Source organism: Nocardiopsis sp. LOL_012, assembly GCF_048060475.1.
Classification (GTDB): Bacteria; Actinomycetota; Actinomycetes; order Streptosporangiales; family Streptosporangiaceae; genus Nocardiopsis.
Window position 1 is genome coordinate 1 of record NZ_JBHMIV010000011.1, and the last position, 112,485, is coordinate 112,485.

Annotated in this window: 102 protein-coding genes and 1 CRISPR repeat array (1 of these 103 only partly in view); of the genes, 49 read left to right on the top strand and 53 right to left on the bottom strand. The window is 73.1% G+C overall.

Annotated features, from left to right (window positions below):
* Positions 1 to 33: 33 nt before the first annotated feature.
* Positions 34 to 795: a CRISPR direct-repeat array (repeat unit 29 nt; unit sequence CTGCTCCCCGCGCACGCGGGGATGGACCC).
* 152 nt (positions 796 to 947) lie between these two features.
* On the bottom strand, positions 948 to 1,313 hold the full coding sequence (locus ACFHWE_RS09195; RefSeq protein WP_416600262.1) for a VOC family protein: 366 nt from the start codon (positions 1,311 to 1,313) through the stop codon (positions 948 to 950).
* Positions 1,314 to 1,452: 139 nt separating this feature from the next.
* On the opposite strand from ACFHWE_RS09195, the gene ACFHWE_RS09200 reads away from it, so the two are divergent.
* Entirely contained in the window at positions 1,453 to 2,118 is a 666-nt protein-coding gene (locus ACFHWE_RS09200) for a TetR/AcrR family transcriptional regulator (protein WP_416600264.1), read from the top strand.
* Positions 2,119 to 2,258: 140 nt separating this feature from the next.
* Here the strand turns inward: ACFHWE_RS09200 and ACFHWE_RS09205 are convergent, their stop codons facing one another.
* Positions 2,259 to 2,543, bottom strand: a complete 285-nt coding sequence (locus ACFHWE_RS09205; RefSeq protein ID WP_416600265.1) for a DUF1540 domain-containing protein — start codon at positions 2,541 to 2,543, stop codon at positions 2,259 to 2,261.
* 325 nt (positions 2,544 to 2,868) lie between these two features.
* Between ACFHWE_RS09205 and ACFHWE_RS09210 the strand changes: the two genes are divergently transcribed.
* The 3 genes from ACFHWE_RS09210 to ACFHWE_RS09220 all read left to right on the top strand — a co-directional run bounded on the left by ACFHWE_RS09210 (position 2,869) and on the right by ACFHWE_RS09220 (position 6,478).
* A complete protein-coding gene (locus ACFHWE_RS09210) occupies positions 2,869 to 3,729 on the top strand; it encodes a putative RNA methyltransferase (RefSeq protein ID WP_416600438.1) in 861 nt (286 codons plus the stop codon).
* Between the two features lie 45 nt (positions 3,730 to 3,774).
* Complete coding sequence (gene treZ, locus ACFHWE_RS09215) at positions 3,775 to 5,541, top strand: malto-oligosyltrehalose trehalohydrolase (RefSeq protein ID WP_416600266.1); 1,767 nt, start codon at positions 3,775 to 3,777, stop codon at positions 5,539 to 5,541.
* A 112-nt stretch (positions 5,542 to 5,653) separates the two neighbouring features.
* The gene (locus ACFHWE_RS09220) at positions 5,654 to 6,478 is read left to right on the top strand and encodes an alpha/beta fold hydrolase (protein WP_416600267.1); all 825 of its coding nucleotides are present in this window, start codon (positions 5,654 to 5,656) and stop codon (positions 6,476 to 6,478) included.
* A 51-nt stretch (positions 6,479 to 6,529) separates the two neighbouring features.
* On the opposite strand, the gene ACFHWE_RS09225 is transcribed toward ACFHWE_RS09220, so the two are convergent.
* Positions 6,530 to 7,162, bottom strand: coding sequence for a hypothetical protein (locus ACFHWE_RS09225; protein WP_416600269.1), 633 nt, complete (start codon positions 7,160 to 7,162; stop codon positions 6,530 to 6,532).
* A 145-nt stretch (positions 7,163 to 7,307) separates the two neighbouring features.
* Between ACFHWE_RS09225 and ACFHWE_RS09230 the strand changes: the two genes are divergently transcribed.
* Positions 7,308 to 8,009 (top strand): class I SAM-dependent DNA methyltransferase, encoded by a 702-nt coding sequence (locus tag ACFHWE_RS09230; RefSeq protein ID WP_416600270.1) that lies wholly within the window; start codon positions 7,308 to 7,310, stop codon positions 8,007 to 8,009.
* 12 nt (positions 8,010 to 8,021) lie between these two features.
* Here ACFHWE_RS09230 and ACFHWE_RS09235 read toward each other — a convergent pair whose 3' ends face one another.
* Together ACFHWE_RS09235 and ACFHWE_RS09240 are read right to left on the bottom strand one after the other, a co-directional pair.
* The gene (locus ACFHWE_RS09235; RefSeq protein ID WP_416600271.1) at positions 8,022 to 8,801 is read right to left on the bottom strand and encodes a phosphotransferase; all 780 of its coding nucleotides are present in this window, start codon (positions 8,799 to 8,801) and stop codon (positions 8,022 to 8,024) included.
* A gap of 273 nt (positions 8,802 to 9,074) precedes the next feature.
* The gene (locus tag ACFHWE_RS09240) at positions 9,075 to 9,644 is read right to left on the bottom strand and encodes a pyridoxamine 5'-phosphate oxidase family protein (protein WP_416600273.1); all 570 of its coding nucleotides are present in this window, start codon (positions 9,642 to 9,644) and stop codon (positions 9,075 to 9,077) included.
* Positions 9,645 to 9,938: 294 nt separating this feature from the next.
* Here ACFHWE_RS09240 and ACFHWE_RS09245 point away from each other — a divergent pair, with 294 nt between their 5' ends.
* Positions 9,939 to 11,159: an NAD(P)/FAD-dependent oxidoreductase gene (locus ACFHWE_RS09245; protein ID WP_416600274.1), complete on the top strand. Its 1,221-nt coding sequence runs from the start codon at positions 9,939 to 9,941 to the stop codon at positions 11,157 to 11,159.
* Positions 11,160 to 11,182: 23 nt separating this feature from the next.
* Here ACFHWE_RS09245 and ACFHWE_RS09250 read toward each other — a convergent pair whose 3' ends face one another.
* From ACFHWE_RS09250 to ACFHWE_RS09265, 4 genes are read right to left on the bottom strand one after another with little or no spacing between them, the layout of a single operon-like run.
* Complete coding sequence (locus ACFHWE_RS09250; RefSeq protein WP_416600275.1) at positions 11,183 to 12,397, bottom strand: FAD-dependent oxidoreductase; 1,215 nt, start codon at positions 12,395 to 12,397, stop codon at positions 11,183 to 11,185.
* Positions 12,394 to 13,014, bottom strand: a complete 621-nt coding sequence (locus tag ACFHWE_RS09255; protein WP_416600277.1) for a TetR/AcrR family transcriptional regulator — start codon at positions 13,012 to 13,014, stop codon at positions 12,394 to 12,396. The genes ACFHWE_RS09250 and ACFHWE_RS09255 overlap by 4 nt, the downstream gene beginning before the upstream one ends.
* A gap of 58 nt (positions 13,015 to 13,072) precedes the next feature.
* Positions 13,073 to 13,729 carry a nucleoside/nucleotide kinase family protein gene (locus ACFHWE_RS09260; RefSeq protein ID WP_416600279.1) on the bottom strand — a complete coding sequence of 219 codons (657 nt, stop codon included), beginning with the start codon at positions 13,727 to 13,729 and terminating at the stop codon, positions 13,073 to 13,075.
* Between the two features lie 54 nt (positions 13,730 to 13,783).
* Positions 13,784 to 14,320 carry an NUDIX hydrolase family protein gene (locus tag ACFHWE_RS09265; RefSeq protein WP_028647619.1) on the bottom strand — a complete coding sequence of 179 codons (537 nt, stop codon included), beginning with the start codon at positions 14,318 to 14,320 and terminating at the stop codon, positions 13,784 to 13,786.
* Positions 14,321 to 14,676: 356 nt separating this feature from the next.
* Here ACFHWE_RS09265 and ACFHWE_RS09270 point away from each other — a divergent pair, with 356 nt between their 5' ends.
* Positions 14,677 to 15,024, top strand: a complete 348-nt coding sequence (locus ACFHWE_RS09270; protein ID WP_416600281.1) for an STAS domain-containing protein — start codon at positions 14,677 to 14,679, stop codon at positions 15,022 to 15,024.
* Between the two features lie 11 nt (positions 15,025 to 15,035).
* Here the strand turns inward: ACFHWE_RS09270 and ACFHWE_RS09275 are convergent, their stop codons facing one another.
* On the bottom strand, positions 15,036 to 16,790 hold the full coding sequence (locus ACFHWE_RS09275; RefSeq protein ID WP_416600283.1) for a PH domain-containing protein: 1,755 nt from the start codon (positions 16,788 to 16,790) through the stop codon (positions 15,036 to 15,038).
* A complete protein-coding gene (locus ACFHWE_RS09280) occupies positions 16,787 to 17,284 on the bottom strand; it encodes a PH domain-containing protein (RefSeq protein ID WP_416600285.1) in 498 nt (165 codons plus the stop codon). Before ACFHWE_RS09280 ends, ACFHWE_RS09275 begins: the two co-directional genes overlap by 4 nt.
* Before the next feature lie 108 nt (positions 17,285 to 17,392).
* Between ACFHWE_RS09280 and ACFHWE_RS09285 the strand changes: the two genes are divergently transcribed.
* Both ACFHWE_RS09285 and ACFHWE_RS09290 read left to right on the top strand, forming a co-directional pair.
* Positions 17,393 to 18,307, top strand: coding sequence for an SPFH domain-containing protein (locus ACFHWE_RS09285; protein WP_416600287.1), 915 nt, complete (start codon positions 17,393 to 17,395; stop codon positions 18,305 to 18,307).
* 16 nt (positions 18,308 to 18,323) lie between these two features.
* Positions 18,324 to 18,545 carry a hypothetical protein gene (locus tag ACFHWE_RS09290; protein ID WP_416600288.1) on the top strand — a complete coding sequence of 74 codons (222 nt, stop codon included), beginning with the start codon at positions 18,324 to 18,326 and terminating at the stop codon, positions 18,543 to 18,545.
* Positions 18,546 to 18,580: 35 nt separating this feature from the next.
* Here the strand turns inward: ACFHWE_RS09290 and ACFHWE_RS09295 are convergent, their stop codons facing one another.
* Entirely contained in the window at positions 18,581 to 19,183 is a 603-nt protein-coding gene (locus tag ACFHWE_RS09295) for a Uma2 family endonuclease (RefSeq protein ID WP_416600290.1), read from the bottom strand.
* Between the two features lie 192 nt (positions 19,184 to 19,375).
* On the opposite strand from ACFHWE_RS09295, the gene ACFHWE_RS09300 reads away from it, so the two are divergent.
* Genes ACFHWE_RS09300 through ACFHWE_RS09310 form a run of 3 tightly spaced genes read left to right on the top strand, consistent with a single transcriptional unit; the run spans position 19,376 to position 22,328 of the window.
* Positions 19,376 to 19,948 (top strand): TetR family transcriptional regulator, encoded by a 573-nt coding sequence (locus ACFHWE_RS09300; protein ID WP_416600292.1) that lies wholly within the window; start codon positions 19,376 to 19,378, stop codon positions 19,946 to 19,948.
* Positions 19,949 to 19,968: 20 nt separating this feature from the next.
* Complete coding sequence (locus ACFHWE_RS09305; protein WP_416600294.1) at positions 19,969 to 20,829, top strand: ATP-binding cassette domain-containing protein; 861 nt, start codon at positions 19,969 to 19,971, stop codon at positions 20,827 to 20,829.
* Positions 20,826 to 22,328, top strand: coding sequence for a hypothetical protein (locus tag ACFHWE_RS09310; RefSeq protein ID WP_416600295.1), 1,503 nt, complete (start codon positions 20,826 to 20,828; stop codon positions 22,326 to 22,328). Before ACFHWE_RS09305 ends, ACFHWE_RS09310 begins: the two co-directional genes overlap by 4 nt.
* Positions 22,329 to 22,343: 15 nt before the next feature.
* Here the strand turns inward: ACFHWE_RS09310 and ACFHWE_RS09315 are convergent, their stop codons facing one another.
* Entirely contained in the window at positions 22,344 to 24,008 is a 1,665-nt protein-coding gene (locus tag ACFHWE_RS09315; protein WP_416600296.1) for an FAD-binding dehydrogenase, read from the bottom strand.
* Positions 24,009 to 24,191: 183 nt separating this feature from the next.
* Between ACFHWE_RS09315 and ACFHWE_RS09320 the strand changes: the two genes are divergently transcribed.
* Entirely contained in the window at positions 24,192 to 25,052 is an 861-nt protein-coding gene (locus ACFHWE_RS09320) for a hypothetical protein (protein WP_416600298.1), read from the top strand.
* Between the two features lie 5 nt (positions 25,053 to 25,057).
* Here the strand turns inward: ACFHWE_RS09320 and ACFHWE_RS09325 are convergent, their stop codons facing one another.
* Positions 25,058 to 26,152: an alcohol dehydrogenase catalytic domain-containing protein gene (locus tag ACFHWE_RS09325; protein WP_416600300.1), complete on the bottom strand. Its 1,095-nt coding sequence runs from the start codon at positions 26,150 to 26,152 to the stop codon at positions 25,058 to 25,060.
* A gap of 197 nt (positions 26,153 to 26,349) precedes the next feature.
* Between ACFHWE_RS09325 and ddaH the strand changes: the two genes are divergently transcribed.
* From ddaH to ACFHWE_RS09355, 6 genes are all read left to right on the top strand, one after another.
* Positions 26,350 to 27,165 carry a dimethylargininase gene (gene ddaH, locus ACFHWE_RS09330; protein ID WP_416600302.1) on the top strand — a complete coding sequence of 272 codons (816 nt, stop codon included), beginning with the start codon at positions 26,350 to 26,352 and terminating at the stop codon, positions 27,163 to 27,165.
* Positions 27,166 to 27,353: 188 nt separating this feature from the next.
* Positions 27,354 to 27,989 (top strand): TetR/AcrR family transcriptional regulator, encoded by a 636-nt coding sequence (locus ACFHWE_RS09335; RefSeq protein WP_416600304.1) that lies wholly within the window; start codon positions 27,354 to 27,356, stop codon positions 27,987 to 27,989.
* Between the two features lie 230 nt (positions 27,990 to 28,219).
* Positions 28,220 to 29,545 carry a GAF domain-containing protein gene (locus ACFHWE_RS09340; RefSeq protein ID WP_416600306.1) on the top strand — a complete coding sequence of 442 codons (1,326 nt, stop codon included), beginning with the start codon at positions 28,220 to 28,222 and terminating at the stop codon, positions 29,543 to 29,545.
* 644 nt (positions 29,546 to 30,189) lie between these two features.
* A complete protein-coding gene (locus tag ACFHWE_RS09345) occupies positions 30,190 to 31,512 on the top strand; it encodes a PLP-dependent aminotransferase family protein (protein WP_416600308.1) in 1,323 nt (440 codons plus the stop codon).
* Positions 31,513 to 31,540: 28 nt separating this feature from the next.
* The gene (locus tag ACFHWE_RS09350) at positions 31,541 to 32,524 is read left to right on the top strand and encodes a D-alanine--D-alanine ligase family protein (protein ID WP_416600310.1); all 984 of its coding nucleotides are present in this window, start codon (positions 31,541 to 31,543) and stop codon (positions 32,522 to 32,524) included.
* 269 nt (positions 32,525 to 32,793) lie between these two features.
* Positions 32,794 to 35,013: a molybdopterin-dependent oxidoreductase gene (locus ACFHWE_RS09355; RefSeq protein WP_416600312.1), complete on the top strand. Its 2,220-nt coding sequence runs from the start codon at positions 32,794 to 32,796 to the stop codon at positions 35,011 to 35,013.
* Positions 35,014 to 35,058: 45 nt separating this feature from the next.
* Here ACFHWE_RS09355 and ACFHWE_RS09360 read toward each other — a convergent pair whose 3' ends face one another.
* The 5 genes from ACFHWE_RS09360 to ACFHWE_RS09380 all read right to left on the bottom strand — a co-directional run bounded on the left by ACFHWE_RS09360 (position 35,059) and on the right by ACFHWE_RS09380 (position 42,621).
* Positions 35,059 to 36,042: an FAD binding domain-containing protein gene (locus ACFHWE_RS09360; protein ID WP_416600314.1), complete on the bottom strand. Its 984-nt coding sequence runs from the start codon at positions 36,040 to 36,042 to the stop codon at positions 35,059 to 35,061.
* Positions 36,039 to 38,669 (bottom strand): molybdopterin-dependent oxidoreductase, encoded by a 2,631-nt coding sequence (locus ACFHWE_RS09365; protein WP_416600315.1) that lies wholly within the window; start codon positions 38,667 to 38,669, stop codon positions 36,039 to 36,041. The genes ACFHWE_RS09360 and ACFHWE_RS09365 overlap by 4 nt, the downstream gene beginning before the upstream one ends.
* Before the next feature lie 94 nt (positions 38,670 to 38,763).
* Complete coding sequence (locus tag ACFHWE_RS09370) at positions 38,764 to 40,197, bottom strand: hypothetical protein (protein ID WP_416600316.1); 1,434 nt, start codon at positions 40,195 to 40,197, stop codon at positions 38,764 to 38,766.
* Positions 40,198 to 40,994: 797 nt separating this feature from the next.
* Entirely contained in the window at positions 40,995 to 41,879 is an 885-nt protein-coding gene (locus ACFHWE_RS09375) for a class I SAM-dependent methyltransferase (protein ID WP_416600317.1), read from the bottom strand.
* Between the two features lie 130 nt (positions 41,880 to 42,009).
* Entirely contained in the window at positions 42,010 to 42,621 is a 612-nt protein-coding gene (locus ACFHWE_RS09380; protein WP_416600318.1) for a helix-turn-helix domain-containing protein, read from the bottom strand.
* An 88-nt stretch (positions 42,622 to 42,709) separates the two neighbouring features.
* Between ACFHWE_RS09380 and ACFHWE_RS09385 the strand changes: the two genes are divergently transcribed.
* The 4 genes from ACFHWE_RS09385 to ACFHWE_RS09400 all read left to right on the top strand — a co-directional run bounded on the left by ACFHWE_RS09385 (position 42,710) and on the right by ACFHWE_RS09400 (position 45,525).
* Positions 42,710 to 42,904 (top strand): hypothetical protein, encoded by a 195-nt coding sequence (locus tag ACFHWE_RS09385; protein WP_416600320.1) that lies wholly within the window; start codon positions 42,710 to 42,712, stop codon positions 42,902 to 42,904.
* Positions 42,905 to 43,054: 150 nt separating this feature from the next.
* Entirely contained in the window at positions 43,055 to 44,668 is a 1,614-nt protein-coding gene (locus ACFHWE_RS09390) for a DHA2 family efflux MFS transporter permease subunit (RefSeq protein ID WP_416600321.1), read from the top strand.
* Positions 44,669 to 44,811: 143 nt separating this feature from the next.
* Positions 44,812 to 45,096 (top strand): hypothetical protein, encoded by a 285-nt coding sequence (locus ACFHWE_RS09395; RefSeq protein ID WP_416600322.1) that lies wholly within the window; start codon positions 44,812 to 44,814, stop codon positions 45,094 to 45,096.
* A gap of 87 nt (positions 45,097 to 45,183) precedes the next feature.
* Complete coding sequence (locus ACFHWE_RS09400; protein WP_416600323.1) at positions 45,184 to 45,525, top strand: DUF5713 family protein; 342 nt, start codon at positions 45,184 to 45,186, stop codon at positions 45,523 to 45,525.
* A 188-nt stretch (positions 45,526 to 45,713) separates the two neighbouring features.
* Here ACFHWE_RS09400 and ACFHWE_RS09405 read toward each other — a convergent pair whose 3' ends face one another.
* The 7 genes from ACFHWE_RS09405 to ACFHWE_RS09435 all read right to left on the bottom strand — a co-directional run bounded on the left by ACFHWE_RS09405 (position 45,714) and on the right by ACFHWE_RS09435 (position 53,647).
* Positions 45,714 to 46,247: an NUDIX hydrolase gene (locus tag ACFHWE_RS09405; protein ID WP_416600325.1), complete on the bottom strand. Its 534-nt coding sequence runs from the start codon at positions 46,245 to 46,247 to the stop codon at positions 45,714 to 45,716.
* A gap of 54 nt (positions 46,248 to 46,301) precedes the next feature.
* A complete protein-coding gene (locus tag ACFHWE_RS09410; RefSeq protein ID WP_416600326.1) occupies positions 46,302 to 46,619 on the bottom strand; it encodes a hypothetical protein in 318 nt (105 codons plus the stop codon).
* Positions 46,620 to 46,633: 14 nt separating this feature from the next.
* Entirely contained in the window at positions 46,634 to 48,346 is a 1,713-nt protein-coding gene (locus ACFHWE_RS09415; RefSeq protein WP_416600328.1) for a serine/threonine-protein kinase, read from the bottom strand.
* A 165-nt stretch (positions 48,347 to 48,511) separates the two neighbouring features.
* Positions 48,512 to 50,926, bottom strand: a complete 2,415-nt coding sequence (locus ACFHWE_RS09420) for a xanthine dehydrogenase family protein molybdopterin-binding subunit (protein ID WP_416600329.1) — start codon at positions 50,924 to 50,926, stop codon at positions 48,512 to 48,514.
* Positions 50,923 to 52,275 carry an 8-oxoguanine deaminase gene (locus ACFHWE_RS09425; RefSeq protein ID WP_416600331.1) on the bottom strand — a complete coding sequence of 451 codons (1,353 nt, stop codon included), beginning with the start codon at positions 52,273 to 52,275 and terminating at the stop codon, positions 50,923 to 50,925. The genes ACFHWE_RS09420 and ACFHWE_RS09425 overlap by 4 nt, the downstream gene beginning before the upstream one ends.
* Positions 52,272 to 52,787 (bottom strand): (2Fe-2S)-binding protein, encoded by a 516-nt coding sequence (locus ACFHWE_RS09430; RefSeq protein ID WP_416600332.1) that lies wholly within the window; start codon positions 52,785 to 52,787, stop codon positions 52,272 to 52,274. Before ACFHWE_RS09430 ends, ACFHWE_RS09425 begins: the two co-directional genes overlap by 4 nt.
* Entirely contained in the window at positions 52,778 to 53,647 is an 870-nt protein-coding gene (locus ACFHWE_RS09435) for an FAD binding domain-containing protein (RefSeq protein WP_416600440.1), read from the bottom strand. The genes ACFHWE_RS09430 and ACFHWE_RS09435 overlap by 10 nt, the downstream gene beginning before the upstream one ends.
* A gap of 239 nt (positions 53,648 to 53,886) precedes the next feature.
* Here ACFHWE_RS09435 and ACFHWE_RS09440 point away from each other — a divergent pair, with 239 nt between their 5' ends.
* Both ACFHWE_RS09440 and ACFHWE_RS09445 read left to right on the top strand, forming a co-directional pair.
* Positions 53,887 to 55,434 (top strand): PucR family transcriptional regulator, encoded by a 1,548-nt coding sequence (locus ACFHWE_RS09440; RefSeq protein ID WP_416600333.1) that lies wholly within the window; start codon positions 53,887 to 53,889, stop codon positions 55,432 to 55,434.
* Positions 55,435 to 55,470: 36 nt separating this feature from the next.
* Positions 55,471 to 56,151, top strand: a complete 681-nt coding sequence (locus tag ACFHWE_RS09445; RefSeq protein WP_416600335.1) for a pentapeptide repeat-containing protein — start codon at positions 55,471 to 55,473, stop codon at positions 56,149 to 56,151.
* Here the strand turns inward: ACFHWE_RS09445 and ACFHWE_RS09450 are convergent.
* Together ACFHWE_RS09450 and ACFHWE_RS09455 are read right to left on the bottom strand one after the other, a co-directional pair.
* Positions 56,135 to 57,070, bottom strand: coding sequence for an aminoglycoside phosphotransferase family protein (locus tag ACFHWE_RS09450; protein WP_416600336.1), 936 nt, complete (start codon positions 57,068 to 57,070; stop codon positions 56,135 to 56,137). The genes ACFHWE_RS09445 and ACFHWE_RS09450 overlap by 17 nt on opposite strands.
* Before the next feature lie 74 nt (positions 57,071 to 57,144).
* A complete protein-coding gene (locus ACFHWE_RS09455) occupies positions 57,145 to 57,762 on the bottom strand; it encodes a TetR family transcriptional regulator (protein WP_416600337.1) in 618 nt (205 codons plus the stop codon).
* Positions 57,763 to 57,855: 93 nt separating this feature from the next.
* Between ACFHWE_RS09455 and ACFHWE_RS09460 the strand changes: the two genes are divergently transcribed.
* Positions 57,856 to 58,659, top strand: a complete 804-nt coding sequence (locus tag ACFHWE_RS09460; protein WP_416600339.1) for an SDR family NAD(P)-dependent oxidoreductase — start codon at positions 57,856 to 57,858, stop codon at positions 58,657 to 58,659.
* 64 nt (positions 58,660 to 58,723) lie between these two features.
* Here the strand turns inward: ACFHWE_RS09460 and ACFHWE_RS09465 are convergent, their stop codons facing one another.
* A complete protein-coding gene (locus ACFHWE_RS09465; RefSeq protein ID WP_416600340.1) occupies positions 58,724 to 59,851 on the bottom strand; it encodes an endo-1,4-beta-xylanase in 1,128 nt (375 codons plus the stop codon).
* A 218-nt stretch (positions 59,852 to 60,069) separates the two neighbouring features.
* Between ACFHWE_RS09465 and ACFHWE_RS09470 the strand changes: the two genes are divergently transcribed.
* From ACFHWE_RS09470 to ACFHWE_RS09480, 3 genes are all read left to right on the top strand, one after another.
* Complete coding sequence (locus ACFHWE_RS09470; protein ID WP_416600341.1) at positions 60,070 to 61,896, top strand: serine/threonine protein kinase; 1,827 nt, start codon at positions 60,070 to 60,072, stop codon at positions 61,894 to 61,896.
* 98 nt (positions 61,897 to 61,994) lie between these two features.
* Positions 61,995 to 62,486, top strand: coding sequence for a GyrI-like domain-containing protein (locus ACFHWE_RS09475; protein WP_416600342.1), 492 nt, complete (start codon positions 61,995 to 61,997; stop codon positions 62,484 to 62,486).
* Positions 62,483 to 63,292, top strand: coding sequence for a MerR family transcriptional regulator (locus tag ACFHWE_RS09480; protein WP_416600343.1), 810 nt, complete (start codon positions 62,483 to 62,485; stop codon positions 63,290 to 63,292). The genes ACFHWE_RS09475 and ACFHWE_RS09480 overlap by 4 nt, the downstream gene beginning before the upstream one ends.
* A gap of 18 nt (positions 63,293 to 63,310) precedes the next feature.
* Here ACFHWE_RS09480 and ACFHWE_RS09485 read toward each other — a convergent pair whose 3' ends face one another.
* Positions 63,311 to 64,240 (bottom strand): sucrase ferredoxin, encoded by a 930-nt coding sequence (locus ACFHWE_RS09485; protein WP_416600344.1) that lies wholly within the window; start codon positions 64,238 to 64,240, stop codon positions 63,311 to 63,313.
* A gap of 654 nt (positions 64,241 to 64,894) precedes the next feature.
* On the opposite strand from ACFHWE_RS09485, the gene ACFHWE_RS09490 reads away from it, so the two are divergent.
* From ACFHWE_RS09490 to ACFHWE_RS09530, 9 genes are all read left to right on the top strand, one after another.
* Entirely contained in the window at positions 64,895 to 65,857 is a 963-nt protein-coding gene (locus ACFHWE_RS09490; RefSeq protein WP_416600345.1) for an ABC transporter substrate-binding protein, read from the top strand.
* Between the two features lie 68 nt (positions 65,858 to 65,925).
* Positions 65,926 to 66,900 carry an ABC transporter substrate-binding protein gene (locus tag ACFHWE_RS09495; protein WP_416600346.1) on the top strand — a complete coding sequence of 325 codons (975 nt, stop codon included), beginning with the start codon at positions 65,926 to 65,928 and terminating at the stop codon, positions 66,898 to 66,900.
* Positions 66,901 to 66,965: 65 nt separating this feature from the next.
* A complete protein-coding gene (locus tag ACFHWE_RS09500) occupies positions 66,966 to 67,820 on the top strand; it encodes an ABC transporter permease (protein WP_416600347.1) in 855 nt (284 codons plus the stop codon).
* Positions 67,817 to 68,677, top strand: coding sequence for an ABC transporter permease (locus ACFHWE_RS09505; protein ID WP_416600349.1), 861 nt, complete (start codon positions 67,817 to 67,819; stop codon positions 68,675 to 68,677). The genes ACFHWE_RS09500 and ACFHWE_RS09505 overlap by 4 nt, the downstream gene beginning before the upstream one ends.
* Positions 68,678 to 68,705: 28 nt before the next feature.
* Positions 68,706 to 69,497, top strand: coding sequence for an ABC transporter ATP-binding protein (locus ACFHWE_RS09510; protein WP_416600350.1), 792 nt, complete (start codon positions 68,706 to 68,708; stop codon positions 69,495 to 69,497).
* A gap of 20 nt (positions 69,498 to 69,517) precedes the next feature.
* On the top strand, positions 69,518 to 70,975 hold the full coding sequence (locus ACFHWE_RS09515; RefSeq protein ID WP_416600352.1) for an aldehyde dehydrogenase family protein: 1,458 nt from the start codon (positions 69,518 to 69,520) through the stop codon (positions 70,973 to 70,975).
* Between the two features lie 99 nt (positions 70,976 to 71,074).
* Complete coding sequence (locus tag ACFHWE_RS09520; protein WP_416600353.1) at positions 71,075 to 72,280, top strand: MFS transporter; 1,206 nt, start codon at positions 71,075 to 71,077, stop codon at positions 72,278 to 72,280.
* 59 nt (positions 72,281 to 72,339) lie between these two features.
* A complete protein-coding gene (locus tag ACFHWE_RS09525) occupies positions 72,340 to 73,299 on the top strand; it encodes a VOC family protein (RefSeq protein WP_416600354.1) in 960 nt (319 codons plus the stop codon).
* A gap of 97 nt (positions 73,300 to 73,396) precedes the next feature.
* On the top strand, positions 73,397 to 74,170 hold the full coding sequence (locus tag ACFHWE_RS09530) for a sulfite exporter TauE/SafE family protein (RefSeq protein ID WP_416600355.1): 774 nt from the start codon (positions 73,397 to 73,399) through the stop codon (positions 74,168 to 74,170).
* Between the two features lie 61 nt (positions 74,171 to 74,231).
* Here the strand turns inward: ACFHWE_RS09530 and ACFHWE_RS09535 are convergent, their stop codons facing one another.
* The 4 genes from ACFHWE_RS09535 to ACFHWE_RS09550 are packed head-to-tail and all read right to left on the bottom strand — an operon-like array spanning position 74,232 to position 77,983.
* A complete protein-coding gene (locus ACFHWE_RS09535) occupies positions 74,232 to 74,816 on the bottom strand; it encodes a GTP-binding protein (protein ID WP_416600357.1) in 585 nt (194 codons plus the stop codon).
* Positions 74,817 to 74,826: 10 nt separating this feature from the next.
* Entirely contained in the window at positions 74,827 to 75,201 is a 375-nt protein-coding gene (locus ACFHWE_RS09540; RefSeq protein WP_416600358.1) for a DUF742 domain-containing protein, read from the bottom strand.
* A complete protein-coding gene (locus ACFHWE_RS09545; RefSeq protein ID WP_416600359.1) occupies positions 75,198 to 75,659 on the bottom strand; it encodes a roadblock/LC7 domain-containing protein in 462 nt (153 codons plus the stop codon). The genes ACFHWE_RS09540 and ACFHWE_RS09545 overlap by 4 nt, the downstream gene beginning before the upstream one ends.
* Positions 75,659 to 77,983 carry a nitrate- and nitrite sensing domain-containing protein gene (locus ACFHWE_RS09550; protein WP_416600360.1) on the bottom strand — a complete coding sequence of 775 codons (2,325 nt, stop codon included), beginning with the start codon at positions 77,981 to 77,983 and terminating at the stop codon, positions 75,659 to 75,661. The genes ACFHWE_RS09545 and ACFHWE_RS09550 overlap by 1 nt, the downstream gene beginning before the upstream one ends.
* A 390-nt stretch (positions 77,984 to 78,373) precedes the next feature.
* On the opposite strand from ACFHWE_RS09550, the gene ACFHWE_RS09555 reads away from it, so the two are divergent.
* The gene (locus ACFHWE_RS09555; protein WP_416600361.1) at positions 78,374 to 78,664 is read left to right on the top strand and encodes a 4a-hydroxytetrahydrobiopterin dehydratase; all 291 of its coding nucleotides are present in this window, start codon (positions 78,374 to 78,376) and stop codon (positions 78,662 to 78,664) included.
* 1 nt (position 78,665) lies between these two features.
* Here ACFHWE_RS09555 and ACFHWE_RS09560 read toward each other — a convergent pair whose 3' ends face one another.
* Positions 78,666 to 80,279 carry an AMP-binding protein gene (locus ACFHWE_RS09560; RefSeq protein ID WP_416600362.1) on the bottom strand — a complete coding sequence of 538 codons (1,614 nt, stop codon included), beginning with the start codon at positions 80,277 to 80,279 and terminating at the stop codon, positions 78,666 to 78,668.
* 112 nt (positions 80,280 to 80,391) lie between these two features.
* On the opposite strand from ACFHWE_RS09560, the gene ACFHWE_RS09565 reads away from it, so the two are divergent.
* Positions 80,392 to 81,402, top strand: coding sequence for an acyltransferase domain-containing protein (locus tag ACFHWE_RS09565; RefSeq protein ID WP_416600363.1), 1,011 nt, complete (start codon positions 80,392 to 80,394; stop codon positions 81,400 to 81,402).
* Positions 81,403 to 81,407: 5 nt separating this feature from the next.
* Here the strand turns inward: ACFHWE_RS09565 and ACFHWE_RS09570 are convergent, their stop codons facing one another.
* From ACFHWE_RS09570 to urtA, 5 genes are all read right to left on the bottom strand, one after another.
* Positions 81,408 to 82,112, bottom strand: a complete 705-nt coding sequence (locus tag ACFHWE_RS09570; protein ID WP_416600364.1) for an ATP-binding cassette domain-containing protein — start codon at positions 82,110 to 82,112, stop codon at positions 81,408 to 81,410.
* Positions 82,109 to 82,855, bottom strand: a complete 747-nt coding sequence (gene urtD / locus ACFHWE_RS09575) for an urea ABC transporter ATP-binding protein UrtD (RefSeq protein ID WP_416600365.1) — start codon at positions 82,853 to 82,855, stop codon at positions 82,109 to 82,111. Before urtD ends, ACFHWE_RS09570 begins: the two co-directional genes overlap by 4 nt.
* Positions 82,852 to 83,976 carry an urea ABC transporter permease subunit UrtC gene (gene urtC, locus ACFHWE_RS09580; protein WP_416600367.1) on the bottom strand — a complete coding sequence of 375 codons (1,125 nt, stop codon included), beginning with the start codon at positions 83,974 to 83,976 and terminating at the stop codon, positions 82,852 to 82,854. The genes urtD and urtC overlap by 4 nt, the downstream gene beginning before the upstream one ends.
* Entirely contained in the window at positions 83,973 to 84,860 is an 888-nt protein-coding gene (gene urtB / locus ACFHWE_RS09585) for an urea ABC transporter permease subunit UrtB (protein WP_416600368.1), read from the bottom strand. Before urtB ends, urtC begins: the two co-directional genes overlap by 4 nt.
* A gap of 64 nt (positions 84,861 to 84,924) precedes the next feature.
* Positions 84,925 to 86,139, bottom strand: coding sequence for an urea ABC transporter substrate-binding protein (gene urtA / locus ACFHWE_RS09590; RefSeq protein WP_416600370.1), 1,215 nt, complete (start codon positions 86,137 to 86,139; stop codon positions 84,925 to 84,927).
* An 806-nt stretch (positions 86,140 to 86,945) separates the two neighbouring features.
* On the opposite strand from urtA, the gene ACFHWE_RS09595 reads away from it, so the two are divergent.
* Together ACFHWE_RS09595 and ACFHWE_RS09600 are read left to right on the top strand one after the other, a co-directional pair.
* On the top strand, positions 86,946 to 89,294 hold the full coding sequence (locus ACFHWE_RS09595) for a phosphoketolase (protein ID WP_416600372.1): 2,349 nt from the start codon (positions 86,946 to 86,948) through the stop codon (positions 89,292 to 89,294).
* Complete coding sequence (locus tag ACFHWE_RS09600) at positions 89,294 to 90,364, top strand: acetate/propionate family kinase (RefSeq protein WP_416600441.1); 1,071 nt, start codon at positions 89,294 to 89,296, stop codon at positions 90,362 to 90,364. Before ACFHWE_RS09595 ends, ACFHWE_RS09600 begins: the two co-directional genes overlap by 1 nt.
* Before the next feature lie 104 nt (positions 90,365 to 90,468).
* Here ACFHWE_RS09600 and ACFHWE_RS09605 read toward each other — a convergent pair whose 3' ends face one another.
* Positions 90,469 to 91,119: a peroxiredoxin-like family protein gene (locus ACFHWE_RS09605; RefSeq protein WP_416600374.1), complete on the bottom strand. Its 651-nt coding sequence runs from the start codon at positions 91,117 to 91,119 to the stop codon at positions 90,469 to 90,471.
* Between the two features lie 238 nt (positions 91,120 to 91,357).
* Here ACFHWE_RS09605 and ACFHWE_RS09610 point away from each other — a divergent pair, with 238 nt between their 5' ends.
* The 4 genes from ACFHWE_RS09610 (at position 91,358) to ACFHWE_RS09625 (ending at position 94,666) form a co-directional block, all read left to right on the top strand.
* Positions 91,358 to 91,975, top strand: coding sequence for a TetR/AcrR family transcriptional regulator (locus ACFHWE_RS09610; protein WP_416600376.1), 618 nt, complete (start codon positions 91,358 to 91,360; stop codon positions 91,973 to 91,975).
* An 82-nt stretch (positions 91,976 to 92,057) separates the two neighbouring features.
* Positions 92,058 to 93,065, top strand: a complete 1,008-nt coding sequence (locus ACFHWE_RS09615) for a tyrosine-type recombinase/integrase (RefSeq protein ID WP_416600378.1) — start codon at positions 92,058 to 92,060, stop codon at positions 93,063 to 93,065.
* Positions 93,066 to 93,075: 10 nt separating this feature from the next.
* A complete protein-coding gene (locus ACFHWE_RS09620) occupies positions 93,076 to 93,888 on the top strand; it encodes an exodeoxyribonuclease III (protein WP_416600379.1) in 813 nt (270 codons plus the stop codon).
* 10 nt (positions 93,889 to 93,898) lie between these two features.
* Positions 93,899 to 94,666 carry an alpha/beta fold hydrolase gene (locus ACFHWE_RS09625; RefSeq protein WP_416600381.1) on the top strand — a complete coding sequence of 256 codons (768 nt, stop codon included), beginning with the start codon at positions 93,899 to 93,901 and terminating at the stop codon, positions 94,664 to 94,666.
* A gap of 57 nt (positions 94,667 to 94,723) precedes the next feature.
* On the opposite strand, the gene ACFHWE_RS09630 is transcribed toward ACFHWE_RS09625, so the two are convergent.
* Positions 94,724 to 95,470, bottom strand: coding sequence for a class I SAM-dependent methyltransferase (locus ACFHWE_RS09630; protein WP_416600382.1), 747 nt, complete (start codon positions 95,468 to 95,470; stop codon positions 94,724 to 94,726).
* A gap of 307 nt (positions 95,471 to 95,777) precedes the next feature.
* Here ACFHWE_RS09630 and ACFHWE_RS09635 point away from each other — a divergent pair, with 307 nt between their 5' ends.
* On the top strand, positions 95,778 to 96,296 hold the full coding sequence (locus ACFHWE_RS09635; protein WP_416600383.1) for a hypothetical protein: 519 nt from the start codon (positions 95,778 to 95,780) through the stop codon (positions 96,294 to 96,296).
* Between the two features lie 70 nt (positions 96,297 to 96,366).
* On the opposite strand, the gene ACFHWE_RS09640 is transcribed toward ACFHWE_RS09635, so the two are convergent.
* From ACFHWE_RS09640 to nirB, 10 genes are all read right to left on the bottom strand, one after another.
* The gene (locus tag ACFHWE_RS09640; RefSeq protein ID WP_416600384.1) at positions 96,367 to 97,668 is read right to left on the bottom strand and encodes a hypothetical protein; all 1,302 of its coding nucleotides are present in this window, start codon (positions 97,666 to 97,668) and stop codon (positions 96,367 to 96,369) included.
* 154 nt (positions 97,669 to 97,822) lie between these two features.
* The gene (locus ACFHWE_RS09645; RefSeq protein WP_416600386.1) at positions 97,823 to 98,992 is read right to left on the bottom strand and encodes a site-specific integrase; all 1,170 of its coding nucleotides are present in this window, start codon (positions 98,990 to 98,992) and stop codon (positions 97,823 to 97,825) included.
* A 4-nt stretch (positions 98,993 to 98,996) separates the two neighbouring features.
* The gene (locus ACFHWE_RS09650) at positions 98,997 to 99,422 is read right to left on the bottom strand and encodes a hypothetical protein (protein WP_416600387.1); all 426 of its coding nucleotides are present in this window, start codon (positions 99,420 to 99,422) and stop codon (positions 98,997 to 98,999) included.
* Between the two features lie 36 nt (positions 99,423 to 99,458).
* Positions 99,459 to 99,782 carry a hypothetical protein gene (locus ACFHWE_RS09655; RefSeq protein ID WP_028647676.1) on the bottom strand — a complete coding sequence of 108 codons (324 nt, stop codon included), beginning with the start codon at positions 99,780 to 99,782 and terminating at the stop codon, positions 99,459 to 99,461.
* Between the two features lie 120 nt (positions 99,783 to 99,902).
* The gene (locus tag ACFHWE_RS09660; protein WP_416600389.1) at positions 99,903 to 103,487 is read right to left on the bottom strand and encodes a TM0106 family RecB-like putative nuclease; all 3,585 of its coding nucleotides are present in this window, start codon (positions 103,485 to 103,487) and stop codon (positions 99,903 to 99,905) included.
* Between the two features lie 148 nt (positions 103,488 to 103,635).
* On the bottom strand, positions 103,636 to 104,325 hold the full coding sequence (locus tag ACFHWE_RS09665) for a septal ring lytic transglycosylase RlpA family protein (protein ID WP_416600390.1): 690 nt from the start codon (positions 104,323 to 104,325) through the stop codon (positions 103,636 to 103,638).
* 269 nt (positions 104,326 to 104,594) lie between these two features.
* On the bottom strand, positions 104,595 to 105,287 hold the full coding sequence (locus ACFHWE_RS09670; RefSeq protein WP_416600392.1) for a sirohydrochlorin chelatase: 693 nt from the start codon (positions 105,285 to 105,287) through the stop codon (positions 104,595 to 104,597).
* The gene (locus tag ACFHWE_RS09675; protein WP_416600393.1) at positions 105,284 to 106,432 is read right to left on the bottom strand and encodes a uroporphyrinogen-III synthase; all 1,149 of its coding nucleotides are present in this window, start codon (positions 106,430 to 106,432) and stop codon (positions 105,284 to 105,286) included. The genes ACFHWE_RS09670 and ACFHWE_RS09675 overlap by 4 nt, the downstream gene beginning before the upstream one ends.
* On the bottom strand, positions 106,429 to 106,797 hold the full coding sequence (nirD, locus tag ACFHWE_RS09680) for a nitrite reductase small subunit NirD (RefSeq protein ID WP_416600394.1): 369 nt from the start codon (positions 106,795 to 106,797) through the stop codon (positions 106,429 to 106,431). Before nirD ends, ACFHWE_RS09675 begins: the two co-directional genes overlap by 4 nt.
* Positions 106,794 to 109,301, bottom strand: coding sequence for a nitrite reductase large subunit NirB (gene nirB, locus ACFHWE_RS09685; protein WP_416600395.1), 2,508 nt, complete (start codon positions 109,299 to 109,301; stop codon positions 106,794 to 106,796). Before nirB ends, nirD begins: the two co-directional genes overlap by 4 nt.
* Positions 109,302 to 109,599: 298 nt before the next feature.
* Between nirB and ACFHWE_RS09690 the strand changes: the two genes are divergently transcribed.
* Together ACFHWE_RS09690 and ACFHWE_RS09695 are read left to right on the top strand one after the other, a co-directional pair.
* Positions 109,600 to 109,923 (top strand): helix-turn-helix domain-containing protein, encoded by a 324-nt coding sequence (locus tag ACFHWE_RS09690; protein WP_416600397.1) that lies wholly within the window; start codon positions 109,600 to 109,602, stop codon positions 109,921 to 109,923.
* A 151-nt stretch (positions 109,924 to 110,074) separates the two neighbouring features.
* Positions 110,075 to 111,226, top strand: coding sequence for a calcium/sodium antiporter (locus ACFHWE_RS09695; protein WP_416600399.1), 1,152 nt, complete (start codon positions 110,075 to 110,077; stop codon positions 111,224 to 111,226).
* Between the two features lie 158 nt (positions 111,227 to 111,384).
* On the opposite strand, the gene ACFHWE_RS09700 is transcribed toward ACFHWE_RS09695, so the two are convergent.
* Positions 111,385 to 112,485: the 3' portion of an FAD-dependent oxidoreductase gene (locus tag ACFHWE_RS09700; RefSeq protein ID WP_416600401.1), read on the bottom strand. 348 nt of this gene lie beyond the right edge of the window; only the last 1,101 of its 1,449 coding nucleotides appear in the window; its start codon lies off the right edge, out of view; the stop codon is at positions 111,385 to 111,387.

Below are 112,485 nucleotides of genomic sequence, written 5' to 3' on the forward strand. Positions count from 1 at the left end.
CGCGCCCTACGACATCAGCCTCCTGCACCGCGACTGCTCCCCGCGCACGCGGGGATGGACCCAGCCGGGACGAGCTGGACGAAGATGGCCTGGACTGCTCCCCGCGCACGCGGGGATGGACCCATCAACCGGGCGCTCGCTGACGCCTGACCGTTTCTGCTCCCCGCGCACGCGGGGATGGACCCGCGCCCTACGACATCAGCCTCCTGCACCGCGACTGCTCCCCGCGCACGCGGGGATGGACCTGCGGCGAGGAGCGCGCACGGGATGGCGACGGCCTGCTCCCCGCGCACGCGGGGATGGGCCCCATCCGACCTCGCCGGTGGGGCGCTGGTTGGCCTGCTCCCCGCGCACGCGGGGATGGACCCTCCGCGCCCGGCCCCCACTCCTCGATCAGGGACTGCTCCCCGCGCACGCGGGGATGGACCCGAGCGTGCGGAGGCCCTGGAAGCGGAGCGGAACTGCTCCCCGCGCACGCGGGGATGGACCCGGCTCCTTCAAGGGCGCCGGAGCGAGGGAGGCCTGCTCCCCGCGCACGCGGGGATGGACCCAGGCTTTTCGGACCGACAGCCGCGTAAATCTCCTGCTCCCCGCGCACGCGGGGATGGACCCGACAAGGTCAGCTTCAACGCAACCTTGACGAGCTGCTCCCCGCGCACGCGGGGATGGACCCGAGCGTCGGAAGCGCCGTCATCAACTTGAAGACTGCTCCCCGCGCACGCGGGGATGGACCCTGGTGGTCGATGGTCTTGCGGGCGATGAGGGACTGCTCCCCGCGCACGCGGGGATGGACCACATCTTCCTGCGCGGCCGGCGTGTCCGCTATCCCGAGGCGGCGGGCCTCCGGATCGAGCCCGGACCGGGAGCCCGTGTCCTCTCCGGGCCTCGGTCCCCCCGTCGCCCGCCCGCTGCCCTCGAACCCGCCTCCTGCTCCTGGCGCTCTGTGCTCACCCGCTGCTGAGGACCATGTGGTTGCCCTCGCTGTCACGGAACTCGGCGACCGTGGTCCCCGGCTGCCAGGGGGCCTCCTGCGGCTCGGTGGTGATCTCGACGCCCTTGTCCCGGAGGCTCTCGACGGTGGCCCCGACGTTCTCGACCACCAGCACCATGACGGGCTCCTCGGAGGGCTTCTCGTCGGGGCGTCGGTTGAAGTGCAGGGTGGTCGTCGCTCCGGGAAGGCCGAGCTCGATCCACCGCCACCCGTCGTCGCCCATGGGGGCGTCGGCCGTCACCCGGCACCCGAGTCTGTCGATGTAGAAGGCCTTGGCCCGCTCCTGGTCGAACACGGGAAGCTCGGCGAACTTGACGTACATGGCTGTTCCGTTCCTCCTGGGGCCGCTCGGCCCGATTCATACTGGACCGTCCAGTACTCTTTTGCATCAAAACTAGACCGTACAGTACTGATAGGACAACCGGGGGAAGTAGCCCTGAACCGATGGCCACATAGGGGTGATGAGCAGCATGGGTCCGCCTGAGGAGGGGTTGAGCCCTGAGGAGGGGTTGAGCCGTTCGGCCCGCAAGCGCCGGGCCATCCTGGACGCCGCGGAGGAGGTCTTCCTCAGAGGCGGGTACCTCGGCACGAACATGGACGAGATCGCCGCGCTCTCGCAGGTCTCGAAGCAGACGGTCTACAAGCACTTCGGGAGCAAGGAGGGGCTGTTCGTCGAGATCGTCACCAGCATGACCTCCGGGGCGGGGGACGCCGTCCACGGCGAGGCGCCCGAGCCGGACCGGGCCGAGGACGTGGCGGCGTACCTGCGGGACTACGCCCGCCGCCAGCTCACGGTGGTGCTCACGCCCCGGTTGATGCGGCTGAGGCGGATGGTCATCGGTGAGGTCGCGCGGTTCCCGGAACTGGCGCGGGTGCTGTACGAGTGTGGGCCCCAGCGGGCGATCGCGGCTCTGGCCGAGAGCTTCTCCCGGCTCGCTGGCCGCGGCCTGCTCTCGGTGGAGGATCCCCAGCGCGCGGCGTCCCACTTCAACTGGCTGGTGATGTCGGAGCCGGTGAACCGGGTGATGCTGTTGGGGGACGAGGCCATTCCGGGGGAGGCCGAACTGCGCCGACACGTCGACGAGGGCGTGCGGGTGTTCCTCGCGGCGTACGGAGCTGGGCGCTAGAGGACATGCGGCGCTTCCGTGCGGACGCCGCCGATCGGTTCGCGGTTCTCCGTCAGTGTGTTCCGTGCGCACGGTGGCGGGGCACTGCGGCGGGTTCCGGGGGCTCGGTGCCGGGCCGAGCCCCCCTCCCGCGAACGCCGCTAGGCGGGCGAGTAGGTCAGGCAGTCCGCCTGGTCCTGCACGTAGCCCACGGCGATACCAGGGGCCTGGCATTCGAGCTGGACGTTGTGCTGGCAGTCGGACATCTTGCAGGCCCCCACGTGCCCGGTGCTGACCGGGTCGCCGCCCTGGGCCGGGATGCTGATGTAGGTGTCGCACTGGGCGTGGTTCTCCTCGCCCACGGTGATCGCCAGAGCGTGGCAGGCGTGGTCGTCGTTGTAGGCGCAGGCGTCCACCTTGCACGAGTTCACCACGGGCATGTCCATAACGGTCTCCTTCTCGCGTTGGCTGCGTCGACGGCGCTCCCGAGCCTTCCACCTGCGACTCTTCGAATCCATGTCATCACGCCGTGTCATGCGAGCTTCGCGGGTCCGTTGCGGCCCTTCTCCTCCAGCGACCCTCCGTACACTGGCTCCGTCACCGCGCGCACCCCCCCCTCCCACTCGGCCGCCGAGTGGGAGCCCACCTGGAACCGGGACGGCGTGCCATGGCACGTCCCGGCCCGCGCCGGGGAACGCGGCGGTCCCCGGCGAAGGGATAGGCTGAGCGGCGATCATGAGCACCCCGCACCGCACCGGCCCAGCCCTGCGCATGCCCGGACCCGCCGCTGCCGCCCTGGCCTGCCCCGTCTGCGGCGAGGGCCTGTCCACCGCCGAACGCGGGCTCGCCTGCCCCGCCGGGCACACCTTCGACATCGCCCGCGAGGGCTACGCGAGCCTGCTCACCGGCGCCACCCCGCCCGGCACCGGCGACAGCAAGGAGATGGTCGCCGACCGGCTCCGCTTCCAGCGCGCCGGACACTACGACCCCATCGGCCGCGCCCTGGCCGACACCCTCGCCCGCGAACTCCGCGGCCGCACCGCCCCCCTCGTCGCCGACATCGGCGGCGGGACCGGCCACTACCTGGCCCAGGTCCTGGACGCCCTGCCCGACGCCGTCGGCCTCACCCTGGACGCCTCCAAGTTCGCCGCCCGCAAGGCCGCCAAGGCCCACCCGCGCGGCGGCGCCGCCACCGCCGACACCTGGCGCGGCCTGCCCCTGCGCACCGGCTCCGCCGACGCCCTCCTCAACGTCTTCGCTCCGCGCCGGGCCGCCGAGTTCCACCGCGTCCTGGCCCCCGGCGGGCTCCTGGCCGTCGTCACCCCCGACCCCGAGCACCTCGCTGAACTCCGGACGCGCCTGGGCCTGCTCGACGTCGACCCCCGCAAGGACGACCGCCTCGCCCAGGGGCTCCACGGACACTTCGCCCCGGCGGGCGACCGGCCGGTGCGCTTCACTCTGGAGCTGGACCGCGACGCCGCCGCCACCGTCGTCGGCATGGGCCCCAGCGCCCGCCACCTCGACCCCGCCGAGCTGGGCGAGCGCATCGCCGCCCTGCCCGAACCGGTCGCCGTCACCGCCGCGGTCCGGCTGCGGCTCTACCGTTCCCGGGCCGCACCCGCCGACGCCTGAGCCCCGCCGCGCGTGAGAGCCCCGCGATCGGGGTAGTCACCCCGCGTGAGCGAACGGCACCCCACCCCTGGCCTCGGCGTCCACGGCGACTTCTCCGTCTGGGCGCCCCGCGCCGACCGTGTGCGCCTGCGCGCCGACGGCACCGACCACCCCATGCGTTCAGACTCCGACGGCTGGTGGCACGCCCGGGTCGAGGGTGCCGGGCACGGAACGGACTACGCCTACCTCCTCGACGACGACCCGGCCGCACTGCCCGACCCGCGCTCACGGTGGCAGCCCCACGGCGTCCACGCCGCCAGCCGCGTCTACGACCACGCCGCCCACACCTGGACCGACGCGGCCTGGACCGGACGCCCCCTGGCCGGAGCCGTCGTCTACGAACTCCACGTCGGCACGTTCACCCCGGGCGGCACCCTCGCCTCCGCGATCGACCGGCTCGACCACCTCGCCGATCTCGGCGTCACCCACGTCGAACTCATGCCCGTCAACGCCTTCGACGGCACCCACGGCTGGGGCTACGACGGCGTCCTGTGGTCGGCCGTCCACCAGCCCTACGGCGGCCCCGACGCGCTCAAGGCCTTCGTCGGCGCCTGCCACGCCCGCGGCCTGGCCGTCCTGCTCGACGTCGTCCACAACCACCTGGGTCCCTCCGGCGCCTACCTGCCGCGCTTTGGCCCCTACTTCTCCGGCGAGAACGCCTGGGGCCCCTCGCTCAACCTGGACGGCCCCGACTCCGACCCGGTCCGTCGCCTGGTCCTGGACAACGCCCTGGACTGGCTGCGCCACTTCCACCTGGACGGCCTGCGCCTAGACGCCGTGCACGCCCTGCGCGACGACCGCGCCACCCCGCTGCTCGCCGAACTCTCCGAGGAGGTCGACGCGCTGGCCGCCGCACTGGGCCGCCCGCTGTCCCTGATCGCCGAGTCCGACCGCAACGATCCCCGCACGGTGCTGCCCCGCGAGGCGGGCGGCCTGGGCATGGGAGCCCAGTGGTCCGACGACCTCCACCACGCCCTGCACACGGCCCTCACCGGGGAGACGCACGGCTACTACGCCGACTTCGCCGGGCCCGAGGTCCTGCCCGAGGTGCTGCGCCGCGTGTTCCGGCACGCGGGCACCTACTCCTCCTTCCGCCGCCGCACCCACGGCGCCCCGGTCGACACCGCGCGCGTGCCGGGCAGCCGCTTCCTGGGCTACCTCGCCACCCACGACCAGATCGGCAACCGGGCGCGCGGCGACCGCATGGCCGAACACGTCTCCCCGGGGCTCCTCCTGTGCGGCGCCGCCCTCGTGCTGTGCTCGCCCTACACCCCGATGGTGTTCATGGGGGAGGAGTGGGCGGCCACCACCCCCTGGCCGTTCTTCGCGTCCTTCCCCGACCCCGACCTGGCCGAGGGCGTGCGCCGGGGCAGGCGCCGCGAATTCGCAGCCCTGGGCTGGGCCGAGGAGGAGATCCCCGACCCCGTGGACCCGGCCACGCGCGACTCCGCCGTCCTGGACTGGGGCCAGCCCGGGCGGGAGCCGCACCGCACGGTCCTGGACACCTACCGCGCCCTGATCGCCCTGCGCCGCACCGAACCCGAACTCGCCGACCCGCGCCTGGACCGCTTCGGCGTCACGGCGAGCACCGACGGGCGCCGACTGGTCCTGGAGCGCGGCCGCCTGCGGCTGCTCTGCAACCTGGCCGCGGAGGCCGCTGACGTCGAGGTGGACGCGCCGCCCCGAGAGGTCCTGCTCGCCACAGGCGAGCCCCGGATCGAGGACGGCTCCGTCAAGGTGCCGAGGGAGTCCTTCACGCTCCTGCGCCTGTGAGGGCCGGCCGGAGACCCCCGACCGTCACCCCGTGCCGGTAGCATCCCGCCGTCGGACGAAGGGACGATCCGGGCCGGTCGCGGCTGCCGGATCAACGTGAGGGGCGGTTGCCATGTCGGGCACGGAGCGGACCCTGGACCGGCGGTTCGAGGCGCACAACGGCACGGTGCGCTGGACCGCCTTCGGCGAGGGCGAGCCCCTCGTCTTGGCGCACGGAACCCCGTTCTCCTCCTACGTGTGGCGCCACATCGCCGGGGCCCTGGCCGCCCGCTACCGCGTCCACGTGTGGGACATGCCCGGCTACGGCGCCTCCGCCAAGTTCGAGGGCCAGGACGTGTCCCTGCCCGCCCAGCAGCGCACCTTCACCGCCCTGCTCGGCCACTGGGGGCTGGAGCGGCCCCGGGTCGTCGCCCACGACTACGGCGGGGCCGTGGCCCTGCGCTCGGCCGTCCTCGACGGGGCGGCCTACGACCGCCTGGCACTGGTGGACGCGGTGAGCCTACGCCCGTGGGGCAGCGAGTTCTTCCGCCTGGTCGCCGCCAACACCGACGTCTTCGCGGCCCTGCCGCCCCACCTGCACGAGGCGCTCGTGCGCGCCTACATCACCTCGGCCCTGCACACGCCGCCGCGCGCCGACACCCTGGCGGCGCTCACCGCGCCCTGGCTCGGCGAGGAGGGGCGCCCCGCCTTCTACCGCCAGATCGCCCAGGCCGACGAGCGGCACACCGCCGAGGTCGAGGACGCCTACGCCGCCCTCGACCTTCCGGTGCTGGTGGTGTGGGGCCGGGAGGACTCCTGGCTGCCGATCGAGCGCGGCGAGCGACTGGCCGCCGTGATCCCCGGGGCCCGACTGCACCCCCTGGACGGTGCGGGGCACCTCGTCCAGGAGGACGCGCCGGCCGAACTCACCGCGGCCCTCGCCGAGTTCCTGCGGTGATCCGGGCCTTCCTGGGGCGGGCGGGGACCCCGCCCGCCCGGAGGGGACCGGTCAGGAGACGGAACCGGCGAACACGACCGTCTCGGTGCCGTGCGTGACCGTGATGCCCAGGGACCCCGTGCCCGCGGGCACGCTGCAGCTCCCGGGGAAGGTGTAGCTGCCCTGCTCGGCCTCGTAGGTGGTGATGGTGACCGAGGCGGACGTGGTCGACCCGTCCACCTCGCACTCGGCGGACAGGTGCCCGAAACCGAGGACCCGCTCCAGGTACGGCACGTCCACGGTCAGGCTGAAGTCCACCTGACCCGAGGAGGGGGAGGTGACGCCGCCGAGGGTGTACACCACGTCGGCCGTGTTGCCCGGAACGTACTCGTGCTCGTAGGCGCCCACCGGGTAGGGCACGGCCACGGACGTACCGAAGGGGGCTCCGGACAGGACCGGCTGGGTGTCCGCGGCGGGCTCCGGGCCGGGGTCCTCGTCGGTCTCGGGCGGTTCGGGGGCCGAGGTGTCGGTGGGTTCGGGGGAGGGGGAGGGGGAAGCGGCCGTCTCGCTGGAGCCGGCGGAGGGGGAGGCCGACTCCTCGGTCGCGGCGGGCTCGACGGTCGTGCTCTCGCCCGGGCCGCAGCCGACCACGGCCAGGAGGAACGCCGTACTGATCAGGGGGAGGGGGTTCACGGTAGAACGCATGGCCAAAAGGGTAGGGGAGTCGCCCTGAGTGGCGCCGTCCGACACGGAACGCGAGCGGGACCGCGTCCGTCGGAGGCGTCGCAGGGCGCGGCCGTCGCGAAAAACCGTTGGCTCCGGCCCTCCGGGCCGCGCCACACTCGTGCCCATGCCCGACTTCGCAGACTTCGACACCCGCCACTACCGCACCGTGGACGTGGCCACCGGATACGACCGGTGGTCGAGCACCTACGAGGACACCGTCCTCGACGCCATGGACCTGGACCTGCTCGACGGCCTCACCCGCCCCGACTGGGCCGCCGTCTCCCGCGCCGCCGACCTCGGCTGCGGGACGGGCCGTACCGGGGCCTGGCTGCGCGGCAGGGGCGTTCCACGCGTGGACGGGGTCGACCTCAGCCCCGGAATGCTGGAACGGGCCCGGACGCGCGGCTGCCACAGCACCCTCACCCGGGGCGACGTGCGCGACACGGGCCTGCCATCGGGCGCCTACGACCTCGTCGTCTCCTCCCTCATCGACGAACACCTGCCCGACCTGGCCCCCTACTACGCCGAGGCCCGACGCCTGGCCGCCCCCGGCGGCTGCTGCGTCCTGGTCGCCTACCACCCGCAGTTCATGATGGTCTCGGGCATGCCCACCCACTTCACCGACGCCTCCGGTGAGGACGTGGCGATCAGCACCCACCTGCACCTGCTCAGCGACCACACACGGGCGGCCATGGCCGCCGGGTGGGTGCTCGCCGAACTGCGGGAGGCCGTGGTCGACGACGGGTGGATCGCCGCCAAGCCGAAGTGGGAGCGCTTCCGCGGCCACCCGGTCTCCGCCGCCCTCGTGTGGACCGTGCCGGCCTGAACCGGTCTGCGGTCAGAGCCGGAGGGCCGCCAGCCACACGTCCCGGTGCTCCTCCACGTAGGCCGCCGCCGGCCCCCAGTGGTCGGCGTGGCCCTCGGCGTGCAGGCGCGCCCACGGCTGGCGGCCGGTCCGCGCCCCCTCCACCAGCAGGTCGTACATCCCGCGCACCTCGTGGCCGATCGCGTCGGGAAGCTCACGGCGCTGCGCGCCGTCGCACCCGTAGCCGTCGGCCAGCGCACGCAGTCGCCGCGCGTCCTCCGCGGGGGCGCCGCCCGCGTGCAGAGGGACGAAACCGTGCGCCGCGTACCCGAGGTCGCCCATCCGCGTCCCCGGGCCGGCGCCGTCCCAGTCGATGAACGTCCACCTCGGCCCGTCGCGGACGAGGTTCCACGGTCCCAGGTCGTGGTGGCAGACGATCTCCGCTCGCCGCGAGGCGACCGCCACCTCCCAGGCAGGCTCCCCCGGCGGTTCGTAGGCGGCGGCCAGGTCGTGCAGGGCACGGATGAGCCCGCCGAGCCGGTACAGCTCCCGCTCCGTCATGGGCGCCATTCGGTCGGCAGGCGTTCCGGGCGCGTAGGCCAGCACCTGGCGTCCCCGACCGTCGCGGCCCAGCGCCCGCGGCGCGCCCTCGTACCCGTGCTCCTCCAGGTGCGCCAGCAGGGAGTGGACCCCGGGGGAGGAGCGCCGCCACGGCTTGCGGACGGTGTCGCCCACCCGCACGACCGCTTCGGCGACGTTGCCGCCCTCCAGGACCTCCTCGTCGGCCTCCCGGCCGACTTCCCCATCGCTCACAGCGTCCCAGTGTGGCCTCTTCCGTGGTCCGCCGCCACCCGTTCTCACCTGCGCATCGGCGTCCGGTTGCGGTGCAGGCGAACGCGAAGCAACGCGTGGGCCCGGTCTGCCGACGCCCACGGATACCCGGTCCCGGGTCCCCCCGGCCCCACACCGTGCCTTCCCTGGACGAGCCGCACTTCACGGAGCCGGGTATGGCCGCGCGGCGCGACCCCGGCGGCCCTGACGGACCTCACCCCCGCCCTGGACGGGGGCTGAGCCGCCGCGCGCGGCTCAGCCGTGGGAGATCCGGCGTCCGCTCACCCGGCCGAGGGTGATCCGCAGCACCTGGTCGCGCGGACCGCTCGCCCACGGCTGCGGCATGCGCCCCCGGGGCAGCCGCGACAGCTCCCCCTGGTCGCGGATCCACCGGCAGCGCCCCGAGACCAGGACGCTCCACCCCTCGCGCTGCCCCTCGTCGAAGTGGTCGATCTGGAAGGAGGCGTACCCGCGCCCGTGGCGCATGATGGTGCCGGCCAGCGTCGACCGGAACACGATCGAGTCGCCCGCCAGCATGTAGTTCACCGGCAGGACCGTCGGCGCGGAGTCCCCCTCGATGGTGAAGGCCACCCGGCCGATGTTGTGCCTGCCCAGCAGGTTCAGACAGGTCTGCCGCTCCAGCACGGTGAAGCGCGCCTGCTCGTCCCCCTCGGCGAGGTCGGCCCCCTCCAACAGCGTGTTCGCCTCGTCTAGGCGCGCGCTGCCCCGCATGATGTCGTCGCTGCTGTGCCGCTGTCCGGGGGGTGAGGCCGCCATGACCGCCGTCTCCCGGCTCTGCGCTTCCGACCCGCTCTTGTCCTCCATCGCGAACCCCCTGGCATGGTCGCTCCGCTCGCCCGGCGCGGTGCGTCCGGGCCGTGGGCCCGCCGGTGTGCCGACGGGCCTTTCCCCTACCCCCCATCTACCCCGCGGCGGCTCCGATGCAACGGCGGGAGGGCGGTCCGCGGCTCGGTGGCGGGGGTGGTATGGGCCACCCGGCCCCGGCCCGGCCGTCCCGCATCGGGCTCTGTGCCACGGGACACACCCGCCGGTGTCACATCCGCGGCGGGCCGCGCCGTCTGTGGTGTGAAGGCCAGCGAAGCGAACGAAAGGCCCGCCATGACACACCGCACCCTCGTCCTCGGAGCCGGGTACGCCGGGCTCACCGCCGCGCGCAGGGCCGCCCGCCGCGGCACCGGCACCCGCGTCACCCTCGTCAACGCCGCCCCGGACTTCGTCGAACGCGTCCGCCTCCACCAGGTCGCCGCTGGCCAGGACACGGGCACGCGTCCGCTGGCCGGGATGGTGCGCGACGACGGCGTCGACCTGGTCGTGGGCCGCGCCGAGCGGTGGGACACCGCGCGGCGCGAGGTCGGTGTCCGCAGTGGCGCGGCCGTCCGCACCCTGGCCTACGACACCCTCGTCCTCGCACTGGGCAGCACCGCCGGGAGCTCCCCGGTACCCGGCGCGGACGAGCACGCGCTCACCGTCGCCGGACTCGACGGCGCCCGCGAGGTCGCCGAGCGCGTCGCCGCCGACCCGACCGGGCGCGTCGCCGTGGTGGGCGGCGGCCTGACCGGGATCGAGGCGGCCACCGAACTCGCCGAGTCCCACCCCGGCCTGGAGGTCGCGCTGGTCACCCGGGGCGAGGCCGCCCCCGGCCTGAGCCCGAAGGGGCGCGCGCACGTGCGGCGCTCCCTCGCCCGGCTGGGCGTGGCCCTGCGCGAGCACGCCACGGTGGCGGAGGTGGACGCCGACGGGCTTCTCCTGGACGACGCCGCCCGGATCCCTGCCGGCCTCGTCGTCTGGAACGGCGGCTTCTCCGTCCCGGCGTTCGCCCGGGAGGCCGGTCTGGCCGTGGACGGTGACGGGCGCGCCGTCGTCGACGCCACCTTCCGATCGGTGTCCCACCCCGACGTGTACGTGATCGGCGACGCGGCCCACGCCGACGACGCCTGGGGCCGCCCCCTGCGGATGTCGTGCGCGATGGGGCTGCCGATGGCGGTGGCCGCCGCCGACGCCCTCACCGACCGGATCGAGGGGCGTGTACCCGCGACCGGCCCGTTCGGGTACACGGTCCAGTGCGTGAGCCTGGGGCGCCGGGACGGCCTGGTCCAGTTCGTGCGCGGAGACGACTCCCCGCGCGGCGCGGTGCTCACCGGGCGGGTGGCGGCGCGGTTCAAGGAGGCCATCGTCGCCGGTGCCGTCGCCACCCCCGCCGGGGGGATGGGACAGATGGGCCTGAACCTGTCCGCGGCCCGTTTCATGGGCCGCCGCGGCCCCGCGCGCCCCGTGTCCCCGGCGGGAGTGCGGGAGGCCGGTACCGTCCGGCCCGAGTGAGGGGAGCGGGGCGGCCCCGCAGGTCAGGCCCGAGGCCGCCCGGCGGTGTCGGGCCCGGTCAGGAAGGGCCGCATCACCCGGGCGGCCAGGCGGGTGGAGGACAGGCGCAGTGCCTGGCGCCGCACCAGCAGCCGCGCCGCCGAGGCGGGCACGAACCACCGGGCCGTGCGCCGCCCGGCGGCCTGCTTGGCCTCGATCACCGGCTTGACCCGCTCCTCGTAGCGCGCCAGGGCGGCACCGATGCCCTCCGCGGAAGGGCTTGTCGTCGCCAGTTCCCGGCCCAGGACCTCGGCGGCGGCCACCGCCATGCTCGCGCCCTGGCCCGCCATCAGCGACACCGCCTGGCAGGCGTCGCCCACCAGAACGACCCGTGAGCGCGACCACGCGGGCACGGTGATCTGCTCGACGGCGTCGTAGAAGGGCCGGGGCGGGCAGGCCTCCAGAATCCTCGGCAGGTGCCAGCCCATCCCCGAGTAGACCTCGTGCAGCCGCGCCCGGGGGTCGGCGGGCAGCGCCCCGTCCGGGGCCAGGTGGCACAGGAAGGTCGCCCCCGTGGTCTCGGAGAGGCGGTACAGGCCCGCCTGCACCCCGGGCGCTTCCAGCATGTGCAGTTCGCGGCCCAGGGCCCGGGCCGCCTCCTGGTCCTCGAACAGGAACGCCGCGGTGTGCGCGCCCAGGTAGCGGCGGTAGTCCTCCTCGGGGCCGAAGACGAGTGCGCGCACGCGCGAGTGCGTGCCGTCGGCCCCCACGAGCAGGTCGGCCCGTTCCACGGTGCCGTCGGTCAGCTCCACGGACACGCCGTCGCCGCCGGGATCGACGTGGACGGGGCCCACCCCGTGGCGCACGTCGGCCTCCGGCCCCAGGGACGCGCGCAGCACCAGTTCCAGGTCTCCGCGCAGCAGGGAGACCAGCCGGTCCCCGCCGAGCCGCCGGAGCGCCTCACCGGCCATCCGCGCGGTGGGGCGGCCCTGCGGCGTGCGGTACTGGACGCCCTCCAGCGCGAGGTCGCGGGTGCGTACCCGGTCGAGCAGCCCCATCCGCTCGACCGCGTCGTAGCCGGGGCCGAAGAAGTCGATGACGTAGCCGCCGGGGATGGTGCCCGCCGCGGCGGCCTCGGCGTCGGCGGCACCGCCGCGCTCCGGCCGCTGCTCGACCACGGTGGTCTCCCAGCCCGCTTCGCGCAGCCACCAGGCGGTGGCCAGTCCGGCGATGCCCGCGCCGACGATGATCGCCCTCATCGGGTCACCTCCCCTGCGCCGTGTGCCGCCAGGAGGCGGCGCAGGGGTTCGGCGTAGGCCTGCGGGCCGGGGACCGGTCCCAGGGCCCGGTGCAGGACGAGGCCGTCGAGGAAGGCGCACAGCAGTTCGGCGACCGCCTCGGGCTGCGGGACGCGGTGCGTGCGCAGCCACCCCTCGGTGCTGGTGCGGACCCCTTCCATGAGCCGGGACATGGACGCGCGCAGCACGGGGTCGCGGGTGGCGGCCAGGTAGGCCTCCGCGAACAGCACGGAGTCGGGGTCCTCGCCCTGGTAGGCGTCCATGGCGCGCAGGGCGGCCAGCAGTCCCTCCACGGGGTCGGGGGAGGCGGTCATCGCGGCCGTGGGCCCGTCGAGGACGCCGGAGACGGCCGTGTCCACGGCGGTGCGCAGCAGGGCCTCCAGCGAGTCGAAGTGGTAGTGCACCAGGCCGGGCCGCACCCCGGCCCTGGCGGCCACCAGGCGGGTGGTGACCGCGTTCCAGCCCACCTCGGGGATGAGTTCGGCGGCGGCGGACAGGAGCGCGGCGCGGCTGGCCCGCCCCCGTTCGGCGGAGGTCGCCCCCGCCCCTGCCGTTGTTTGGTCATTCGCCTTGGTCATATGACCAAATTAGGGGCGTGCGGGACCGCGGTCAAGGGAGAAGAGACGCGCGAGCCCGCTAGGGGGAGGCGGGCAGGTCGCCGCGCACCACGCGCGTGCAGTTGCCACGCGAGCGCTTGACCAGCTCGCCGTTGGCCCGGTCGCTGCCCTCGACCCAGGCGCGCGCCGCCCCCTCGGCCAGCCCGCCCTCGCGCTGGCGGCCGTACAGCCGCTCCTCCCGCACCGCGTCGGGCGCCTCCACGTACCACAGTTCGGTGAACAGGGCGCGGGCCCGAGGCCAGGGGTCTTCGTCGCCCGCCAGGTAGTTGCCCTCGGTCACGACCAGGCGGGTGTGCGGCGCGAACACGTGACGGGCCGCCACCGGCTCGTGCAGGCGGCGGTCGTAGTCGGGCACGTACACCGGATGGCCGGCCTCCTCCAGCAGCCGCCGCAACAGCGCGACGTAGCCGTGCGCGTCGAAGGTGTCCGGTGCGCCCTTGCGCTCCAGCCGCCCCAACCGCTCCAACTGGGCGTTGGACAGGTGGAACCCGTCCAGGGGCAGGTACCCGGCGGTCCCCGGCGCCGTGGCGCGGTCGACCTCCGCCACCAGGCGGCGGGCGAGCGTGGACTTGCCCGCGCCGGGCGCACCGGCCAGGGCGAGGACGGCGCGGCCCGCTCCGGGGCGGGAGGCGTTCACGGCCAGGGTGACGGCGTCGGCGACCGGGGAAGGGGACATGGGTCGAGACTACGCCGGTGGGACCGCCCGGGCCGGGCGGTCCCACCGCCGCCGCTAGGGCGCGTCGCCCACGTGCGCCAGCGCCTGGCGCACCAGGACCCCCTGGCCGCCGGTCATCTCCTCGCGCACGTGCGGGCTGGTCGCCTCCTCCGGGGTGAGCCACACCAGGTCCAGGGCGTCCTGGCGGGGCTGGCAGTCCCCGGAGACCGGGACGACGTAGGCCAGGGCCACGGCGTGCTGGCGCGGGTCGTGGTAGGGCGTGACCCCCGGGGTGGGGAAGTACTCCGCCACGGTGAAGGGCTGGGGCGAGGAGGGGATGCGGGGCAGGGCGACCGGCCCCAGGTCCTTCTCCAGGTGCCGCAGGAGCGCGTCGCGCACCCGCTCGTGGTAGAGCACGCGCCCGGAGACGACCGAGCGGCTGAAGCTGCCGTCCGGCGCGGCCCGCATGAGCAGCCCGATGTGGGTCACCTTCCCAGAGGCGTCCACGCGCACGGGGACGGCCTGGACGTAGAGCACGGGCATGCGGCCGCGGATACTCTCCAACTCCTCGGAGGAGAACCAGCCGGTCTGGGTGTCTGCGGTCTCGGTCATGGGGTGCGTGGCGCGGCGCCACGGCGGACCGGGCGCGGGCGCCGCTCCCTCCCTTCGCTCTCTCGGTGTCCCGGGGCCGGACGGGTGGGTCCCGCCGGGCGGGGCGCGGGTTGCAGTACCGCTTCTATCGCACCGGCCGTGGGAAAGCACGGCGAGGTCGGGCTGTCGGGTGTGTCCGAGAGCCCCGTCACACGGATCTCGCGCGGTTTTCCCACGAAAAGCCGTACAGGACCGGGCCGTACAGGTTACGATCTCCTACGCGGTTGCGTAGTGGACACGTTACTTCTGGTGAGAGGTGGCCCCTTGTGGTGCGACAAGACCGGTTCTCCGCCCGGGAACGCTTTTCCTGTACGGGTGTGACGGTCGTCCCCGTACACGGGGAGGTCGACCTCGCCACCGCCGACCTCATGCGCGACCGGCTCCTGGACGCGGCGCAGCACTCGCGCTGCGCCTGCCTCGTGGTGGACATGTCCGGACTTCACTTCTTCGACGCCAGCGGTGTGCGCGCCCTGCTCTCGGTCTACCGGACACTGACCGCCGAGGGGCGCCACGTGGTCCTGGCCGAGCCCGCGCCCATCGCCGAGCGCGTGCTCGACGCGCTCGGGATGGGCGGCGTGTTCGAGATCTACCCGATGGTGGAGATGGCGCTCACCCACACCAGCGGCCTGCGGGTGGACGGAGACCCCATCCCCGACGGCTCCTGACCCGGCCGCGCTCAGGGACGTGCCTCGCCGCGGTCGGCCCCTTCCCCGTCCCCCTGGACCAGGAAGGGGGCCAGCAGGCCGGGAACCGTCTCGTCGGCCCAGGCCAGGCCCTGGCCCAGCCCCACGTCCGCAGCGGCGTACATCCCCTCGCCCGCCGCCGTGGTCGCCGCCACGTCGGCCAGACCCAGCCTGCGCTGGAACGGGGAGCGGCTGATCCGCCAGCCGATCACGGCCGACCGCTCCAGGGCCACCGTGTCGCGCCCCGCCATGCCCCGGCGCACCACCAGGTAGCGCGGGTGCACCCCGTGGCCCAGGGCCCGGTAGGAGCCCTGCGCGTACCAGAACGCCACCCCGGCGAACAGCACCGCCAGCACCCCCCACACCCACACGGGCGCCGACTCGACGGTCTGCGCCGCCATCGGGACCGGCATGATCTCGGCCTCCACCTCGTGGACGGTCTCCCACCACGCCCGCTGGGCCAGGGTGTGCGCCCACATCAGCGCGGCCGCCAACCCGGCGCCCAGCAGCGAGGCGAACACGGCCCGGGTGCGGCGCCGCCGCAGCGCGGCCCTCGGGTGGCCGGCCAGCGGCGTGTCCAGGGGGGAGTCCTCCTCGCGCATCAGGGCGGCGGCCAGGGGGCGGGCCCGCCCGGTCGGCATGTGCGGGGACAGGCGGCTCTTGGCGCTGGTCTTCTTCTCGTCGGCGCCCGACAGCCCGGTCGCCACGGCCCGCACGCACGCCCCGCCCACCGAGCGCAGCACGAACGGCTCGTAGAAGGAGATGCCGTTGAGGCGCCGCCCCTCCACCGACAGCGACACACTGGTCAGCAGGCCCCGGCGCAGCCGCACCGTCCCGTCCGCCTCGCGGGTGAGGCGGTAGTTCCACCAGGTCTCCACCGCCACGGCCGTCAGCACCACCACACCGGACACCAGCAGGCCCAGCAGCGACAGGGGCAGGACCAGGAGCAGCCGTGATGCCGCGTAGGAGGCCATCTCCTGGCTGGAGGGCAGCCCCAGCAAGTCCGAGGTCCACCGCCACGCCGACCCCTGCGTCTGGGCGTTGACGCCCAGCAGGGTGGCGATCGCACCGAGGCCGACACCGACGGTCGCGCCGGTGGCCGGGGCGTAGGCGAACCAGGCGGGGGAGAGGCGCGCGAGTTCGACCTCGTCGGGGGCCGTGCCGTCCGTGCCCTCCGGTGCCTCGTCCCGCACCTCGGTGGGCGCGGGACCCCGGTTCAGCAGGTCGCGGCGCAGCCGCTCGCCCTGCTCGGCGCTGATGAACATGAGCTGGATCTGGTCGGCCCCCGAACCGACCTTCTCCCCGGTGCCGACCGTCACCATGCACAGGCCGAACAGGCGCAGGTGGATCTGGGCGTTGACGTCCACACTGCGCACCCGCTCGCGCGGGATGGACTTGTAGGACTTGGAGACGATCCCCGACCGCAGCTCCATGCGCTCGGCGGTCACCCGATAGCGGGTGGCGCGCAGGCGCAGCAGGTCGATCCAGGTGATCAGCGCGACGAAGGCGACCGTCGCCGGTACGGGGACCAGCGCCCAGAGGGAGGCGCCGGTGACGACCAGGACGACGGTGCCCACGACCGCCCCGATGCCCATGAAGAGACCGGTCGCGGCGGCGCCGGCCCACACGCTGAGCGGGTGCAGCCGCTCCCAGGGGGTGTCCTCGTGGCCGGACTCCGCGGGCGCCTCGGCGGGCTCGGCCGGCTCGGCGGGGGGTGTGGCGGGGGTGTGCTCGTCGGGGGAGGTCATGTGGCGTCTCCCGGGGTCGCCTGGGTGATGTCGGTCAGCTGGTCGGCCACCTCCGCGGCCACCTCGTGGTCCAGGCCGGTGATCTCGATGGGCCCGGCCGCCGAGGCGGTGGTCACTGTGACACTGGAGAGGCCGAACGCGCGCTGGAGGGGTCCGCGCGCGGTGTCCACGGTCTGGATGCGCGACATCGGGGCCACGCGCCACTCCTGCCAGAACCAGCCGCTGGCGGTGTAGACCGCCGTGTCGGTGACCTCCCACCGGTGGACCCGGTAGCGCCACTGCGGCATCACGACGGTGATCAGCAGGCCGAGGCCGCCGATGACCGCCGCGGCCACCAGGAACCAGAGCCGGACCGGTTCCCAGATCACGGCGGGGACCACGGGCACGGCCGTGAGGACCACGGTGACCGTGAGCGTGCGGGTGGTCCACCACGCGACGGCCCGGCGGTCGACACGGTGCCGGGGCGGACGCAGGCGTGGAGCGTCGGTGCTCATGGTGTCCACGGACTCCTCTCGATCGGGCCCGGGGGAGGGCCGGTCAATAAAGTGATATCACAATGCTATTCTTGGCGTCATCAGGCCCAGCACCCGAGGAGGACGGCCGTGAGCGGACCGGAACCAGCAGTCCCCCGACCCACCCCGCAGTACCGCGAGTACGAGGCCCCCAGCCGTGACGGACTGGCCTTCGCCGCGGCCGCCGCCGCACTCGTCCTGGTCGGGGCCCTCACCGTGGTCCTGACCGCAGCCCTGGACCTGCACGGCTCCCTCGTGGCCGGCGGCGCGCTCCTCGTCCTGGCCGGCGCCGTGGTCGCCTCCGGCCTGACGGTGGTCGCCCCCAACGAGGCGCGGGTCGTACAGCTCTTCGGCCGCTACGTCGGCACCATCCGATCCGACGGCCTGCGGTGGGTCAACCCCCTCACACGGCGCAACCGCATCTCCACCCGCATCCGCAACCACGAGACCTCCGTGATGAAGGTCAACGACGCCTCCGGCAGCCCCATCGAGATCGCCGCCGTCGTCGTCTGGCAGGTCGAGGACTCCGCACGCGCCACCTTCGAGGTGGACGACTATCTGCAATTCGTCTCCACTCAGACCGAGGCCGCCGTCCGCCACATCGCCGGACGCCACCCCTATGACTCCTACGACGACGGCACCGTTCCCTCCCTGCGCGAGGACGCCGAACTCATCACCCAGCAGCTGTCCAAGGAGGTCGGCGAGCGCGTGGACGCCGCGGGCGTCACCGTCGTCGAGACCCGCTTCACCCACCTGGCCTACGCCCCCGAGATCGCCCAGGCCATGCTCCAGCGCCAGCAGGCCGGAGCCATGATCGCCGCCCGCCAGGAGATCGTCGAGGGCGCCGTGGGCATGGTCGACCGCGCCCTGGAGCGCCTGTCGGAGGAGAACGTGGTGGAGCTGGACGAGGAGCGCAAGGCCGCCATGGTCAGCAACCTGCTCGTGGTGCTGTGCTCCGACCGCCCCACCAGCCCCGTCGTCAACACCGGGACCCTGTACCAGTAACCCGGCTGAGGTGGCCGTGCCCGAGCGAAAGAAAGTACTGCTGCGGCTCGACCCCGCGGTCCACGACGCCATCGCGCGGTGGGCCGGGCAGGAGCTGCGCAGCACCAACGCCCAGATCGAGTTCCTCCTGCGCCGCGCTCTGGGCGACGCGGGACGGATGCCGACGGACGCCCGCGACCTCCCCCGCCGGGGCCGCCCGGCCAAGACCCGGCGCAGACCCGAGGAGACCGAGGGCTGACGGGGCCGGGGCCGCGCGGCCCCGGCCCGCCGTCGTTACTCCGGGTCCCGGCCGCCGCCGACGCGCCCGCGCCAGGGGCCGGGGGCGACCAGCCACAGCGGCACGGTCCGCACCGGGAAGGGCAGCTCCGTCTCGAACAGGTCATCGCCCGAGGTGCTGGACACCTCCCGGTACTCGCCCTCCGACAGCCGCAGTTCGATGAGGTGGGGGCGCCCCTGGTCCGGCGTGATGATCCAGTACGAGGGGATGCCGAACTTCGCGTACTCCTGCCGCTTCGTGTAGTGGTCGCGGAAGGAGCTCTCGGGGGAGACCACCTCCACCGCGAGCAGCGGCGGCCGGGTGAGGTAGGGCTCCTCCGCGCCGTCCGCGCCGATCACCACCAGGTCGGGGACGCGGTGGTGCGTGCGATCGGCGTCGAAGTTGATCCCGGGTGTGGAGACGACCTCGAACCCCTCAGGCGCCAGGAACGTGAGATGGGCGTTGAGCCGGGACTCCACCCGGCTGTGCAGGAAGACCGGTGCGGGCGACACGTCAAGCCGCCCGTCGACCAGTTCGTAGCGCCGCCCGTCGTCCGGTGTGCCGTGCAGGTCGTCCACGGTGAGCGGCCGTGGTCCCAGGTCCGTCTGGCCGGTGGTCATGACATGCCTCCTCGCCTCCACGGGGACCAGTCTTCCGGGCCGGTGCCGTCCCCACGTGTGGATTCGCAAGGACCGGCGTCGGAGGGCGACCGTATCCCCGTCAGCGGACACGACCGGAAAACGTGGGGCCGACCCTCTTGCGTTCAAAATGTTAGTGACTAACATGTGAGTCACTCACACCAAGGAGCGCGGATGCCGGACTGGCGGGCGGACAAGCGGGCGCGGACCCGGGCGGCGATCCAGGCCGCCGCCCTGGACCTGTTCGCCCGGCACGGCTACGACCGGGTCACCGTGGAGCGCATCGCCGCCGCCGCGGGCGTCTCCCACACCACGTTCTTCCGGTACTTCCCCACCAAGGAGGACGTCGTCCTGGGCGACGACTACGACCCCCTGATCGCCCACCACGTCTGCGCCCGGACCGAGGCCGACCCCGTCCAGCGCGTGCGCCTGGGCCTGGCCGAGGCCTTCACCCTCCTGGACACCGCCGCGCTGGAGACCGCTCGCGAACGCACCCTGCTCATGCTCTCCGCGCCGGCCCTGCGCGCCCGCATGTGGGAGAACCAGGCCGGCACCCAGCGCCTCCTGGAGGAGGTCCTGCGCGAACCCGGCCCCGGCCCGGCGCCCCTGGCCACCCGCGCCGTCGCCGCCGCCTGCGCGGCCGCGCTCACCGCCGCCGTCACCACCTGGGCCGAGACCGGCCCGGTGCACGCCCTCCCGGACATGGTCGACGAGGCCCTCGCCGCCCTGCGCCCACCCGTTCCCTGACACGCACCGAAGGCGGCCCCATGAACGCGATCGAGGTCCGCGGCCTCACCGTCCGCTACCGCGGCGCCAGCGCCCCCGCCGTCGACGGCATGGACTTCACCGTCCGCACGGGCGAGGTCCTCGGCCTCCTCGGCCCCAGCGGAGCGGGCAAGTCCACCGTCCACCGCGTCCTCACCCGGCGGATCCGCCGCTTCACGGGAAGCGTCCGCGTGCTCGGCGTACCCGTGGCCCGCGGCCGCGACCGCGACTTCTTCGAGCGCGTGGGCGTCGGCTTCGAACTGCCCGCCCACCTGCCCGCCCTGACCGCGCGGGAGAACCTCGCCGCCTTCGCCGCGCTCCACCGCGGACCCACCGACGACCCCGCCGACCTCCTCGACCTGCTGGACCTGGCCGAGGCCGCCGACCGCAGGACCGCCGAGTTCTCCAAGGGCATGCTCGTCCGCCTGAACCTGGCCCGTGCCCTGCTCCACCGGCCCGCCCTGCTCCTGCTGGACGAACCCACCAGCGGACTCGACCCGGTCCGCGCCGAAGCCGTCCGTCGCATCCTGCGCGACCGCGCCCGCGCAGGCACCACCGTCCTGGTCACCACCCACGACATGCGCACCGCCGAACACGCCTGCGACCGGGTCGCCTTCGTCGTCGACGGCCGCATCGCCGCACTGGACGGCCCGCGCGACCTGCGCCTGGCCCACGGCAACCCCGGCGCCGTCGTCGAACTGCGCCGGGACGGGGCCCTGGAGCGCCGGGAACTGCCGCTGGCGGACCTGGAATCGGCACTGGGCCTGGGCGGCGCCCGGCTGGAGACCGTGCACAGCCGCGAGGCCACCCTCGACGACGTCTTCGCGCGCCTCACGGGACGGCGGATCGGCGGGGAGCCGTGAGCGCCCCGCACCGCGTCCGTGCCGCCCTGCGCACCGAGACGCGGATCCACGCCAGGCGGGGCACCGCCGCCGCGGCCCTGGCCCTGGGCGCGGTCTGGGCCGCCCTCGTCCTCGCGCTCCCCGCAGAACCGGGCCGCACGGTCGCCGGACTGCTGCTCTTCCTGGACACCGCCGGGTTCGGCGTGCTGTTCGCCGCCGTCCTCATGCTCGGCGAGCGCACCAGCGGCGCGTGGGCGGCCCTGGCCGCCAGCCCGCTGGGCGCCGGGGAGTACCTGGCCGCCCGGCTGTGCGCGTTCACCGTGCTCGGTGCGGCCGCCGCGGTGCCGATCACGGCCGCCGCCCGCCCCGTCGGCGGCCTCGGCGGCGCGCTCACGGCCGTGGCCGCCACGGCGCTGCTCGCCGCGCTGCTGTGCGCGGTGTCGGTGGCCGCCTGCGCCTCGGCCCGCGACACCGCCGACCTGGTGGCCGTGGTCCCTCTCTGCCTGGCCCCCCTCCTGGCCCCGCCCCTGCTGGTCGCCGTGGGGGCCGCAGGCCACCCGGCCCTGTACGCGGTGCCCACCACCGCCGCCCACACCGCGGTGCGCTGGGGCCTGGACCCGGCGTCGGTCCCCCTGACGGGTACGGCCGTGGCGCTCCTGGCGGGGTGGGCCGCTGCGGCGACCCTCGGCGCCTGCCTGCTCGCCCGGTGGGCGCTGGCGCGGGCCCGCACCGTCGAGGGTGAGCGCCCGCCGTGGGTCACCGCCTGCAGGCGTGCGCGCCGCCCGCTTCCCGCGCACGGCTCCCGGCACCCGGTGCGGGTCCTGGCCCGGACCGATCTGCGCGGCGCGGCCACGGACGGCATGGTCTGGGCGCTGCTGGCCGGGCCCGTGCTGGTGGCCCTGGCACTGCGTGCGGGGCTGCCCCTGGCTGCGGACCTTCCGCTGCTGGCCGGTGCCGACCCGGCGCGGTGGCGTCCGATGCTCCTGGCGGCCCTGGTCCTGCTGCACGTGCCGGTGATGGCCGGGTCGCTGGTGGCGCTGCGCGCGGTGGAGGACCGGGAGCGGGGCGCACTGGACGTGTGGGCCGCCTCCCCGCTCGGGACCGGCACCTACCTCGCCTGCCGGGCTGTGGCCGCCGCCGTTCTGTCGGCCGTGCAGCTCGCGGTGTGCCTGCCGCTGAGCGCACTGGCCGACGGGTCGGCGGCCTACGCCGTTCCCTCCGCCGCGCTGCTGGCCGCCGCGTTCGCGCTCGCGGTCACGGCCGCCGCGCCGGACCGGGTGCGCGCCCTGGTCGTCCTCAAGGGCGCCGGGGTGCTCTTCGCCCTGGTGCCCGTGCTGGTGTGGGTGCTGCCCGGCCCCTGGCCGCGTCTGCTGCTGGCCCTGCCCCCGGCGTGGCCGCTGGCGGCCCTGCCCGGCTACGGCCTGGCGCCCGCCCCGGCGGCCGGGCTGTGCGCGGCCGCGGCCGCCGCGCTGCTGGCGGCGGCCGCGTGGCGGTGGGCCCGGGCCGCGCTCGCGCGCTGACCCGGGCCGGGCCGCCTAGAGTACGGCGGCGGCCGCCGCCCGTCCGGCGGTGCGGCCGGAGAAGAGGCACCCGCCCAGGAACGTGCCCTCCAGCGCCCGGTATCCGTGCATGCCGCCCCCGCCGAACCCGGCGACCTCCCCGGCCGCGTACAGGCCCGGCAGCGGGGTGCCGTCCCCGCGCAGCACCCGCGCGTCCAGGTCGGTGTGCAGGCCGCCGAGGGTCTTGCGGGTGAGGACGTTCAGCCGCACCGCGATCAGCGGCCCCGCCTTCGGATCGAGGATCCTGTGCGGGGAGGCCACCCGGATCAGCTTGTCGCCCCGGTACCGGCGGGCGCCGTGGACCGCGGTCACCTGGAGGTCCTTGGTGAAGGGGTGGTCCATCTCCCGGTCGCGGGCCACCACCTCGTCGGTGACGGTGTCGGCGTCGAGCACCCCGTCGCCCGCCAGCTCCCGCATCTTGCCGATGAGGTCGGGCAGCTTGTCGGCGACGACGAAGTCCACGCCCTTGTCCTTGAACGCCTCCACCGGGCCGGTCGCGCCGGGCAGCACCCGTTTGAGGAGGAGCTTGACGTCCTTGCCGGTCAGGTCCGGGTTCTGCTCCGAACCCGACAGCGTGAACTCCTTCTCGATGATCTTCTGCGAGAGCACGAACCACGTGTACTCGTGGCCGCTGCGCATGATGTGCTCCAGGGTGCCCATGGTGTCGAACCCGGGGAAGCAGGGCGCGGGCATGCGTCTGCCGGTGGCGTCCAGCCACAGCGACGAGGGCCCCGGCAGGATGCGGATGCCGTGCCGGGCCCAGATCGGGTTCCAGTTCTCGATGCCCTCGGTGTAGTGCCACATACGGTCGGGGTTGATGATCTGCCCGCCCGCCTTCTCCGTGATGCCGAGCATGCGCCCGTCCACGTGTTCGGGCACGCCCGAGAGCATCTTCTTCGGCGCCGTTCCCAGCCGTTGGGGCCAGTTCTCGCGCACCAGGTCGTGGTTGCCGCCGATCCCGCCGGAGGTGACGATGACCGCCTGCGCGGACAGTTCGAACTCGCCGGCCGAGTCCCGGTTGCTGGCCTGGCCGCGCAGGGCGCCGTCGGGGGCCAGGACCGTGCCCCGGACCCCGGTCGCTGTGCCGCCCAGCAGCACCAGTTCGTCGACGCGGTGGCGGAAGCGCAGCGAGACCAGGCCGCGCTCGGCCGCCTCGCGCACGCGCCGCTCGAAGGGGGCGAGGACGCCCGGCCCGGTGCCCCAGGTGATGTGGAAGCGGGGCACCGAGTTGCCGTGCCCGCCGGCCAGGTGGCCGCCGCGCTCGGCCCAGCCCACGATCGGGAAGAACCGCAGCCCCTGGGCGTGCAGCCAGGAGCGCTTCTCCCCGGCGGCGAAGTCGACGTAGGCCTCGGCCCACTTGCGCGGCCAGGCGTCCTCGGGTCGGTCGAACCCGGCCGTGCCCATCCAGTCCTGGAGGGCCAGTTCGGACGAGTCCCGCACGCCCATGCGGCGCTGTTCGGGGGAGTCGACGAGGAAGAGTCCGCCGAACGACCAGAACGCCTGTCCGCCCAGCGACGCCTCGGACTCCTGGTCCAGCAGGAGGACCCTCTTCCCGGCGTCGGCCAGTTCGGCGGTGGCGGCCAGGCCCGCCAGGCCCGCTCCGACCACGATCACGTCGGCCTCGTCGGCTGCGTTGCTCATCCGGTTGCTTCCCCTCTGTCGCCGTGCGCCATGACGACGACTGTGCTCCCTCGGGCACGGCACGGCAAGGGGCCTTCGTGCTCCGTGACACATCGTTTGTCAGTCGGTGATGGGAAATGCACCATTCGGGACGATAATTGCGGATCACTCATAAATGGCTGTAGGAATCGCCGGAAAGGCCCCGTGTACGTCTTCTCTCCCCCGACCTTCGACCCCGGCCCGGTGGCGACGGTGATCGCTCTCGCCCTCATCGCCTACATGCTGCTCTTCCCGCTCCTCGTACGGCGCGTCCACGTACAGGCGGTGAAGCGCCCGGCCGGGCCCGCAGCCCCCACACCCCTGTCCCGCCTCAACCGGCTCTCCCTCGTGGCCGGGCTGCTGTCGGTGGGTGCCGCCGCGGCCTTCGCGGCCACCGCCGACGGGCTCATCCCGGCCCACGTCGGCCTGGCAGGATCGGCGTTCCTGCGATGGCCCCTGGAGTCCGTCCTTCCCGGAGCGGCCCTGCCCGGCGTCGGCCTGGGTTTCTCGGTGCTCGTACAGGTGCTCGTGGGGGCCCTGGCGGCTCTGGTCCTGCCCGTCGTGCTGCGCGCCCAGCGCCCGGCCCTGGCGGAACGACTGCGGAGCGGATTGGAGCACATGAACGATCCGCGTACCGCCGCGTTCGTCCCCCGGAGCACGGGGGAGGTGCGGCTGGCCGCGGCGGCCCGCGCGGCAGCGGTCCTGGGTTCGGTGGCGGCCACCTACGCGGTGGTCGTCCCGTTGCTCACGGCCGGTCTCGGTCTCCCGCTCTGGGCCGTGCTGGTGTGCGTGGTGGCGCTGGACGCCGTGCCCGCGCTCGCCCTGGGCAAGGAAGCAGCATCCCAGATCGCTGTCGTCTCGGCCCTGTCCGCCGCCGGATACCTCTTCGTCACCGGAGGCATGCTGGTCCTGCCCCTGCTGCTCTGGTCGTGGATCGCGGCCGTCAACCTCCACCCCTTGTCCCTGCTGCGCCGCGATCCGCGCACGGGGGTGGTCGGCCTGGTCCGGCGGGCCGACCACCCCTGAGTGCCTCAGGTGTCGAAGCGCACCAGCGACCGGCCGCCCTTGCCCTGGCGCATGCGCTCGAAGGCGTCGGGCACGTCCTCCAGGGTGATCTCGTCGGTGATCATCGTCGCCAGGTCGAGCTCGCCCTTGCGCGCCAGGTCCGCCAGGACCGGCACGTCCTGCGCCGGGTCGCTGGAGCCGTACACGCAGCCGCGGATCGTGCGGCTCTGGTGGAACAGCTCCAGGGCGTTGAACCGCACCTCGTCGTCCATCGCGCCGACCCCCACGACGGTGATCTGCCCGCCGCGCCGGGAGGCGTCCCAGGCCGAGCGCACCACGGCGCCCTTGCCGACGACCTCGAAGGCGTGGTCGGCGCCCCGGCCGCCGGTCAGGCCGCGCACGGCCTTCTTCAGCGTGGAGTCGGAGAGCAGGAAGTCGGTGGCGCCCAGGGAGCGGGCCAGCTCCTCCTTGTCGGGGGAGGTGTCCACGGCGATCAGCGGGTTCGCCCCGGCCAGCCGAGCGGACTGCAGCACCGACAGACCCACGCCGCCCAGGCCCAGGACCAGCACGGACTGGCCCTCGCGTACGGCGGCGGCGTTGTTGACGGCGCCCCACCCGGTGAGGACGGCGCAGCCCAGCACCGAGGCCATGGCGGGGTCGATCCCCTCGGGCATCGGGATGAGGGCGCGCTCGGGGACGACGGTGGCCTCGGCGAAGGCGCCGGTGCTCAGGCCGGGGTAGACGGGCGTGCCGTCGGGCAGTTGCGCGTAGGGAACGGCCGTGCGGTCCATGGAGTGCTTGCACAGGTGCGGCTCACCCTGCTCGCAGAACCAGCAGTCACGGCAGGGCGGCGCCCAGTTGAGGACCACCTGCTGGCCGGGGGTCACGGAGGTCACACCTTCGCCGACCGCGTCGACGGTTCCGGCGGCCTCGTGGCCCAGGACCGCGGGCCAGGGCTGGGCCAGGGTGCCGTTGGACAGGGAGAGGTCGGAGTGGCACACCCCGGCCGCGGCGATGCGCACGCGTACCTGACCGGGGCCGGGGTCGGGGAGCACCAGGTCACGGATCTGAGGAGGGGTGCCGGTCTCGGTGAAGACGGCGGCCTTGACGGTCGTACTCATGCAGGATCTCCAATCACGGGCTGTGGTGACACTAGCAATACCGTCCGGTCGGTCGGAACGTGGGGCGTCCCGGTCGCCCCCACCGACCCGCTTTATCGATTCCTCCTCTTGGAACCGGCCTGACCTGGGTATCTCCCTTGCACTCACCTCCGTGCGCAGGTCCGCCCCGCGCGCGGAGCACCCGAGCGGGAGGTCCCATGGCGCCACACGCACCCGGGCGGCGGCACTACCTGATGTGCCGGCCCACCCACTTCGCCGTCGAGTACGCCATCAACCCGTGGATGGACCCCGGCGCGAGTGTCGACCGCGGCCGGGCGATCGCCCAGTGGGAGGCCCTGCGCGCCCTCTACCTGGAGCTGGGCCACCGGGTGAGCCTGATCGAACCCATCGAGGGCCTGCCCGACATGGTCTTCGCGGCCAACGGCGCCCTGACCGTGGACGGCCGGGTCTACGGGGCGCGGTTCGCCAGCGCCGAACGCACCCCCGAGGGGCCCGCCTACCTCGACTGGTTCCGCGCCCGGGGCCCGGCCGAGACCCACGACCCCAAGTACGTCAACGAGGGCGAGGGCGACTTCACCGTCCTCGACGACGTGGTGCTGGCCGCCACGGGCTTCCGCACCGAGGCCGCCGCCCACCAGGAGGCGGAGCGCTTCCTGGGCCGCCCCGTGGTCACACTCCAGTTGACCGACCCGCGCTTCTACCACCTGGACACCGCGCTGTTCGCGCTCTCGGGGGGACGGGTGGCCTACTACCCCGGCGCCTTCTCCGAGGGCAGCCGCAGGGTTCTGCGCTCCCTGTACCCCGACGCCCTCCTGGCCACGGAGGAGGACGCCGCGGTGCTCGGCCTCAACGCGGTGAGCGACGGCCGCAACGTCGTGATCGCCGCGGAGGCCACCGCGCTCATCCGCCGCCTGCGCGGACTCGGCTACACGGTCCACCCGGTGGAGCTGGACGAGCTGCGCAAGGCCGGGGGAGGGGCCAAGTGCTGCACCCTGGAACTACGCGGCCTGTGACCGGATCCGGCCATATTTCATGCGAACTCGTGTTCGATAATCTGGCTCCGTAGTGGCATGGATGTGGGAAATGACACTTTAGGTCAGCGTGAACCCACAGGTGGTCACAGCTCAGGCCCGGTCCGTCCGTCCGCTTCAGGGCCTTCGTCCCGATAGGCGGGTCTCGTAGCGGTCATAAGCTGGGAAAAGTGAACACTAAACACCGTCGGCTCCCGCGCCATGTCCGGGAGCAGCAGATGATCGACGCCGCCGTCGCGGCCTTCTCCAGAGGGGACTACCACTCCGTGCGGGTGGAGGAGATCGCCGAGGCCGCAGGGAGCTCCAAACCCACCGTGTACCACTACCTGGGTTCGAAGGAGGGCGTCTTCGTCGCGTGTGTGCGCCGCGAGACCGACCGGCTCGTCGATGCGATCCGCGGCGCGGTCCGCGACCCCGCGGCCCCCGCCGGGGAGGACCCCCTCCTCCGGGGCATGCGGGCCTTCTTCGTCTTCGTCACCGCCAACCGCGACAGTTGGACGGTGCTCTACCGCCGCGCCTCGTCCCAGACCGGCCCGCTCGCCCGCGAGGCCGACCGCTCCCGCGAGCGGGTGCTCGCCGAGGTCGCCGACCTGGTCGCCGAGTACACCCGCGCCGACGGCGGAGCCGGTTGCCGCCTGGAGGACAAGGACGCCCGGCTGCTGGCGCGCATCGCGGTCAGCACCGCCGACGCCTACGCCGACTGGCTCCTGGAGCATCCGGAGGAGAGCCCCGAGTCCATCGCCGGCATCGTCACCGAACTCACCCGCTCCCACCTGCGCTCCCGGAAGACGGTGGCCGCCGGCTGACCGCCCCCACCCGCTCACAGGGAGCGCCGCGGCGCACCGCCGGTGCCCGCCGTGGAACGGAACGAGGCCCGGCGTTTTCCGGCGGCTTCGTGGCAGTGAAGCGAACACAACGGCGGCATCGACCCCAATCGACGTCTGAACCGTGTGCCTTTCCCCGTTCCGCCTCCGGAACCGGGGCGGCACGCTGGACACTGGTGCACTCCGCAACGCAGATGAACACTGGGGTTCACATGTCGTTTTCCTCCCTGGACACGGCCCTTCCCGCCGGGGCCGACGCCCGAGAGCACGCCAGACTGCTGCTCCGTATCCACGAGGCGTCGCTCAGCGGCCGATCGGTGCCCGCCCCGCCGCGTCCGGTCATCGAGGACTCCTGGCAGCGGACACGGCGCAGCGGAATCGACCCCGACCGCCTCCCCGCCCCCCGCATGGTCGCCCCCGACGAGCTGTACCGGCTCAGGGCGTCCTCCCCTCTGGCCGGGGTGCTCCCGCTCATCCGCCACTCGCTGCTGCCGGTGGCCGAACAGGCCGAGCACATCATGGTCGTCACCGACGCGGCGGGCCAGGTGCTGTGGCGGGAGGGCGCGCGGCGCCCGCGCCAGATCTGCGACCGCGTCGGGCTCGTGGAGGGCGCCTTCTGGAACGAGCGCAGCACCGGCACCAACGCCATCGGCACGGCCCTAGCCGTGGGGCGGCCGGTCCAGGTGTACTCGGCCGAGCACTACCTGCGGAGCCTGCACCTCCTCACCTGCGCCTGCGCACCCATCCGCGACCCCCGTGACGGCCGCCTGCTCGGCGCCATCGACGCCACCGGACCGGTCACCACCATCCACCCCTCCACCCTGGCCCTGGTCTCGGCTGTCGCTCGCCTCGCCGAGGCGCACCTGCAGAGCGTGCACCACGTCCACCTGGAGCGGCTGCGCTCGGTGGCGGCCCCCCTGCTGGCGAAGCTGGGAGAGCCCTCCCTGGTCGTGGACTCCGCCGGGTGGACGGCCGCCGCGGTGCGGACCGGGTCCGTGCGCCGCATCGCGCTGCCGGAGAGGGCCGAACCCGGCACCGTCTGGATCCCGGAACTGGGCCGGTGCGTGCTGGAGCCCCTGCCCGGCGGCTGGCTCGTGCGGCTGCGCTCCTCGGGCGAGGACGGAGGCGCCACTAGCCTCACCCTGGACCTGTCCCGCGCCGCCGAGCCCGTGGTCAGGGTCTCGGGGCCCGCGGGGGAGTGGTCGCACCGGCCCACCCCCCGTCACGCCGAACTCCTCCTGCTCCTGGCCGCCGCCAGGGAGGGGCGCACGGCGGCGGAGCTGTCCCAGGACGTCTTCGGAACGGAGGGCAGCGTGGTGACGGTGCGCGCCGAACTCTCCCGCCTGCGCAAACACCTGGGCGGGGTCCTGTGCAACCGCCCCTACCGGTTCAGCGAGGAGGTCCGGGTGGGTGTCGAGTGGCCGAGGGAGGCCGCCGACCTCCTGCCCGCCTCCCTCGCCCCCGGAGTGCGGGCGCTGCGCGCGCGGATCCCCGAGCACACCGGGGCTCTCCCTCTCGGTGACCTGTGCGCAACCTAGTGCAACCGTTGCCGCCGCCGGTCCCATGGTGTGGACTGCTCGTGCACGGCCCGGCAGGCCGGAGCGGGGGGCGGCACCGGATCGGGAGAGGGCCCGGTGCCGACGCTTCGGCGATGGCCGCGCTCATGAACTCTCGGCGTCAAGAGGGGAACCGAGGGAGGGGAGAGCGCGCCGCCGGGCCCCGGGCGGTCCAGAGCGGGGGAGATCTCTGCGGCCGTCGGCCCGCGGTGCGCTCCGGGGTCCGTCCCCGGGGCGCACCGCCGTGCGCTCCGGGCACTGCGTGGGAAAGAATCCGTGATGCTTCCGCCATCGCGGGTGAGTCGAGGGCGCCCCCGCGGGTATCCCCTCCGGACCGGGCCGCGCACGGGGGGTGACGGACGCGGCGGCCCGTACGGGCGTGGTGAACAGCACGAAGACACAGAACGGCTGTACGGCTTCCACCGCACTCGGCTACACTCACTCCATTTACCGAACCGTGTTCGCCCACGGTCCGGCCGACCCCGCAGAGGGACGTCCCGGCACCGCACCGCCGCTCCCCTGTGAACCAGGAGGTCGTGTACGGCGTCGAACCCAGGACCGCGACGGGTCTGCTTCCTTCGCACCGTGCACCGCCCGACAGACCGTCCTTCACCCGGAGGTGGATCGTGTCCGCTGACCACCGAGAGCAGCAGCCCGGCCGACAGGGCTCGCGCATCGACCCCTACGTCGGCCGCTACGCACACCGAGCACAGGGCATGGTCGCCTCCGAGGTCCGGGCACTGTTCGCCGTGGCCTCCCGCCCCGAGGTCGTCTCCCTGGCGGGGGGCATGCCCAACGTCGGCGCGCTCCCGCTCGACCAGATCGGCGAACTCATCCGCGACGTCGTCGCCGAGGAGGGCCCCACCGCCCTCCAGTACGGCTCCGCGCAGGGCGATCCCGTCCTGCGCGAACTCTTGTGCGACTACATGACGCAGGAGGGGGTCGACGCCAGCCCCGACGACGTCATCGTCACCGTCGGCTCCCAGCAGGCGCTCGACCTCATCACCCGGGTCTTCGTCGACCCGGGTGACGTCGTCCTGTGCGAGGGCCCCACCTACGTCACCGCCATCAACACCTTCGCCGCCTTCCAGGCCGACATCCGGCACGTGAGCATGGACGACCAGGGCGTGGTGCCCGAGGAGCTCGACGAGGCGCTCACCCGCGCCGAGCGCGAGGGCCGCCGCGTCAAGTTCTTCTACACCGTCCCCAACTTCCACAACCCCGGCGGCATCACCATGAGCGGGCAGCGGCGCGCCCGCGTCATCGAGGTCTGCGAGCGCCACGACGTGCTCATCGTCGAGGACAACCCCTACGGGCTGCTGCGCTACGAGGGCGAGGCCGAGGCCACCCTGTACTCGCAGGGCTCCGGCAACGTCATCTACCTCGGCTCGCTGTCCAAGACCCTGTCCCCGGGCCTGCGCATCGGCTGGGCCCTGGCCCCGGCGCCCGTACGCGCCAAACTCGTCCTGGCCGCCGAGTCGGCGATGCTCAGCCACTCCATGTTCAACCAGCTCGTCGTCCGCCGGTACCTGAAGACCTTCCCCTGGCGCGAGCAGATCAAGGTCTTCAACGCCATGTACGGCGAACGCCGCGACGCCATGCTCGGCGCCCTGGAGGCGATGATGCCCCAGGGGTGCACGTGGACCCGCCCCCAGGGCGGCTTCTTCGTGTGGGCCACCATGCCCGAGGGCATCGACGTCAAGGCCATGCAGCCCCGCGCGCTCGCCGAGCGGGTCGCCTACGTCCCCGGCACCGGCTTCTACGCCGACGACCGCGGCCGCTCCGACATGCGGCTGAGCTTCTGCTTCCCCACCCCCGAGGAGATCCGCGAGGGCGTGCGGCGCCTGTCCGGAGTCGTCGAGAACGAACTCGACCTGCGTGATACGTTCGGCTCCACCCTGGTCCCGCCCACCGCGGGCAGCCAGGCCCCCGCCCCCGACCTGTCCTGACACCCCGCCCGTCAGGGAAGCCGACACCATGAACGCAGCACAGAAGGAGGTCCGCGCCGTGGCAGACCTTGACCGGGTTCTCGTCCTGGCCGGGGGGCTGTCCCCCGAACACGAGGTCAGCGTCCAGTCCGGGCGCAGCGTCGCCGAGGCCCTGCGCCGTATGGACGTGGAGGTCCAGGTCGCCGACGTCGACTCCGCCCTGCTGGAGCGGCTGGCCGAGGACCCGCCCCAGGTGGTCTTCCCCGCCCTGCACGGAGCGGCCGGCGAGGACGGCGCGATCCGCGAGGTCCTGGAACTGGTGGGGGTGCCCTACGTGGGCGCCCGCCCCGACGCCTGCCGCCTCACCTACGCCAAGCCCACCGCCAAGGCGCTGCTGGCCGCCGAGGGCGTGGCCGTCCCGCGCGGCACCACCCTGCCCAAGTCGGCCTTCCACGACCTGGGCGCCCCGGCGCTGCTGGAGCGGACCGTCGACCGCCTGGGCCTGCCCCTGTTCGTCAAGCCCGACCGGGGCGGCTCGGCGTTCGGCGCCGCCCCCGTCACCTCGATGCCCGAGCTGTCGTCGGCCCTGATGTCGTGCCTGGGCTACAGCGACTCCGCGCTCATCGAGGAGCGGGTCCGCGGCACCGAACTGGCCGTGGGCGTCCTGGACACCGGCGCCGGCCCCGTCGCGCTGCCGCCGGTGGAGATCGTGCCCGACGGCGGCGTCTACGACTACGCGGCGCGCTACACCGCCGGGCGCACCGAGTTCTTCTGCCCGGCCCGCCTGGACGAGGCGGTCCTGGCCCAGGCCACCGAGGCCGCCCTGACCGCCCACCGGGTGCTGGGGCTGCGCGACCTCTCGCGCACCGACCTCATCGTCGCCGAGGACGGCCGGGTCGTCTTCCTGGAGGCCAACGTCACCCCGGGCCTGACCGAGACCTCCACCTTCCCCATGGCCGCGGCCGCCGCCGGGCTGGACTTCGCGCTCGTCTGCCGCGAACTCGCCCACCAGGCCTTCACCCGCGGCTGCTGAGACGCGCTGACCCGCCGGCGCCCGTCGGGGCGGCACCGGCGGGGCCGTCGTCCCGACCAAGCCCGGTCGGGACGGGTACGCCGGTACCCGCGCGCACACGCGGGTACCGCCTTCCGGGTCCTCGGCGATCCGTGGCGACGTGCGAGTGGGGGCTCGTGCCCGGCCGGCCCCCGAACCTCCTCTCTGGGCAACCCCGCCTGTACACGGACCCGGGGGGAGGCGTAGGGTCACCATCAAACCGACCGTTCGGTATGCGAGTGAGGACCCCCATGGAAACGGCGCTGCGCATCTGTCCCCTCTGCGAGGCCACGTGCGGCCTGACCCTGACCATCGACGACGGCAGGCTCACGGCGGCCCGCGGCGACCGCGACGACGTGTTCAGCGCCGGGTTCGTCTGCCCCAAGGGCGCCACCCTGCCCGCCCTGGACAACGACCCCGACCGGCTGCGCCGCCCCATGGTCCGCGAGGGGAGCCGGTGGCGCGAGGTCGACTGGCCCGAGGCCTTCGCCGCCGTCGACGCCGGACTCAACGGCGTCATCGACCGCCACGGCCGCGAGGCGGTCGCCGCCTACAACGGCAACCCCAACGTGCACACCCTGGCCGGACAGCTCTACCAGGGGCTGCTCGCCCGCGCCCTGGGCAGCAAGCACGTCTACACCGCCAGCACTGTCGACCAGATGCCCAAACACGTCTCCTGCGGGCTGATGTTCGGCGACCCCTTCACCATCCCCGTCCCGGACCTGGACCGCACCGACCACCTCCTCATGCTCGGCGCCAACCCGCTGGAGTCCAACGGCAGCCTGTGCACCGCCCCCGACTTCCCCGGCCGCCTCAAGGCCCTGCGCGCCCGCGGCGGCCGCCTCGTCGTGGTCGACCCCCGCCGCACCCGCACCGCCGACCGGGCCGACGAGCACGTCGCCGTACGCCCCGGCACCGACGCCTACCTGCTCTTCGCCATGGTCGACACCCTCTTCTCCGAGGGCCTCGCCGACCCCGGAGCGCTCGCCGAGCACACCGACGGCCTGGAGGAGGTGTGCACCCTGGCCAAGGACTTCCCGGCCGAGACCGTGGCGGACGTGTGCGGTATCGGCGCCGACCGCATCCGCGCCCTCGCCCGCGACCTGGCCCAGGCCCCCACCGCCGCCGTGTACGGGCGCATGGGCACCACGACCGCCGAGTTCGGCACCCTCACCAGCTGGCTGGTGGACGTGCTCAACCTCATTACCGGCAACCTGGACCGGCCGGGCGGCGCGATGTTCGCCCAGGGCGCCCACCGTCCGGCGGGCCGCGGCCGCAGCCGCCCCTTCGTCCTGGGCCGCCACCGCAGCCGCGTCCGCGGACTGGCCGAGGCCAAGGGCGAACTCCCCTCGGTGACGCTGGTGGACGAGATCGCCACCCCCGGCCCCGGCCAGGTGCGCGCCCTGCTCACCGTCGCGGGCAACCCGGTGCTGTCCGTCCCCGGCGGCGACCGCCTCGCCCGCGAGCTGTCCGGCCTGGAGTTCATGGTCAGCGTCGACCCCTACCTCAACGAGACCACGCGCCACGCGCACGTGATCCTGCCGCCCGCCCCGCCGAGCCGCACCCCCCACTTCGACATCTCCTTCGGCAACCTGTCCGTGCGCAACACCGTCCGCTACTCGCGGCCCGTGCTGCCCCTGGGCGAGGGCGAGGCCGAAGAGGCCCTCATCCTGCGCAAGCTCGTCCAGATCGCCTCCGGCCGGGGGCACGAGGCCGACCCCGAGGCCGTGGACGAGGCGGAGATCTCCCGCGTCCTCACCCGCGCCGTGGCCGACCCCGGCTCGCCCGTGCACGGGCGCGACCCCGAGGAGCTGGCCGCCGCTCTGTACCCGGGCACCGGCCCGGAGCGCCGAGTGGACCTGATGCTGCGCCTGGGCGCCTACGGCGAGGGGTTCGGCGCCGATCCCGACGGCCTCACCCTCCAGTCGCTGCTGGATGCGCCCCACGGCATCGACCTCGGGCCGCTCCGCCCCCGCCTGCCCGAACTGCTGTCCACCGCCACCGGCCGCGTCCAGGTCTGCCCCCAGCCCCTCGCCGACGACACCGCGCGGCTGCGCGAGGCCCTGCCCGAGCGCCGCGACTCCCTGGTGTTGGTGGGGCGGCGCCACCTGCGCTCCAACAACAGCTGGGGCCACAACGTCCCCCGTCTCACCGGCGGCACCAACACGTGCACGCTGCACGTCCACCCCGGCGACGCCGACCGCCTGGGCCTGGCCGACGGCGGCAACGCCACGCTGCGCACCGACTACGGCGAGGTGACGGCCCCGGTGGAGTGCACCGACACCGTCATGGCCGGGGTGGTGAGCCTGCCCCACGGCTGGGGCCACACCGATCCCGAGACCCGGCTGTCCGCCGCGGCGAGCAACCCGGGGGTCAACGTCAACGCCGTGATCGACCCCTCCCAAGTCGATCCGCTCTCCGGCAACGCCGTCCTCAACGGCGTCCCCGTCGAGGTCCTGCCCTCGCACTGAGACGGGCCCGGGGCGGGCGGGGGCGCCACCCCGCCCGCCCCGGGCTCACCCCTCCTCGGACCCCAGCGCCCGTAGCAGCCCCGCCCGGACGGTCGAGGACAGCAGCCCCACCTTGTACCGGGTCCCCGGCAGCGGCGAGCACAGGTCCGCCAGTCCCTCCAGGGCCGCCGCCACGGCGGGGGACAGCGCGCCGCCCGGCACCGATCCCGCCAGCGCGGACTCCACCTCCGGCAGCCGCAGCGGCGTCCGGGCCACACCGCCCACCGCCACCGCCGCCGAGGCCACCAGCCCCCCGTCCTCGCAGACCAGGCGCACCGCCACCTCCACCAGCGGCCACTCGGCCCGCGAGCGCCCCGTGGCTCGCAGGTAGGCGCCCCGCTCACCGGGCGCCGGAGCGGGCAGCGTTACCGACACCGCCACCTCCGCCGGCCCCAGCACGTGGTCGCGGGTGGGGTCGGTGCCCTCGTACAGCTCCGCCACAGGCACGGAACGGGTGGACCCCGCCCCGGCCACCTCGATCGAGGCGTCGTAGGCCAGCAGCGCGGCGGCCAGCGACGACGGGTGCGGCGCCACGCACGGCCCCTGGTCCACCACCACCCCGTACAGGTGGTCCCCGGTCCGGGCCGGGCACGAGGAGCCGCCGCTCTGGTGGCAGTCGAAGGCCGGGTTGCGCAGGTACCAGCACCGGTTGCGCTGCAACAGGTTGCCGCCCAGCGTGGCGGTGCCCCGCACCTGCGGTGTGGCCAGGGCGCCCGCCGTGCGCGCCAGCGCCGGATAGGACTCGGCCAGCCGCGCGTCACCGGCCAGTTCGGCGACGGTGGTGAGCGCACCCACCCGCACCGAACCGTCGCCCCGCCAGTCGGTCCCGCCCATCGGCGCGACCCCCGTCAGGTCCACCACCGGCCCCCGGGGCAGTACCCCCTCGGCCAGGCAGGCCGTCAGGTCGGTGCCCCCGGCGCGTGCCAGCGCACCCCCCTCCGCCAGCGCGGCCAGGGCACCCTCCAGGTCACTCGGTCGCGTCACGGTCATCGCAGGCCCTCCAGCAGTCGGTCCGGACGGATCGGCAGAGCGGTGGGGCGCCACCCCGTGGCGTCGTGGACGGCGTTGGCCAGCGCCGCGGCCACGCCGACGGTGGAGACCTCGCCCAGCCCCACACCGCCCCCGGGCACGTGCTCGAACCCCTCCTCGTGGAAGTACACCTCGGTCTCGGGCACGTCCCCCAGGCCCGGGATCCGGTAGTCCTCCATGTTCGCGGTCAGCACCGTGCCCGTGGCGGGGTCCTCGCGCCGCCCCTCGGACAGCGCGTAGCCCACGCCCTGGACCACCGCGCCCTCGCACTGGTTGCGGGCGAGCTGCTCGGCGTAGATCCGCCCGGCGGCGATCCCCGCCCAGCAGCGCGTCGGGTGGACCCGCCCCAGCAGGGTGTCGACCTCCACCTCCACGACGTGCACGCCGCCGATGAGCCCCCGGCCCATCGCCATGTCCCCGCCGCCCGCGAGCAGCGAGGACATCCGCTCCCAGCGGTCCAGGGACCGGCCGCCCACCACCCGCACGCCCTCGGCGGCGGCCAGCGCCTCCTTCAGCGCGATCTCCGGGACCGGGCCCTGGGCCGGGACCCGGTCCGAGCGCTCGCGCAGCGCCGAGCGCAGCGCGTCGGCCGCCTCGGCCGCCGCCGGCCCCATCGAGTTGGTGCTGCGGCTGCCGGTGGCCCCGGCCCCGTGCACCGACGTACTGTCCCCGATCTCCACCCGCAGCACGCCCGCGGGCGCGCCCAGCCGCTCGGCGACCACGTCGCGCAGGACCGTGCGGATGCCCGTCCCGATGTCCTGGGTGGCCGAGCGGACCACGATCACGCCGCCTGAGACCACCAGCTCCACCCGGGAGCGCGGGCTGACGATGAACAGCCAGTTGCTCGCCGCCAGCCCCACGCCCCGGCGGAAGCGGCCGGTGCGCTCCCCGCGCGGGCGCCCGGTCCACAGCGGCAGGACGGCCACCCTCTCGTACAGGGCCGCGCGCCTGGTGTTGCCGTCCCAGCGCCGCCGCAGGCTCAGCGGGTCCTCGCCCAGGCGCTCGGCCATCTCGTCCACGGCCTGCTCCAGGGCGAAGGCCATCGGCGGTCCGCCCGGGCCGCGGAACGGCGAGCCCGGCGGGTGGTGGGTGACCACGTCGTAGTCGCGGGTCCGGCGCGGGGTGCGCCCGTACATCAGCGCCGCGAGCACGGCGGTCATCGACCCGTAGGACACGCCCCCGTAGCCGTGGGAGTCCACGCTCATCGCCGCCAGGTCGCCGCGCCCGTCGGCGAGCAGCGCCACCCGGGTGCGGGTGCCCGGCCGGTAGCCGGCGTCGGTCAGCTCCTCGGCGCGGGTGAGTACCACCCGCACCGGTGCCCCCGCCAGCCGGGACAGCTCCACCGCGGCCACGGTCTCGGTCGACACGGTCCCCTTGGCGCCGAACCCGCCGCCCACGTACTCGGTGACCACGCGCACCCGCTCGCGGGGCAGCCCCCAGCGTTCGGCGACCGCGTCGGCCGTCTCACTGACCGCCTGGGTGGACACGTGCAGGGTCAGGCGGCCGTCGTCCCAGTCGGCCACGCAGGCGTGCGGCTCCAGCGCGGTGTGCAGCTGCGCGGAGGTGGTGTACTCCCGGGTGACCAGGCGGGGGTCGCCCGTGCGCTGGGCCGCGTGCAGCCGCTTCATGGCGGTGCCGCCGCGCCAGCCGAGCGTGAACGGGCCCCGCAGGTTGCCGTTCCACGACGAGGGCAGCGCCACCCCCTCGGCGTAGGTGGGCGCCGCCCTGCGCTCGGCCCTGGTCGGGTAGACCACGGGGGCGTCCGGCTCCAGCGCGGTGGCCGGGTCCAGGGCGGCGGGCAGCATCTCGTAGTCCACGCGTACCGCCTCGGCGGCGGCCCGCGCTTCGGCCTTGGTCGGCGCGGCCACGGCGGCGATCGGCTGGCCCGCGTAGCGCACGGTGCGGTCGGCCCCCAGCAGGTCGACGAGTACCGGAGCGGTGCCCGGACCCGCCTGCGTGCGCGCCCCGCCCGCGTCGACCGAGCGCACCCGGGCGTGGGCGGCGGTGGAGCGCACGATCACCCCAGTCCAGCAGCCCTGCGGCGCGCGGTCGACGGTGAAGCGGGCGCGGCCGGTGACCTTGTCCAGGGCGTCGGCGCGCGGCGGGTCCTGCCCGGGCTCGTCGTCGAACTCTCCGGCGCACGCGGCGGCCACGGCGGCGAAGATCCCCTCGTAGGCGCCGCACCGGCACAGGTGCCCGGCCAGCGCGTCGGCGATCGCGTCGCGGTCGGGCCGGACGTCGCCGTGCTCGGCGCGCCAGGCGTCGGTGAAGGCGGCGGCCTCCACCACGAACCCGGGGGTGCAGTAGCCGCACTGGAGACCGTCGTGGGCGGCGAAGGCGCGCTGGACGGGGTGGGCGCCGCCCAGGCCCTCCACGGTGGTGACCGAGCGTCCGGCGAGGCGGTCGACGGGCAGCAGGCAGGAGACGGTGGGGGAGCCGTCGACCAGGACCGTGCAGGCGCCGCACACCCCGGTGCCGCAGGCGGTCTTGGTGCCGGTCAGGCCGAGGCGCTCGCGTATGTAGGCGGCCGCGGTCTCCTCCCCCTCGGCGGGTGCCGCCGTGGGGGAGCCGTTGACTTCCAGGTCCATGGGACCTCTCCTGACGGAAGATTGAAGTTGACACTGACAACTTAGGTGGGGGCGGGGGAGGTGTCAACGCGCCCCGTGGGGCTTCCATGAGAATCTATGACGTAAAGGTGCTGCGTTTCCCGGTGCCCGAACGCGTGCCGCAGGCGGGGCAGGGCCGCACGGTGAACCGGCCGCTCACCGCATCGAAGCCGATGACCATCCGGTACCGCTCCGAATCCGGGTCGCCGACGCAGCGCTCGTCCCCGCACTTGGGCATCCGGGGCTCTGGCACGGGTTTCCCCGGCGGGGCGACAGGCCGGGGCTCGTCCATGACCTCGCCGGGCACCGTGCGGCACCGGCGCCCGCACACCACACACGATTCGCCCGGCGTGTTGTACAGGCTCGGATGGTCCGGACAGGTGCGCGGGGCCCTGCCCCGGGCATCCACGTCGAACCCGAGGGCGAACGCGTCCGGGATGCCCTTGGCCGGCCCCGCCGCCGCGTCGAGGGAGAGCCCGCCGAAGGGGTGGGACGTGCGTGTTCGCGGCGGGGGAGCCCCGGCGCCCAGGGCACGGCGGTTCCACGCCCGCACCGAATCGGCCGACGCCAGGCGTGCGCGCAGCGCCGGGAAGGGCCGGCCGACGGACTCCCAGCCCCGCACCGCCCCGGCCAGGTCCCCGGCGGGCACCCCGGCCGCGCGCAGGGCGTCCAGCCGGGCGGCGAGGAAGGCCCGGTCCGCGTCGGGCCGGTCGCCCAGCGCGCCGTCGGGGACCGGCGCCACCAGGCCCCGTGCCCACGCCGAGCCCTCCGGGGCGCGCGGCGCCGGGAGCGGGGGAGGGGCCGTCCCGCCGCTCGGCGCGGGGGCGTGCTCGGCGGCGGGGCGCCTCCGGACGGAGGTCGGAGCGGGGGTCTTCGGGCAGGGGTCTGTGGGGGAGGGGTATGCAGCTCGATTTGACGTGGCGTCGGCAGCAGATTGACGTGGCGTGGCCCCAGATTGACGTGGCGTCCCTACCGGCCGGTAGGGACGGTTGGCCTCGGTGATCGGCTCCTCGCCCAGGTCGCGGCGGACGGCGTTGATCTCCTCCAGCACGGGTTCGGGGAACTCCCGGGCGGGGATGAGCAGCTCCAGTACCTCGGGCAGGCGGTCGCTCCAGCGGCGCCCGGCGGCGAGGTCGGCGGCGAAGAAGGCGCGCACCTGCTCCCGCGACAGGCGGCGCACCAGGCCGGTCGCGACCAGTTCGGCGATGGCGCGGGTGACGGTGGAGGTGCTGAGGACGCCGCAGGTGCGCGCCGCGATCGTGTCGATGCGCAGGAAGCACCAGCGGCCGTCGGGGTCGGTGGCGTCGGCGATGATCGAGGCCAGCGTGTAGGCGCGCGAACTGGTGAAGAAACCCGACTTCAGGGCGTCGGTGATCCACAGGTCGGTGATGAACCCGATCCCCTTCATCACGCCCTGGGGGCGTTTGCGGAGAGCGGGGGAGGGGGCGTGCACGGCCACCGGCGCGGGCCGGTGTGCGTTCTGGGCACGCCGAACGGTAGTATTCGGCATAGCCGTTCTTCCTGGTTTGGCAGGTCTTTCGGTCAGAGCCCGATCGGTGTGGTAGCACCGGTCGGGCTTGTTTTTCGTGCGGCCAGTTTATCGGAATGCGCGCGTACAAAGGATCGAGACAAAACCTCTCAAAAGCCTTTACGCCATTCTTCGCAATACTCCGAATATCCCCGAAAGGGGTATAGGTTCACGGCGATGCGTCTCCTGCTGTCCCGGCCGCGACCACCCTGTCCTGCCTCGGCGTACTGCCACAAGACCGTGTTGCTCGACGTCGTCGAAGGGCGGGACGGTGTGTCGGTCTTACGTGCCACTTGGCCGGAGGAAGACTCGGCGGTGAGTGACTACGGCTGGAACGACCGCTGTCTCTTGGGCCTGTCTCCGGACGGCCGCGACTTCATGACCGTCGACCACGGGTGGGACCGCGGGCGGAGAGGAGCGGTACCACCGCCTCCGGGTGGACACGCGCACGGGCGACGTGCCGGGGCCCCGGACACCTCGACCGCGCGGGGGCGTCGCCGTCAACTGTCCTGGCTGCCGAGGGGGATGGTGCTTGTTCCGTCGACCGGGCTGTCGGCCGCCCGCACGCCGTCGTCGGCCTTGGCCTTCACGGTCGGATCTCCGGCTTCGGTGGTGCGCCACGCGCCGGGGACGCCCGGAAGGGTGCGTGGGCCGGGGTGGTGATCTTGGCGTTGGCGGCGACCTTGGCCCTGCCATTCGCTCCGCAGGTCCTACGTTGTCGATGGGTCAGGCGATTCGGTCCTTGCGCCGCCCCGGCAGGCAAACCGGGGCGGCCGGGTTCAGGTGCGGCGGGCGGCCCAGACGGTGCGCTCGGTGCGTACGGCGAGCTCCTCGTGGCGCAGCAGGCTGCGGGGGCTGTCGCTGTCGAGGAGCTCGTCGAGTGCGGTGAGGTCCTCGGGGCTGAGGGCGGGGGCGGCTGCGCCGCGGATGCGCTGGAGGCTGCTCAGCGCGTACCGGCCGATGGCCTCGCTGCGCTCGCCCTCGACGGCGACGGCGAGTGTGCGCTCGCCCTCGACGGCGAAGCCGGCGGCGGTCAGCATCGGGCCCCAGTCGGCGCCGCGGTGCGGAACGCGCTCGGCGTGGAGACTGTCGATCGCGGCATGGGCGCGTTCTTCGAGGCCGGGCCGGTTCTCGGGGGCGTCGGCGGGCAGGAAGCGGGGGAAGCCCGCGAGCTCGACAACGGCGAACAGGCCCCCGGGGGCGAGCAGTTCGTGGACGCTCCGCAGAGCGCGGTCCGGGTCGGCCATGTGGTGCATCGCCGCGGAGGCCCACACCAGGTCCGGTGTGCCGAGGTCGGGCCACCGTGCGCCGTCGAGGTCGGCCTGCACGGTCCGTACGTGTTCCTCGACACCGCGGGCGCGTGCCTTCTCTCGCAGGATCTGGAGATGGCCGGCCGAAGAGTCGACGGCGGTGACGTACGCGTCGGGGAAGCGGTCGAGGAGTGCGAAGGCACCGACGCCGGTGCCGCAGCCCAGGTCCACGATCTGGCGCGGCTCGCCGGTCAGCGGAAGCCAGCCGGTGATGGCCGCTGTGTGCTCGGCGAGCACCTCGGCATCCAGTTCGAGGATCTCCGCCTGCCCGCCGTCGCTGTGCTCGCGGTGGCGATCATGGCCGTGGTGTCCGCCTTGGCGCGGACGGGAGGTGTGCTGGTGAGTTCGGGTCATGGCGCCACCGTAAATGCGATATGCGTATACCGCACGACTTTTTGCTTAATGCGCAAGAAAGTCGGTGGGGATACTGCCCGGCGCGCAACATCACCCATGGCGCAGAGGCTTTCCAAGCGGTGTCGGTCCGCTATTCCCAGGGGTCCTGGATGCCTCCACGGTCGGCTTCCGTGCCGTTGGCAGGGTCCTTCTGGTGGCCGCGGCGAGCGTCGCGGTCGAAGATCCCCATGATCTCGCACGGCCCGCCCTCGGCGCCGATGGCGTGCGGCATCATGGTGGGGAACTCGGCCGCCTGATTGGTCTCGATGCGAAAGCGCCGGTGGCCGAGCATGAGGATGGCGGTGCCGGACAGCACGACGAGCCATTCACGGCCGGGGTGGGCGCGCATGCGGGCCGGGTTGTCGGGCGGCGGATCGGTCATCCGCTGGCGCATCACGCTCATCCCCGGGTCGCCCTTGATCGGCCAGCGCATCAGGCCGTGCGTTCCGTCGATCATCGGACTGATGACGACCTCGTCGGCGGCGTTCTCCACGAGCTGGTCCAACGTGGTGTCCAGGGCTCGGGCGAGGGTGACGAGCTGGTCCAGCGCAAGGCGGCGCTGGCCGTTCTCGATGCGGCTCAGCGAGGACTGGCTGAGGTTGGCCCGGGTGGCCAGTTCCTCCAGTGACCAGCCCTGTGCGACCCGCAGAGCCCGGATCCGTTTGCGTACGAGGCCGTCCAGATGTCCATCTTCTTGCTTCATGAGCAACATGGTATGCCCTTAATGCAAATCGGGTCTACCGTCGAATGCGGATGGCCCAACGGGGCCCGCTACGACGAAAGGGCGCGACATGTCTGCGCAGACTCCCCAAGGCGAGAGCGACACACTGCCTGCCAGGACCGTGGGCCTGTGGGCGTCGGGCAACGCCACCGATCTCACCGCCCAGGTCGGTGCCTCCGCTGCGGCCGGTGCCCACATCAACGCCCGACTGGCCACCGCGGACACCGACGCCGTGCTCGCCGCCGCGCAGGAGTGCAGCGGCTGACACCCGAGCGCCACGGCTGAAGACCCGCGCGGGGCCGGGCCCCGGCGATCCGCGCAGCGAGCAGGTCCACTCCGCAAAGCCCCTCTGACCGACATGGCGACCGGCCCTGTCCCGGCGCCGACCCCGTATGCCCATTTCGGGAAGGAAACCATGAGTACGAACCAGTCTCCTCGGGCGGCGAGCGCGCCGCCCAGCGGCGCAGGTGCACCGGACGCGCGTCAGTTGCGCGCGATCCTGATCACCGTCTCGATGGCCCTGATGGCTGTCATCGCCTCGGTATCCGGGCTGAACGTCGCCCAGACCCACATGGCCGTCGAATTCGGCGCCTCGCAGACCACCGTCCTGTGGATCATCAACATCTACACTCTCGCCCTGGCCGCGCTGCTGCTGCCGCTCGGCGCGATCGGTGACCGCCTGGGCCGCAAGCCCATGCTGATCACCGGACTGATCGTCTTCGGAGCCGCCGGCGCCGTCGCCGGACTCGCCCCGTCCGCCGGAGTCATGATCGCCGCCCGTGTGGCCGCCGGGATCGGCGCCGCGATGATCATGCCGATCACGCTGGCCGTCATCACCTCCACCTTCCCCGCGGAACAGCGCGGCAAGGCGGTCGGTGTATGGACCGGAATCGCCGGAGGCGGCGGCATCCTGGGCATGTTCCTCTCCGCGCTCCTCGTGGACGTCGCCGACTGGCGGTGGCTGTTCGTCCTGCCCGTGGTCCTGGGCGCCATCGCGCTGGCCATGACACTGAAGTCGGTGCCCAACTCCCGTGAACGCTCCGCCCATACGTTCGACGCCATCGGCGCCCTGGCGTCCGCCATCGCCGTGACCGGCCTGATCTTCGTGCTGCAGGAAGGCCCCGAGCGCGGCTGGGCCGATCCGGTCACCCTGATCAGCCTGGCCGTCGGCGTCATCGCCGCACTCGCGTTCGTGGCCTGGGAACTGCACCGCGGCGACGCCTCCCTACTGGATGTACGCCTCTTTCGTGAGCGGGGCCTGGCCGGCGGCTCCATCACGCTGCTCGTCGTCTTCGGCGTCCAGGCCGGCGTCGCCGTCGTCCTCTTCCCCTTCTTCCAAGCCGTACTGGGCTGGTCGGGCCTGCTGTCCACCGTGGCGATGATGCCCATGGCCGTCATGATGATGATGGCGTCCGCCCTGGCCCCGAAGATGGCCGCCAAGATCGGGGCCCGCTCCACCATGGCCGTGGGCGTCGCCCTGTCCGCCCTCGGCCTCGCGCTGATGGCGCTGCTCGCCTCCGTCGAAGGCGGCTACCTGTCCATCCTGGCCGGCATGTTCGCCATGGGCATCGGCATGGGCCTGTCCATGACGCCCTCGACCGAGGCCATCACCAGCTCCCTGCCCCGCGCCAAGCAGGGCGCGGCCTCGGCCCTCAACGACGTCACCCGCGAGTTGGGCACTGCCCTGGGCGTCGCCATGCTCGGCGCGCTCCTGGCAGGCGGCTACCGCAGCGCCATGGACGACAAGCTCGACGGCGTTCCGCGCCAGGCCGCGGACACCGCCCGCGAGGGCATCGCCAACGCCGTCGAGGTCGCACCCGAGACCGGCAGCGGTGCCCAGGACCTGATCCACGCCGCGCAGCAGTCCTTCGTCGACGGCTGGCAGCAGTCCATGTGGGTCGGCGTCGCCGTCATGGTCGCACTGCTCGTCTACGTCGCCCTGCGCGGCCCGAAGAACACCACCCCGATGGCGGCCGAAGGGGAGGTGCCCCCGGAGGCCGGAGCCGCGGAGAGCGTCGCCGCCCGCTGACATCACAGCAACACCCCGTGAACGGAGCCCGCCGCCCGCACGGCAGGCAGCCGTTGGGCACTCCGCGACATCGTGGAGTGCCCGACGGGCCCGTGCCCTGGTGAGCGCAACCCCGCCCCCGAGCACATGCGGGGGTAGTACTCGTGAATACCATCGACCTGACCACGGACAACTTCGACGAGTCCATCTCCGCGAGCGACGATGTGATCCTGGTCGACATCGCGGGCGGAACCGGCGGCGCGGTACTGCGCCTGGATGCCGGGGACGGTGGCGCCGAGGACCGCTTCCTCCCCCAGCGGGCGGGGCTCACTCCCGCGCGCCCCCACCGCTCCTGTGAGTGGGTCTCGGTGGACGATTTGGCACTGCCGGGTGACGGCTCCCGGCTGACCTCGGCTCCCGGCGGCCGTCCCGTCCACCGGACCGATTGACGGCGCCCACCCGGAGATCCCCGTGCCTTGTCGGCGGCGTGCGGCATCATCGGTGGACCGGTGCGGCCAGGAGAAGAGGGACGAGCCATGGTGATCACGAACGAGCAGGTGGCACAGTACGCGTTTCTGCGGCAGCTCTACCGTGACGACTACTACCCCGACCACGTCGTCGACAGGGGCCGGGTGATCCTGATGCGCCTGTGCGAGCGTATCGAGACCGACCGGCCGTCCGATCTGGCCGCCCTGTACACCCTCACCCACGCCGCGACGGAGGAGTTCAACCGGCTGGAGGCGGAGTTCCACGCGGCCGGGAGCGAGATCGAGACGGTCGCGCGCGAGGAGATCGCCGGGGACTTCTGGTTCGTCGCGTCGGCCTACGGCTTCGCGGACGCCGACGTGGAGGAGTTGATCGCGTCCCGGGAGTGGTGAGCCGGCCTCTTGCCTATACGAGGTTCGCCGCAGGGCGCACCTCGGCGCTCGATCCCGCCGTGAGGCGAACCTCGGCGACGCACCGGATCCCCGCCTACCCGGGGACCGAGGCCGACAGCCGTGGTGACACCGCCCGGTCAGAGAGTGGGCACGACCTGGTCCCCGCGCCCACCCGGGCAGGGCCCGGCTCACACCGGGCGGCCCACCCCGTACACCCGAAGCAGCGCCGCCATCGACGTGCCGCTGACGACTTTCCGGTCCGCCACCAGCGCCGGCACGTCCGCGAGCGGCACCCACTCGATCCGCTCCGCCTCCCAGTCCTCCGCCGGGTCGCCGACGCGCTCGGCCGAGTCCGCGAAGAAGACGTGATGCTCGCTGTCGCTGATCCCCGGGGACGGGTGCAGGCACAGCAGCGGGCGCAGCGGCCCCGGCCGCCACCCCGTCTCCTCCTCCACCTCGCGTGCCGCCGCCTTCCGGGGCGACTCCCCGGGCTCGACCCCGCCCATCGGGATCTCGTAGGCCCACGTGTCGGTGATGAACCGGTGCCGCCACTCCAGCAGCACCTCGTCGGCGCCGTTGAGCACCACGGCGCCCGCGGCGGGGGAGGTGCGGAGCAGCCGGTGGTCCAGGCGGCGGCCTCCGGAGATCTCCACGTCCGCGATCCGTACGTCCAGCCAGCGGTCGGTGTACAGCGGTTTCTCGGAATGGACGGTCCAGCGCATAGGTTCTCCCCCGGGTCGGTGTCGGCACCATCCGACCACAGGTGCGGCCCCCGCTCAGCCGGACGCGGCGTCGAACCACGTCGGCAGGTGCTCCTCCAGGTCCCGCTGGTCGTCCCCGACCCACGCCACGTGCCCGTCGGGCCGCAGCAGCACGGCGGGCACCTCCAGGGTCGGCGTGGCCTTGCGGAGCTTGGCGATGCGCTCGGCCAGCGGGCGGACCGTGGTGGACTGGGGACACCCAGCCCTGCCTTCGTGCTGAGGGGGCCGGGGTTCGCCTTGAGGCGAACCCCGACGGCAGGGCAGGCTCCGACTAAGAGATCTACGACATAAAGGTGGCGGGTATGGAGCTGAACTCCAAACCCGCGACGACACCTACAGCCCCGCGCCTACACCCCGGGCTCGGGCCAGACCGGAACAACCGGGTCGATCGGATGGATCGGGAAGTCCGTGGCCACGAAACTGGGGTTGACCTCCACCCCCGGCGAGGGGTCCTCGGTCGGCTCCTCCGTGGGCTCCTCGGTGGGAGTGGGGTCCTCCGTCGGCCACGGGGACTCCGTGCCGCAGTCCTCGTGGTGGGGATCGCACCCCGGGTCCTCGGTGGGCGCGCACTCCGGCGCCTCCGGGTGGGCGGCGCAGTCGGTCCAGCCGTCCCCGGTGGGCGTCTCGTGCACCCCGCCCTCGCTCGGCTCCTCCGTGGCCGGATCGGTCACCGCGTCGCTGGAAGCGTCCACGGGCGTGCCCTCCGGCGTCGAGTCGCTACCGGTGGGGATCACACTGATCAGGCCGCCACCGTAGTTCCACAGCAGCACCATCGCCAGCGCCGCCAGGACCACCAGCGCCCCAGCGCCCGCCAGGGGCCCGCGGCGGCCCCGGCGCCCGCTGTGCCGACCGCCGTGGCCCTGGAAACCCGCCGTGTCCGCCGGGCCGCCGCCCCCCGCCACGGGCGGCACCCCCGTCGGCGGCCCGGCCGGGGGAGTGGCGGCCTTCCCGATCCCGGCCGTGGACGGCAGCGGGCTCGCCCCGGTCCGCGTCACCGAAGCCGGCGCGCCCCCGCCGGCGCCCGCGGCCTCGCCCGGACCACCGCCGTACAGGAACTGCTCCGTCCGCTCCCACTCCTCCTGTGCCCGCGTAGCCTCCCGGTCGCCGTCCTGGGCCGGGAGCAGCGCGGTCCCGGCCACAGCCGCCGCGCCCCACCCCGCGGCGACCGGGCTGATCACCGCGGTACCGTCGTCCACGGCCGTGGACGCCTGCTCCATCACGGTGGTGGCCTCCACCGGAGCCGGGCCCGTGCCGTGCCCCAGCAGCACAGCCAGTACCTCCGCCGCCGAGGGCCGCGCCGCCGGGTCCTTGGCCAGGCACCGCGCCAGCACCGGCAGGAGCCGCTCGGGCACCGCCGTCAGGTCCGGCTCGGCCTCCACCACCTGGGAGACGACCTCCATCGTGGACTCACCGGGGAAGGCGCGGCTGCCCGTGGCCGCGAACACCATCACCGACGCCCACGCGAACAGGTCGCTGGCCGGACCCACCGCCGCGCCGCGCACCTGCTCCGGCGACATGTACGCCGGGGTCCCCACGATCCCGGTGGTGTGGCGGGTGGCGTCGTCCACGCGGGCGATACCGAAGTCGATCACCCGCGGCCCGTCCGGGCCCAGGATGACGTTGCCGGGCTTGAAGTCGCGGTGCACCACACCCGCCCCGTGCACCGCGGTCAGCGCCGTGACCGTGGCGATCGCCAGCCGGTCCAGGGCCGCGCCCTCGCGCGGACCCTCCTCGCGCACCGCCGCCAGCAGTGTCGGCCCGGGAACGTACTCACTGGCGATGTAGGGCACGTCCGCGTCCATGTCGGCGTCCAGCACCGCGGCCGTGCAGAAGGGCGCCACCCGGCGCGCCGCCTCCAGCTCCTGGGCGAACCGCGCCCGCTGGCGCGCGTCCTCGCCCCAGTCCGAGGCCAGGACCTTGACGGCGGCGGGGGAGCCCTCCCCGGTCTCACCGAGGTAGACCATGCCCTGACCGCCGCCGCTGATGCGTGCGGTGATCGTGTACGGGCCGATACGTGTGGGGTCCGAAGGGGTCAGCGGAGTGGTCATGGTCGCGCCCAAGCGTCGAAGGGTCGACCGCTCCTGAGGCGGTCCTTTCCCCAACTCTGACGCCGCCGGGCCGCGAAGCGACGCCGAACCGCTGGTCTCAGTCCGATTACTTTTCCCACCGCGTAGGCGGTGTGGCCCCCGACACACGCCCCGGGAGCCACACCGCTCACACCCGTCTCACCGCTCGATGCCCAGGATGTCCTCCGGCCGCACCGGGACCCGGACCAGCGCCCGCCCCGTGGCCTCGCGCACCGCCGCCACCACCGCCGGCGTCGACGACAGCGTCGGCGGCTCACCCGCCCCCCGCAGGCCGTAGGGGGCGTGCGGATCGGGACGCTCCAGCACGTCGATGCGCATCGGCGGGGTGTCCAGGATGGTGGGGATCAGGTAGTCGGTGAACGAGGGGTTGACGATCTCCCCGTCGCGGACCTGGATCTCCTCCATCAGCGCCAGCCCCAGCCCCTGCGTCGAACCGCCCTGGATCTGCCCCGCCAGCTGCTGCGGGTGCAGCACCCTGCCCACGTCCTGCACCGCGTCCAGCGCCACCACCCTCACCAGCCCCAGCTCGGTGTCCACGTCCACCACCGCCCGGTGCACGCACATCCCGAACTGGACGTGGGAGGCGCCCTGGCCGCGCGTGGGGTCGAGCATCTCCGTGGGCCGGTGGTGGAACTCGCGGGTCTCCTCCACCACCGTGCCGTCGGCCAGCAGGTCGGCCAGAGACACCAGCACGCCCCCGGAGGCCGAGACCAGGTTCCCGCCCGCCAGCGACAGGTCCGCGTCGTCCGTGCCCTCGGGCACCGCGCCGCGCCCGCGGGCCAGGGCGAACACCGCCGCGCGCACCGCCGCGCACGCCTCCCGCACCGCCCCGCCCGTCATGTACGACTGGCGCGACGCCGAGGAGGAGCCCGCCGAACCCACCCGGGTGTCGGCGGGGTGGACGACCACCGTCTCCACCCCCAGTTCGGTGCGCACGATCTGGCCCTTGACGGTGACCAGCCCCTGCCCCACCTCGGCCGCGGCCGTGTGCACCAGCGCCACCGGCTCACCGCCCACCGACTCCAGCCGCACGCGCGCCGTGGAGTAGTCGTCGAACCCCTCCGAGAAGCACAGGTTCTTCAACCCCACCCCGTAGCCCACACCGCGCACCACGCCCTCGCCGCGCGTGGTCCCCGACACCCCGCCCGGCAGGGTGCGCGGATCGGCCCGCTCGGCGCGCTCGGGCGGCATCGGCAGCGCACGGGCACGCCGCAGCATCTCCGCCATCGGCAGAGGCGCCTCCACCTCCTGGCCGGTGATGATCCGCGAACCCTGCGCCATGGCGTTGCGGATCCGCAGCTCCACCGGGTCCAGGCCCAGCTCCCCGGCCAGCCGGTCCATCTGCGACTCGTAGCCGAAGCACGCCTGCACCGCGCCGAAGCCGCGCATCGCCCCGCACGGCGGGTTGGTGGTGTACACCCCGTAGGCGTCCACGAGCACGTTCGGCACCTCGTAGGGGCCGATCCCCAGCGAGGAGGCCACCCCCACCACCGCGGGCGTAGCCGAGGCGTAGGCGCCGCCGTCCACGATGATCTCCAGCGTCGCGTACAGCAGCGTGCCGTCGGCCCGCGCCCCGTGCTCGAAGCGCATCAGGGCCGGGTGCCGGTGCACGTGGCCGTGGAAGGACTCCTCGCGGTTGTAGACGAACTTGACCGGCTTGCCGGTGTGCAGCGCCAGCATGCACGCGTGGATCTGCATCGACAGGTCCTCGCGGGCGCCGAACGCCCCGCCCACCCCCGCCAGGGTCAGCCGCACCTTGTCCTGGGGCAGCCCCAGCGCCGGGGCGATCTGGCGCTGGTCCACGTGCAGCCACTGGGTGGCGACGTACAGGTCCACCCCGCCGTCCTCGGCGGGCACCGCCATCCCCGACTCCGGGCCCAGGAACGCCTGGTCCTGCATGCCCACCTCGTACTCGGTGGCCACGACGGCGTCGGCCTGCTCCCGCAGCTCCTCCAGGACCCGCCGCTCTCGGTCGGCGTCGCCCGCCGCGTCGGCGAAGCCGCCGGTGCGGATGGGCTGGTGGCGCACCCGGTTGCCGCTCTGGCGGTAGTCCTCCCGGACCGGCAGGTCGCCCTCCTCGTGCACCAGCGGACACTCGGGGTCGTGGGCGGCCCGGCGCGCGTCGCCCACCGGCTCCAGCACCTCGTAGTCGACCCTGATCCGCTCCATGGCGCGGCGCGCCGTCTCCGGGTGGTCGGCCGCCACCACCGCCACGGGCTCGCCCTTGTAGCGCACCTTGCCGAAGGCCAGCACCGGCTGGTCCCGGTACTCCAGGCCGTAGCGCTTGGCGCCGGGCACGTCCTCGTGGGTGAGCACCGCCTCCACCCCGGGCACCTTCAGCGCCCCGGTGATGTCGATCCCCAGGATCCTGGCGTGCGGGTGGGGGCTGCGCAGGGTCGCCCCCCACAGCATGTCCTCCATCCACAGGTCCGAGGAGTAGGCGAACTCCCCGGTGGCCTTGAGCGTTCCGTCGGGGCGGCGCGGGCTGGCGCCCACCCCGTCGGCGGTGGTGCTGGACAGGCCCGTCAGCGTACGGGCGGTCGTCGCCGTCACTGCGCCTCCTTCACGAGGGAACGGTGCGCGGCCCGGCCGCGCGCGGCGGCCTCCCCGGCCGCCAGGGTGGTGAGCCGTCCCCGGTCGACCACGGTCCTGCCGCCGACCATGAGCCGCTCCAGCGGGGGAGTGGGGCCGAACACCAGAGCCACCACCGGGTCGTCGATCACGTCGTGGCCGAAGCCGTCCACGCGCCACAGGGCGATGTCGGCGAGCCGTCCCACCGCCAGCGACCCCAGTTCGCCGCCGCGGCCCAGTACGCGCGCCCCGCCCAGCGTGGCCATCTCCAGCGCCCCGCGCGCGCTCAGCGCCCGCGGCCCTCTGCGGGCCCGCGCCATCAGCAGCGCCTGGCGCATCTCCCCGGCCAGCGGCGTCAGCTCACTGGAGGCCGGGCCGTCCACCCCCAGGCCCACGGGCGCGCCTGCCTCCAGCAGTTCGGTGGTCCGGCAGATGCCCGCGCCCAGGCGCGCGTTGGAGCTGGGGCAGTGCGCCACTCCGGTGCCGGTGGCGGCGATCCGCGCGATCTCGGCGTCCGACAGGTGCACGCCGTGCGCCAGCCACACGTCCTCGCCCAGCCAGCCCAGCCGTTCGGCGTACTCCACGGGGGAGCACCCGAACTCGGCCCGGCACTGCTCCTGCTCGTCGAGGGTCTCCGCCAGGTGGGTGTGCATCCGCACCCCCTTGGCACGTGCCAGGGCCGCCGACTCCACCATCAGGTCGCGGCTCACCGAGAACGGCGAGCACGGCGCCACCGCCACCCGCACCATCGACTCCGGCGCCGGGTCGTGGTGGGCGTCGATGGCCGCCCCGGTGCCCTCCAACGCCCCCTGGAGGGTCTCCACGACCTCGTCGGGGGGCAGCCCGCCCGCGCTCTGGCCCCGGTCCATCGAACCGCGTGCCAGGTCCAGGCGCAGCCCCACCTCACCGGCGGCGGCCACCTCGGCCGCCACGATGTCGCCCCGCCCCGCGGGGAAGATGTAGTGGTGGTCGGAGGCGGTGGTGCACCCCGACAGCGCCAGGTGGGCCAGCCCCGCTGCGGTGGTGTCGGCCACCACCTGCGCGTCCAGCCGGTGCCAGATCCGGTAGGAGCCCACCAGCCACTCGAAGAGCGTGCCGTCGGCGAACAGGCCCTGCGTGGCCCACTGGTAGAGGTGGTGGTGGGTGTTGACCAGGCCGGGGGTGGCCAGGCAGCCGCGGCCGTCCACACGCTCGGCCCCCGGTACGCGTGGTGCGGGCCCCGGGCCCACCGCGGTGATGCGCCCGCCCTCGGCCACCACGTGCCCGCCCGGGTACTCGGCGCCCGTCACCGTCACCACGTGCGCGCCCTCGACGACCACTGCCCCGCTCACGTGCCGCCCCCGGAGGCGGCACGGCGCTCGGCGGCCAGGCGCACCGCGTCGACGATCATCCCGTAGCCGGTGCAGCGGCACAGGTTCCCCGCCAGCGCCTCGCGGATCTCGGCGTCCCCGGGCACCGGGCCGCCGCGGCCCACCGTGCGTTCGACCAGGTCGTGGGCCTGCACCACCAGGCCCGGTGTGCAGAACCCGCACTGGACCGCGCCGGCCGCGACGAACGCCTCCTGCACGTCGTCCAGCCGCCGCGGCCCGCCCCGCTCCGAGCCCTGGGACAGGCCCTCCACGGTGCGCACCCGGCGGCCTTGGGCCTGCCCGGCGGCGATCATGCACGCGCACGCCGTCACACCGTCGAAGTAGACCGTGCACGAACCGCACTCGCCCTGCTCGCAGGCGTTCTTGCTGCCCGGCAGGCCCAACCGCTCCCGCAGCACGTACAGCAGGCTCTCGCCCGGCCACACGTCCTCGGCGGTCACGTCCGCACCGTTGACGTTGAAACTCACGCGCATCGCGCGGCCCCCTTCCTGTAGTCGGTCACCGACCAGGCCAGGGCGCGCCGCGCCATGACCGCCAGCGCGTGCCTGCGGTAGGCGGCGCTGCCCCGCTGGTCGTCGATGGGGCTGGCCGCGGCGGCCACGAGTTCGCCGAAACGGCGCACCACCGCCTCCCTCGGCGCGGCGGCGCCCTCCCAGTCGAACTCGGCGGCCAGGAACTCCTCGGCCCGCTCGGCGCGTACCGGTGTGGGCGCCACCGACCCCAGTCCGGTGCCCACGGTGCGCCGCTCGGCGTCCAGGGCCAGCGAGAACGCCGCCACCGAGATGACCATCGCGTTGCGGGTGCCGATCTTGGCGAACTGCTGGGGCCCCTTCGGCTCGGGCAGCAGCACTGCGGTGACCAGCTCGTCCTCCCGCAGCGCCGTGGTGCGCAAGGAGGTGTAGAACTCGCGCGCCGGTACGCGCCGCCGTCCCGCCGCCGAGGCCACCTCCACCACCGCGCCGGTCGCCAGCAGGGGCGGGTGGGCGTCGCCCGCGGGTGAGGCGCTGGCGAGGTTGCCCCCGACCGTGCCGCGGTTGCGGATCTGCGGGGAGGCCACCGCGCGGGCGGCCCGGGTCAGCGCCGGGGCGCGTCCGGCCAGGTGCTCCACGATCGCGGTGTAGGGCACGGCCGCACCCAGGCGGGTGTACCCCCCGTCGGGGCCGTACTCGGCCAGCTCCGGCACCCTCGACAGGTCGATCAGCGCCTCGGGGCGGCGCCGGTCGAAGTTCAGCTCGACCATGACGTCGGTGCCCCCCGCGATCGGTACCCCGCCGGGGTGGGCGCCCCTGGCCTGGAGCGCCTCCTCCAGTGTGGAGGGACTCAGGAAATCCACAGTGTCCTCGCTCATCTCGCCGGTCGCCGCGGTCGGTGCGCGCGTCGGAAGCGACGACGTCTGCCGTGGTTGCAGTGCTCGCCCTTGCAGTACAGCACCCGCCGGGCCCGTGAGGCCAGCACCGGATGCGCCGAAGTCGACGCGCCGCGCACCGCTATCGTTGGAGGTTCCTCCAAGCATGCCCGCTCGCCGCCACCCGGACGGCGGCCACCGACCCACCAGCCACAGGGGGAACGCCCATGCGGATCAGCGAGCTGATCGCCGTCGAGCGTCTGCGCCTGCGGTTCCTGACCGGAGCCGAGCACGCCCACCGCACCGTGCGGTGGGTCTACACCACCGACCTGCTCGAACCCGCCCGCTACCTGCGCGGCGGCGAGTTCGTCCTCACCGGCATGATGTGGCGCACCCGCCCCGAGGACTCCGCCGCCTTCGTCGCCTCCGTCGCCGGAGCCGGGGCCGTCGCGCTCGGCGCGGGCACCGCCCTGGGCGAGGTCCCCGAGGACCTGGTCGCCGCCTGCCGCGTCCACGGCCTCCCCCTCGTGGAGGTCCCCACCGAGACCTCCTTCGGCTCGGTCACCGAGGAGGCCCAGAGCGTCCTGCTCCAGGAGCGGATGGCGGCTCTGTCGCGCTCCCGCGAGGGGCTGCGCCGTGCCGTGGCCGACGTGGCCGCCGGAGCCGACTTCCCCGAGGTGTTCGCCGACGCCGCCCGCCAGGCCTCGACCACCGCCTGGGTGCTCTCCTGTACCGGCCGCCACGTCGCCGCCACCGGGGCGCCGCTGCCCCCGCCCGCCGCCGAGCGACTCGTGGCCCGGGCCCTGACCCGGCCCGGTGCGTTCCACACCACCCGCCTGTCCGAGGAGGGCCCCGCCGTCACCGTCCACCCCGTCCGCACCAGGGACCACCACCCCCTGGCCTCCTGGCTGCTGGTGCGCGTCGCCCCCGCGGAGGAGGACGGGGAGACCCTTGCCGAACTGCTCTCCCTCACCGCCCTGGCGCGCAGCCGCGCCGAGGAGCGCACCGAGAGCACCGCCCGCCACCTGGAGGGGCTGGAGCGGCTCCTGGACGCCCGCCGTCCGGACGAGGCCGCCGCCCTGCTCGACGGCTCCGCCCTGGGCGGCCGTTTCCGCGAGCACCGCCACGCCGCAGTCAAGGCCCTCCTGCTGCCCGCCCCCCGCGATGCCGCACTCCTGGGGCGGGTACTCGCCGAACTGGTCGCCGACCACCCCGGAGCGGTCGTCGCCGGCGGCGACGACCCCCTGGCCCTGGTCCCCGTCCCCGAGGGCGACACCGCTGGGGACGGTGTCCGCGACGCGCTCGTCCACCGCGCCCGCATCCTGGAGGGCGGCCTGGCCGACCAACGCCTGGCCCTCGGGGTCGGCTCACCGGTGCGGGGCGTGTCCGACCTGCGCGGTGCCCTCACCGAGGCGCGGCACGCCCGCCGCCTGGCCGAGCTGCGCGGCGGTCGCTCCAGGGTCATCGCCGCGTCGGAGACCGACTCCCACGAACTCCTGCTCGCCTCCGTCCCCGAGGAGGTGCGGACCTCTTACCGCGACCGGCTCCTGGGCCCCCTGCTCGCCTACGACCGCGACCACCGCTCCGACCTGGTCGCCACCCTGGAGCGGTTCCTGGCCCACTCGGGGTCCTGGCAGCGCTGCGCCGCCGCCATGCACGTCCACGTCAACACCCTGCGCTACCGGATCGGCCGCGTGGAGGAGCTCACCGGCCGCGACCTGAGCAGTCTGGAGGACCGCGTCGACCTGTTCCTCGCCCTCAGGCTGCGCGACTGAGCCCGACCGTCGCCCCCGGTCGCTAGGGTGCGCGCCATGAGCGACGACCATACCGGCAACGAGACCGCCGACGCCGACCTGCGCGGCGCCGCCCTGCCCGCCGGACCGCACACCTTCGTGCGCTGCGACCTCACCGGGGCCGACCTGCGTGAGGCGGACCTGTACGAGTCGGTCTTCACCGACTGCCGCCTGGACGGTGCCCGGCTCGACGGCGCCGTCCTGGACGGGGTCCGCTTCTCCGGAGGCAGCGCCGCCGACGCCTCCTTCGCGGGCGCGTCCTGCTGCGAGACCCGCTTCGAGCGCCTCGACCTGGCCAACACCCGCTGGAAGGGGGCCCTGCTCACCGACACCGCCTTCACCGGCTGCCGTATGACCGGCGCCGCCCTGACCGGCCTGCGCGGGATCGGCTACGCCTTCGAGAGCTGCAACCTCATGCTCGCCCGCTGCGAGCGCATCGACCTGCGCGGGCAGGCCCTGCACGGCCTGCGCGTCGACGAGGCCGACCTGACCGGCGCCGACCTGCGCGGGACGGTGTGGACCGAGTCGCGGCTGCGCGGCGCCACCCTGGTCTCCGCCAGGCTCGACGGCGCCGACCTGCGCGGTGCGGACCTGGGCGAACCCACCCTGGAGGAGGCCCTGCACCTGCGCGGGGCCGCCATCACCCCGGAGCAGGCCGGGACGGTCCTGGCCGCCCTGGGCATCAGAGTCGTCGGCTGAGCGCCGAGGCGACCGCCACCGGCACCTCCGGCAGGCGGTCGGCGCCGCTCTCCAGCTCCCACACGCACATCTGCATCACCCTCACCAGCGTCCAGGCCCGCGCCCGGTCGCGGTCCAGAGCCGCAGCCTCGGTCAGCAGGTCGAACCGGCGGCGCGTCTCACGCCCCGCGTCGCCGGTGGCCACCGCCTCGGCCCAGCGGTTGCGCAGCGCGGGCAGCAGTTCGAAACCGGGGTCGCCCGCCAGCGGCTTGGGGTCGATCGCCAGCCACCGGCCCCGACCCGCCGCACCCGGCAGCGGGGCCAGCACGTTGCCGTAGTGCAGGTCCCAGTGCAGCAGCCGGCCGCCCGGCTCTGCGGCCACCTCCCGTGCGCGGGCGGCCAGGGCCTCCAACAGGCGGCGGTCCCGACCCGTTCGTGAGGCGGCCAGGGCCTTCGCCCGCTCCGCGCCCTCCAGGGCCAGCGGACCCAACCCGCGCATCCCGGCGGGTGCCGGGACCGCGTTCAACCGGGCCAGCAGGGCGCCGATCACCGACAGTGCCTCCGACACGTCCGCATCCGCCAGGGACCTTCCCGGGTCCAGGGCCTCCAGCAGCATCGCGCCGCTGCGGGGGTCGTGCTCCAGCAGACGTACCGCGCCCCCGCCGTCCCAGGCGCGCAGCGCCGCCGGTTCGCCCGCGGTCTCCTCGTCCACCGGCTGCACCTTGAGCACCGCCGCCGACCCGTCGGCGCGCCGCACCGGTACGGCCAGCGCCACCTGCCCGTGCATGGGGGCGCCCGTGACCCGCAGCCCCCACTCCTCGCACCGGCGCGCCACCAGCCCCGGCAGGGCGGCCACCCACTCGGGGCCGAAGAACCCGGTGGCGCTCTCGGCCAGCGCGTCCGGGACGGTGACGGACGGTCCGATTCCGGGTTCGGGCATACGGCGGCCTCCTTCGGCGGAGCGGAGTCCGGCTCTCGGGGTCCGCCGCGACCGGCTCCTCCCACTCGCCGGGGTCAGGCGCCGTCCGCCGCGCCCACCGCGTCGAAGGCAGCCTCCAGCAGCTCCGCGAGGGGGACGCCGCCCTCGGCGCGGGTCCAGGCCTCTCCGGCGCTGTCCCAGCAGGCGACGGCGCACGCGGCCAGGGAACGGGCGCGCACGTCCAGCTCCAGGGCTTCGGCGTGCCCGCGGGAGAGCCGGCGGCGCAGTTCGGGGGCCAGTTGCTCCTGCCAGCGCAGGTGCTTCTCGATGCACCGGGACCGCAGCGAGGGGGTCTCGTACATCATCGTGGAGACGGCCAGCATGCGCTCGTCGCCCTGGACGGCCCCGGCGATGTCCAGCACGACGGCGCGCAGGGCCGCCCACGGCGGCTCGGAGTCGGGGCGCGCCTCCAGTGCCCGCGCGGCCTTCTCGCCCTCCTGCACGAGTTCATCGACCACGATGTCCTCCTTGGTGCCGAAGTAGCGGAAGAAGGACCGCCGGGAGATGCCGGAGGCCCGCGCGATGTCGTCGATCGTGGTCGCGTCGAAGCCCTCGCTCAGGAACAGGCCCATCGCCACGTCGGTGATCTCGGCGTAGGCCGCGCGGCGGGAACGGGTCCACAGGCGCTCGGCGCTCTTCTCTGCTGGTGTCACCACTCGATCGTAACCATATGCCTCCAAGTGCCTAACTGGCATTGAGTGTCAGGTGGGCGTAATGTGTCACACGGTCGAGTGAGAGGGAAGAACATGCAACCGATCGACTACCGCCGACAGACCGTCCTCATCACGGGCGCCAGCTCAGGTATCGGCGCCGAGTTCGCGCGCCGCCTGGCCGCACGCGGCTCCGACGTGGTGCTCGTCGCCCGCCGCCGCGACCGGCTGGAGAAGCTCGCCGGGCAGCTCTCCGAACGGCACGGCGTCACCGCCACCGCCACCGCCATGGACCTGGCCGTGCCCCGAGCCGGGGCCGACCTGGACCGGGAACTGGCCGACCGGGGCATCGAGGTCACCAGCCTCGTCAACAACGCGGGCTTCGCCACCTACGGCCCCTTCCACGAGGAGGATCCCGACCGCCTGGCCGCCGAGATCGCCCTGGACATCACCGGGGTCGTCGACCTCAGCCGCACCTTCATCGGACGCCTGCGCGAGCGCGGCGACGGATTCCTGGTCAACCTCGCCAGCATGGCCGCCTACCAGGCCGCCCCCGCGCTGGCCGTCTACGGAGCCGCCAAGGCGTTCGTCCTCACCTTCACCGAGGCGCTCTGGTACGAGTCGCGCGGCACCGGCCTGCGCGTGCTCGCCCTGTCCCCCGGAGCCACCCAGACCGAGTTCTTCGAGGTCGCCGGGGAGGGAGCCGACGGCGGGATGAGCAGGACGACCCCCGAAACGGTCGTCAGGACCGCGTTGAAGACCCTCGACCGCCGCAATCCGCCGCCCAGCGTGATCGTCGGCCGGCTCAACCGGATCGCCAGCAGCACCACGACCCTGCTCAGCCGCAGGCACGCCACCATGGTCCTGGGATCGATGATGTCCCCCGAGAAGGGCCGTTGACGGTCCCCCGCATACCAGGGAACGGCCCCGCCCCCGACCGCACCGCGCACGCCGGGGCGCGGGATCACCCCTGGGCCGCTCCGCGCCCCGCACCGCCCTGGCGCGCGCGCCGGGCCAGGGCCTCCACCATCGCGGCCCGCGCGGGCTTGGCGTCGTAGCCGGCGTCGAAGGGGGTGGCGGCCGTGTACCCGGGGAACCAGTCGGGGATCCACGAGTGGCCGTCGTCGACGCCCCACACCGTCACCCCCTGGCAGCCCTCCACCTCCAGGCAGGCCTCCACCACGCGCCGGTAGTCGTGGGCCTGCTCATGCAACCGGGCGTCCGTCACCGGCTCGGGGATGCGCACGTCCAACTCGGTGACGGTCACCTCCAGACCCAGGTCGGTGTAGCGCCGCATGTTCTCCGCCAGGTCCTCGGGCACCTGCCCGACGATGAAGTGGCTCTGGAAGCCGATCCCGTGCAGCGGCACCCCCCGCTCCACCAGGTCCGCGATCAGCGTGTAGAAGGCGTCCGCCTTCGCGCCGCCGCCCTCGATGCCGAACTCGTTGACGTACAGGCGCGCCCGCGGGTCGGCCTCGTGCGCCATCCACAGCGCCTCGGCGATGTAGTTCTCGCCCAGGACCCGATACCACAGGTTGTCCCGGATCGCGCCGCCCTGATCGGCCATCGGCTCGTTGATCACGTCCCAGGCGCCGATGCGCCCCTCGTACCGGCCCACCAGGGCGTCGGTGTGCGCACGCACGATCTCGCGCAGCTCGTCGGCCCCGTAGGCGCCCTCCGACAGCCACTGGGGCTGCTGGTTGTGCCACAGCAGCGTGTGCCCCCGCATCCTGAGCCCGTTGCTCTCGGCGAAGTCCACCACCGTGTCCGGGCCGCTCCAGTCGAAGGCGCCGCGCCGGGGCTGCACCGAGTCCCACTTCATGGTGTTCTCCGCGCTCACCGACGTGTAGTTGCCGGTCACCACGTCCCGGTAGGCGGCGTCCTCCCGCAGCGGGGCCACGGCCACGGCCACCCCCAGGTCCACGCCCCGCGCGGAGGCCAGTTCGGGCAGGTCGCCCTCGGTGTGCTCCTGGACGGGCATCGCCAGGACCAGCGCCGCCGTCACCACCAGTGCCACCGCCCCGCACACCACGATGAGGACCACGGCGCCCGCCGACGCCGGGGACCGTCTCCGCAGGGCCCTGTGACTCATTCCCGTCCCCCTCCGACGCGAGCCCGCCTGACGTAGACGACCCTAGGCCCCCGGGCCCCGACCGCGCACGCGAACTGCGGCAATGGCCGGAGGCGGCCGAACGGGAACCCGCGGGTCCTCCCGGTCGTCTCCGCCGCCCCGGACCCCGCGTGCGGCGGTGCACTACGATCGCTGGGGCGAGGACCGACGCCATCGGAGGTATGAGGACATTGGGCGCCTTGGACAGCAGCGATCCGCAGCGGGTCGGCCGCTACCGGCTGATCAACCGCCTGGGCGCCGGCGGGATGGGCCAGGTCTACCTCGGCCGCTCGGCCGCCGGCCGCGCCGTGGCCGTCAAGCGCATCCACCCCCACATGGCCGCCGACCCCTCCTTCCGGGCCCGCTTCGCCCGCGAGGTCACCGCCGCGCGCCAGGTCAGCGGCGCCTTCACCGCCCCCGTCATCGACGCCGGACCCGACGACGAGGTGCCCTGGCTGGTCACCTCCTACGTCCCCTCCCTCCCCCTGGACGAGGCCGTCCGGAACCACGGCCCCCTCCCTGAGGCCAGCGTCCGCGTCCTCGCCGCCGGACTGGCCGAGGCGCTCGCCGAGATCCACCGCGTGGGCCTCATCCACCGCGACCTCAAACCCGGCAACGTCCTGCTGGCCGAGGACGGCCCCCGCGTCATCGACTTCGGCATCGCCCGCGCCACCGACGGCACCGCAGCCACCCAGTCGGTCATCGGCACCCCCGGCTTCATGAGCCCCGAACAGGTCCAGGGCGAGGACCTCACCCCCGCCAGCGACCTGTTCGCCTACGGCGCCGTCCTGGCCTTCGCCGCGACCGGCACCGGCCCCTTCGGCGAGGGCGCCATGCCCACCATGGTCATGCGCGTCATCAGCCAGGAACCGGACCTGAACGCCGTCCCGGAGCCGCTGCGCCACCTGGTCGCCGCCTGCCTGTCCAAGAAGCCCTCCGGCCGTCCCGGCCCGGGCGAGATCCTCGACTACCTCGGCGACGTCCACGGCGGCACCTCGTGGCTGCCGCCCGCGGTGATGGCGGGCGTGCGGGCCCAGGTCACCCGTGTCGACCAGGCCCTGGCCGCCTCCGCCGGGGAGGCCCCCGAGATCGCCGACCAGCGCACCGAGGTGCTCGGAAACGCCGCGCCCACGCCCGGCACGCGCGCGTTCGGCGACGGGGCCACCCGCGTCGCACTCGGCGACGGCGCCGCCGACCCCGGCGGGTACCCCCACACCCGGCGCATGCCCACCGAACCCCCGCCCGCCGCCGCCCACGGCCAGGGCCCCGTCCCCGGCCCCGCCACGGGCGGCCCGGCCTTCCCCGGGACAGGGGCGCAGAGCCCGCCCACCGCCCGCTACGGACCCTCCACCGCCCACCCGCACGCTCCGGAACCCCCCGGGGTGCCCGCCCGCCAGGAGGACCCCTACGCCGACCTGTACGGCGGTCCGCGCACCGCCGCCCCCCGCGGCTACCAGGAGGCCGAGGAACGCGCCCTGGCCGAGCGCCGCATGGCCCAGCAGCGCGAGGAGGACCAGCGCCGCCAGCACGAGGAACAGCTCAGACGCCAGGAGGAGCAGCGCCTGCGCCAGGAGGAGCAGCAGCGCCGCCGCCAGGAGGACCGGCGCCAGCAGGAGGCCGAGCGCGTCCACCGCGAGCGCATGCGCGCCGAGCAGCAGGCCGCCCAGCGCGCCCAGAGCGAGGCCAGGATGGCCCACCAGCCCGGAGTGTGGGGGTTCGTCAAACTGCTCCCGCTGATGGTCCTGCCGCTGGTGCAGATCCCCCTCGGCTACGGCGCCGCGCTGGGGTGGTCGTGGCTGACCGCCCACACCGGCCTGTGGACGGGCGAGCCCTACGACTTCGAGGCGCTGAGCTGGGACTCCTTCTGGCATGCCACCATGCTCGGCTACTTCCTGTTCAACAACCTGGTCTCCGGCGAGTTCCTGGTCCGCTCGCTGCGCACCTCCTTCGTCACCGGCTCGGTGCTCGCCCTCGGCGCGATCGCGGCCACCAACGGCCTGCTCGCCACCTTCGGCTTCTGGTCCTGAGACGGTGGGCGGCGGCCCGCCTTGACCTTCCCCCTGGGGGAAGGTGTCCGCTGGGGGAAGACCACCCGGGAGGCGGGTGGCGACCGAAGGAGGAGACCATGGCGGAATTCACCGTCGAGCGGCGGGCCGAGCGCCCCTGGGTCGGCGTCCCGATGACGGCCGAACTCGCGCACTGGGACCGCGTGAACGCCTGGGTGCCGCGGATCTACGCGGCCCTGGCCCAGGCGGGCGGAGTGCCGCGGGGCGGGCCGATCTACCGCTACCACCGCCTGCGCACCGCCCAGGACCCGATGGACATCACCGTCTGCGTCCCCGTGGCCGAGCGCATGGAGATCGGCGACGGGTTCGACACCGGCGCGATCCCGGCCGGGCGCTACCTGGTCGCGCGCCCGTCCGGCGGCCCGGACGCGCTGGCGCGGACCCACAGCGACATGTGGGAGTGGGCGGGCGTGCAGGGCCTGGAACCGGCGGTCGAGGAGCGGGCCGACGGCATCCACTGGCAGGCGCGCACCGAGCAGTTCCTCACCGATCCGCAGACCGAACCCGACCGCGCCAAGTGGGAGGTCGAGGTCGCCTACCTGCTGCGATGAGCGCCCCCGACGCCCCGCTGCCGATCGGTGAGTTCAGCCGCCTCACGTGGCTCTCACCGAAGGCGCTGCGCCTGTACGAGCGGCGCGGCCTGCTCGTGCCCGACACCGTCGACACCTACACCGGCTACCGCTACTACCGTCGCTCCCAGGCCGAGCGCGCCCGCACGATCGCGCTGCTGCGTCGCGTGGGCATGCCGCTGGAGCGCATCGGCGCGGTCCTGGACGCCGACGGCGACGAGCGGCGCGCACTCCTGGACGCCTACCGGGCCGACGTGGTCCGCGCGCACCAGCGCGCGGTCGCGCTGCTCGACGGCCTGGCGGGCGGCCTCTCCGAGGGCCGCCCGCCCCCCGAGGGGGACCCGCCGAGGGTGTCGGGCCGCGACGTGGCGGCGCAGCCCTTCGTCTCGCGGACCGTGCGCACGACCGTGGCGGACCTGCCCTCGCACATCGAGCGCGCCGCGGCCGGGCTCGCCCAGCGCGCTGGTGCGGCCATGGACAGGTCGCGGCCCCTGGTCGTCGTCTACCACGGCGAGGTGGGCTGGGAGTCGGACGGGCCGGTCGAGGTGCGTGTGCCCGTCACCGACGCGTCGCACGCCGACGGGGTCGAGCCCGCCGGATCGGAGCTGTTCGTCGACGTGCCCTACGGCGAGGTGCAGTTCCCCACCATTCTGCGCTCCTTCGACGCGGTCCGCGGCGCCGCCGCGCGCGACGGGCGCCGCCCGTCCGGGTCGCCGCGCGAGGTCTACCTCGACGGCGACCCCTTCCGGTGCCAGGTCGCGCAGCGCTACGTCCGAGACCTGGACTGACCCGCCGGGCGGCCGGGCTTACCGCAGGGCCGCGCCGTCGCGCACCTCGGCGATCTCCGTGACGCGGTGGTGCACCGGCCGGGAAACGTTCGTGCACGTGGTCGCGCACTCGGGACCTTCGGTGCGGGCCACCGAGACCGTGTACAGGCCGCCGCCGTGGCCCAGCGTCACCCGCACGCCCCCGTCCTCCTCCCGCTCGTCCAGGTGGGTGAGCGCGTCCACGGCCACGGTCCCCAGCCGCGAGCGCAGCGCCGCCTCCGCCGCCTGGCCGGCGGGGGAGTCGGTGCACCGGCCGCGGAAGTGGTCGGGAAGCACTTCGCCGCGTTCGAGGGCCGCCACCGTGCGCACGGCCGAGTCGGGGTCCAGGCGGCCGAAGTAGGCGCCGTGGGGGAGGGCCACCAGGTTGGCCGCGAACCGGTCGCCGCCCACGTGGGTGGTCTCCCACACCTCGGCGGCTCCTCCCTCCAGCGCGGCGGCCACGGGCCGGCCCAGGACCGCGCAGCACGGATCCTTCTTGGCGTGGGTGCACACCAGGTACAGGGTGTGGTCGACGCGGGTGCCGAAGGCGGGCGGCTCCGGGCGCTCCACAGCGGTGACGTCGTAGTCCAGCAGTTCGGCCAGGTCCTCGAACTCCACCATGCGCACCCAGGGGGAGGTGCGGCTGGCGTGGACGTAGTAGGCGCGCCGCGGGCCCCGACCCGTGTTCCCCCGTCCGGGGCGCTTGATGAGCTGCGGTTTGACGTCGTGTCCGGCGATGCGTTCGGCCAGGGCCGAAACCACCTCCCCGTCCAGCCCCGGACTGAAGAACGCCGGGTAGCGCCAGGGGCCGGGGTGCTCGACCAGCAGCCATCCCCGGCTGAGTCCGGCCGTTCCGGCCATCTGCTCACCGGTGTAGCGGGCCAGGGCCGCGCAGCCGCGGCGGCCGTCGGGGGCGGTGGGTAGGCGCACGGGGGTTTCCAATTCGGGTCGCGACAGGGACACGGAGCGCGGAGGTTGCCGGACATGACCACTTCAGTAGAGGTTAGCCTAACCTATCGCCCCCTGTTTCGGTGTGCCCCGACCGGGCCCCGCTCAGGCGGAGGCGCCGCCGTCGCCGGGTGGCAGCCAGCCGTTGGTCCAGCCGCCGCGGGGCGAGCGCAGGAACCCCGCCAGGTCGGCGGGATGCCCTCCTCGGCACCCCAGGGCATGCGCGGCGTCGCAGGGGGCCAGTGGGAGAAGACCGGATCCAGTCCCGCCGCGGCCAGGCGGGCGACGGCCGCCGCCCCGATCCCCGCGCTCCGGCCCGCGCCGGTGGCCAGGGCTGCCGGGCGCGTGTGATCTCGGTCATCGTTCATGGCCGCCCGTCCCCTCCGGCCGCGGCGGATCGGCACGTCGGGGGTTCGCTCCGGGGCCTCGGGCCGCTGCGGCCGCCGTCTCCCTGGTGAAGGGGAGGGGGCCATAACGCATCCGCAACACCACGGACACGTGCACGGCCGCGCACTTGACCCGGTGAACTGCATCACCTAGATTCACGGATGTTCGCTAAATGAACATGTGTTCGCGAATCGCACACCATGATTCGGCGGCACCCTCCCACCTCAGAACCACCTCCCTGGAGCGCCCATGCGTCACCGCCTGCTCGCCCTGGCCGCGGGCACCGCCCTGCTGGCCACCACCGCCTGCGGAGGAAGCCAGGAGCCCTCTTCCTCCGAGGGGAGCGACGAGCTCACCCAGCTCACCGCCGGAGTCATCCCCATCGTCGACGTCGCCCCCGTCTACCTCGGCGTCCAGGAGGGCATCTTCGAAGAGCACGGCATCGACCTGGCCCTGGAGACCAGCGCAGGCGGTGCCGCCATCGTCCCCGGCGTGGTCAGCGGCGAGTTCGACCTGGGCTTCTCCAACGCGGTCTCCCTCATCGTCGCCCGCGAGCAGGGCCTGCCCCTGACCACCCTCACCAACGGCGCCACCAGCACCGGCGAGCAGGGCGCCGACTTCGGCGGCGTGTTCGTCGCCGAGGGCAGCGACATCGAGAGCGCCGCCGACCTGGAGGGCGCCACCGTCGCCATCAACACCCTCAGCAACATCGGCGACACCACCGTGCGCAACTCCGTGCGCGTGGCCGGCGGCGACCCCGCCGACATCGACTTCATCGAACTGCCCTTCCCCGACATGCCCGCAGCCCTGGAGACCGGCCAGGTCGACGCCGTCTGGGCCGTGGAGCCCTTCGGCACCGTCATCCGCCAGGCCGGAGGAGAGCAGATCGCCTCCAACTTCGTCGACACCGACCCCGACCTGAGCGTGGCCGCCTACTTCACCTCCGAGCAGCGCCTGGCCGAGGACCCCGAGCTCTTCGACTCCCTCACCGCCGCCCTGCAGGAGTCCCTGACCTACGCCCAGGACCACCCCGACGCGGTCCGCGAGGTCCTCACCACCTACACCGAGATCGACCAGAGCGTCGTCGACGAGCTCGTCCTGCCCCGCTTCCCCGCGGAGATCGACCGCGACTCCCTCCAGGCGCTGGCCGACCTCATGTTCGAGGACGGACTCATCGACGCCGAGGCCGACCTGGACGGCCTCTACCAGTAGAACCGGCCCGGCCCGCCCGCACCCGGGCGGGCCACCCCCTCCCCATCCACCCACAGGAGAGACCCACCATGACCCCGAAGTCCCTCTCGGTGATCGCCGCCACCGCCGCCCTGGCCCTGGCCGCCACCGCCTGCGGCTCCGCCGAGACCGGCAGTGACGACACCGACGCCGGCGTCGACGGACTCACCCCGGTCAACGTCGGAGTCCTGCCCATCACCGCCGTCGCCCCCATCTACCTCGGCGTCGAACAGGGCATCTTCGAAGACCACGGCATCGACCTGACCATCGAGACCGGAGGCGGCGGCGCCACCACCGTCCCCCGCGTGGTCAGCGGAGAACTCGACTTCGCCTTCGGCAACGTCGTCTCCCTCATGATCGCCCGCGAGCAGGGCCTGCCCCTGACCATGGTCGCCAACGGCATGACCACCACCGGCGAGGCCGACACCGACTACAGCGCCATCGTCGTCCCCGAGGGCAGCGACATCGAGAGCGCCGCCGACCTGGAGGGCGCCACCGTCGCCATCGACAACCTCCGCAACATCGGCGACACCTCCGTGCGCAACTCCGTGCGCGTGGCCGGCGGCGACCCCGCCGACATCGAGTTCATCGAACTCGCCTTCCCCGACATGCCCGCGGCCCTGAGCAACGGCCAGGTCGACGCCGCCTGGGTCGTCGAACCCTTCCTCACCGTCGCCCTCGCCCAGGGCGCCACCCCCGTCGCCTCCAACTTCGCCGAACTCCACCCCGAACTCTCCATCGCCACCTACTTCACCAGCGACGACCTCATCGCCTCCGACCCCGACACCGTCGACGCCTTCACCGAGGCGATGAACGAGTCCCTGCAGTACGCCACCGACAACCCCGACCAGACCGAGGACATCCTCACCACCTACACCGAGATCAACCCCGAGATCATCCCCGACCTGCGCTGGCCGCTCTTCCCCACCGAGATCGACCGCGACGCCCTCCAGACCGTCGCCGACCTCATGGTCCAGGACGGCATCGTCGACTCCCAGCCCGACCTGGACACCCTGATCCGCTAGCACCCGCCACCGCGGCGCGGGCGCCCCGCGCCCGCGCCCCACCCGATCTGGACACGCTGAAGCAGATGACCAAGACAGACACCACCGACGCGGGGCCCCCGCCCGGCGCGCCCGCCCCGCGCGGCCGCACCCGCGGCCCGTCCCGCCCCGGCCTGGGCCGCGCCCTCCTCGGAGCCGCGGGTATCGCCGCCTTCCTCCTGCTGTGGGAGGCCGTACCGCGCCTGGGGCTGGTCTCCGACCGCTACCTGCCGCCCGCCACCGAGGTCCTGGGCGTCCTCGCCCAGCGCGCCACCACACCCGGCTTCTGGGCCGCCGTCGGCGACACCCTCCACGGGTGGGCCCTGGGCCTGGCCATCGCCTTCGCCGCCTCCGTGGTCCTCGGCTTCACCCTGGGCGCCCTGCCCCGCGTGCGCGCCTTCACCACCTCCACGGTCGACTTCCTGCGTCCCATCCCGTCGGTGGCCCTGATCCCGCTGGCCGTACTGCTCTACGGCACCGACATCCGGTCCACGCTGCTCCTGGTCGTCTACGCCTGCTTCTGGCTCATCTACATCCAGGTGCTCTACGGCGTCGCCGACGTCGACCCCGTCGCCGAACAGACCGCCCGCTCCTACGGGCTGGGCCGCCTGGCCCGCATCAGGTACGTCGTGTGGCCCACGACCCTGCCCTACCTCATGACCGGCCTGCGCCTGGCCGCGGCCGTCGCCCTCATCCTGTCCATCACCGCCCAGCTCATCATCGGCACTCCCGGCATCGGCCAGGAGATCGCCATCGCCCAGTCCAGCAACGCCGTCGCCTACGTCTACGCCCTCATCGTCGCCACCGGCATCCTGGGCGTGCTCATCAACATGGGCGTGCGCGTCCTGGAACGGCGCGTCCTGCGCTGGCACACGTCCGTCCGCGGGGAGGCCACCGCATGAGCCAGCCCACCCACACCACCGAGCGCCCCAGCGCCCAGGCACCGGCACACCCGCCCAAGCCCCGGCGCACCACCCCGCTCGCGGCCCGGATCCTGCTGCGCACCGCCCACATCCTGCTGCTGCCCGCGGTCCTCATCGGCCTCTACGCCTACTCCACCGCCACCTCCGGCAGCTACTACACACCCACACCCGACCTCATCGCCGGCGCCTTCGCCGAACTCTGGTTCTCCGAACGCCTGCTCGTCGACGTCATCCCCAGCCTCATCCGCCTACTGACCGGCTTCACCATCGCCGCCGTCGTCGGCGTCTGCCTGGGCGTCGTCCTGGGCATGTCCAAGGGCGTGCGCGCCACCCTCGAACCCGTCCTGGAGTTCCTGCGCGCCATCCCGCCGCCCGTCCTGATCCCGCTGATGATCCTCCTCGTGGGCATCGACGACTCCATGAAGATCCTGGTCATCGTCTCCGGCTGCGTGTGGCCCGTCCTGCTCAACACCGTCGAGGGCGTGCGCGCCGTCGACCCCGTCCTGGCCGACACCGCCCGCTGCTACGGACTGCGCACCACCACCCGCCTGCGCGTGCTCGTCCTGCGCTCGGCCAGCCCCCAGATCATGGCCGGCCTGCGCCTGGCCCTGGCCCTGGCCATCATCCTCATGGTCATCAGCGAGATGTTCGCCAGCTCCAGCGGCCTGGGCTTCGCCATCGTCCAGTTCCAGCGCACCTTCGCCATCCCCGAGATGTGGGCCGGCATGGTCCTGCTCGGACTCATCGGCTTCGCCCTGACCGCCGTCTTCGAACTCGTCGAGGGACGCGTCCTTCGCTGGTACCGCGGCCTGCGCGCCGCCAACCGCGGCGAGTAAGCCAACCACCAAGGAGAACACGACCACCATGCTCAAGGTCACCGGACTGCAGAAGATCTACAACGGGGGAGCCAACGCCGTCGAGGCCGTCCGCGACCTCACCTTCGAACTCGCCGAAGGCGAACTCGTCTGCCTCGTCGGCCCCTCCGGCTGCGGCAAGACCACCCTGCTCAAGTGCATCGCCGGACTCATGCCGCCCACCAGCGGCACCGTCGAACTCGCCGGGGACAGCGTCACCGCACCACCGCCCGACATGGCCGTCGTCTTCCAGGAGTACGGCCGCAGCCTCTTCGCCTGGATGAGCGTGCGCGACAACGTCGAACTGCCGCTCAAGGAGAAGAAGCTCCCCAAGGAGCGCCGCGGGGAACTCGTCGCCCAGTCCCTGGAAGCGGTCGGCCTCACCAAGTTCGCCGACTCCTACCCCTGGCAGCTCTCCGGCGGCATGCAGCAGCGCGTGGCCATCGCCCGCGCCGTCGCCTACGAGCCCAAGGTCCTGCTCATGGACGAGCCCTTCGCCGCCGTCGACGCCCAGACCCGCGCCGACCTCGAAGACCTCATCCGGAACATCTGGCAGCGCCTGGGCGTTACGGTCCTGTTCGTCACCCACGACATCGACGAGGCCGTCTACCTCGGCGAACGCGTCCTCGTCCTGTCCTCCTCGCCCACCGTGGTCCAGGACGACATCACCGTCGACCTGCCCGCCGAACGCGACCAGCTCACCACCCGCCAGGACGAGCGCTTCACCGAACTGCGCGCCCGCGTCTACGCCCAGATCCAGCAGGCCAAGAACAGCGCCGCCCCGGCCGCCGCCCACCACTAGACCAGAAGGAGACACCCACCGTGACACTGCTCGCCGACCGGTTCACCTCGGCCATCTTCACCGGGGCCTGGACCCGGGCCCAGGGCGGCGACGCCCCCGTGGTCTCACCCGCCACCGGAGAGGTCCTCGGACGCACCGGCATCGCCAACGCCGACGACGTCCACCACGCCGCAACCCGCGCCGCCCGCGCCCAGCGCGAGTGGGCCGCCGCCTCCTTCGAGGAGCGCGCCGCCGTCCTGCGCCGCGTCGGCGGCCTCCTGGAAGCCCACGCCGAGGAGATCCAGGGCTGGCTGGGCCGCGAGGGCGGCGCCGCCGCGGGCATGGCCGGATTCCAGGTCCACGTCGCCGCCGCCGAGTGCTTCGAGGCCGCCGCACTGGCCTCCCAGCCCCACGGCGAGATCCTGCGCACCGCCAAACCGCGCCTGAGCTTCTCCCGCCAGGTCCCCGCGGGCGTCGTCGGCGTCATCGCCCCCTTCAACGTCCCCCTCATCCTCGGTATCCGCTCGGTCGCCCCGGCCCTGGCCGTGGGCAACGCCGTCCTGCTCAAGCCCGACCCGCGCACCGCCGTGGGCGGCGGCGCCGTCCTGGCCGAGGCCTTCCGGCAGGCCGGAGTGCCCGAGGGCGTCCTCCAGGTCCTGCCCGGCGGCGCCGACGCCGGCCAGGCCCTGGTCGCCGACCCGCACGTACGCGTCATCTCCTTCACCGGCTCCACCGAGGCCGGCCGCAAGGTCGGCGAGGCCGCCGGACGCCACCTCAAGCGCGCCCACCTGGAACTGGGCGGCAACTCGCCGCTCGTGGTCCTGGACGACGCCGACGTCGACGCCGCCGCCTCCATCGGCGCCTGGGGCTCCTTCCTGCACCAGGGCCAGATCTGCATGACCACCGGCCGCCACCTGGTCCACGACGCCGTCGCCGACGCCTACGCCGAACGCCTGGCCGCCAAGGCCGACGCCCTGACGGTGGGCGACCCCACCCAGGAGGGCACCGCCCTGGGCCCGGTCATCGACACCGGCCAGCGCGACAAGATCCACGCCCTGGTCACCTCCAGCGTCGACGCCGGAGCCCGCCTGCGCGCCGGAGGCACCTACCAGGACCTGTACTACCGGCCCACCGTCCTGGACGGCGTGGACGCCCGCACCCCCGCCTACGCCCAGGAGGTGTTCGGCCCCGTTGCCCCGATCGTGCGCTTCTCCTCGATCGACGAACTGGTCGAACTGGCCAACTCCACCGAGTACGGCCTCTCTCTGGGCGTGCTCACCCGCAACCCGATGCGCGGCATGGAGATCGCCGACCGCATCCCCAGCGGCATCGTCCACATCAACGACCAGACCGTCGACGACGAGGCCGTGGCCCCCTTCGGCGGCGTCGGCGACTCCGGCACCGGCTCCCGCTTCGGCGGCACCCGCGCCAACCTGGAGGCCTTCACCGAGACCCAGTGGGTCACCATGCAGGCCGACCCCGCCCGCTACCCCTTCTAGGGGATCCCCGCGGGGCGCACCGTCCGCGCCCCGCACCACCCGTCCCCGGGCCGCACCCCGCCCGCCACACCTGCGGACACCCCGCTCTAGCGTGGGGCCATGACCACGACCGGCAGCGCACACGACACCCGACCGCGCGCGGGTACCCCTGCCTACCGGCGCACCGTCATCGCCCTCTCCGCCGCCGCCGTGGCCACCTTCGCCCAACTGTGGTCGGTCCAGCCCATCCTGCCCGCCATCGCCGAGGACTTCGCCGCCACCGCCTCCCAGGCGTCCCTGGCCGCCTCCCTGGCCACCGGCGGCCTGGCCGGGTTCTCCCTGGTGTGGAGCGGGGCCGCCGACCGCTTCGGCCGTTCCCCGGTCATCGCCGCCGGACTGCTGGCCGCCGCACTCCTGGGCTGCGCCGCCGCCGTGGCCACCGACCTGCCGGCGCTCCTGGCCCTGCGCACCCTCCAGGGCGCCGCCCTGGGCGGCGTACCAGCCGCCGCCGTCTCCTACCTCACCGAGCAGGTCCACCCCGCGGACGCACCCCGCGCCACCGGCGCCTACATCGCGGCCAACCCGCTGGGCGGCATGGTCGGCCGCCTCCTGGCCGGGTTCGCCACCGAACTGGGCGGATGGCGGTGGGGGATCGCCGCCGACACCGCCCTGGGCCTGGCGTGCCTGGCCGTCTTCGTCCTGGTCCTGCCCCGCACCGCCGAGCCCGCTCAGGCCGCGCCCACCGCGTCCGGCCGGGGCGGACGGCTGCGCGCAGCCCTGACCACCCGCGGACTCCCCGCCCTCTACACCCAGGCCCTGCTGCTCATGGGCGCCTTCATGGCCCTGTACAACCTCCTGGGCTTCCGGCTCCTCCAAGAGCCCTTCGGGCTCTCCCAGGCCGCCGCGTCCCTGCTGTTCCTGGCCTACACCGCCGGCATGGTCAGCTCGGCCGCCGCCGGACCCGCCACCGCCCGCTGGGGCCCCTGGGCCGTCCTGGCCGCCTCCACCGCGATCATGGCCGCCGGGGCCGCGGCCCTGGCCACCGGCTCGCTGGCGCTGCTCCTGGCCGCCCTGCTGGTGATGACCTTCGGGTTCTTCGCCGCCCACTCCACCGCCTCGGCGTGGGTGGGCCGCCGCGCCGGAGCCGCCCGGGCCCAGGCCATGGCGCTGTACACCCTGGCCTACTACCTGGGGGCCGGACTGTTCGGCTGGGCGGGCGGGCTGGTCTACGACCATGCGGGCTGGGCCGGGACGGTCGGCTACTCCACGGCCCTGTGCGCGCTCGCGGCCCTGGCCGGACTGCGCCTGCGCCACCCGCCCGAATAGTTTACTATGAAGATACTTTCTAGTATGAGTCCTTCCGGCCGGGACGGAGAGCAGGAACCATGGACGTGCGCCCCTCGGGCCTCCACCACGTGACCGCCATCGCCGACGACCCCCGCGCCAACGCCGACTTCTACCGCACCGTCCTGGGACTGCGCCTGGTCAAGCGCACCGTCAACTTCGACCGGACCGACACCTACCACCTGTACTACGGCGACCGCGCCGGCAACCCCGGCACCGTCCTCACCTTCTTCTCCTGGCCCGGAGCCCCCCGCGGCCGCCGCGGCGCCGGACAGGCCACCACCACGACCCTCTCCGTCCCCGAGGGCTCCCTGGGATGGTGGGCCGAGCACCTCGCCTCCCTGGGCGTGGCCGCCACCCGCCCCGCCGAACGCGGCGGGGAGGACGTCCTGTCCCTGCACGACCCCGACGGCCTGGCCATCGAACTCGCCGCCAGCCCCGACCACCACGACACCGACCCCTGGGACGGGGGAGCGGTCCCCGCCCAGCACGCCGTCCGCGGCATCCGCTCCGTCACCCTGACCGAGAACGACGCCGAGGCCACCGCCGCCATGCTCGGCGACCGCCTCGGCTTCCGCCTGGAGAGCGAGACCGCCGACCGCCTGCGCCTGCGCACCGGACCCGCCACCGCCGGTACCGGAACCATCGTCGACATCCTGGCCGACCCCTGGGCGGAGAAGGGCACCGTCGCCGTCGGCACCGTCCACCACGTCGCCTACCGCGCCCCCGACACCCCCGTCCAGGACGCCTGGCGCCGCACCCTGGAGGCCGACGGCGTGGACGTCACCGAGATCCGCGACCGCTCCTACTTCACCTCGATCTACTTCGACGAGCCCGGCGGCGCACTGCTGGAGATCGCCACCGACGGCCCCGGCTTCGACGTGGACGAGCCGCTCCTGGAACTGGGCCGGGCCCTGCGCCTGCCGCCGTGGATGCGCCCCCGCCGCGAGGAGATCCTCCGGCACCTGCCCCCGCTCGACCTGGCCGACGAACCGCGCTGAGCGACCCCCGTAAAAGCCGCACACCGCCTCATCTACACTCGAACACCATGCACCGACACCCCATCATCCCCTCTTTGCGGCCCGGTCAGGGCTGACCGTGGACCTCGACATCCTCGGACTGCTCCTCCTCGTGGCCTTCGCCGCCGGATGGGTCGACGCCGTCGTCGGCGGGGGAGGGCTCCTCCTGCTCCCCGCCCTGCTCATCACCAACCCCGCCACACCGCTGGCCACCCTCCTGGGCACCAACAAACTCGGCTCGGTCTTCGGCACCGCCTCCGCCGCCCTCGCCTACGCCCGCAAGGTCAAGATCGACCGCGCCATCGTCGTGCCCACCGCACTCCTGGCCCTGCTCGGCTCCGCCCTGGGCGCCGCCCTGGCCACCGCCCTGACCGCCGACGTCCTCACCCCCGCCATCATGGTCGTCCTCGCCGGAGTCGCCCTCCTGGTGACCCTGCGCCCCCGCATGGGCACCACGCCCCACCCCCACCTGCGCACCCCGGCCCGCGTCCTGGCCGCCATCACCCTGGCCGGAGCCGCCATCAGCTTCTACGACGGCCTCATCGGCCCCGGCACCGGCGTCTTCCTCATCATCGCCCTCACCGCCGTCCTGGGCATGGACTTCGTCTCCGCCTCCGCCTCGGCCAAGATCGTCAACGCCTGCACCAACCTCGGCGCCCTCACCGTCTTCGCCGCCGGCGGCCACATCGACTGGCTCCTGGGACTGGCCCTGGGCGCCTGCACCGTCACCGGCGCCCAGGTCGGCGCCCGCATGGCCCTGGACCGCGGCGCCGGATTCGTCCGAGCCGTCCTGCTCGTGGTCGTCCTCGCCCTCCTCGTGCGCATGGGATGGGACGTCCTGGGCCCCGCGTGACCCGCGTCCCCCGGCACGGCCGACCGCGCCCGACCCCCCGGCACGGCCGACCGGAAGCCCCCTACGCCCCCGACAGCTCCAACCGCAGCACCAACTCGACCAACTCCACCACGACCTCCTTGGCCGAGTCCCGGCTGCGCGCGTCACACAACAGCAGCGGCACCGAATCCTCCACGTCCAACGCCACCCGCACGTCCTTGGCATGGTGCGTGCGCTGGCCGTCGAAGCAGTTCACCGCCACCACGAACGGCACCCGCCGCTCCTCGAAGAAGTCGATCGCGTCGAAGGAGTCCGTCAGGCGCCGCGTGTCCGCCAGCACCACCGCACCCAGCGCCCCCTCGGTCAACTCCTCCCACATGAAGGAGAACCGCCGCTGCCCCGGCGTCCCGAACAGGTACACCACCGTCGACTCGTCCAGCGTGATCCGGCCGAAGTCCAGGGCCACCGTCGTGGTGACCTTCTGCTCCACCCCCTCCAGATCGTCCAGGCCCTCGCTCTCGGAGGTCATCACCTCCTCGGTGTGCAGCGACTCCACCTCGCTCAGCGCCGACACCAGCGTCGTCTTGCCCGCTCCGAAACCGCCCGCCACCACGATCTTCAAAGCGTCGGGAACCGGACCCGGCTCCTCTGAGAGCACCTGCTCCATCCACTCCACCTCACAATTCCCGGATACGCGCCAGCACATGGCGCAACGTGCCCGCGTCCGGCCTGCTCCGGTCCGTCTTCGGGGAATACACCATCAGGTGCCCCTGGTCGGCCAGGTCCGCCAACAGGACCCGCACCACCCCCAGAGCCAGCCCCGACCAGGAGGCCACCTCAGCCACCGACACCGGGCGCACACACAGCGCCAGGATCTGCTCCGCCTCCGGATCCACCTCGGGCGCGGACACCGCCGGAACCGCCGCCACCTGAGTCGTCATACTCAGGTCCGACCGTGACGGCCTGGTCCGGCCCCCCGTCAGCGAGTAGGGCCGAATCAGGTTCGACTCCTCCAACCAGTCCACGGGCCGGTCCGACGGCAGATCCGTCACGACCGACCCCTCCGTCCCCTCGGCAGCGCCGACAGGTGCGGCCCCACCTGCCGCACCAACCGGTTCAGCTCGAACGCCGCCTGGCCCATGTCGCACGAGGACTCGGCGACCAGCGCCAGCGAAGCCCCCTGACCTGCGGCCAGCACGAAGAAGAACGCACTGTCCATCTCCACCACCGTCTGGCGCACCTCACGGGCCCCCAACTGCGTCCTGGCACCACGGGCCAGACTCGCGAACCCCGACGCCATCGCGGCCAGCCGCTCGGCCTCCTCCCTGCTCACCCCCGGAGAGAACGACAGCAGCAGCCCGTCCGACGACAGCAGCAGCGCGTGCCGCGCCCCCGCCACCCGCTGCACCAGATCGCTCAGCAGCCAGTCCAACGTCTTGGCGGCCGACACACCGTCCACGCCGTCCTTGGTCCTGTAGCCGTTCGCCGCGGCATCCGTCGACATCCGCATCACCTTTCCGTCCGCTCGTGGGAACGCGCGTCCTGCGCGCCCCCGTCGTCCTCAGAGCCCTGACCGCCGACGTCCCCGCGCCCGCGCGCGGACCCGGACTGCAAGGCGCTCATCATCGACCGGATCTCCGGTAGCGACCGCTCCGGCTCCTGGGGGCCCTCGACCACCGGCGCGGGCGGCGGTGCCTCCCGGCGCGGTTTGCGCCGCCGCCGGGGCAGGCCCATATGGGTGTCCCCCTCCTCGGCGGGCGGGGACTCCGAGGGGCCGCCGATCTCCTGACGCGGCGCCTCCTGGGGCCGCTCACCGCCGGGCAGCGCTCCGGAGGCCCCGGGCCGCCCCTCGGCCTCCCCGGGGCGGTTCGGCAGCGCACGCACGCGACGGTGCGTCCCGGTGTCCTCCGAGGCGTGCCGATCCGGCTGCACGGTCAGCGCGGCCGAGGGGACCGACACCAGAGCGCGCACCCCGCGCCGGACCCCGGAGTGCAGGGTGACCTCGAAACCGTGCCGTGCCGCGATCGTGGCGGCCACGAACAGGCCGAGCTGCGAGTCCTCGCGCATGTGCGCCAGGTCGAATCGCGGGGGGTCGGCCAGCAGCGCGTTGGCCCCCTCGCGCTGCTCCTCGGTCATCCCCAGGCCCTCGTCCTCGATCTCCAGCGCCAGCGGGAAGCCCCGCCCCGCGCCCGAGGCGCCCCTGACCGTCACCTGGGTCCCCGGCGGGGAGAACGACGCGGCGTTCTCCAGCAGCTCCGCCAGCAGCCGCACCATGTCCGACGCCGCGTCGCCGCGCAGCCACAGATCCGGCACCGAGAGCACCCGTACCCGCGTGTAGTCCTCGATCTCGCCCACCGCGGCGCGCACCACCTCGTGCGCCCGCACCGGATCCATCGGCCTGTGGGCCGGGGCGTCACCGCTCAGCAGCATGAGGTTCTCCGCGTTGCGCCGCATCTGTGTACTGAAGTGGTCGATACGGAAGAGCGCGTCCAGAGTCTTGGGGTCGCTCTCCTCGCGCTCCAGGGAGTCCAGCAGCCCCAGTTGGCGGTGGACCAGAGCCTGGGTGCGCCGGGCGATGTTGCGGAACATGTTCCGCACGCCCGCCCGAACCTGGGCCTCCTCCACGGCCGCGGTCACCGCCGCCCGCTGGGCGTCGTTGAACGCCTCGGCCACGTCGCCGATCTCGTCCTTGCGCTCCACGCGCAGGTGCGGCACCTCGGCGTCCACGTCCACCGCCTCCCCGGCCCGCAGCCGCGCCGTCACCTCCGGAAGCACCACCCGGGCGTGGTCCAGGGTGCGCGAGCGCAGCTCCTGGAGACGACGTCCCACGCGCTGGGTGCCGCGCACGGCCACCACGCTTGAAGCCAGGGCCGCGAACAGGGTGATCGGGCTGCCGATCGCCGCGATCCTGATCAGGTCCGCGGCCTGCGCGTGGGCGAGGCCGACCACGTGCTCCATCTGGACCTGCTCGGCCTCGCGCATGAGCGTGTCGACCTTGGCGGTGGCGTCGTGCCACTCGTCGGCGTCGATGGGCAGGGACCGCAGCTCGCCGGGTCCGGTGCTGACCACGGTGTTCTGGAGCCGGTCGACCGTGCCCACCTCGGTCCGGGTGTTCACACTCAGGTACTCCGCCCGGTCGGAGTCGCTCAGCCCGACCACGACCAGGCCCCAGGTGTACTGCCGGGCACCGGCCGCGGCGGAGAAGCGGGTGTGGTCGGTGGGGCCGAAGGTGTCGGCGGCGTCGGCGTAGGCCACCACTGCGTCCTGCTGGTGGAGCAGTTCGCGGCTGCGCATGAACATCGCCAGTGAGCGCAGTTGGGGGCTCTGCTCGCTCCCGGCCTGGGCGGCCTGCCCGTCCCAGAAGCGCAGCCCGTACTCGATGGTCTCGTCGTAGAAGGCGGCAGCCAGGTCCAGCGACCACGTCCCGCGCGGAAGGCCGTCGATCCGCTCTCGGTGCTGCTCCAGCAGGAGCAGGTACTCCTGGAAGAAGCGGACCTCCGTGGACAGCTCGTCGCCGTCGAAGGCCTCCGTGCTCCGCGCCAGCGCCTCGACGGCCTCATCGGTGTCCCGCCTGGCGTCGTTCAGCAGCGCCGGGGCGGCACTGTTGCGGCCCGCGACCTCCATGGTGGCCAGGCGTTCCTGCTGGAGCCGGTCCACCACCTGGACCACGGATCCGCCGACGTCCTCGGTCAGCGCGGCCGTCGTGTGCAGGCCCCGGATGTCGGGCAGCAGGAGGCTGGTGGCTATGGCCCACAGCACCAGCAGGACCGTGCTGGGCACCAGGACGAGTCCGATCATCCTTGCGCGCAGTGATCGGCGTTTCCAGTTGAGCATGTTCCGCTTCCTGGGGGGAGGGGGAGCGCGTACGGGAGCGTCCGCGAAACGGGGGGGAACGCCCGAAGTATCAGAGAGTGAACCGTCTCACAGGTCGATGCGCAACACCAGAAACAGCCCCACCAGGAGAGGAATCGCTGTATGTGCAGGCCAGTGCACTTTAGTTCGTTTGTAACATCTAAAAAATCTACAACATAAAGGTGGCCGTTGTGTCCTACAGACAGAAACAAGACAATCGCGCGGCTACGCCGCACCGAACACACGAGAGCCCCGTGGCGGCGTGAAATCGACACCACGGGGCGGTACGGTGCCCGAGGACCCGAACGGACCGCAGCCGTTCGACCACCGATTGGCACCCGCAATGGCCCCATCGATCAGGGGAGAGGACCCATGGAACTCACCGACGACCAGATCCGCGAAGGCCTGGACCGCCTCACCGACTGGGAACTCGACCCCGACACCCCCGCCATCCGCCGAACGGTACGCCTGCCCGACTTCCCCGCCGCCATCGCCCTGGTCGACCAGATCGCCCAGGCGGCCGAGCAGGCAGGCCACCACCCCGACATCGACATCCGCTACAACACGCTGCACCTGTCCCTGTGCACCCACGCCGTCGGAGCCCTCACCGACAAGGACATGGCCCTGGCAGCACGCATCGACGAACTCGTCCCCACCACCTGAATCAGACCAACCGGGCCCGCCGCATCTTGCCCGACGCCGACCGCGGCAGCTCGGCCACGAAATCCACCGCACGCGGCGCCGCGTGGGTCGCGTAGCGCTCACCCACCCACGCCTTCAGCTCCTCGGCCAGCCCGGCACGCTCCTCCCGCCCCGGGGACAGCACCACCCGGGCACCGACCACCTGCCCGGCCAGGTCGTCATGGACCGCGTACACGCCGCACTCGGCCACCGCCGGATGCTCGTTCAGGACCGCCTCCACCTCCGCCGGGCCGATCCGGTACCCGTGCGAGCGGATCGCCCCGTCATCGCGCGTGGAGAAGTACAGCCACCCCTCGCGGTCCATGGTCCCGGTGTCACCCGTCAGGTAGTAGGCGCCCTCGGGAGTGAACCGCGCCTCCGCAGGCCCCGCCCCCTCCCAGTAGGAACCGAACCAGGCCAGCGGACTGCGCTCCAGATCCACGGCCACCCGGCCGTAGGACCCCGCGGGGGCCGGCTCGTCCGAGATCGCCTCCAGGACCCGCACCTCCCACCCCGGCAGGGCCGGACCGATCGCGCCGACCGCGTCCCCGCGCCCGACCACCCCCGCCTCCCCGTTGGGGATCCCCACACACCAGCCCAGCTCGGTCTGCCCGTAGTGGTCGCGCACGGGGACGCCGAACACGTCGGAGACCCAGTCGACCACGTCGGCGGCCAGAGGCTCCCCGGCACTGGTCAGACGCTGGACCACCACCTCCGGAGGCAGCGTCTTCGTGGCCGCCCGCAGCGTCCGGTAGGTGGTCGGGTCGGTGGCCAGGTTGGTGACCTGGTACAGGCCCAGAACGTCCAGGGTCAGCTCTGGGTCGAAGAACCCCGCGCGCAGCGCGAGGGAGCCGTGCCCGGCCAGCAGCGGCGAGATGACACCGTGGTAGAGGCCGTAGGCGGTACCGGGGTCGGCCGTGTTCCAGTACACGTCCTCGTCGTCCACCCCCAGCCCGTAGTGGTGGTAGGCGTGCATCGAGGCCAGGGCCCGCACCGGGACCGGCACCCCGCGGGGGGCTCCCATGGGGCCGGAGACGAACAGCAGGGCCATCGTGCCCGCGCCCCCGACGGCCGCATCCTCCACTGGTGCGGCGGAGCCCCGCGACAGCGAGTCCAGGGTGTGGTCGCCCTCCCGGAGCGGAGTGCCGCCGACGGTGGCGATACCCCAGTCCGCGGCGGCGCCGTCGGGCGCGTCGAGCTTGCCCCGGTAGGGGTCGTCGCACACCACCAGGCGGGCCTGTGACTGGGTGAGGCGCTGGGCGATGGCCGAGGGCGCGAAGGAGGGCAGGAGGGGGACCAGGACGGCGCCCAGGCGCCAGGCGGCGACGGCGGTGACGGTGAGGTCGATGCCCTTGGGGATGAGGGTGGCGATCCGGTCGCCCGCGGTCAGGCCGAGGTCGGCGAACCCGGCGGCCAGGGCGCGGGAGCGCTCGGCGAGTTCGCCGAAGGTGAGGACGGTGGCCCCGAGGGTGGGGCCGATCTCGGTGACGGCCACGGTGTCGGGGGCGTGGCGGTCGCACAGCAGGTGGGCCACGGCCGTGGCGGGGGTGTCGTAGGTGGCGAGCCAGTCCTGTATGCGGTGCGCCGGGTCGGGCATCGGTGGTCGTCCTCGGTCGTTTTGTTGTGTTGGCGGTGTACGTCAACACTATGCCCAGATGTGAGGTCGGCCTCACTGGTCGGGGAGGCGCGCGGTGGGTGATGATGTGCCGATGGACAGTGCTGCTGTGGTGAAGAGGTTCGGTCTGGGCGGGGATGTGCGCGCGTGGCTGGAGGAGGCCGAGGCGCTGCCGGAGCCGGCGCGGGCGCTGGACGTCCCGGTGGGGGAGCGGGCGGAGCGGGTGCTGGACCTGTTCGCTCTGGAGCCGGTGGACCGTGCCGAGGTGGGGGAGCTGTGGCCGGACGGGCGGTGGCCGTCGGAGCTGTGGCACCTGGTGGAGTGCATGTACCGGCGGCTGTGCGCGGACGCGGGACTGGCCGTGGGGGAGTGGCGGTCGTGGCCGCCGCTGGTGGAGGCGGAGGATCCGCGGGTGCGGGTGGCGTCGTTGTGGGCGTTCGCGGCGATGGTTGAGGCGCAGTTCGAGCGGCACGCCGCGTGGGGGATCGACCCGTCGGTGACGGCGGCGACGCTGGCGGACGTGGGCGTGCAGGTGGCGCGGTCGCGGCGGATGTTCGGCCGGTTGAGCCTGGAGCTGTCGGAGTGGGTGGCGACGCAGTTCCGGGGGCGGTTGTTCCGGGTGGGCGGCTTGCAGGTGGAGCCCGCGGTGCTGGGGGAGCAGGGGGAGGTGGAGTGGTACGCGCCGGGGGAGGCCCGGGCCCTGGGGGCGGGGATGGCGGCGGGCGATCCGTGTCTGCGGCTGCACATCCCCACCGGGGGGCTGGACCCTGTGGGGGTGGAGGGGTCGCTGGCGCGGGCGCGCGGGTTCGCGCGGGCGCACCTGGGGATCGATCCGGTGGTGGCCACGTGTACGTCGTGGCTGCTGGACCCGCGGTGGGGCGAGGTGTTGGGGGGCTCCTCCAACATCGTGCGGTTCCAGCGCCGGTTCACGCTGGTGGGTGGGGGGCGTCCGGGGGACGCGGACGTGTTCCGGTTCGTGTTTGGGCTGCCGCGGGTGGATGTGTCGGCCGTGGCGCGGGGGACGCGGTTGGAGCGTGCGGTGGTGGAGCGTTTGGAGGCGGGTGGCGGGTGGTCGGTGCGTACGGGCTGGCTGGCGTTGGGGTAGTCGGGTCAGATGGCCATGAGGGTGTGGGCCTGGGTGTCGGTGAGGTCGGCGCGGTCGCCGCTGTGGATGACGCGTCCGGCGTCCAGGACGGTGACGGTGTCGGCCAGGCGTAGGGCGACGTCGAGGTACTGCTCGACGAGCAGGACGGTGATGCCCTCGGCGGCGATGTCGGTGATGGCGGTCTCGATCTCTTCGACGATGGAGGGCTGGATGCCTTCGGTGGGTTCGTCGAGGATGAGCAGGGTGGGGTGGGCGACGAGGGCGCGGGCGATGGCGAGTTGTTGTGCTTGGCCGCCGGAGAGGAGTCCGGCGCGGCGGTTGAGGAGGGGTTTGAGGCGGGGGAAGCGGTCGAGGGCGTGGTCGATGAGGTGGGTGGGGCCGCGTTTGGTGGCGTGGTGGGCGAGGGTGAGGTTCTGGGCGACGGTGAGGGGGGCGAAGGTCTCGTGGCCTTGGGGTGCGTAGGCGATGCCGCCGTGGATGCGGGTGTGGGGTGGTTGTTTGGTGATGTCGGTGCCGTTGTGGGTGATGGTGCCGTGGGTGGGGGTGATGAGTCCGGCGATGGTGTTGAGGAGGGTGGTTTTGCCGACGCCGTTGCGTCCCATGACGCAGGCGATGGTGCCGGTGGTGATGGTGAGGTTGATGTCGAAGAGGACTTGGGCGCGGCCGTAGCCGGCGTTGAGGTTGGTGAGGGTCAGGTGGGGTGTGGTCATGGGGTGGCTTTCTGTGGGGTGCGGCCGAGGTAGACCTCTTGGACGCGGGGGTCGTTCTGGACGGTGGTGACGTCGCCGTGGGTGAGGATGCGTCCTTCGTGTAGGACGGTGACCTGGTCGGCGTAGCGGCGCAGGAAGTCCATGTCGTGTTCGATGACGATGATGGTGTGGTCGGCGGCGATCTCGGTGAGGAGTTCGCCGGTGCGGGTGCGTTCGTCGGCGCTCATGCCGGCGACGGGTTCGTCGAGCAGGAGCAGGCGTGGGTTCTGGGCGAGGAGCATGGCGATTTCGAGCCATTGGCGTTGGCCGTGGGAGAGGGTGGCGGCGGGGCGGTTGGCGTGGTCGGTGAGGCCGACGCGGTCGAGGTGGCGGGTGACGTCGGGTGGGAGGGTGCGGCGGCGTCGCAGGAGTTGCCAGGGGTGGAGGCGGGCGCTGGCGGCGAGGTCGACGTTGTCGGCGACGGTGAGTTCTTCGAAGACGGCGCTGGTCTGGAAGGTGCGGCCGATTCCGGCGCGCACGATCTGGTGTTCGCTGCGTTTGTTGAGGGTGTGGCCGTTGAAGGTGATGGTGCCGTGGGTGGGGCGTGTGCGGCCGGTGATGGTGTCGATGAGGGTGGTTTTGCCGGCGCCGTTGGGGCCGATGAGGAAGAGGAGTTGGCCTTCGTCGAGGTGGAGGTCGACGTGGTCCAGGGCGGTGAAGTCGCCGAAGGTGACGGTGAGGGTGTCGATGGTGAGCAGGCTCATGCGGGGCTTCCTGTGGTGGCGTCCTGTGGCGCTGGTGGTGTGGTGCGGGTGCGTGGGCGGGTGAGTGCGGTGGCGGCTTGCCGGGTCAGGCCGGCGAGGCCGTGGGGGGCCAGGGCGATGACGAGGACGAACAGGGCGCCTTGGAGGTAGATCCAGCCGTTGGCGAAGGTTTCGGCGAAGGTGGTCTCGGCGGCGTTGATGAGGACGGCTCCGGTGGCGGCTCCGGCGAGGGAGTAGCGTCCGCCGATGGCGACGGCGAGGACCATCATGATCGAGGGGATGACGCCGATGAGGGAGGGGGAGATGATGCCCATGATGGGGACGAAGAGGGCTCCTCCGATGCCGGCGGCCATGGCGGAGAGGGCGTAGGCGAGGGTTTTGACCCAGGTGGGGTTGTAGCCGAGGTAGCGGACGCGGTCTTCGGCGTCGCGGATGGCGATGAGGAGTTTGCCGTAGCGGCTGTTGTTGATGTGGCGGAAGAGGAGGTAGATGGCGGCGAGGGTGAGGACGGTGATGGTGTAGAGGGTGGTCTGGGCGGTGGGGGAGTAGAGGCTGTGTCCGGCGAAGACGGGGAAGTTGGTGAGTCCGTTGGTGCCGCCGGTGAGGTGTTGTTGGCCGATGAGGAAGATGACGAAGGCGGCGGCCAGGGCCTGGTTGAGGATGGCGAAGTAGGCGCCGCGTACGCGTTGGCGGAATACCGACCAGCCCAGGAGCGCGGCGGTGGCTCCGGGGACGAGGACGGCGGCGGCGATGGCGGTGGCGGGGTGGGTGAAGGGTTTCCAGAACCAGGGGAGTTCGGTGAGGCCGGACCAGACCATGAACTGGGGGAGTCCGGTGGTGTTGAGGGGGTCGGCGGCGGTGCTGGCCAGGGTCAGGTGCATGCCCATGGCGTAGGCGCCCAGGCCGAAGAAGACGCCGTGGCCGAGGGTGAGCATGCCGCCGCGTCCCCAGGCCAGGGAGATGCCCAGGGCGACGATGGCGTAGCACAGGTACTGGGCGAAGAGGTTGAGGCGGAAGGGTTCCAGCAGGAGGGGCAGGAGGAGGAGTGCGGCGGCGATGAGGGCGAGGAAGGTGAGGGGGCCGCGCAGGCGGGTGAGGAGTGCGGGGGCGGTGGTGGTCACGTGAGCGCCCTTGTCTTGACGGTGAACAGTCCTTGGGGCCGGGCCTGGAGGAGGGCGACGATGGCGGTGAAGGCGATGAGTTTGGCCAGGGAGGCGTCGGTCCATGCTTCGACGGTGGCGTTGAGCATGCCCAGGGCGAAGGCGGCGATGACGGTGCCGCGGAGTTGGCCCAGGCCGCCGATGACGACGACGAGGAAGGCGTCGACGATGTAGTTGGTGCCCAGGGTGGGCCCGGTGGGTCCGGTGAGGGTGAGGGCGACCCCGGCGATGCCGGCGAGTCCGGAGCCGATGAAGAAGGTGGTGGCGTCGACTCTGCGGGTGTTGATGCCGGTGACGGCGGCGAGGTCGCGGTTGTGGATGACGGCGCGCATCTGGCGGCCTTGGCGGGAGCGGTTGAGGTAGTAGGCGATGGCGGCGACGGCGGTCAGGGCCAGGGCGAGGATGAACAGGCGCGCGTAGTGGATGCGGATGTCGCCGAGGGTGATGCCTTCGGTGAGCCAGGGGGGTGCGGGTACGTCGACGTTGGGTGCGCCAAAGGTGTCGCGGGCGGCCTGTTGGAGGATCATGCCGATGCCGAAGGTGAGTAGGAGGGTGTCGAGGGGGCGTCCGTAGAAGTGGCGGATGAGGCCGAGTTCGAGGAGCCAGCCCAGGGTGCCGGTGACGGCGAAGGCGACGGGGAGGGCGACGATGAGGGAGTAGGCGGGGTTGACGCCGATCCAGGCGTGGAGGACGTAGGCGGTGTAGGCGCCGATCATGATGAACTCGCCGTGGGCCATGTTGATGACGCCCATTTGGCCGAAGGTGAAGTTGAGGCCGAGTGCGGCGAGCAGGAGGACGGCTCCGATGGCCAGGCCGACGGGGAGTTGGGTGATGAGGGCGTCCACCGCGGCTCCTTTCCGGGGGTGGGGCGGCCGGGACTCCTGTCCCGGCCGCCGGGGGAGGGCGGGGTCAGCCGGTGAGGTCGGCGGCCCAGTCGTAGCCGGTCAGGTAGGGGTCGGGGGTGATGGGTTCGGGGGAGGTCCAGATCTCGTCGATGAGGCCGTCGTCGTTGATCTGTCCGATGCGGGCGGTCTTGACGACGTGCTGGGTGTCTCCGTCGAGGGTGATGGTGCCTTCGGGGGCGTCGATGGTGATGCCGTCGAGGGCGGCGCGGACGTCGTCGACCTCGAAGCTGTCGGCTTCCTCGACGGCGGCCTTCCAGAGGTAGACGGCGTTGTAGGCGGACTGCATGGGGTCGGAGGTGACGCGGTCGGCGCCGTAGGTGTCGGTGAAGGCTTCGACGAATCCGGTGTTGGCGTCGGTCTGGGTGCTCTGGTAGTAGTTCCAGGCCGTGAGGTGGCCGGCGATGTTGTCGGCGCCGATGCCCTCGACCTCTTCTTCGGCGATGCTGACGCTCAGGACGGGGGTGGCGTCGGGGGTGACGCCGGCTGAGCGCAACTGCTGGAAGAAGCTGACGTTGGAGTCGCCGTTGAGGGTGTTGAAGACGGCGTCGGGTTCGGTGCGGGCGATGTCGTTGGTGATGGTGGAGTATTCGGTGTGGCCGAGGGGGGTGTACTCCTCGGCGGTGATCTCCATGTCGTGGGCGTCGGCGTAGGCGTTGATGATCTGGTTGGCGGTGCGGGGGAAGACGTAGTCGCTGCCGACGAGGTAGAGGCTGGTGTGGCCCTGTTCGCGCAGGTAGTCCAGGGCGGGGATGATCTGCTGGTTGGTGGTGGCGCCGGTGTAGACGATGTTGTCGGAGGCTTCGAGGCCTTCGTACTGGACGGGGTACCACAGCAGGCCGTTGTTGCGTTCGAAGACGGGGAGCATGGCCTTGCGGGAGGCGGAGGTCCAGCCGCCGAAGACGGTGGCGGCGCCGTCGGACTGCAGGAGTTTTTCGGCGCGTTCGGCGAAGGTGGCCTCGTCGGAGGCGCCGTCTTCGATGACGGGTTCGATCTGGTGGCCGAGGACGCCGCCGTCGGCGTTGATCTCGTCGATGGCGAGTTGGACGGAGTCGCGGACGGTGACCTCGCTGATGGCCATGGTGCCGGACAGGGAGTGGAGCATGCCGACGGTGACGGTGTCGCCGTCGGTGCCGCCTGTGGTGGCGCCGCCGCAGGCGGTGGTGAGCAGGAGGAGCGCGGTGGCGGCCGCGGTGAGGGTGCCTCGGCGTGTGCGTGCCATGTGTGTCCGTCTCTGGGGTGGGGGTCAAGGGGTCTTGTAGGAGGCTGGTGGGGGGCTGTTTCGTGGGGCGTGTCGGCGGGTTACGTATACATTCCGGTATCCGGTGCGGGTGTTAAAACGGTGTGGTGGGCTCCGCGCAGTGTTCTACTTGACATAATGTGCATTATCGGCGTTATGGGAGTACCCGTGGGGTAGGGGTTGCGGGCTCTTGGGTCGGCTGGGCAGGCGGCGGCGTGTCCGGGTGTCGCCGTGTGCTGTCGTGTGTTTCGGGCGCCGCCGCGCCGGGTGGCGCCCGTCGGCGGCGATGTGCTGCCGCGGCGGCCCGGTTCGCCGTCGGCTGTGCCGTGGTGCGGGCGGTCCGGCTGTGTCGGGAGGCCTGGCCTGGGCCGGTTCTGTGTCCGGTCCCCCGGAACCCTTCCTTCGCCCAGTTTGATGCATAAATGATGTTATGCATGATTTTGTGTCTCTTTGGTGTCTTATGCGTGTTGCGTGGTTGTTCATTTCTGAATGACTGAACCTTCTTGCCGGTTCGTGCCTGGCGGCCGGCCCCGCGCGCCCCTTCTGCGGCCCGTGCGGGCACCCCGCTCCCCCGGCCTGTGTGGTCCGTGCGTGGCGATTGGAGCGCAAAGCGATGGAATGATCACCCTAAGTAGTAATCGGTTGTCGGTGCGCGGTCGCGGCACGTCCTCTGGAGCGCGCCCCCGGCGGCGGCTACGGTGGCCGTTGGCGAGGCCTCCCCCGCGCAGTACCCGGTCCTGCCCCCGCGCCGCCGTACGGACGACGAACCACCGGGGAGGAGGGCCGCCATGGCCCTGGACCAGGACGAACTCGAACGCGTCGACGCCTACTGGCGGGCGGCGAACTACCTGTCGGTCGGGCAGATCTACCTGATGGACAACCCGCTGCTGCGCACGGAGCTGGTCCCCGAGCACGTCAAGCCCCGGCTGCTGGGGCACTGGGGCACCTGCCCGGGACTGAACTTCTGCTACGCCCACCTCAACCGGGTGATCCGCGAGCGCGGCACGGAGATGATGTACGTGATGGGACCCGGCCACGGCGGTCCGGCGGCGGTGGCCAACGCCTGGCTGGAGGGCACCTACAGCCATGTGTACCGGCACGTGTCCCAGGACGAGGCGGGGATGCGGCGGCTGTTCCGCCAGTTCTCCTTCCCCGGCGGTGTGCCCAGCCACGCGGCCCCGGAGACGCCCGGCTCGATCCATGAGGGCGGCGAGCTGGGGTACTCGCTGGCGCACGCGCACGGCGCGGCTCTGGACAACCCGGAGCTGGTGGTGGCGTGTGTGGTGGGCGACGGGGAGGCGGAGACGGGGCCGCTGGCGGCGAGCTGGCACGCCACCTCGTTCCTGGACCCGGTGCGCGACGGTGCGGTGCTGCCGATCCTGCATCTGAACGGGTACAAGATCTCCAACCCGACGGTGCTGGCGCGCATCCCCGAGCGGGAGCTGGAGCTGTTCTTCGAGGGGCTGGGGTACCGGCCGCTGACGGTGTCGGGGGACGATCCGGCGGCCATGCACGGGCGGATGGCGCGGGTGCTGGACGAGGCGATGGACATGATCGCCGACATCCAGGGGGCGGCGCGCTCGGGCAGGGCTTCGCGGCGCCCGGCGTGGCCGCTGGTGGTGCTGCGCTCCCCCAAGGGGTGGACGGGCCCGCGCGAGGTGGACGGTGTTCCGGTGGAGGGGACCTGGCGCGCGCACCAGGTGCCGCTGGCGGGGGTGCGCACCGACGCCGCCCATCTGCGGATGCTGGAGCGGTGGATGCGCTCCTACCGGCCCGAGGAGCTGTTCGGCGGCGACGGGGCGCCGGCGGCGGTGGTGCGGTCGGCGGTGCCGGGGGCCGGTCGGCGGATGAGTGCGTCGCCGCACGCCAACGGCGGTCTGCTGCTGCGGGACCTGGTGCTGCCGGACTTTCGCGGCTACGCCGTGAAGGTGGGCGGTCCCGGTACGGGCGCCAGTGAGCCGACGCGGGTGCTGGGGTGTTTCCTGCGGGATGTGGCACGGGCCAACGAGGGGGCGTTCCGTCTGGTGGGGCCGGACGAGACGGCGTCGAACCGGTTGGCGGCGGTGTTCGAGGCCACCGACCGGGTGTGGCAGGAGGGTTTGGAGGGCACCGACGAGCACTTGGGGCGGCACGGGCAGGTGATGGAGGTGCTCAGCGAGCATCTGTGCCAGGGCTGGCTGGAGGGGTACCTGTTGACGGGGCGGCACGGTCTGTTCAGTTGCTACGAGGCGTTCGTGCACATCGTGGACGCGATGTTCAACCAGCACGCCAAGTGGTTGAAGGCCTCGCGGGCGCTGCCGTGGCGGCGGCCGATCGCGTCGTTGAACTACTTGTTGACCTCGCATGTGTGGCGCCAGGACCACAACGGGTTCACGCACCAGGATCCGGGGTTCTTGGATGTGGTGATGAACAAGCCGGCGGAGCTGGTGCGGGTGTACCTGCCGCCGGACGCGAACACGCTGCTGTCGGTGGCCGACCACTGCCTGCGTTCGCGTGACTACGTGAACGTGGTGGTGGCGGGCAAGCAGCCGTCGCTGGACTACCTGTCGATGGAGGAGGCGGTGGCGCACTGCACGCGCGGGATCGGGATCTGGGAGTGGGCCAGTACCGAGGGCGGTGGTGATCCGGACGTGGTACTGGCGTGTGCCGGTGACGTGCCGACGCTGGAGACGGTGGCGGCCGCGGCTCTGCTGCGGGAGCTGTTCCCGAGTCTGCGGGTACGGGTGGTGAACGTGGTGGACCTGATGCGGTTGCAGCCGGCCAGTGAGCACCCGCACGGGTTGAGCGATGCCGAGTACGAGGCGCTGTTCACCACGGACCGGCCGGTGGTCTTCGCCTTCCACGGGTATCCGTGGCTGGTGCACCGGCTGGTCTACCGGCGGCGGGGACACGCGAACCTGCACGTGCGGGGGTACAAGGAGGAGGGCACCACGACGACGCCGTTCGACATGGTGATGCTCAACGACCTGGACCGGTACCACCTGGTGATCGACGTGATCGACCGGGTGGAGGCGCTGGCGCGCAGTGCGGGGCACGTGCGCCAGCGGATGGTGGACGCGCGTCTGCGTGCGCGGGCCCATACGCGCGAGTACGGCCAGGACCCCGAGTGGGTGCGGGAGTGGGCGTGGCCGTACTGATGCGGGTGCTGGTGGTCAACGCCGGTTCGAGCAGCGTGAAGCTGAGTGTGGTCGAGGGGCGCGAGGCCGTGGTGTGGGAGCGGTCGGTGCCGGTTCGGGCCGGTGCGTGGGACGAGGCGGCGGTGGAGGGGGCGCTGGCGTCTCTGCCGGAGGTGGACGCGGTGGGCCACCGGGTGGTGCACGGGGGCCCTGACCTGGTTCGCCCCGTGGTGGTGGACGGTGGGGTGGTGGAGTACCTGGAGTCTCTGGTGGGGTTGGCGCCGCTGCACCAGGAGGCGGCGCTGGCGGGGATCGCGTCGGTGGGGCGGCTGCTGCCGGGGGTGCCGGCGGTGGCGTGTTTCGACACGGCCTTCCATGCGACGCTGCCTCGGGAGGCGGCCACGTACGCGGTTCCGGAGCGGTGGGGGGTGCGCCGGTACGGGTTCCACGGGCTCTCGCACGCCTACGCTTCGCGTCGGGCGGCGGAGTGGGTGGGCGGTGGGCGTGTGGTGGTGGCGCATCTGGGGGCGGGTGCGTCGCTGGCGGCGGTGCTTGGGGGGCGGTGTGTGGATACCACGATGGGGTTCACTCCGTTGGAGGGGCTGGTGATGGCGACCCGGTCGGGCAGTGTGGATCCGGGGCTGGTGGTGTGGCTGGTCGAGCACTGCGGGATGTCGGCCGAGCGGGTGGGGTGGGAGTTGGAGCACGCGTCGGGGCTGGTGGCGCTGGCGGGGACGGCGGACATGCGGCGGGTGGTGGAGCGCGAGGCGTCCGGTGACGGTGTGGCCGGGCTTGCGCTGGGGGTGTACGTGCACCGGTTGCGGGCGCAGGTGGCGGCGATGGCGGCGGCGCTGGGCGGGTTGGAGGTGCTGGTGTTCACCGGGGGTGTGGGTGAGGGGTCGGCGCGGGTGCGGGCGCTGGCCGCGGAGGGGCTGGGTTTTCTGGGTGTGGGGGTGGACGGGCAGGCCAATGCGCAGGTGGAGGGTGAGGGTGAGGTGAGTGCGGCGGGTGCGCGGGTGCGCACGTTGGTGGTGCGTGCGCGTGAGGACGTGGAGGTCGTTCGGGGGGTGCGGGAGGCTCTGGGCGGGTGAGGGGGTGTGTCCGGGGAGCGGCTGGGCTCTAGGTGGTGGGGAGGACTGCGAGGGCCTGGTCTTGCCCGGGTCCTCGCAGTCCTTGTGGCGGGTGTGCCGCTCCTTTAGTCGAGGGCGTCGAGGGCGGCGACGATGTCGGTCGGTTCGGCGCGGGTGGTGTAGTCGGTGTCGGTGAAGGCCCAGCGGATGGTGCCGTTCCTGTCGATGACGTAGGTGGCGGGCAGGGGCAGGGTCCGGGGGTGGCCGTCGTTGACGCGCTGGAGGTCGAAGCCGAACTTGTCGTAGACGGCCGCGAGGTCGTCGGGAAGGTCGAAGGCGAGCCCGTAGTTCCTGGCGGTCTCGGAGCCGATGTCGCTGAGGACGTCGAAGGCCAGGTCGTGTTTCTCGGTGAGTGTGAGGGACTCGTCGGGGATTTGCGGGGAGACGGCCACCAGGTGGGCGCCGCGTGCGGTGATGGCGTCGTGGTGCTGTTGGAGGGAGCGCAGGGCCATGTTGCAGTAGGGGCACCAGGCGCCGCGGTAGAAGGTCAGGACGACCGGTCCCTTGGCCAGGAGGCTGGTCAGGGAGAGGGTGTGTCCGGTGGCGGAGGGAAGGCTGAAGGGTGGGGCTTGGGCGCCGACTGCCAGCGCGTGGTCTGCTTGGCCCGAGTTGGCGAGTTCTTGACTGGCTCTGTGCATGATCTCGCGGATTTCGGCGGGGATGTCCTGCTGTCGTGCTTGGTAGAAGTTGCGCAGTTCGGTGTTGAGGGTGGTCATGGTGCCGGGTTCCTTCCCAGTGGTGTCTGCGTCCCTATCTTGGAATGTTCGTTCCAAGATAGGGTGCGCGGTGGGCACGTGCCAAGCCGTGTGGAACGAAGAGCGGGAGGGGCGACTACACTGCCATGAGCCCGGCGCCGGGACCCTCGTTCCCCGCGCGTGCCGTTCGCCGGCTTGCGGTGCCGCGGCGGGTGCGAATTACCGTGGAGTCCGCATCGAGTTGGCGGGGGGGCGAGCCGTGCCGGACGTCAAGCACTTCGATCCCGACGCCGTTCTGGAGACCGTGGCGCACCTGTTCTGGCGCCTGGGAGTGGATTCGACCGGGATCCAGGACGTGGTGGCCGCGACCGGGCTGAACCGGTCCAGTCTGTACGCGACGTTCGGCGGCAAGCAGGAGCTCTATCTCTCGGCCCTGCACCGCTATCTCGAACTGCGGTCCCGGCCGATGCTGCGCTCTCTTGCCGGGGAGGGGTGCGGGCTGGAGACCGTGGCCGAGTTCTTCTCCGGACTGGTCGAAGCGCGCTGCTCAGGTGAGTACGCCCGCTGGGGGTGCATGGTCTCCAACGCACACCTGGGTGCCGAGAGCTCCGAGCCCGGGGTCCGCGCCGTCCTGGAGCGGCATCACCGGGAGCTGCGGGAGGCGATGCACACAGCCTTGGCCGCGGCCGAGGAGCAGGGCCAGCTCGCTGCCGGGGTCGATCCCAGCGCCTACGCCGACGTGCTGGTGCTGCTCGCCTACGGCATCAACCTGCGTTCGCGTGCGGGCGCTGCTGCCGAGACGCTGCACCGGGCCGTGGAGGCGGCTCTGGCGCCGATCGCCGCCCGGTCAGTGGCCTCGTCGGAGTCCGGCCGCTGAGGGGCGCTGTTCCTTTCGTGCGCGGCCCTCCCCCGCTGCCCCGGTGGTGTGGGCGGGGCGGGGTTTCGGGGATGCTGTGGGCATGGGTGCTGAACTGGTGGCGTTGGAGGCGGTGGAGCGTTATCTGGTGGCGCGGGGGGCGGCCAAGCCCTCTGCGCACACGGTGGCGGCCTACCGGCGGGATCTGCGCGGGGTGTTGGAGTGTGTGGCGCGGGTGCTCGGGTGCGGTGTGCAGGAGGTGGTGGTGGGGGTGTTGGACGCGTCGGTGCTGCGGGCGGCGTTCGCGGAGTTCGCGGCGGATCGGGCGGCGTCGAGTGTGGTGCGTGCGTGGTCGACGTGGAACGGGTTCTTCGGGTTCTGGGTGTCGGAGGGGGTGGTGGGGGGCAATCCGATGCCGGCGGTGCCGCGGCCGCGGGTGCGGCCCTCGGGGCCCAAGCCGTTGATGGGTGAGGACACGCCGGAGCGGTTGTTGGAGGCGTTGGCGCGGGGGGCGCGTCGGGGGCGTGATCCGTGGCCGGAGCGGGATCTGGCGGTGTTGGCTCTGGCGCTGCTGACGGGGATGCGTTCGGCGGAGATGCTGGCGTTGCGGGTGGATTCGGTGGGGGGCCGGCCCGGGGAGCGGCGGATCCGTGTGGTGGGCAAGGGTGGTGGGGAGCGGGTTCTGCCGATCGAGGTGCCGTTGGAGGTGCTGTTGGAGGCGTATCTGGTGTCGCGGCGGGAGCGGTTCGGTGCGGTGCGGGGTGGGGACCCGTTGCTGGTGGACCGTCGTGGGCAGGGGTTGCGCCGGGGCGGGTTGCAGTATCTGGTGCGCCAGTGCTATCGGCATGCGGGGGTGCACGACCGGGTGGCGCGGGGGACGCTGGTGCACGCGCTGCGGCACACGTTCGCGACGCGGTTGGCCGAGGACGGGGCGTCGGTGAGTGAGATCATGCGTTTGCTGGGGCATGCGTCGGTGGCCTCGTCGCAGGCCTATATCGAGGTGACGGCGCGGGCGCAGCGGGAGGCGGCGGGGGTGAACCGTACCTATGGGGTGGTGCGTCGGTTGGTGGGTGGAGGTGAGGGGGCTCCGGGTGCGGGGGGTGCTGGCTAGGCTGGGGCGGGTGAGTGATGGTTTCGTGGTGTCGACGGTCAATGTGAACGGTTTGCGTGCCGCTGCGCGCAAGGATCCGGGGTTCGTGTCGTGGCTGGGGTCCACGAGTGCGGATGTGGTGTGTCTTCAGGAGACGCGGGCGGAGCGCGAGCAGTTGGCTCGGGAGGTGGTGGCTCCGCCGGGTTGGCATGTGGTGCTGGCTCCGGCGGCGGCGAAGGGCCGTGCGGGGGTGGCGGTGTATTCGCGGGCGGAGCCCGATGCGGTGCGGGTGGGGTTCGGCGCGGCGGAGTTCGCCGAGGCGGGCCGGTATGTGGAGGTGGATCTGGGCGCGGTGACGGTGGCGAGCCTGTATCTGCCCTCGGGTGAGGTGGGGACGCCGCGCCAGGAGGAGAAGGAGCGGTTCATGGACGCTTTCCTGCCGTACCTGGTGGAGCGCCGGGGGCAGGTGGAGGCGCGGGGGCGTGAGCTGGTGGTGTGCGGTGACTGGAACATCGCGCATCGGGAGGCGGATCTGCGGAACTGGCGGGGAAACCGGAGGAGTTCGGGTTTCCTGCCGCAGGAGCGTGCGTGGTTGTCGCGGGTGTTCGGTGAGGCGGGATATGTGGATGTCGTTCGTTCGCTGTTTCCCGATCGGGAGGGGCCGTACACGTGGTGGTCCTATCGTGGGCGTGCGTTCGACAATGACACGGGTTGGCGGATCGACTATCAGGTGGCGACGCCGGGGTTGGCGGCCCGTGCGGTGTCGGCCCGGGTGGAGCGGGCGGCCGCCCATGGTGAGCGGTGGTCGGATCATGCTCCGGTGACGGTGCGGTTCGGGGGGTGAGGGGTCTGTGATGGGTGTTCCGGTCGTGTTGGTGCACGGGCTGCGGGTGTCGGGCAGTATGTGGCGTCCGCAGGTGGAGGTGCTGCGTGCTCAGGGGCGGACGGTGGTGGCGCCGGATCTGCCGGGGCACGGGGCGCGTCGGGGTGAGGCGTTCTCGGTGGGTTCGGCGGTGGATGCGGTGCTGGCCGCGATCGACGGGGTGGGGGGCCGTGCCCTGTTGGTGGGGTTGAGTCTGGGGGGGTTTGTCTCCATCGCGGCGGCTGGGGCGGCGCCGGGGCGTGTGGCGGGTCTGGTGGCGGCCAGTTGTACGGCCAAGCCGGCGCAGTCGTTGGCGCAGGTGTACCGGATTCCGTCGGTGTTGATGGATCGGTTGCCGGACAAGGGTGCGGCGGTCAATGAGCGGTTTCACCGGTTGATGCTGCGTGAGGGTGCGGCGGAGGCGGTGTTGGGTGGTGGTCTGGCCGTGGAGGCGGCGACGTCGGTGATCGATGAGATCTCGGAGTTGGACGCGTTGGCGGCGTTGCGGGCGTATCCGGGGCCGGTGTGGTTGATCAATGGCTCTCGGGACCATTTTCGGATCCATGAGAGGCAGTTCTTCGAGGCGTGTGTGGACGGGCGGTTGGTGAATGTGCCGCGGGCGGGGCACATGGTGAGTTTGGACCAGCCGGAGAACTTCGCGGCGATCGTGGCGGATGCGGCTGATGTGGTGTCGGTGCGTGAGGTGCGGCGCGGGTTGGACTCGGGTGGTGGTGCTCTGGTGGAGGGCGGGGACGGTTAGTGGTGGGCGGTGCGTGTGGGGGGCGGTGCGTGGCACCGCCCTTGGTGTTGTGCGGGGTCAGGCGGTGCGGGTGGTGTGGGGGGCGGTGGTGGTGCGGTTTGGGGCGGGTTGGGGGGTGTGGAAGTAGATCATGGGGTTGCGTCCGGGTGTGTGTACGGGGGTGTGCAGGCCGAGTTCCTTTTTGAGGTCGGTGATGGCCTGGTGGTGGTGGGGTGCGCGGGCGGCGGAGGCGGTGAAGTAGTCGGTGGTGTGGGCGGTGAGCCAGTTGAGGACGACGGCGCCTTCGGTGAAGGGCAGGGTGTGGCGCTGGTGGAAGACGTCGTGGACGCTGACGGGGGTGCGGGGGGCGAGTGTGGGCAGGAGGTCGCGGGTGTACCAGCGGGCGAAGCGGCCGTTGTGGGCGGCGTCGATGAACAGGTAGTCGGTGGGTGAGGGCAGCAGGTGGGTGTTGGTGCGCACGTCGCCTTTGGTGAAGGTCCAGCGGGTGGCGGCCAGGTCGTGGGGGACGTGGCGGGGGGCGTGGTCGACGATGTCGAAGGAGTGGAGGTGGCCGGTGCCGTTGTCGCGCAGGGCGGCGAGGATCCAGGTGGTGGACCAGCCGTAGTAGGTGCCGATCTCGACGACGTTGCGGGGGGTGTGGTGGCGGATGAGGAGGTAGGTGATCTCGGCTTCGATGTCGTCGAGTTGGGGGGTCATGGCGGGGTCGGCGGTGCGGTGGTGGTGGCGTTGGGCCTGGCGTAGGCGGGCGAGGTCGTCGCGGTGGGTGCGGTAGAGGTCGAGGATGTGGTCGAGGGTGGTGGCCATGTCTGCGTCCCCACGTGGGTGGTGTGTGCGTGTTGTGGGTGCAGAAAGTAGCAGTGTGGCGGCTTTCTGTGCTGGCGGTGGGGTTTTGGTGGTGGTTCGGGTGTGTTGTGGTGGCGGCGATCGAGGGGCTGCGTGAGGCGTTGGTGTCGGTGCCGGTGAGCGGCCGGGTGCTGGGGGTGCGGGCCGGAGGAGTTGGCGGGTTCGCGTGGTGGCGTGCGGTGACTCGACGGACGCGTTGGGTGGCTTTGCGTGCTGTTACGGCTTTTTGACGCTAGGGTGCACCCAACCGTTGAGAGGAGCACCCCCCGTGCGACATGTTGTCGGCTTCCTGTTCGGTCTGATTCTGGGCCCTGTGCTGGTGCTCGCCTGCGGGTGGGTGTTCCCCCGCCTCAAAGGCGTGTACGCCTCCGGTGCGCCCGTGTGGGAGGGGTCCGCTCCGGTGGCGCTGGCGGGCCTGGCCGGTGTGGGGCTGGTGGTGGCCCTGCTGGTGGTCCCCTCGCGGCTGACGCCCATGGCGGCGCTGGTCTCTGCCCTGGCGGTGGGCGGGCTCAGTGTGCTGTCGCTGGTGCGGGCGGACCTGTTGGAGCGCCTACCGGAGTCGCTTCCCGGTGCGGAGGGGGCGCTGTCGCTGCTTCCGCTGGGGGTGTTCGTCCCGCTGGTGGTGGTGCTGGTGGCGCCGGTGTTCTCGGGTGCGCGCTGGCGGGGTGAGGAGGAGGACGACGAGGTGACCACGGAGGAGTACTTCGAGGGCCTCTACGAGGAGGGCGGGGGGCGCCGTTCCACGGACGTGTCCTCCGCGCCGGGAGGGCGGCACGCGGTCGGGTAGGTCCCGCTCGCCGCCTCGTCCGTGGGCCGCCGTACCCGTGGGGTGCGGCGGCCGCGTGCTGGGTGCGGGCTCAGCGCCAGGTGGGGCCCCAAGAGGAGCTGCGGGAGACGTCCTTGGGCATGGGCGGCAGGAACGTCGAGCCGCGGGGGTGGGGCCGGACGGGTTCGTCTTCGGCGGGTACCGCGGGAATGAGGGTGGTGGCCGGTTCGGGTTCCGGGGCGGGGGCCGGTTCGGGTTCGGGCAGCGGTGCGGGGGCGGCCGTCTCGGGTTCGGCGGTCCAGGCGACGGGTTCGGGCAGCGGGGTGGGGTCCTGGGAGGGCAGGGCGGGTTCGGAGGGGGCGATGCGCCGCCACCACTGGGCGGCCTCCTCGTCGGGCAGTTCCGATTCCACCTCCAGCCAGCCGTGCACGTGGCTGTGGCGGCGTCCGGCGTTCCAGGAGCGGGGGTAGGGCTGTTCGTCGAGGATGAGGACGCGTTCGCCGTCCAGTGAGGGGATCTCGGCGGGCATGCCCTCGTTCCACACCCAACTGCCGTCGTGGGCGACCAGGTTCCACCATCCGCGGACGGTGCGGGCCTGGGGGTGGACGTCGCCGTCGCGGTAGGCGGCGCTCCATCGCGGGTCGGGGGGGTCCCCTTCCAGGCCCTGGCCGCCGGGGCCGATGAGGGCGTCGGCGAGCAGGGTGTGGAGTTGGAAGTTGTCGCCGATGCCGTCGAAGAGGACGCGGAAGGCGCGGCGGGAGGCGCGGTCCAGGACCAGGGCGTTGGTGGCCTCGGCCATGCGCAGCAGGGCGCGGATGTCGTCGAATTCGGGCAGGTGGGCGCTGAGCTGGTTGGCGATGGCGACGAGTTCGGCGTGCAGGGCGGGGTCGCGTCTGATGTGGCTGCGCACGCTGGTGTGGCTGAGCATGGTGCGCGCGGCCAGGCCGTGGCGGCGGATGGTCCACCAGCACATGGTGGCGCCGGGGGCGTCGGTGCCCAGGTCGGCGGCGACGCGCTCCTCGGCTTGGGCGGTGACGCTGTCGGGGTCGGGGGGTGCGTCGGGGCCGGTGTGTTCCCAGGCGCGGGCGAAGACGATGGCGCCGCGGCCCATGGAGCGCAGGCGGTGGAGGATCTCGATGCCGGTGGGGCCGGGGTCGGTGCCCATTTCGACGAGGGCGCCGGCGATGACGGAGAGGTCGGCGAGGATGCCGGGGGCGGCGTGGTTGCCGGAGATGAGGGGGGTGAGGGCTTCGAGGGCGAGTTCGCGTTCGTCCACGGGGATCTGCGTGGCGAGGGTGTAGACCTTGCGTACCGCAGGGGGGAAGTGTTGGGGGTCGGTGGCGACGGAGGCGTCGATCAGCTCCTGGAATGCGGCGCGAAACTCGTCGACCATGAGACCGTCCCCTTTCTCGACACGAACAAACCTAATGTACTGGTCAGCGGTGGATCGAACGTTAACGTACTTTTTTGTGTTCGATCGGAGGTTTCGTTGGCGATCTGATATGCGGGTGTGGTCGCGGCGTGGCCCGCGGTGGGTGCCCGGCCCCTCACAGGCCCAGGCGGGTGACGGCGTTGTCGTCGAGGGGGTTGGCGGTGCGGATGTAGTCGTGGACGGTGCGCGGGTTGGTCCAGCGGCCCTGGCGCATGATCTCGCGGTCGGTGGCTCCGGACAGGGCGGCCTGGGTGGCGAAGCCGGCGCGCAGGGAGTGGCCGCCGAAGGCGTCGGGGTCCAGGCCGGCGCGGCGGGCGTAGCGTTTGACGACTTCGCCGACGGCGCGTCCGGACATGGGGCGGGTGGAGACGCGGCCGTGGCGGTCGATGGTGGGCAGCAGGGGGCGGCCGGTGCCGTCGGCGAGGGGGACGGCGTCCAGGTCCTGGCAGCGGTGTGCGGCGGTGGGGGGCTGGTCGTGGGCGGTGTGGGCGAGCTGGTCGGTCCAGTCGGCGAGGGCGCACACGGGGCAGGTGGTGCGGTGGCGTCCGCGCGGCAGGGCGACGGTGGGTGCGTGGCGGCCGTCCTGATCGGTCTTGGAGTGGGTGATACGCACGAGCAGGGCGGGGGCGCCGGTGGCGGTGTCGGTGTGTATCCGCAGGTCGTCCAGGGTGAGGGCGGCCAGTTCGGTGCGGCGCAGGGCGCCGGCGAAGCCGGTCAGGAGCAGGACGGTGTCGCGTCGGCGTGCGGGGCGGGTGGGGTGGGTGTCGGGGGGGCGTACGGCCAGGAGGGCTTCGAGAGTGGGCAGGTCGACGGGGTTCTTGCGTGCGGGGCGGGCCTTGCGGGTGCGGCGGATGCCGCGCAGGGTCATGCGTACGACGTCGGCGCGGGTGGGGGCGGGCAGGCCGTGGGCGGCGTGGACGGCGGCGATGGCGGCGCTGCGGCGTTCCAGGGTGGCCGGTGCCAGGGCCCAGCCGGTGCCGTCGGGGGTGCGCGCGGCGGCGCAGGTGGCGAGGTAGACGGCCACGTCGACGGGGTCGGCGGGCAGGGAGCGGCGGCTTTGGGTCAGGCACCAGGCGGTGAAGGCGGTCCAGTCGGTGCGGTAGGCGCGCAGGGTGTTGGGCGACTGGGCGCCGGCCAGGTAGCGGCCCAGGGTGTGGGCCTGTTCGGTGTCGAAGCGTTCGCGGACCTGGTGCAGGGTGCGGGTGTCGATGAGGGCGGCGTGGCCGGTGTCCTCCAGGCGTTGGAGGACGGGGGCGGGCAGGTCGGTGGTCTCTGGGGTGCGCACGGGCTCAGGGGGTGAGGTCGGTGGTCAGGGCGGCCCACAGTTCGGCGGGGGTGACGGTGAGCAGGAGGGGGGTGGCGGTCAGGGCCAGGGCGGCGGTGAAGAGCAGGGCGGGGACGGGGCGGCGGGTGAGGGCGGCGGTGGCGGCGGCGCAGGCGGGCAGGGCCAGGCCGGTCAGGAGCAGGGCGGCCAGGGAGGTGCGCAGCGCGGTGAGGGGGGCGGTGCTGCCGGGGGCGGCCGGGTGGAGGGTGGCGTCCATGGTGTTGAACAGCAGGGCGGCCAGGCTGGCGGGGGTGCCGATGAGCCAGGTCAGGCCCAGGAGGATCCACAGTGCGGTCAGGCGCCGGTCGGGCGGGTCCTTGATGATGAGGGGGGTGCGGCGCGGGCGGGTCGGGGCTGCCTCCTCGGCGTGGGAGGGGTGGTGGTCGGGCACGGGTGGTCCTCCTGGCCTGGGGCGGTGGTGGGCAGGTTACCGGCCCCAGCCGGTCAGGTGCAGGGCCGACACGAACACCACGGGCCAGGCCAGCAGGGTCAGGGACCACAGGGCGCCGCGGCGGTCTCCGGCGACGGTGGCGACGGCGGCGGCGAGGAAGGGCAGGCCGACGGCGGCGGCGAAGGCGAGGGTGAACCATTCGGCGGCCGAGCCGTCGTGGTCGACGGCGCGCAGTCCCATGAGGTAGCCGGTGGGTCCCAGGGCGAGTGCGGCCAGGGCCAGCAGGGCCAGGACGACGCGGATGCCGGTGGGGTGGCGGGTGTTGTGGCCGCCGCTGGGTGCGGGAGGACGGTCAGACACGGGGGCCGTTGGTGCCTTTCGGAGCGTGTGGCGGTCCGGGGTTCGGTGGGTGCGCCCGCGGCCGGGGCGCGTTGGTTAAAACGTACTCCACCGGTGCCGGTGGGTGGGACCGGCCGGGGGTCAGGTGTGGGGCCAGGGCCGGGCGCCGGTGGTCAGGCGGGTGAAGCCGGCGAGCAGGCGCAGTTCGTCGACGGTGCGGGGTGTGGTGGCGAGCAGGTCGGGCGAGTAGGTGAGGACGGCGAGGAGGCGGGCTCGGGAGAGGGCGACGTTGAGGCGGTTGCGGTCCAGGACGAAGGCGGGGCCGCGGGTGGTGTCGGCGGCGTTGGAGGCGGTCATGGAGCAGATGACGGCGGCGGCCTCCTGGCCTTGGAAGCGGTCGACGGTGCCCACGCGGATGCCCTCCAGTGCGGGGGTGGTGCGGGCGGCTTGGGCCAGGGCTCGGCGCAGGGCGCGTACTTGGAGGTTGTAGGGGGCGACGACGAGGATGTCGGTGCCGGTGAGGGGGCGGGGGGTGTGGTCGGGGCCGTCGGTGAGGCGGTGGGTGGTGAGGGTGCGGGCGAGGGCGACGACGGCGTCGGTCTCTTCGGGGCTGTGGGTGGTGCGGCCGGTGTGGGTGACGGGGTGGGTGTAGATGCCGGGTGGGGTGGGTGTGAGGGTGCGCTGGGTGGTGGTGGGGTGGGCGTGCAGGTGTCCTTGGTAGGACAGGTCGGAGACGGCTTGGCAGACGTCGGGGTGCATGCGGCGGGTCTGGTCGAGGAAGTAGCCGCGTGCGGGGTCGATGAGGGGGGCGGTGCCCATGAGGTGTTGGAGGGCGGAGGCGTCGGCGCCTTCGCCGTGGGTGCCCTGGACGACCTGGGGCAGTTGGCGGGGGTCGCCGAGCAGGACGAGGTTGTGGGCGGCGGCGGAGGCGGCGAGGGTGTCGGCGAGGGCGAACTGTCCGGCTTCGTCGATGATGAGGACGTCGAGGGGGTCGGCGACCATGGCGGCGTTGGTCATGGCCCAGGCGGTGCCGCCGATGAGTGTGGGGCGGCCTTGGGCGGTGTGCTGGGTGCGCCAGCGGGCCAGGGCCTGGGGGGTGGCGGGCTGGTCCCAGGGCGGTGCGGGTTCGGTGGCGTCCTTCTTGGTGTTCTTGGCGCGTTTGGCGGCGGGCAGGTTGACGCCGGCGGTGGTGGCGGTCTCCAGGGCGGCGTGCATGAGGTTCTCGACGGCTTTGTGGCTGGTGGAGCAGACGCCGATGGTGCGGCCCTGGCGGGCCAGGTGGGTGATGAGTTGGGCGGCCAGGTAGGTCTTGCCGGCGCCGGGCGGGCCCTGGACGGCGAGGTAGGAGTGGTCGAGGGCGTCGGCGGCGGCCAGGGCGGCGGTGATGGGGTCGCCGCCGTGGTCGGCGGGTGCGGGGAGGGGGCCGCGGTGGGTGAGGCGGGGCGGGGTGCGGCGCAGGACGTCCAGGCCGGGGTGGTGGGGCCAGCCGGGGAGGGTGTCGACGGCGGTGCGTGCGGTGAGTTCGAGGGCGCCGTCCTTGGGGCGGGGGTTGACGGGGGCGCCGGGTAGGACGGCGATGGGGGGTCGGGAGGTGGTGGTGTCGGGGTCGCCGGTCTCGGTGAGGGTGAGGGTGTCGGCGGCGGTGTCGGTGACGGTGGCCTGGGTGGTGGTGGCGTTGTGTCCGGGGGCGGCGGGGTAGAGCAGGTGGACGTCCTGTCCGGGGGTGAAGGGGTGGGGGTGGGCGGTGTCCAGGCGCATGGTGATCTCGCGGCGGGCCTTGCGCTGGCGTCCGGTGGGGGGGATCCACTCCCCCGTGCGGACGCGCCAGGGGACGGCGCAGTCGGTGTCGGTCTCCAGGTCGGTCAGGGGTGCGCTGGTGCGGCGGTAGTGCTCGCGCCAGGGCGGGAGGTTCTCGCGCTGGTAGTAGCCCACGAGGGCGGCGAGTGTGGCGCGGGTGCGGGCGTCGTCGTCGCGGTCGGCGGGGGCGGTGGGGACGTCGGCGAGCAGGGGTTGGGTGAGGGCGTCCAGGCGGGCCTGTTTCTCGGCGCGTTTGCGGGCGCGTTCGGCGTCGTCCTCGGTGAGTTCGATCTGGGTCGGGGGGCGGCCGGTGATGCCCTGGCGGGTGCGGTGTTCTTCGAGCCAGTCGCGCAGGCGGGCGGTGGAGTGGCAGTCGTCGCGGTTGTAGGCGGCGATGTCGTCCAGGATGCGGGTGGCGGTGCGGTGGTCGCCGCCGCGGTGGGCGGCCTGGTAGGCGGCGTAGGCGTCGATGGAGGAGGTGGCGGTGGTGACGCCGCCGCTGCGGGTGGCGGGCAGGTAGAGGGGTTCAAGGTATTTGATGGAGTAGGAGCGCTGGGAGACGCGCAGGCTCTTGCGGACGACGGTGTACAGGTCGATGAGGCGGTTCTCGCGCAGGAGGCGGTTGACCTCCTCTTCGCGGGTGGCGTATTCGGAGCTGAGGTGTTTGAGGCGGTCGGCCTCGTAGGAGGCGTAGTGGTAGATGTGGGCGTTCTCGTCGGTGTCGATGCGGCGGCATGCGAAGTCGACGAAGTCCTCCAGGGCCTGTTTCTCCTGGGCGCGGTCGTGGGCCCAGAAGGCGTGGAAGGTCTCGTGGCCGTGCTCGTCCTCGGTGGTGGCGCCGAAGAGGTATTCCAGGCCGCGGCCGTCGTCGCGTGAGTGGTAGGGGTAGCCCTCCATGTCGAAGAAGAGGTCGCCGGGGCTGGGGGCGGGCAGGCTCGCCAGGCCGTCGGGGGCGAACACTTCGGCGGTGACGGTGCCCTGGGGGTCGGCGGGGGTGCGGGTGGTGTCCTGGCGGACCTGGAGGGCGGCTTGGGCGCGCAGTTGGTCGAAGGTGCGCTGGGGCAGGGTGGCGGGGCGCTGGTCGTCGCGTGCGGCGGCCAGGGCGTCGATGGTGTGCACTCCGGCAGTGGTGAGTTTGGTGGCCTGGTCGGTGCGCAGGCCGGCGACCAGGGACAGGTGGCGGGCGGCGGTGCGTCCTTGGCCGCACCAGGTGGCGTAGCCGCAGCCTTCGCAGGCGGGTCGGGGCTGGCCCCAGGTGGGGGTGGGCAGGGCAGGGGGGCGGGCCAGGCGGGTGGTGAGGCGCTGGGTGAGGCGGTCCAGGACGGGGAGGAAGTCGTGGGTGGGCAGGGTGTGGGTGCGGCCGTCGCCGGTGAGCAGGTGCATGTGTGCGGGTGTGCGGCCGGCGGTGTGGCCGGTGGCGTGGGCGTAGGCGGTGAGTTGGACGACGGCGTCGGGGCCGGGGCGGTGGGCGAGTTTGGTGTCCCAGGGTTCGTAGGTGTGGGGGCCGTCGTGGTGGGGGCGGGGCCGGCCGGTGGCGGGGTCGAGGTCGGAGCGGATGAGGAAATCGGCGCGGCCGTGGAAGGCGACGGTGTCGGTGAGGGGGTGGTGGAAGCAGCCCTGGTAGATGGCGGGGGCGCCGGCGTCCATGGCGGCGGTGGTGGCTTTGGCGGCTTGGGTCAGGGAGGCGTCGTCGGGTTCGGGTGGGCTGATGCGGACCAGGTCGGGGCCCAGCAGGGTGGTGAGGCGGTCGAGTTCGGCGTGTTCGTGGTCGTGGCCGTGTTGGGCGATGAGGGGGTCGATGTCCTCCGGTGTGGGGGCTCCGGGGGTGTGGGCGGCCAGGGCGGCTTTGAGGGCGCTGCGGTGGTCGCACTCCAGGGTGTCGACGAGGTCGCTGGGTGAGACGACCCAGCCGGTGGTGGTGCGGAACAACGCGGAGGCCCTCCTGGTGGTGGTGTGGTGGGAGGGATTGTGCCACGTCGGGGTGACCGGTGCGGGGTGGTCGGCGGAGGGTGGCGCAGCGCGGCGCCCCGCCTCCCGGGGGGAAGGGCGGGGCGCCGTGGGGCGGTGGCGGGTCCGGTCAGCCGACGACCTGCCAGTCGACGGTGCCCACCCCGGCGGAGATGGGGAAGATCTGTTCGAAGGCGGTGGTGGACAGGTCGAGGCAGCGTCCGCTGATGAAGGGGCCGCGGTCGTTGATGCGCACGGTGACGGAGGCGCCAGTGCCGGGGTTGGTGACCTGGACCATGGTGTTGAAGGGCAGGGTCTTGTGGGCGGCGGTCAGGGCGCTGGGGTCGAAGGTCTCGCCGTTGGCGGTGGCCGATCCGGCGAGCTCGGCGCCGTAGTGGGAGGCCTGGCATGTGCCGCCCTGGCCGGTGGGCTGTGGGTCCTCTCCCCCGCCTGCGGCGGGGGCCGGGTCGGGTTCGGCGGGGGGCAGGGCGGGGCCCTGGGCGGTGGCGCTCTGGTGGGCCTGTTCGGTGGCCTGCCGGGCCTGCTGGGCGGCGTCGGGGTCGGGTGAGGCGGCGCTGGTGAGGGGGTCGGGGTCGGCCTCGGGGACCAGGGTGGCGCTGGTGGCCTGGTCGGGGTCGGTGAGCAGGACGGCGGCGGTGGCGGTGCCGCCTAGGAGGAGGACGGCGCCTGCTGCCGCGGTGGTGATGGCGGCGGTGCGTCTTCTGCGTTTGCGCGCGGCGGCCTGGCGGGGCCCGGGTGCGGGGTGGGGTTCGGTCGGCGGCTGTGCGGCGGTGTGGTGTGTGTCGGTGTGTGGGCCCACGGTGGTCCTCGCAGAAGGTGGCGACGGGGTGTGCGGCCGCCGCGGTGGGTGCTCCTGCGGGTGGCGTGGCAGGGGGCGTTCGCGGTGCGGGCCCCGGGTGGGGCGCGGCGGGCTCGGCCGTGACCGCCGACGTCGGGTGTGTGCTCGCGCGGGGTCTGGCCGCTGAGCCTAAGGGGTCACGCGCAGGTAACAGTACCCGAAAGGGGGGGTTTGTGGAACTTCTCACGGCGGCGGGGCGGGCCGCTCCCCCGCCCCGCCGACCGGTGCGCTCAGACCGGCTGGGGGATGGCGGCCTGGCGGTAGCGCTCGGCCACGGCGTGGGCGATGCCCGGGTCGGGGCACAGGGGGGCGGCCACGGCGTCGGCTCCGCAGTGGGCGAGGCGGTCGTGGAACAGGCCGGGGGCGAGCAGCCAGGAGGCGATGGCCACGCGCTGGTGGCCCTGGGCGCGCAGGCGCTCGACCTGGTCGGCGACGGTGGGGGTGCCGGTGGCGATGTAGCCGCAGGTGACGGGGGTGCCCAGGCGGGTGGCCAGGGCGCGTGCGGCGGTGTTCAGCTCGGCCTTGGCCCGGGTGTCGGAGGTGCCGGCGCAGGCCAGGACGACGGCGTCGCCGGGGCGGTACCCGGCCTGGGTGAGGCGGCGCACGGCGGTGTCGGTGAGGGCGGGGTGGTGGCCCAGGGCGGGGGTGAGGACGGCGTCGGCGCGTCCGGCGTGGGCGAGCTGTTCGGGGATGTCGGTGCGCACGTGGTAGCCGCTGGCGAGGAAGGCGGGGACGACCACGAGGGGGCCGGGGGTGGCGGCCGCGACGTCGCCGACGGTGGGGGTGAGGACGTCGGCGAAGGCCAGGTGGGTGGGCTGGCGGGTGATCTCGGCGACGCGCAGGGCCAGGGAGTGGGCGATGGCGGTGCCGTGGGGGCGGCGGGTGCCGTGCACGGCCAGGATGAGGGCGGGGTGTCGGTTCAACGGCTGCATTCGTCGGTGTCCAGGGCTAGACGGTAGCCGCGCTTGACGACGGTCTGGATGATCTTGGCGTCGCCCAGGGCGGTGCGCAGGCGGGCCACGGCGGTCTCCACGGCGTGGGCGTCGGCGTCCTCGCCCAGACAGGTGAGCAGGTGGGTACGGTCTCGGACCTGGCCGGGGCGGCGGGCGAGTTCGCGCATGAGGCGCATGAGGGTGGGTGAGAGGGCGTGGACGGCGCCGTCGACGAGGACGGCGTGTCCGCGCAGGCGCAGGCGGTGTCCGGCGACGTGGAGTGTGGGGAAGCGGGCGGGCAGCTCTTCGGTGAGTTTGCGGACCTGGGCTCCGATGCGGGCGCGTTGGGGCCACACGGTGGGGATGTCGTGGGCCATGAGGGGGCGGGCGGTGACCGGGCCCACGCACATGGCCAGGACGTCGCCGCGCAGGGCGTTGACCAGGGCGCTGCGCTGGTCGAGGGTGTGGGCGCGCTGGAGGAGCCCGGCGGCGGCGGGTGCGCTGGTGAAGGTGACGGCGTCGACGCCACCGCCGGTGATGGTGTCGATGAGGCGGTCCAGGGGGGCGGTGTCGGCTGGCTGGGTCCAGCGGTAGACGGGGACCTCGACGACCTCGGCCCCGGCCAGGCGCAGTGCGGCGGTGAAGTCGGGCAGGGGTTCGCCGTGGAGCTGGATGGCCACGCGCAGTCCTTCGACGCCTTTGTCGAGGAGGTAGTCGAGGACTTCGGCGGAGGATTCGGAGGGGGGCGACCACTCCTCGTTGAGGCCGGCGGCGCGGATGGCGCCCTTGGCCTTGGGGCCGCGGGCCAGGACGCGGGAGCCGCGCATGGCGGCCAGGAGGGGTTCGGCCATGCCCCAGGTCTCGCAGGCCTCGATCCAGCCGCGGAAGCCGATGCCGGTGGTGGCGATGACGACGTCGGCGGGGCGGCGGGTGAGTTCGGTGGAGACCGCGGCCAGGCGCTGGTCGTCGCTGAGGGGGACGATGCGCAGGGCGGGTGCGGCGACGACCTCGGCGCCTTTGCGGCGCAGCAGTGCGGTGAGTTCGTCGGCGCGGCGGGCGGCGGTGACGGCGACGGTGAACCCGGCCAGTGGCGCGGTAGTGGGCGGTGCGGGTGCGGTGGGCACGCTGCTGGTCACGGTGTTTCCTCTTCGCTGGCGCGGGTGCGGATCTGGATGGTGTCGCCGGTGGTGCGTACGGGCCAGGTGGTCAGACGGGTGTCGGGCTCGTCCAGGCTCTGCCCGGTGCGCAGGGAGAAGACGTTCTTGAGCATGGGCGAGGCGATGGTGGGTTCTCCGGCGCGGTCGCCGACGATACCGCGTGAGAGGACGGCCGCGTGGGTGAAGGGGTCGATGTTGTCGACCGCGTACAGTTCGTCGTCGCGGGTGCGGAAGAGGGCGGCCTGGCGGCCGTTGGGCAGGAGGACGGCGACGCCGTCGGCGGGTGCCAGGCGCTGGGCGGGGCAGGCGTTGATCCAGGTGTCGGTGTCGGTGGCGGTGGTCATCGGGTGGCCTCCTGGGGTCGGGCGGCGGGCATGCCGAGGTTGAGGGGTGTGCCGGGGATGGGCTGGTCGCGTTCGGTGGTGAAGGTGATGGTGGGGTCGGGCGTGTCGGGGGCGTTGGCGAAGGAGACGAAGCGGGAGAGCTTGTCGGGGTCGGCGAGGACGTCGGCCCATTCGTCGCTGTAGCCGGCGACGTGGCGCTCCATGGCCTGTTCGAGCTCTTCGCCGATGCCGAGGGAGTCGTTGACGACGACGTCGCGGAGGTGGTCGAGGCCGCCTTCGAGGGCTTCGATCCAGGGTGCGGTGCGCTGGAGGCGGTCGGCGGTGCGGATGTAGAACATCAGGAACCGGTCGATGTAGCGGATGAGGGTTTCCTCGTCCAGGTCCGAGGCGAGGAGTTCGGCGTGGCGGGGGGTGAAGCCGCCGTTGCCGCCGACGTAGAGGTTCCAGCCGTTGTCGGTGGCGATGACGCCGAAGTCCTTGCCGCGGGCTTCGGCGCATTCGCGGGCGCATCCGGAGACGGCGGACTTGAGCTTGTGGGGTGAGCGCAGGCCGCGGTAGCGCTCTTCGAGGCGGATGGCCAGGCCGACGGAGTCCTGGACGCCGTAGCGGCACCAGGTGGTGCCCACGCAGGACTTGACGGTGCGCAGGGACTTGCCGTAGGCGTGGCCGGATTCGAAGCCGGCGTGGACGAGGCGGGCCCAGATGGCGGGCAGTTGTTCGAGGCGGGCGCCGAAGAGGTCGATGCGCTGGCCGCCGGTGATCTTGGTGTAGAGGTTGAAGTCGCGGGCGACCTCGCCGATGACGATGAGCTTGTCGGGGGTGATCTCGCCGCCGGGGATGCGGGGCACGACGGAGTAGGTGCCGTTGCGCTGCATGTTGGCGAGGTAGCGGTCGTTGGTGTCCTGGAGGGTGGCCTGTTCGCCGTCGAGGATGTGGCCGTTGCCCAGGGAGGCGAGGATGGAGGCGACGGCGGGCTTGCAGATGTCGCAGCCGTGGCCGGTGCCGTGGGCCTCGATGAGGGCGGAGAAGGTCGTGGTGTTGGTGGCCTGGATGATCTCGACGAGTTCGGCGCGCGACTGGGGGAAGTGTTCGCACAGGGCCTTGGACTGTTCGATTCCGGCCTGGTCCAGGAGCTGCTTGAGCATGGGTACGCACGAGCCGCAACTGGTGCCGGCCTTGGTGCAGGCCTTGAGGGCGGGCACGTCGTGGTGGCCCTCGTCGATGGCTGAGCAGATGGCGCCCTTGGTGACGGCGTTGCAGGAGCAGATCTGCGCGTCGTCGGGCAGGGCGTCGGCGCCGATGGCGGCACCGCCGTCGGGGGTGATGAGGGCGAGGGGGTCGCCGGGCAGGGGGGAGCCGACCAGGGGGCGCAGGGTGGCGTAGGCGGAGGCGTCGCCGACGAGGATGCCGCCCAGGAGGGTGGTGGCGTCGTCGGAGATGACGATCTTGGCGTAGCGGCCGCTGGCGGCGTCGTTGACCACGACGTCGAGGGCGCCTTCGGTGCGGCCGTGGGCGTCGCCGAAGCTGGCCACGTCCACGCCCAGGAGCTTGAGCTTGGTGGAGGTGTCGGCTCCGGTGAAGGTGGCTTCGCCGCCCAGGAGGCGGTCGGCGACGACCTCGGCCATGGCGTTGCCGGGTGCGATGAGGCCGTAGACGGTGCCGTTGTGGTTGGCGGCCTCGCCGATGGCGTAGATGTGGGGGTCGCTGGTGGTGCAGGTGTCGTCGATGGCGATGCCGCCGCGTTCGCCCAGGGCCAGGTCGCTGGAGCGGGCGAGGTCGTCGCGGGGGCGGATGCCGACGGAGAAGACCACCATGTCGGCGTCCAGGTGGGTGCCGTCGTCCAGGAGCAGGCGGGCGGCGCGGCCGTTGGGGCCCGCTTCGATGGCGGTGGTGGCGGCGCCGGTGTGGACGGTGACGCCCAGGTCGCTGACCAGGTTCTTGAGCAGGGCGCCGGCGCCTTCGTCGATCTGGGCGGGCATGAGGTGGGGGGCGAGTTCGACGACGTGGGCGTTGAGGCCGAGCAGGCGCAGGGCGTTGGCCGCTTCCAGTCCCAGCAGGCCGCCGCCGATGACGACGCCGGTGCTGGCGTCCTTGGCGGAGGCGGTGATGTGGTCGAGGTCTTCGATGGTGCGGTAGACGTGGCAGCCGGGCAGGTCGTGTCCGGGGATGGGGGGGACGAAGGGGGTGGACCCGGTGGCCAGGACGAGGCGGTCGTAGGGCAGGGTGCGGCCGCTGTCGGTGGTGACGGTGCGCGCGGCGCGGTCGATGGCGCTGGCGCGTTCGGACACGTGCACGTCGAGGTGGTCGCCGGTCTGCTCGCCCAGGGAGAGGTCGTCGGCGGTGGCGCCGTCGAAGTAGGAGGACAGGGCGACGCGGTCGTAGGCGGTGCGGGGTTCCTCGCCGACGATGGTGGTGTGCCACTGGTGGTCGGTGTCGCGGTCGCGGAGGGCCTCCAGAAGTCGGTGGCCGACCATGCCGTTGCCGATGACGACGAGTTCTTCCATGGGGTGCGGGCTCCTGACGGGTGCGGGGCGGTGTCTGTGTTTCAGGCAACCGGGAGGGTGTTACCCGCGCGTCAGGCGATTGTGACGGCCACGTTTCGTTGTGCTGTCACCGCAGGTGAGAGATGCGTGATCGGTGGGGTGGCGTGGGTCACTGCGGTGGGTGTCGGGGGTGGTGGGGCGGGGTGGGTGTGGTGGCGGTCACTGATCGGGCGGGGGATCGGTGGTATGACCGGGCCGTCCCGACGGCCGAGCGCAGGTTCCACGAATACGTGGAGCGGCGGTCCAAGGAGGAGGAGCGATGAGCGGATACAGCGCATGGGACCGTGACGGGTACGTCGACCGTGTGGGAGGGCCGCAGGAGGCGGAGAAGCGTCGGCGGGAGCTGCTGGCCAGGGCCGACGCGCAGTGGCTCGTCCGGATCCGCGAGGAGCGCGGTCTGACCCAGGCCGACGTGGCCGGGCGGATGGGTGTGACCAAGGGGCGTGTCAGTCAGATCGAAGAGGTGTTCACCGTCGAGGCGATCGCGCGCTATGTGCGTGCGCTCGGAGGCGAGCTCAGGCTCACCGCGGACTTCGACGGGTGCAGTTACACCGTGAGCACGGACCGGCTGGAGGCCTGCTGACGGTGTGAGCGGGCTGCCGCTCCCCCGCCCGGTGCCCGCCCCCGTGGGCGCGGAGCCCCTGCGAATCGGGGCATCGGGGCCTCTCCCGGGGGGAGAAACCCCTACCGTTGGGTATGTCGAGCGCGGATGCGGTAGGAACGGAAAGGCTCCTGTGGACGCTGTAGTGTTTCTCGCCCTGTTGGCGGGGTTCGTACTGTTGGTCGTCGGAGGGGAGTCGCTCGTCCGGGGGGCCGGCTCCCTGGCCCGGACGTTGGGCATGTCCTCGCTGGTCGTGGGGTTGACCGTGGTGTCCTTCACCACGTCGGCGCCGGAGCTGGCCGTCAGCACCGGGGCCGCGCTGTCGGGATACCCGGGGCTGGCCGTGGGCAACGTCGTGGGTAGCAACATCGCCAACGTCCTGTTCGTCCTGGGGGCGGCGGCGCTGTTCGTGCCGCTGCTGGTGCGCTCCCAGGTGGTGCGCACCGACATCCCGGTGATGGTGCTGCTGTCGGTGGTGGTGCTGGTGATGGCGCTGGACGGCACGGTGGGGCGCCTGGACGGCGTGGTGCTGGTCGCTGCCCTGGCGGTCTACATCACGGTCACGGTGGTGGTTTCCCGTCGGCGCGCCGCTGCCGCCCCCGAGGAGGAGGGCGGCGGTGAGGCCGACGACGGTTCCGGGCCGGAGCGCTCCGGCGGGCGGGCGCGGCGGGTCCTGGTGGATGTGGGGCTGGTGCTGCTGGGCACGGCCCTGCTGGTGGGCGGTGCGCGGCTGCTGGTGTACGGGGCCAGCGAGATCGCCGCGGCGCTGGGGGTGAGCGACCTGCTCATCGGGCTGACCGTGGTCGCCATCGGTACGTCCCTGCCGGAGCTGGTGACGTGTGTGGTGGCGGTGGTGCGGGGCGAGCGCGACATGGCGGTGGGCAACGTCGTGGGCAGCAACCTGTTCAACATCGGTGCGGTGCTGGGCCTGACGGCGGTGGTGGCGCCCTCGGGGATCGCGGTGGCGCCCGAGGCGCTGCGCTTCGACCTGCCGATCATGGTGGCGGTGGCGCTGGTGCTGCTGCCGCTCTCCCTGACCCGTCTGGGCGTGGCGCGCTGGGAGGGCGCGCTGCTGGTGGGGTTCTACGCCGCCTACATCGCCTACCTGGTGCTGGAGGCCACCGACCACGCGGCGCTGCTGCCCTACAGCGCGGCGATGCTGTGGTTCGTCATCCCGATCACCGCGCTGTGGCTGGTGTCGGTGGCCGTGTACGAGTGGACGACCCGGCAGCGGGGAGGAGGCCGCTCGGAGTCCGCCGCTCCTGTGGCGGTGGACGGGGACTGAGGGAGCGGGGCGGCCCCTGGTCGCCTGGCCCGGGGCAGGGCTGCGCCGTGCAAGGCGGGGCCCTGCCCCCTTCTGATGGGAGCGCGGCGGCGCCGCCGCGCGGGTGGGGCCGGGGTACGCCCCGCCGCTATGGCCCGGCGGCGGGGCGCTGGCACCGGTCAGCCGGTGGGCGCGGGGTTGCCCGAGTTCAGGTCGGCGAGCAGGGCGTTGACGTCGCGTACGCATCCACCGCAGCCGGTGGTGGCGCGGGTGGCGCAGGCGACGGCCTCGCGGTCGCGGGCGCCGTCCAGCCAGGCCTGTTCGATGTCGGTGCGGGTGACGGCGTTGCAGCGGCACACGAGGGTCTCTCCGCTGTCGGCGGGGCCGTCCTCGGGGGCGGCGGTGGGCAGGCCCTGGACGAGGGCGAGGCGGTCGGCGGGCACGGGCACGCCGGTGTCGTGGAGTTGGGAGACGGTGGCGGCGGCCTCGGGGAAGCCCAGCAGGACGGCGCCGACGACGCGTTCGTCGCGGACCACGAGTTTGGCGTAGCGGCCGCCGTGGGGGTCGCTGACGGTGACGGTGTCCAGGTCGGGGTGGTCGTCGTCCTCGTGGACGGTGCCGAAGGAGGTGAGTTCGATGCCTTCGGCCTTGAGGCGGGTGACGGGTGCGCTGCCGCGGTAGGCGGCGCTGGGGTCGGTGCCGATGAGGCGCTTGGCCAGGACGGCGGCCTGTTCCCATCCGGGCTGGACCAGTCCGGCGCCGCCGCCGGGGTGCTGGGCGCAGTCGCCGATGGCGTGGACGCGCGGGTCGGAGGTGGACATGCGGTCGTCGATGACGATGCCGTGTTCGGTCTCGATGCCAGCGGTCTTGGCCAGTTCGATGTTGCCGCGCACGCCGGCGGTGACGACGAGGACGTCGCCGGGCAGGATGCGGCCGTCGTCCAGTTCCAGGCCGGTGCCGGGGATCCAGCGGGAGGCGACCCTCCAGGAGTGGACGGTCACGCCCAGGTCCTCGTAGAGGTGGCCCAGGATCTTGGCGGCGGGCTTGTCGATCTGGCGGCGCATGATCCAGGGCGAGGACTCCACGACGGAGACGCGGGCGCCGCGGCCGGTGAGTCCGCGGGCGGCTTCCAGGCCCAGGACGCCGCCGCCCAGGACGACGACGGGGGCGCCGGGGCGCACCAGGGACAGCAGGCGCTGGCAGTCGGCGAGGTCGCGCAGGGCGGTGACGCCCTCTCCGGGGGTGCCGTCGGGGTGGGCGACGCCGGTGATGGGGGGGAG

Coding starts and splice junctions, on each gene's coding strand:
- ACFHWE_RS09240 (WP_416600273.1), bottom strand. CDS start 9,644: ATGGAGGACAAGAGCGGGTCGGAAGCGCAGAGCCGGGAGACGGCGGTC.
- ACFHWE_RS09555 (WP_416600361.1), top strand. CDS start 78,374: ATGGAACTCACCGACGACCAGATCCGCGAAGGCCTGGACCGCCTCACC.
- ACFHWE_RS09230 (WP_416600270.1), top strand. CDS start 7,308: ATGCCCGACTTCGCAGACTTCGACACCCGCCACTACCGCACCGTGGAC.
- ACFHWE_RS09375 (WP_416600317.1), bottom strand. CDS start 41,879: ATGACCCGAACTCACCAGCACACCTCCCGTCCGCGCCAAGGCGGACAC.
- ACFHWE_RS09640 (WP_416600384.1), bottom strand. CDS start 97,668: ATGGTCGACGAGTTTCGCGCCGCATTCCAGGAGCTGATCGACGCCTCC.
- urtD (WP_416600365.1), bottom strand. CDS start 82,855: ATGAGCCTGCTCACCATCGACACCCTCACCGTCACCTTCGGCGACTTC.
- ACFHWE_RS09475 (WP_416600342.1), top strand. CDS start 61,995: ATGGCGGAATTCACCGTCGAGCGGCGGGCCGAGCGCCCCTGGGTCGGC.
- ACFHWE_RS09370 (WP_416600316.1), bottom strand. CDS start 40,197: ATGCCGAATACTACCGTTCGGCGTGCCCAGAACGCACACCGGCCCGCG.
- ACFHWE_RS09390 (WP_416600321.1), top strand. CDS start 43,055: ATGAGTACGAACCAGTCTCCTCGGGCGGCGAGCGCGCCGCCCAGCGGC.
- ACFHWE_RS09595 (WP_416600372.1), top strand. CDS start 86,946: ATGGCCCTGGACCAGGACGAACTCGAACGCGTCGACGCCTACTGGCGG.
- ACFHWE_RS09225 (WP_416600269.1), bottom strand. CDS start 7,162: ATGCGTTCTACCGTGAACCCCCTCCCCCTGATCAGTACGGCGTTCCTC.
- ACFHWE_RS09550 (WP_416600360.1), bottom strand. CDS start 77,983: ATGCTCAACTGGAAACGCCGATCACTGCGCGCAAGGATGATCGGACTC.
- ACFHWE_RS09690 (WP_416600397.1), top strand. CDS start 109,600: ATGAGCGGATACAGCGCATGGGACCGTGACGGGTACGTCGACCGTGTG.
- ACFHWE_RS09460 (WP_416600339.1), top strand. CDS start 57,856: ATGCAACCGATCGACTACCGCCGACAGACCGTCCTCATCACGGGCGCC.
- ACFHWE_RS09525 (WP_416600354.1), top strand. CDS start 72,340: ATGGACGTGCGCCCCTCGGGCCTCCACCACGTGACCGCCATCGCCGAC.
- ACFHWE_RS09630 (WP_416600382.1), bottom strand. CDS start 95,470: ATGGCCACCACCCTCGACCACATCCTCGACCTCTACCGCACCCACCGC.
- ACFHWE_RS09245 (WP_416600274.1), top strand. CDS start 9,939: ATGACACACCGCACCCTCGTCCTCGGAGCCGGGTACGCCGGGCTCACC.
- ACFHWE_RS09615 (WP_416600378.1), top strand. CDS start 92,058: ATGGGTGCTGAACTGGTGGCGTTGGAGGCGGTGGAGCGTTATCTGGTG.
- ACFHWE_RS09520 (WP_416600353.1), top strand. CDS start 71,075: ATGACCACGACCGGCAGCGCACACGACACCCGACCGCGCGCGGGTACC.
- ACFHWE_RS09340 (WP_416600306.1), top strand. CDS start 28,220: ATGTCGTTTTCCTCCCTGGACACGGCCCTTCCCGCCGGGGCCGACGCC.
- urtA (WP_416600370.1), bottom strand. CDS start 86,139: ATGGCACGCACACGCCGAGGCACCCTCACCGCGGCCGCCACCGCGCTC.
- ACFHWE_RS09380 (WP_416600318.1), bottom strand. CDS start 42,621: ATGAAGCAAGAAGATGGACATCTGGACGGCCTCGTACGCAAACGGATC.
- ACFHWE_RS09350 (WP_416600310.1), top strand. CDS start 31,541: ATGAACGCAGCACAGAAGGAGGTCCGCGCCGTGGCAGACCTTGACCGG.
- ACFHWE_RS09220 (WP_416600267.1), top strand. CDS start 5,654: ATGTCGGGCACGGAGCGGACCCTGGACCGGCGGTTCGAGGCGCACAAC.
- ACFHWE_RS09535 (WP_416600357.1), bottom strand. CDS start 74,816: ATGGAGCAGGTGCTCTCAGAGGAGCCGGGTCCGGTTCCCGACGCTTTG.
- ACFHWE_RS09355 (WP_416600312.1), top strand. CDS start 32,794: ATGGAAACGGCGCTGCGCATCTGTCCCCTCTGCGAGGCCACGTGCGGC.
- ACFHWE_RS09305 (WP_416600294.1), top strand. CDS start 19,969: ATGAACGCGATCGAGGTCCGCGGCCTCACCGTCCGCTACCGCGGCGCC.
- nirD (WP_416600394.1), bottom strand. CDS start 106,797: ATGACCACCGCCACCGACACCGACACCTGGATCAACGCCTGCCCCGCC.
- nirB (WP_416600395.1), bottom strand. CDS start 109,301: ATGGAAGAACTCGTCGTCATCGGCAACGGCATGGTCGGCCACCGACTT.
- ACFHWE_RS09265 (WP_028647619.1), bottom strand. CDS start 14,320: ATGACCGAGACCGCAGACACCCAGACCGGCTGGTTCTCCTCCGAGGAG.
- ACFHWE_RS09560 (WP_416600362.1), bottom strand. CDS start 80,279: ATGCCCGACCCGGCGCACCGCATACAGGACTGGCTCGCCACCTACGAC.
- ACFHWE_RS09385 (WP_416600320.1), top strand. CDS start 42,710: ATGTCTGCGCAGACTCCCCAAGGCGAGAGCGACACACTGCCTGCCAGG.
- ACFHWE_RS09570 (WP_416600364.1), bottom strand. CDS start 82,112: ATGACCACACCCCACCTGACCCTCACCAACCTCAACGCCGGCTACGGC.
- ACFHWE_RS09360 (WP_416600314.1), bottom strand. CDS start 36,042: ATGACCGTGACGCGACCGAGTGACCTGGAGGGTGCCCTGGCCGCGCTG.
- ACFHWE_RS09325 (WP_416600300.1), bottom strand. CDS start 26,152: ATGAGTACGACCGTCAAGGCCGCCGTCTTCACCGAGACCGGCACCCCT.
- ACFHWE_RS09600 (WP_416600441.1), top strand. CDS start 89,294: ATGCGGGTGCTGGTGGTCAACGCCGGTTCGAGCAGCGTGAAGCTGAGT.
- ACFHWE_RS09300 (WP_416600292.1), top strand. CDS start 19,376: ATGCCGGACTGGCGGGCGGACAAGCGGGCGCGGACCCGGGCGGCGATC.
- ddaH (WP_416600302.1), top strand. CDS start 26,350: ATGGCGCCACACGCACCCGGGCGGCGGCACTACCTGATGTGCCGGCCC.
- ACFHWE_RS09205 (WP_416600265.1), bottom strand. CDS start 2,543: ATGGACATGCCCGTGGTGAACTCGTGCAAGGTGGACGCCTGCGCCTAC.
- ACFHWE_RS09315 (WP_416600296.1), bottom strand. CDS start 24,008: ATGAGCAACGCAGCCGACGAGGCCGACGTGATCGTGGTCGGAGCGGGC.
- ACFHWE_RS09565 (WP_416600363.1), top strand. CDS start 80,392: ATGGACAGTGCTGCTGTGGTGAAGAGGTTCGGTCTGGGCGGGGATGTG.
- ACFHWE_RS09495 (WP_416600346.1), top strand. CDS start 65,926: ATGACCCCGAAGTCCCTCTCGGTGATCGCCGCCACCGCCGCCCTGGCC.
- ACFHWE_RS09365 (WP_416600315.1), bottom strand. CDS start 38,669: ATGGACCTGGAAGTCAACGGCTCCCCCACGGCGGCACCCGCCGAGGGG.
- ACFHWE_RS09545 (WP_416600359.1), bottom strand. CDS start 75,659: ATGCGGATGTCGACGGATGCCGCGGCGAACGGCTACAGGACCAAGGAC.
- ACFHWE_RS09510 (WP_416600350.1), top strand. CDS start 68,706: ATGCTCAAGGTCACCGGACTGCAGAAGATCTACAACGGGGGAGCCAAC.
- ACFHWE_RS09440 (WP_416600333.1), top strand. CDS start 53,887: ATGCGGATCAGCGAGCTGATCGCCGTCGAGCGTCTGCGCCTGCGGTTC.
- ACFHWE_RS09295 (WP_416600290.1), bottom strand. CDS start 19,183: ATGACCACCGGCCAGACGGACCTGGGACCACGGCCGCTCACCGTGGAC.
- ACFHWE_RS09450 (WP_416600336.1), bottom strand. CDS start 57,070: ATGCCCGAACCCGGAATCGGACCGTCCGTCACCGTCCCGGACGCGCTG.
- ACFHWE_RS09275 (WP_416600283.1), bottom strand. CDS start 16,790: ATGACCTCCCCCGACGAGCACACCCCCGCCACACCCCCCGCCGAGCCG.
- ACFHWE_RS09260 (WP_416600279.1), bottom strand. CDS start 13,729: ATGTCCCCTTCCCCGGTCGCCGACGCCGTCACCCTGGCCGTGAACGCC.
- ACFHWE_RS09465 (WP_416600340.1), bottom strand. CDS start 59,851: ATGAGTCACAGGGCCCTGCGGAGACGGTCCCCGGCGTCGGCGGGCGCC.
- ACFHWE_RS09280 (WP_416600285.1), bottom strand. CDS start 17,284: ATGAGCACCGACGCTCCACGCCTGCGTCCGCCCCGGCACCGTGTCGAC.
- ACFHWE_RS09200 (WP_416600264.1), top strand. CDS start 1,453: ATGAGCAGCATGGGTCCGCCTGAGGAGGGGTTGAGCCCTGAGGAGGGG.
- ACFHWE_RS09255 (WP_416600277.1), bottom strand. CDS start 13,014: ATGACCAAGGCGAATGACCAAACAACGGCAGGGGCGGGGGCGACCTCC.
- ACFHWE_RS09250 (WP_416600275.1), bottom strand. CDS start 12,397: ATGAGGGCGATCATCGTCGGCGCGGGCATCGCCGGACTGGCCACCGCC.
- ACFHWE_RS09605 (WP_416600374.1), bottom strand. CDS start 91,119: ATGACCACCCTCAACACCGAACTGCGCAACTTCTACCAAGCACGACAG.
- ACFHWE_RS09500 (WP_416600347.1), top strand. CDS start 66,966: ATGACCAAGACAGACACCACCGACGCGGGGCCCCCGCCCGGCGCGCCC.
- ACFHWE_RS09430 (WP_416600332.1), bottom strand. CDS start 52,787: ATGCGCGTGAGTTTCAACGTCAACGGTGCGGACGTGACCGCCGAGGAC.
- ACFHWE_RS09490 (WP_416600345.1), top strand. CDS start 64,895: ATGCGTCACCGCCTGCTCGCCCTGGCCGCGGGCACCGCCCTGCTGGCC.
- ACFHWE_RS09405 (WP_416600325.1), bottom strand. CDS start 46,247: ATGCGCTGGACCGTCCATTCCGAGAAACCGCTGTACACCGACCGCTGG.
- ACFHWE_RS09210 (WP_416600438.1), top strand. CDS start 2,869: ATGCCCGGACCCGCCGCTGCCGCCCTGGCCTGCCCCGTCTGCGGCGAG.
- ACFHWE_RS09445 (WP_416600335.1), top strand. CDS start 55,471: ATGAGCGACGACCATACCGGCAACGAGACCGCCGACGCCGACCTGCGC.
- ACFHWE_RS09195 (WP_416600262.1), bottom strand. CDS start 1,313: ATGTACGTCAAGTTCGCCGAGCTTCCCGTGTTCGACCAGGAGCGGGCC.
- ACFHWE_RS09625 (WP_416600381.1), top strand. CDS start 93,899: ATGGGTGTTCCGGTCGTGTTGGTGCACGGGCTGCGGGTGTCGGGCAGT.
- ACFHWE_RS09480 (WP_416600343.1), top strand. CDS start 62,483: ATGAGCGCCCCCGACGCCCCGCTGCCGATCGGTGAGTTCAGCCGCCTC.
- ACFHWE_RS09400 (WP_416600323.1), top strand. CDS start 45,184: ATGGTGATCACGAACGAGCAGGTGGCACAGTACGCGTTTCTGCGGCAG.
- ACFHWE_RS09505 (WP_416600349.1), top strand. CDS start 67,817: ATGAGCCAGCCCACCCACACCACCGAGCGCCCCAGCGCCCAGGCACCG.